The following is a 115,343-nucleotide window of genomic DNA, read 5'->3' as shown; positions in this document are numbered from 1 at the left end:
GCCACAGCGCCGAATTTGCCACATTAGCGTTCCTGGTCAGCGTTAGCGCATGGGAGTGGGGATCGGTAGAGATGCGCAGGGTCAATGAGATGTTACTTAACAAATCTGCCACTTCGAGCTCCATATGACCAGCCAGCACCAACTAACTTTCTTTCGCCCGAGGTACAGGGAACGGGTAACTTGGACGCTAACGCTTGCCACACAGCTTAAATCCGCCAAAATGGGCGTTTTTCGATTCTAACGCGGATCACAGAGCTTATTTGCCATCTTCGGGGGTGAAATCGGGGGTTTTCCCCGAAATAGCGTTGCTCAGCGTCGTTAGAATTTCTAGAACGCCGAATTTGCCACATTAGCGTTCCTGGTCAGCGTTAGCGCATGGGAGTGGGTCTAGGTGGAGAATTTCCACAGCGCCGGCACGGCATCGTACGGCAGGAACCGCATAGCACCACAACCCAAACACAAAAAAACGGGTCGCCCCAGCCAGTAACGACCGGGACAACCCGTTTCCATTTATTTTTTCTCCTGCAAAAAACCCTTAATCTTCTCCAGCGTTGCGGCGGGATCGATATTTTGCAGCAAATAGTCGGACTCTTTCTTGTAAACGACCTGCTCGGAGTAGTTCCGTAAATACTCTTCGATCACCTCGGGCGGGGCCCCCTCCCGTTCCTCGCGCAGCCGAATGTCCTCCTTTGTCACATAGAGGAAAATCCGGATCGCCTGCGACCCAAACCGTTTCCGGAACGCCTGCAAGCCATCATGATTCACGACGACGACCGCCGCACCATGTTGTTCCAGCGCTTCGATTAGTTCATGCTCCGTGATTCCGTAGCTGCCGCGCTCCAGGCGGACGCTTTGGGTAAACGCCTGCCTGCCGAGCATCGTTTGAAAATCCACATCGGAGATAAAACGGTAGTGCTCACCGTCCTTCTCCCCTGGGCGTTTCGCCCGCGTGGTATAAGGAAGGACATAAGGAAGGCCCAGGTCGGTGCTGAGCTGCTTGGCGATACTCTTGCGGCCCGAACCGCTCGTGCCGGTAATGACGATCACTTTGGGCTGCGGAGTGCGCTCCTCCTCCAGGCCCGCGTCATTGGGCTTGTCAGAAGATGCTTCAGCCTCGTTGCGGGCAAGGCCTTGGGTTGTTTTCGAGCCTTTCAGCCATTTCCACATCGCGTCTCCATGCGCGTTATCCGGGTTCGATTCCTATCCTCGCCGGCAGAACCGCATGGATTCACCTCCTTCGCCATGTCTATACTTCCTATGTCGGCAAAAAGAGGAAAAAATTGAATGATCCTGATTCGCTCCACCATTGATCTAAGCAGCTACCTCAAAACACCCGGCGTGCGGTCACGAACCGCTTTTTCCACTGGCCATCAAACGCCTCGATATGGACTCCTTGCTCTTTGGAATAGGTGTGCAGAATCTGATTGTCGCCAATGTAGATGCCGACGTGGCCGATATCCAGACCCCGCGCGCTGAAGAACAACAGGTCTCCCTTGCGCAACTGATCCAGGCTGACTTCCGTACCTTCCTTGGCTTGATCATACGAAACGCGCGGAAGCTCGATCGAAAGAATCTCCTCGTACACCCGATTCACAAAAGAGGAGCAGTCGAACGTTTTCGTTTGGTTGGGAGATGCTCCGAATTCGTAAGGCGTACCTTCAAACGTTTTGCCGTAAGCGATCAGCTCGTCCGCCTGCTTGTCCGCAAGGGTGTCGCTCCGATAGTCGGTGTACTTCGGCTTGGCCGATACATAACCGGAGCGTCCGTCTGGGGTTCGCACCTCCAGCCAGAGCGCACCGGCTTCGCGAACGACATGTAGCTTGCTGCCGGTGGGCAGCAGCTCCTCACCGACCGTTTCGCTCCCGGCATCCGGCGCACTGCGCAGATTGACGCCCCAAGCGACGGTGGTTTCGTATGTAAACGCCGAAGTGATTCGCACCGTGTGGTGATCGCCGTCCCAGACGACATCGCTGCCGAGCGCTTCGCTTACGAACCGTAGAGGAACCAGCGAATAACCGTCCGCGATCTGCCCGGGTACCGGCAGCGTGAGGAGCTGGCCGTTCAACTGAGCCGTGGGGTCGCCAATGCGGTAAACGAGCGTCATTTGGCCTCGGGTGGCCGTGACGGTCTTGCTGGCATCGTCCCAGGCCAGCTTGGCGCCCAGCGCTTCAAACACGTCACGGATAGGGAGCAGGACGCTGCCGTTCACCAGCAAGGGGAGCGTCTCCGTTTGCAGCGGCCGCCCGTCGAGCTCAATCATGATGCCGCCCGTAGAGGCGGTTTGATTCAACGGGGCCGCAGCAACCGCCCCCGTGGCTCCCCAGGCCGGATCTCCCACGGGCTCCGCACCGGCCGTTCCCGCTTGGGCGGACAATACGAGGGAGGCTGCCAACAGCCAGGTCAGTCCGAGTGTTTTATTGTTGAATGGTTTCGTCATTCTAAATCACCTATTTTCTGGATGGATTTATACTATTGGACGAAATCCAAGCAGATTTGTTGTGTGGAAAATGTTTCCTACCCCTCTGGATTCAACGAGGTCAACCGTTCCAATCCGTTCATATACTTGCGCAGCGCATGAGGGATCCGGATGCTCCCGTCTTCCTCTTGATGATTCTCCAAGAGCGGGATCAGGATGCGCGGCGAAGCGACCATGGTGTTGTTTAACGTGTAGCAGTATTGCAGCTTGCCGTTTTGGTCCTTGTACCGGATATTCGAACGGCGGGCTTGGAAGTCGAGCAGTTGCGACGACGAATGGGTCTCCCCGTAGGCCCCACGGCTCGGCATCCACGTTTCGATGTCGTATTGTTTATACGTTTTTTGCGACATGTCTCCGGTGCACACCGCCATTACCCTGTATGGCAGTTCCAACAGTTGAAGCAGTTCCTCGGCGTTTTGGGTGATTTCCTGAAAGAGCTGTTCCGACAGCTCCGGGTTGTTTTCGCACAGCACCACTTGCTCGACCTTCGAGAACTGATGCACGCGATACAAGCCATGAACATCCCGTCCGGCCGAGCCGACTTCGCTGCGGAAACAAAGCGAGGCTGCGGCCAGCCTGACGGGATGGGTGACATCAACGATCTCATGGTCGTAATACGACACGAGCGGAACCTCGGCGGTGCCGACCAGCCAGCGATCGTCCTCGGCCATCCGGTACGTCTGATCCACGCCCAGCGGGAAGAATCCGGTGTTCACGAGCGCCTCCGAGCGTACCATTAAGGGCACCTCCAGCAGGGTGAATCCTTTCGCCGCAAGCAGATCCACGGCCAGCTGCTGTACCGCCCGGTGCAGCAGAACCCCCGTGCCGCTCAGGTAGTAGTTGCGGGCGCCAGCCGTTTTGACCCCGCGGGGAATGTCGATCATCCGATGCTGTTCACCGAGGGCGACGTGATCTCGCGGTGCAAATCCAAACGCGGGCGGTTCTCCGATCTGCTTCACCACGACATTGTCGAGGTCCGACAGGCCCTTGGGCGTATCCGGCGAGACCGGGCTCGGAACAAGCAACATCAGTCGCCGATACTCGCGCCCCGCCTCCTCAAGCTCCTTCTCCAGTCCGCTCAGCCGCCGGTTCAGCTGTTTCACCTCTTCTTTCAAAGCGGCGTCGGCGTCCGGCCCTTGCTCCCGGATCTGTACCTCAATCTGAGGGGTAAGCCGGTTACGCTCCTGCCGTATCCGTTCCACTTCCTGCAGAAGGGCCCGGCGTTGGTCGTCCCAATGCAATAGCTCCGGGACCGATAACTCGATCCCTTTGTCCTCCGCCACCTGTTGAACTTGTTCTTGATGCTCCCGAATCCATTTACCGTCTAACATGGGTGATCCGCTCCTTTTTCGATGAGAATACAAAAAGCGCCCTTCGTCCGATTGGGACGAGGAGCGCTGTATGCTCGCGGTGCCACCCAAATTGATCAAACCGGCCGGGCCGGGTTGATCCCCTTTAGTTCCGCGGTAACGGGCGGACCCGGTTAGCTTAGGAGGAGATGATTGCGCGTTTGGCGCGCGGGTTCCCCTTGACGAAAACGCCTCCGAGTTGGATGCTCTTCATAGGCATGATTCCGAGATATGATTTGTAAAGCAGTATAACGTATATGACGTAGAATATTCAAGTGGGAGGGGACAGGAAAATGAGAAAATTGCTGCTCACCGGGTTTGAACCCTTTGGCGGTGAATCGATCAATCCGGCAGTTGAAGCGGTGCACCGGCTGCAGGGACGTGTGATCGGTTCCTATGAGGTTATAGGCTTGGAACTACCGACGGTGTTTGGCCAATCGATGGAGCGCCTGCTGGCCGGTATCGAGGAAACGGAGCCGGAGGTGGTGATCGCGTTAGGGCAAGCCGGCGGACGAAGGGGGATCTCGTTTGAGCGGATCGCCGTCAACCTAAGCGATGCCGCCATCGATGACAATGCGGGGAACCGGCCGGTGGATGTTCCTGTCGTGCCGGAAGGCCCGGCAGCGTATTGGACCACGCTGCCGGTTAGACGCATGGCCGACCGGCTGCAGGCCGAGGGGATTCCCGCGTCGCTATCGCTATCAGCCGGTACCTTCGTATGCAACCACTTGTTTTACGGGTTGATGCATCATCTCGCCGTCAGCGGCAAGCCCATCCGGGGTGGGTTCATCCATATCCCTTACCTCCCGGAGCAGGCGGAGCGACATCCCGGCGCCCCGAGTATGGCGTTGGAGCAGCTGGTTGCCGGCCTGGAGTTGGCGATCAGTGTGATGGGGGAGTAACAAAATGTTGTACTAATTACAACATTTCTCTCATAGGGCAGAGCCGCTAAGCGAACGCGCCCCCTTCATGCTTCAGCAGCCAGCTTTTACGGGACAGTCCACCGCCGTAGCCCCCAAGGTCGCCATTCGCGTTGATGACGCGATGGCAGGGGATGACAAGGGCCAGTTGATTGGCCCCATTGGCCTGGGCGACAGCGCGAAAGGCCGACGGACGGCCAACTTCGGCGGCCAGCTCGGCATATGAGCGCGTCTCCCCTGGGGGGATTTGCCGCAGCCGGGCCCATACCTGCTGCTGAAACGGCGTGCCCAGTAGGCGCAGTGGGGTAGCGAACTCGGTCAACCGCCCTTCGAAGTACAGGGCGAGTTCCCGCTCGATCGAGCGGATCGGGCCGGTGAATCCCGGGATCACCGCGGATTTTGTCCGCTTGCGGAGCCGCTCGACTTCGCGCTCCAGACCGCGGCGGTCCACGAACTCCAGCAGATACAACGCTTCCTCATCGGCGATCGCGATCATCGGCCCGAGCGGGGTGTCGAGCCACGCCGCCCTTAGCACTCGGCTCTCTTCCAACCGGGTTGGTGCAGCCCCCATAATCCGGGAGAAGGCATCCCGGAATCCGCTGCTCGACTCATACCCCATAGCGAGCTGGGTGTCGATGACCGGTCGGCCCGAACGGATGTTACCGAGCGCCAGACCCATCCGGCGGGCGCGGGCGTATTCCACGAAGGTCATGCCAAAGCGCTTCTTGAACTGGCGGCGCGCCGTGGATGCATCGACGGACAGCTGCCGGAAGTCTTCGTCCTTCCAGCGCTTCTCCGGATGAGCCTCGACGGCTTCTACCAACTGCCGGACCAAATCGGACACGCGGCTCGGGTGGGATAACGGGCGACAGCGTTGGCACGGCCGGAACGAGGCGAGCAGCGCTTCTTTGGCTGTTTCGTAAAATTCGCAGTTTTCGAATTTCGGTTTTCGTGCCGGGCAGGTTGGTCGGCAGAAGACGCCGGTGGTTTTGACGCCAACGTAAAATACCCCTTCATACTCCGTTTTTTTCTCCAATAAAGCTTGATAATACTCTTCCTTCCGTTCGGCGAGAATCATTAAGGCGGGGCCCTCCTTGTCTTCAACTTTGTGTCCCCATTATATCGTTTGCAGCAAGGCGGTGCCGCCGATAATCAGGCATTGATTTTCCGGTCAAGACTTCCATTGTGGGCAAGGGAGATTTGTTATATGATATCATGGTAAATTGGGTGAACGCGCTAGTATTTGGGGGCCATCCGCAGGTCTAACGCTTACCACAGCGCTTAAGTCGGCTCAAATCGCCGATTTTACATTTTATCGCTGCTCACCGTGCTTAAATCTTATTTTTTGAGCCGGAATCAGGTGGTTTAATGGAAATAGTGATCCACAGCGTCGTTAGAAACGGTACAACGAGGAAATCCTTCAAATAGCGTTTCTCATCCGCGTTAGAGCAGTGGGAACAGCCTGCGGGCATCCATGACATGGAGAATCACTAGGAGGCTGCCCCGAAATCTAGTTTGAAACGATAAATAAATCATATTTTTGAGCGTGGAGGAAACGATGTATCCTAAAGACTTCAACTATAAAATGCCAGCCGAATGGGCGGCACATGAACGCACCTTTATCTCCTGGCCGATACAGGAGTCGATGGTTTATCCCGACCGGTACGCCGAAGTGTGCGACGGGTATGCCGAATTCATTACGGCGATCGCTGAATTTGAACCGATCACGGTGGTCGTGAATCCGGACGATTTACAAAAGGTGAAGGCCCGCTTTGAGCAGGATCCAAACACGGGTCGCATCTCTTATCTGCCGATTGAGCATAACGACGCTTGGCTGCGCGACAACGGCCCGACGTTCCTCGTCAATCCGGAAGGGGAGCTGGCCGGGGTTAACTGGGGTTTTAACGCCTGGGGCGGCAAATATTCGCCGTGGGATCTGGACGATGCGGTCGCGCCGCATATCCTTGAAGCCCTCAAAGTGAAACAATTCGACGCGCCATTGGTGCTCGAGGGCGGCTCCATCCATGCGGACGGAGAAGGTACGCTACTGACTACCGAGGAGTGCCTGCTGAACAAGAACCGCAACCCGCACATGAGCCGGGAAGAGATCGAGGCGGCGGTCAAGAGCTTTACGAACGTCGACCAAATCATCTGGCTGAAACGCGGTCTGAGCGGGGACGAAACGGACGGACATATCGACAACGTGGCTTGCTTCGCCGCACCGGGCAAGGTCATCCTGCAAGTATGCGACGATCCCAGCGACGAGAACTATGCCATTACGCAGGAAAATATCGCGATCCTTAGCGAAGCAACGGACGCCCAAGGCCGCAAGCTGGAGATCCTTCCGATCCCGCAGCCGCCGCAGGCGTTCTACGAAGACAGCCGTCTGACGCTGAGTTATTTGAACTTTTATTTCGTCAACGGCGGCATTATTTTGCCGGTCTTTGGCGGGGCTGCGGCGGAAACCGACCGCCAGGCCGTGAAGGTGCTGAGCGAGGCGTTCCCGGATCGCAAGATCCGTACCGTCGACGGCATGGCCATCATCCGCGAAGGCGGCAACGTGCATTGCACGACGCAGCAAATGGCGGCAAGACGCCCATAAACTTTTAGCGAAAGGGGTTCGATCAACGACATGAGAAACGTCAAAGTGGCAGCAACGCAAATGAGCTGCTCGTCCAATAGAGAAGAGAACATCGCCAAAGCCGATCAACTGGTTCGACAAGCGGCGGCGCAAGGGGCACAGATTATATTGCTGCAGGAGCTGTTCGAAACCCCTTATTTCTGCCAAAAAGAAAAGTCTGACTACTACGTCTATGCGACGGAGATGGAGGAGAACGCAGCGATCCAGCATTTCCGTAACGTGGCCAAGGAGCTGGAAGTGGTTCTGCCGATCAGTTTCTATGAGAAAAAGAACAACGCCCGTTACAACTCGCTGGCCGTGATCGACGCCGACGGCGAGGTCCTCGGACGTTACCGCAAGAGCCATATCCCGGACGGACCGGGGTATGAGGAGAAGTTTTATTTTAATCCGGGGGATACCGGGTTTAAAGTGTGGAAGACGCGTTACGCGAAGATTGGCGTCGGCGTCTGTTGGGATCAGTGGTATCCGGAGGCCGCCCGCTGCATGGCGCTGATGGGCGCCGAGCTGCTGTTCTATCCGACGGCGATCGGCTCCGAACCGCAGGACGGCTCGATCGACTCCAAGGATCACTGGCAAATGTGTATGCTGGGGCATGCCGCTTCCAACCTGATGCCGGTGATCGCTTCGAATCGCGTCGGCACGGAAACCGACGAAGAGTCGAGCATCACCTTCTACGGCTCGTCCTTCATCGCTGGGCCGCAAGGCAACAAAGTCGTGGAAGCCGACCGTGCGGAGGAGACCGTGCTGGTGGCGGAATTTGACCTCGACCTGTTGGAGATCCAGCGGATCGAATGGGGGATTTTCCGCGATCGTCGGCCGGATCTCTACAAGATCATCACCTCTTACGACGGCGAGCTTCGCATCGACTAAACCGCATAAGCAACGCCAGATCGTGAAGCCCCCAATTCCACCGTATTTTGTGATTGGGGGCTTTTGCCGATGAGGCGAAGCCGGCGGGTCAAGGCGAGCCGGGTTGAGTGATGTCCGGGTTGGCATCCATGATGGCTTGCGCGATCCCCATCAGACGGGGCAGATAGCGATGTACCTCGTCCGCCCGGCGAAGCAATGCCGCAGTCGATGAGACGCCAAGATCGGACAGCAAGGCAAGGAAATCCGGGGCGAGCTGCTCCCCGAGCTCCGGGGCGTCAGCCGCTAGAATCTTATGGCAGCGCGCAAATGTGGCGGTGATCCAGAACACCGCCTCCTGATGGCGCCCGTTCTGAATCAGTTCGCGGCTGCCGTCGATGGCGACCGGACGCGCGCCGGGAGTAATGTCGCTGCGGAAGGGGAACGGCGTTACGGCCCTCGCCGCAGCCATGTCGAATGTGCGGGCCAACGCTTCCAGATGTGACTGCGTCTGCGCAGCGGTGAGTTCCTCGCACCCGAGGAGCTGAAGCAGCTTGGCATATACCTCGCTGTGCCCATACGCCTCAAGCACCTCTCGGGCAGCCAGGTAACGAAGCCGCACCGTCGGATTGCGAAGGGCGGCGGTCAGCAGGACGTGGGTCGTGATCCCGGTCGGGAACAACCATCCCAAGATCTGATCTTGCCGTGGCGCATCGGGATCGATACTGCGAAGTCCGCGTTCGATTCGGTCAAGCGCATGCTTGCAGCGCCGCAGGACCCAAGGCTTCTCGGTGAAGCGAGAAGCCACTTCGGCCTGCAGTTGGCGAAGCCGACCTGTCGGGTCGGCGATGATCGTATCCGTCCGGAAGCTTCCGGCCAGATGGTAATCCGATAACACGGTTTCGGCCGAGGACAGCTGGTTCCAGGACAGATAGGTGACCTCAAGCAGCACCTGATCGACATGGAATTTCCCCGGTTTGGCCGGAGGTTCCTCTAAATCGGTGACGATGATGAGATCGACGTCGGAGCTCACCGGCAGCTCCGCTTCCTCCGGAAGTCCAACCGTTGAACCGCTGAAGTAAGCTCCCAGGTAACCGGCTTCCCGGCTGGCATTTTGGCCGACCCACCGGGCCGCGGCCTTACGGGCTTCTACGATTTTCATCCGTACCTCCTCGTAATGATGCATGCATGTTTCGATGAGGCTCGAAGCATCCCCGTGATACAATCAGGATCACTAGAGTTCAGGGTGACTTTATTCATATGCCCGGACGTTCAAAGAAAGAAGGGATAAGAGTGGCACGATCGCTGTATTTTGCATTAATACTACTTAGTTTGATTTGGGGAGGGTCCTTTTTCTTCATCAAAATCCTGCTGCCCGACTTCGGTCCCTGGACCGTCGCGTTCCTGCGTTCTACCTTCGGGCTCGCAACAATTACGGGTGTGATGCTCGTCCTGCGCAAGCCGTTTGGGTTCCGCGCGATACCCTGGGTGGCCATGATCATTATGGCGCTGGTCAATACGGCGATTCCATGGGCGTTGATCGGATTCAGTGAGACGCGGCTGACGAGCAGCCTGGCGTCGGTGCTGAACGCAACAACCCCGCTTTGGACGCTGGTGGTAGGCGTCGTATTCTTTCGCGTCGCCACGACCCGCATGCAGTGGGCGGGGATGGGCATCGCCTTCCTCGGCTTGCTCGTGCTTGTTGGTGTCAGCCCAACCGCACTCGCCTCGGTGGATCTGCTTGGGTTCAGCTGCATGCTGGCGGCAACGTTATGTTATGCCGTTGGCACGCATCTGTCGAAGCGACTGTCCGGCGGACTGTCGATGTATCAGGTCACCTTCGGCACGTTGATTAGCGCGATGGCGGGCAGCGGGCTCATGGCGCTGACCCTCGAGCGGGACTCGCTGGCGCCGCTGGCTTCCCTTCCCACGCTTGGCGCGGTGATCGGGTTGGGCGTGTTTGGTTCGGGGGTAGCCTATATTCTGTTCTACTTTATGGTGCAAAAAGGAACCCCGCAATTCGCCACTACCGTCACGTATCTCGTTCCGGCCAGTGCGATTATTTGGGGGTTCACGTTGCTGAACGAACCGGTAAGCTGGCGTTTGCTGGCCGGACTGGTGTTTATCCTCGGCGGGGTGTACCTCGCGAACCGGAGCGGCTCGCGCAGCGCCAGACAGGCAGCCAAGCGGCAGGAGAGCTCGGCTGGTTCTGGTTCTGGCGCTGGCGCCGAATCGGAAGCGGCAGCCCTCCCGGCCAAGCCGTCTCGTTAGCCTCCGACCCGCAAGGCGTGAGGCTCCGGCAAGCGAAACCATTTGTCCAGGTCGATCCGGGGTTCTCCACGTCGATGGTACCACTCGTTGGTTCGTGGATCATAAGTATAGTCGCTGGCCCAATCTCGACCTAGGGCGGCTACCTGACCAAGCGCATATCCGATATAGGCGACTTCGCCCGTCGTCATCATCGGATGCAAGGAGATTCGCACCCAGCCAGGTTTTACCGTGAAGTCGCCGCCGGCGATTCGCCGGGCGATGCGCTGCGAGGCGGTCTGATCGAGTCCAAGCAGATAATGGCCATACGTTCCCGCGCAGGAGCAGCCGCCGCGCGCCTGGATGCCGAAGCGGTCGTTCAGCAGCTTGACGGCCAGGTTATAATGGATCGGCTCCAAGGTGAAAGAGACAATGCCAAGACGCTCACGGCTGCTTCCGCCTAAGACGTTCAGGCCCGGGACGGCTTCAAGCTCCGTCAGCAGCCGATTCGTCAGCTCCCGCTCCCGGCGCAGCAGGCGGCCGATGCCCATCTGCTCCTTGAGTCGCAGACTTAATGCCGTACGGATCGCCTGCATCACCCCCGGCGTCCCGCCATCCTCCCGCGTTTCGGCATCGGACAGATACTGGACTTCGCCCCACGGGCTGGTCCAGGATACGGTACCGCCTCCCGGGCGGTCCGGCGACGCCTCTGCGCACAGCCCCGCATCCATCACCAGCACCCCGCCCGTGCCGGGGCCGCCCAGGAATTTATGCGGGGAGAAGAGGATGGCGTCGAGCCGTTCCCCCGGCGCTCCCGGCGGGTGCATGTCGATCGGAGTATAGGGCGCGCTGGCGGAGTAGTCCACCACGCAGATGCCGCCATGCTGATGCATTACCCGGGCGAGCTCGTGAACCGGCGTAACAAAGCCGGTCACGTTGGAACAGGCGGTGAATGCGCCTATCTTGACGCGTCGGTCCCGATAGCGGCTTAGCAGGGAGTCTAGCCGGCTGGGGTCGACGCGTCCGTCCACCCCTGGCGGGAGGCATACGACTTCGCCAATCGTTTCCGTCCAGGAGATGTGGTTAGAGTGGTGCTCCATATGCGTGACAAAAATAACCGGCCGTTCCCGTTCGGTCTTACCGCTCCGGAACGGCTCACGCCACGGGGCAGGGGCCTTCAGCCCAAGCAGGCGCTGCAGCTTGTTTACTGCCCCCGTCATCCCCGTCCCCTCGAACAGCAGGATGTCGTTTGGACCGGCGTGGACATGGTGCTTGACGATCCGCTTGGCTTCTTCATAAGCGGTGGTCATGGCGGTGCCGGTAAAGCTGGCAGCGGTGTGGGGATTGCCTGCGAACGGACCAAACTCCTGGGCCAGCTTCGTTTCAATCGGCCGATACAGGCGGCCGCTGGCTGCCCAATCGGCATACCGCAGCGTTTGGATCCCGTACGGCGTCATAATTGGATGCCGGTAGCCGATCGTATTTTCCCGGTAAACCTCGAATTCCAATTCCTCTGTCTCCAGCAAGCCGAGTCTCCCCCTATAGGTAATTGTAAATAATCACGCTTTAGGGTATGTGCATTCGCCTAGGGGCGTTAGGGGAAAGGAAGAGAGTTCGGAAAACGTCCACAAAGGGGACGGGCGGCTCGCTGAAGACAACCTCGACTTCAGATAAACAGCTGTATGTCCGATTCCAGTGCATCGCGCAGGTACGTTTGCGCATCGATGATCTCCAGCTCTGGGAGGAACTCCTCCGGCTTGAAGCCCATGATGTCGACCGACAGCTTGCAGCCGTAGAACTTGATGTTCTTCTTACGGGCTCCTTTCAAGAAATGGATCAGCCGGGGGGCTTCCTGGTCTTCGATCATCTCGTTCAGCATCCATTTGCCCAGCCCGCTGTAATTCATTTTGGAGAGGGGCAACTCCTCCGGCCCTTTGGGGGTCATCCAGGTCATCAGCTTTTCGTACAGCGTCTTATCCTCCAGCGTCATTTTCTCCGGATCGCGCACGAGAAACAGGCCCCAGAAGGCAAAAAACATCGTCACCTCTACGTCGATATCCCGCGCGCTATTCGCCAGAATCAGTCCGGCCATCGCCTTATCGTAATCCCCGCTGAACATCAGCAAGTTCATCCTTCTTTGCGCCATCGCAACCAAGCCTCCATCATTGTTGTTGGATAAAGCTGGTATTAGTATGGTTCAGGGGAGGCCGTCTATCCTTGGTTCATAAATCGCTCAAAATTTACTGCAATTTGGGGTCCACCGGGCGATGGCTGATTTCCAAATCCAGTCGTATTCCAAGGGATCAAACCCTCCATTTTTTTCTTGTTTTTCGTAACTTGCACATTCCTCGGCTTTTTATGCAATCCCCTTTTTACTCTTGAGCCACTTCCAAAATCCACCGCTTATCTGTCCTCCTCATTTCCTGTACGATGGAAGGAGTCCAACTATTACATCTGCTAGGGGTTGACATCATGAGTAACAAGAAGTGGACACTGGGCATCGCTGGGGCAATCGCCGGCACCTTGTTATTTAGCAGCATATCCAGCGCAGCGCCTTACACGGTGAAATCAGGGGACTCCCTGTGGCAAATCGCAACAGCCTACCAAATCAGCACAACACAGTTAAAATCGATGAATCAGTTAACCAACGATTGGATTTATCCGGGTCAAGTGCTGCAGGTCCCTGGACCAACGGCTTATACAGTGCAAAATGGAGAAACACTTTGGTTGATCAGCTTGAAATTTAAGGTTTCGTTGAATTCGCTGATTTCAGCAAACCCGCAATTATCGAATCCCAATAATATCTGGGCCGGATTGCAAATCAATCTCCCGGCGGAAGCGAAATTATCCAATACCGTATCCAAGCCAGACCGGTTCGAAAATGGCTTCTTCCCGCTCGCCAAGGGGACGTATACCCCGATGACGAACAGTTATGGCGATGGACGGGCATGGGCTGAAGATGGTACTGCTCAGCGCACGCACGAGGGGATCGACATTTTCGCTGATGAAGGGACCCCCGTCTACAGCGCGATGGCCGGAGAAGTCATGAACTACGGCTGGAGCGAGCTTGGCGGCTGGCGGTTGACCGTGCGGGTCGACGGTTCTACCGCATTTTATTATGCGCATCTGTCGCGTTATGCGAAGGGGATTGGAACAGGCAGCAAAATAACGAAAGGTCAGTTGATCGGTTACGTTGGCAGCACGGGCTACGGCCCGGAGGGGACATCCGGTCTATTCCTGCCGCATCTGCATTTTGGTATCTACCAGACGTCGCCGTGGAAAGCCCTCAACGCCTATCCGTACCTAAGCTGGTGGGAAGCGAATCGTTCCTAGCAGGGCCGAAGGCCCTTGATTCCCGGGGTGCCTTTGAGGTACCCTTTCTTTACGCCGTCTACAACCAAACCGGCGAGACATGTTTTTTAGTTTGAGGTGATCGTTTATGAAGAAATCCGTCTTAGGATTAGCGGCGGCATTAGGACTGCTCTTGCTTGCCGGATGCAGCACGTTTGATCCGGTCGACCAGGCGCTGACCCGACTAAGACCGGCTGAAACCAAGGCGACCTCCGAGCATGTGGACGGCCCCTTCACTGTAGAGCTATCGGTTCCGAAACGCGCTGGTTTAGACGCGAAGTTTACGCTGATCGCTAGCCTGCACAATCTGTCAAAACAACGGTTTGAACTGCAGAGCAAGCCACGGGTGTTTCATTACCTGATTGTAGACAGTGCGGGGAACCGGGTGAACACGATCACCGAGGTGGACCGTGCGGTAGCTCGCAGCATGGGGGGCGAAACGGATATCAACGAGTTTTTCGAAACTCGAATCGATCGGATCGGCACGTATGAAATTTATGCGGTCGCTGAATTTTCGGTCAAAGAAGATGGCGTATACAAGGACCTCACGTACGAGACGGAACATCACCGCATCGAAATCGGCCCCTACAGCTGACAAAGAGCAGACCCGAAGGATCTAAAGGATCCCCGCGGCATCTGCTCTTTTTGGTATGGTTAGAAATCGAAATGGTCGGGGTCCGGCCCGATCCGAAGGTTCTGGTTCAAGGCGCTGATCCGCGCCATATCCTCGGCCGTCAACTCAAAATCGAATACGCTCGCGTTCTCGGCAATGCGGTGCGGCTTGGTCGATTTCGGAATGGTGACCACACCGTTCTGCAAATCCCAACGGAGGATGATTTGCGCCACCGATATCCCATAATGGCGGGCAAGCTCAACCAGTAAAGGATGGTCCAGCAATTGCCCTTGCATCAGCGGGGACCAGGCCTCCATTTGAATGCCGTGCTCGCGGCAAATGGCTTGCACTTCTTGCTGCGTCAGACGCGGATGATATTCGACCTGGTTGATCATCGGTATCGTCTCTGCGTCCGCCATTAAGTCCTTCAGATGATGAACCTGGAAGTTGCTGACGCCGATCGCCTTGACCTTACCGGCTTGGTAGAGCGTCTCCAGCGCCCGCCAGGCTTCTTTGTATTTACCAGCCACTGGCCAGTGGATCAGATACAGATCGAGATAATCCAAACCCAGTTTGCGCAGGCTCGTTTCATAAGCGGCCAGCGTCTCTTCGTATCCGAGGTCGGCATTCCATACCTTCGAGGTGACAAACAAGGCTTCACGCGGGATACCGGTTTGCTGCAAGCCTTCGCGGATGCCTTGTCCAACCCCCGTTTCATTCCCGTAGATCGCTGCCGTATCAATGCTGCGATAACCGTGGGCAATGGCGGATTTGACCGCGTTTACGAGTTCGGGTCCCTCCTCGACCTGGAATACGCCAAGACCCAGCCAAGGCATCTTCACTCCATTGTGCAGCGTAGTGGTATCTTGTAAATGGGTGATCATAATAGTTGAACCTCCTGTTGAAGTTTAGGATGGGCGTGCTTTTCTTGCCGATCTTTCTGTTCCAGAACGCGGCTCCAGCTGGTGAGAAGCACGGCAGCCGCGACCATTAGCGCGCCGATCCACGAGGTGTGGATGAGGCCGATCGAATCGGCGATGACCCCGCCCAGGTAAGACCCAAGGGCAATTCCGGCGTTGAAAGCCGCGATGTTGATCGCAGAGGCAACATCGACGGCGGACGGGACGAACCGCTCCGCTAACATGACGACATACACCTGCAACCCCGGTACGTTCATAAAGGCGAGCAGTCCCATGAGGAAAATGGTGACCAAGCCAGCGGCCTTAAACGGTGCCGTAAACAGTAAGGCGAGCAGGATGAGCGCCTGGACCATAAACATATAGAACAAGGCTCGGACCGGCTGGCGATTCGACAGCTTGCCGCCAACCATGTTACCGATGGCGATGGCGACACCGTAACCGAGTAAAATGACCGCAACGGCGCTTTCCTTAAATCCGGTAATCTCCAGCAGAATCGGCGACAGGTAGGTGTAGACGACAAAGGTGCCGCCATAACCCAAAGCCGTAATGGAGAACAACAGCAACAATCGGCCGTTCGTCACCAGCTTGACTTGATCGCGGAACGCGGTTCGTCCCCCTTTCCGCAAGCCGGATGGTATCAGCAGACTATTGGCGATGAAGCCAACCAGCCCCACGGTGACAATGACGATAAACGCGGCGCGCCAGCCGAGTTGTTGTCCAATAAAGGTACCCAGCGGCACCCCGGTGACCGTCGCGACGGTCAAGCCGGTGAACATGATCGAGATCGCACTGGCTCGGCGGTGCTCGGGTACCAGATCGGCGGCGATCGTAGATCCGATCGACATGAACACGCCGTGCGAGAAGGCGGAGACGACCCGGGCAACGAGTAACATGCCGATGCCGGTCGCTGCAGCTGCCAGGGCATTGCCGATCATGAACACGACCATGATCCCTAGCAGCAGCGTTTTGCGTGACAACCGTGCCGTTAGTGATGTGAGAACCGGCGCCCCGAAGGCGACGCCCAAGGCATATAAGGAAACGGTCAAACCTGCCGTGGTTGTGGAGATGTGCAGATCCTCGGCGATCAAGGGTAGCAGCCCCACGCTAATAAATTCGGTAGTCCCGATCGCAAAGGCGCTAATCGCCAAGGCAAGCAGCGCGAGGGTACTTCGTTTTTTATCCATAAACCTGTCTTTAACCTCCCAGTGATGATGTGGATTAAGAGCGGCTGGCGTCTGCGAGATTTCTGCAGAAGCGAGCGACAAATGCTATTATGGGAGATAGGGTTTATTTTGAGAAGTACGCACTTTCAAGTGATATAGGCACCAAAAAGTAGGGTAGGCACATTTTTGTGCCTATTAAAAGGAGCAAAGACGATGAAAGAGAAGAAATACAATATTTCTGTAGAAGCGACGCTGGAGGTGATCGGCGGGAAGTGGAAATGTGTAATCCTGTGCCACCTGACGCACGGACGGAAACGGACCAGTGAATTGAAACGACTGATGCCCGACATTACGCAGAAAATGTTAACCCAGCAGCTGCGCGAGCTGGAGGCAGACGGGGTTATTCGGCGGATGATCTACCAGGAGGTCCCGCCCCGGGTGGAATATGAGCTAAGCGAATATGGAGAGAGTTTACGCGGGATTCTGGATGCGCTCTGCGCTTGGGGAGAGCAACATATCTGCAAGGTATATGGCAGCTATGATGTTCTGGATGAGAACGTCTTAAACGAACATTTGAAATCGTGAAGCGTCATCGGTTATGCTGTCCATGAAAAGGAGCGATGGATCGATGAAACCCATCACGGTATTGATTGCAGACGACGAGGCGGAAATCGCCGACTTGATTGAACTGCACCTGGCCCGGGAAGGATACCGCTGCATCAAAGCGGCCGACGGACAGGAGGCGCTGGATGTCATCCGGACACAGTCCGTGGATCTGGCCATCTTGGATATTATGATGCCGAAGATCGACGGGTACGAAGTGACCCGGCAAATCCGCGAACAGCATCATCTCCCGATTATTTTCCTCAGCGCCAAAGCAACCGACCTTGATAAAATCACCGGCCTGGTTCGCGGGGCGGACGATTACATGACTAAGCCGTTTAATCCGATGGAGCTGGTGGCCCGGGTGAACGCCCAACTGCGGCGTTTTATTCAGCTGAATCCCTCGGTCGCCGCTCAGGTGGACGAGCCGGTGCTGGAGGCCGGTGGGCTCGTGATCCACCCCGAGCAGCGAACGGTGTTCCTGTACGGCGAACCGGTGGAGCTTACGCCAAAGGAGTTCGATATTTTGGTGCTGCTCGCCAGCCATCCGAAGAAGGTGTTCAGTTCGGAGCATATTTTTGAGAAGGTCTGGGGCGAGGCTTATTATGAAGGCGGGAATACGGTCATGGTGCATATCCGGACTCTGCGCAAGAAGCTGGGCGAAGATCAGCACAAGAACAAGTTGATCAAAACCGTCTGGGGAGTAGGGTATACGTTCAATGGATAACCACATGGATAAACCGAAGTTTCGCAGCTTCCGCTTCCAAATGATCCGATTGTTTGGGCTGAGCATGCTGCTCTCCGCCGGGACGACCTTTCTGATTTACCTGGCGCTGCGGGGGTACTACCACACGCTGCTTCGCGAGGACCCGCTGTATGATGTCCGTCGGATCATGCGTGAGATCGGCGACATCAACGTATTTTTGATTATTTTCATCCCGCTCTCGTTCTTATACTTCTATCTGCTTACCCGGCGTTACGTCGCTTACTTTCGGGAGATTTCCCGGGGCATCAACCAACTGGCGGGAGGAGATTTCACGAATCGGGTCCATGTTCCTTCCGGCGACGAGTTCGGAGAGATTGCACGGGACATCAACCTGGCCAGCGAGAAGCTGCAGCAAGCGGTGGAACGGGGGGATTTTGCCGAGAACAGTAAGGAACAATTGGTGCTGAACTTAGCCCATGATCTTCGAACCCCGCTAACCTCCGTCATCGGATATCTGGACTTCATCTTGCAGGGCAAGGATTTAACCGCCGAGCAGATGAAGCATTACACGACGATTGCTTACACCAAATCGCAACGGCTGGAGAAGCTGATCGACGAGCTGTTCGAAATCACACGGATGAATTACGGCAAGCTGAGTATCCACCGCCGGCCGCTGGACTTGAGCGAGCTGCTGACTCAATTGACCGAAGAGATGTACCCGGTATTTGAAAAAAATCAGCTGACCGCCCGTCTGGAGACGGAGCCGCAGCTGATGATCTCCGGCGACGGCGATCTGCTCGCCCGCGTCTTCGAGAACCTGCTGTCCAATGCCGTTCGTTACGGCAAAGACGGTGAATACCTCGACGTCCGCGTGGCGCTGGACGGGGAAGAGGTTGTCGTGCGCGTCACCAACTATGGGGATTCCATTCCGCCGGACGAGCTGCCTCACGTGTTCGACATGTTCTTCACCGGCGATCGGGCGCGCACGCACCAGGAAGGCAGCACCGGGCTGGGCCTGTTCATCGCCAAGAATATCGTGGAGCAGCATGAAGGCACGATCTCGGTGCAAAGCGATCTGATCCGCACGGAGTTCGAGGTGCGTTTGCCGAAGCTTGGATCTCATGAAAAAACGCTTCGTCATGAAAAGCTGACTTAAGAAAAAGTTTAGGTTTACCCCACTTTTGATTTTAACAGTCCGCCTTATGCTTAAGAGCAAGAACGGCAGGAGGATTGGAAAATGAAAAAGTGGGTTTTTTTGCGTGCGCCAAAAAGCCAAGCCTCCTCGCGATTCGCGAGGTGGCGACGCGGGGATGCCGCCGCAGCCGGGTTGTTCCTGGCGCCGAGCGTGGCCGGGTTCGGGGTCTTCTATCTGATCCCGTTTGGGATGAGTCTCTTGTATTCCTTCCAGAGCGGCATCCCCGGCGGAGGCTTCGCCGGATTGGCGAATTACCGCGAGCTTCTGGCCAGCGATTCGTTCCGGAAGGCAGCGGCCAACACGCTTTATTTCAGCGCGCTTGGCGTCCCCTTGATGCTGGTGCTGTCCTTGATTCTCGCACTGTTGTTAAATCGGCAGATCTACCTGCGGAAGTGGCTGCGCACTTCGTACGTGCTCCCACTGGTTGTGCCGGTGGCGTCGGTCATCCTCATCTGGCAGATGATCTTTGACTGGAACGGCGTGCTGAATTATACCCTCAGCCGCTTCGGGATGGAGCGCGTGGACTGGATGAAGACCGGGGCCGCCCGGTATGTCGTCATCGTGGTGTATTTGTGGAAGAACATCGGCTATAACGTGATTTTGTTTCTGGCCGGCCTGCAGCAGATTCCGAAGGACTACTACGAAACGGCACAGGTCGAAGGCGCAGGGCCGGTCCGCCGATTCTTCGGCATCACGCTCGTTTATTTGACGACCACCACGTTCTTCGTGGTCATCATGTCCATTATCAACTCGTTTAAGGTATTTCGGGAGACGTATTTGCTTGCGGGCGATTATCCGCACGACAGCATCTACATGCTGCAGCATTACATGAACAATATGTTTGTTTCGATGGACATTCAGAAGCTGACGGCTGCGGCGGTGTTAATGGTTGCCGCCATCCTGGCGATCGTCCTGGGCTTGTTCGGGCTAGAACGCCGATACCGACAATTCATGGAATAGAAGGTCGGTTTTTAGGACGAAGCGTCTCGGTCCTGCAAAGCCGACAATAACGCGCATATTTAGGAGGTGCAGGACGTGCAGGCGTTCCAAACGATACGTAAGGTGTTGTTAACCGGGGGGATGAGTCTAGTCGCTGCGATGCTGCTGTTCCCGATCATCATTACGTTCACCAACTCGCTGATGAGCGAACAGGAGCTGGTCATCGATTACGGCAATATCGGGAAATTGACGGAGGCGACCTCAACCGGGGCCGAAACCTTCGTCAATTTGAAATGGGTGCCGGACCAGGTCACATTGGAGCAATACGGTCAACTGTTGGTACGTACCCCCAACTATTTGCTGATGTTTTGGCATTCCGTGGGCCTGGTGCTGCCGATCATCGCCGGACAAACGGCGGTGGCCGCGATGGCGGCTTACGCGCTTTCGAAACTGCGGTTTCGCGGTCGCGACGCGGTGTTTCTGGTGTATTTGCTGTCGATGTTGATGCCCTTTCAGGTCACGCTGGTCCCTAACTATCTCATGGCCGATAAGCTGGGGCTGCTGCACCATTCGGGAGCGGTGATTTTGCCGGGGATTTTCGCCGCATTTGGGGTCTTTATGCTGCGCCAGTTCATGCTGCATATCCCGTACGCCTATATCGAAGCCGCCAAGATGGACGGCGCCGGTCATCCGCGGATCTTTCTGACGATCATCCTTCCGATGGTCAAGCCGGGTCTCGCCGCGCTGGTGATTTTGCTGTTCGTGGATTATTGGAACATGGTCGAGCAGCCGTTAGTTTTCTTGGATCTGCTCCAGCAGCCTTTATCGGTTTTCTTGTCGAGATTAAGCGGCGAGTGGGGGACAGCTTTTGCTGCTTCGATGTTGTACATGTCGCCGATGGTGCTGCTGTTCCTTTATGCCGAGACGTATTTCATCGAAGGCGTGCAGCTGTCCGGGATCAAGGGGTAAGGAGGAGAAGCTTACGTCATGGAGCTTACGAAAGAACAAACCGATCGCAATAGGAAAAAGATGATTTTAATCGCCTTTATGGCTCTGATGGGAGGACTGCTGTTCTTCACCTTGTTCAGCAATACGCTGCAATCGGTGACGTTGCCGAAGGTCCGGACGGGCCAAGCCAAGCTCGGCGGACTTACCTACAAGCTGGAAGCCAGCGGCGTATTGCAGCCGGCCAAGCAGGCGGAGCTTCCTAATCCAGCAGGCTGGAAGGTTCGGAAGGTTCTTGTGAAGGAAGGAGCCCGCGTGAAGAAAGGTCAACCGCTGGTACTATACGACAGCGCCGCTGCTGAGAGGGAGCTGGAAGACGAGTCGGATCAACTCAAGAAGCAGCGGATTGCGCTGCAGACGATCCAGGACCAGTTCATTGAGGCCACGGTTGGCGGTGACGAGACCGGTCTTCGGGAAGCGAAACGCGAGATGGAAACGCGCAAGCTGGATCTCTCCATGCAGGAGCGAAAAATCGAGGGCCTAAAGGAGCAACTCGACCGCCAGCGCGAGCTCGTCGCCCCGTTTGATGGAGTCGTTGCAAAAGTGAATGCGGTAGAGGGTTTGGCTTCGGCCGGACAACCGGACGTGGTCGTATCGAGCGACATCGCGGGCTACCGCTTGGAGATGACCGGCGATGCCGAGCTGATCGGCCGCCTGCAGGTTGCGACCGGGCAGACGCTTGAGGTCGCGGTTGCCGCCTCAGGCGATCAACCCGCTCGTACGCTAGATGGAACGGTTGAGGAAATCGCTGACGCAGGATCACGTATCGCCGGATCAGCGGAGGATCCTGCCGGAACGACGGCGGCGGTTCCGCTGAAACGGCTGCGCGTCCAGGTGGCCGATCCCGTACTGAAAGGGGGTGAGCAGGTCTCGATCAAGCTGGATCAGACTTCCGCGGACCAAGGTTGGCTCCTTCCGAACGAAGCGATTCATCGCGACGGCGATACGCGGTTTATTTTCAAGGTGGAGGAGCGGCGCGGGGCCTTGGGTAACGAGTTTATCGCTCGTAAGGTGACGATTGAAGCAAGCGCAGGGAATGAAGAAGAAACGATGATTCCGGCGGACCGCCTGTATGAGGGGGACCTAATTATTCTGGAAAGCAGTGAACCGCTGCAGGATGGGAACCGGGTTCGTTTGCAATAAATTTGATCTAGGGAGGCTTGACCCATGCAGAAACGGATGGGAATGACAATAGGATTGGCAATCATGATAATGATCGCATTAACCGCTTGCGGCTCCGGTACGGAGAGCGCCGGGGGGAAGACGGCTTCGGAAGGAGGGAAAGCCGCCCTTATCTTATCGGTACAGGAGGCAACCCCGTTTTACGAGGCGTTGGAACGAAAGTTCGAAGCGAAATACCCGGATATTGATTTAACCGTCCAAGCCTACAAACAGGCTGGGGAACAGTGGAAACCCGGAGAGATGGAGGAGTACAAGAAATCGATCAATACGGCGCTGCTCTCGGGGCAGGGGCCGGACGTCATTGAGATGAACAGCCTGCCGATCGGTGATTATGTCGCCAAAGGTCAACTACAGGACATGGATTCCCTGCTTAGCGAGGATACGTCGATTCAGAAGGAGAATCTTCAAGCGAATATCTTGGAGGCCACCAGGGTGAACGGCGGGTTGTACGCCATCCCAGGCGGATACTCGCTGCGGGCATTTATCGCTGACGGCCAAGTATTGAAAGACGCCGGCATTGCGGAAAAAACGTGGACTTGGCAGGATTTTGCTGAGAAAGCGAAGACGCTGACGCAGGGGAAAGACAAAGTGGTTGCGATGGCGGAGTATCCACCGGATATGCTGATGCAGGAGATGACGGTAGATAACTATGAGACCTATGTCGATACGACAGCCAAGCAAGCCAAATTCGATTCCCCGGAATTTGTGGCCCTGCTGCACCAAGTCAAGCAAATGTACGACGATGGCGTGATGACCGCCGAATCGGCCGGCCCCGGGAAGCAATTGTTTTATTCCGCCGTGTTATTCGAGCCGGCTGACGTGATTAAGGTGCCGCATATGTACTTCGAGCATCCGATGCTGATGCAGAAGCCGCATCAACCGGAACAATCGGGCACGATGCGGATCGTACCCTCCTCCCAGTTTGGCATCCGCGCGAACACAGCGGTTCCGGACGAAGCGTGGAAGTTGATTAGCTTCCTCTTATCGGAGGAGGTACAAAAGTTGCCGGAGCACAGTGGATTTTCGCTGCTGAAATCGGTGAACGAAGAGAAGCTGGACGAGATCCAGAAGCAAGTCGCGGACGGCAGCTACAAGCTGCCTGACGGAACAACCGTGCAGGCGGAGGATGAAGAATTCGTCCGTTTCGGGCAAATGCTGGATACGGTGGACCAATTCTCGCAGCTTGACGGGAAAGTAATCGCTATCGTAGGCGAGGAGTCGTTAGCTTACTTTAGCGGGCAGAAATCCGCAGAGGAAGCCGCCAAGCTGATTCAGAACCGTGTAACCACCTTTTTGAACGAATAATGCTGGCTTGAAGTCTGTATCTCTTGAACATTTTGAAATCCCTGTCTCGGAAGGAGGCGGGGATTTTTTTGCTAATATTGTTTGTTGCCTATTGCTGGAAGGTTAACAATAGTGTATGATGCATAGTATAAAACATATTGTATGACACACAGTATACGACAAATAGGATTAGACAATGAGGTGAAAGGATGAACGCCTTACTGAATTCATTGATCACGGAGCTCCGTCGCGGAACGCTGACCTTAGCCGTGCTGAGCCAATTGCGGACGCCGCAATACGGGTATTCGCTGGTTCAACGTTTAGAGCAGTCAGGGATCGTCATTGATCAAAGCACACTTTACCCGCTGCTGCGCCGGTTGGAGAAGCAGGAGCTGGTAACCAGCAGCTGGGACACGTCGGAGAGCCGACCGCGCCGCTATTATGTGCTGAGCGCATTTGGTTTGGAGATTTTCGAGCAGTTGAAGCAGGAATGGGAGAAGACCTCCCAAGAACTGTACACATTGTTAAAGGGGGAGAAGGATGATGAGTCCGTCGGAACTGATTGAGCTTTACATTTACGAAGTTACTCGCCGGTTGCCGGAACAGAGCCGGGGAGACATCGCGCTGGAGCTGCGCTCCACGATCGAGGATATGCTGCCGGAGGATTACGGCGAAGCCGAAGTGAAGGAGGCGTTAAGCCAATTAGGAGATCCAGCGGCGCTGGCCGCGCAGTACCGGGATCAGCCGGCGTATCTGATCGGGCCGCGATACTTTGATTCCTATGTTCAAGTGATGAAAATGGTTATCCCGATTGCGGTCGTGATTGCCCTCCTTTCGTTGATTGCGAACCAAATCATCACGTATTCAGGTGAAGTGGCTCCGGTGGATGCCGCGGCGAGCTTGCTCAGCAAGGCCATACAGACGGTGCTTGGCATAGGTGTACAGACCGTATTTTGGATTACCCTGGTGTTTGTCATTCTAGAACGTACGGGAACCGGCAAGGAATTGCCGCTGAACGGCAAATTCAAGGCTTGGACGCCGGATGATTTGAAGGATGCCCGCTATGTCCCTAAGGAGAAAGTGATCAAGAAAAGCGAGGTTTTCTTCAACCTCATGTGGACGGCGATCTGGGGGTGCGTGTATTTTAATGCGGATAGGCTGATAGGCGTGTATGAGAACGGCCGGTTTGAAATGACAACGCCAGTCTTTAATCAGGAAGTGCTGCTATCCTATTGGCCGTTTATCGTACTCATTCTAGTTCTCGATGTCGCCTTGGCGATCTATAAATGGGTTGTCTCCCAATGGACCGTACCCATCGCGTTCTTCAACGTGGCGAATCATGTCCTCTCCGCAGTTGTGTTCGGGGTGATGATTCGCAATGCCGAACTGCTTGCCCCGGGTTTTGTTACGAAAATGGAGGAGATCTTCGGTCCGCAATCCTTAGGCGTGTCCGGCTTCAATTCCGAATGGGTCATGTGGTTGGCGTTGTTCGCCTATCTGTTAGCTGCGGCGCTCGACAGTTACCAAGGGTTCCGTAAAGCCAATATCTCCAAACCGGTGAAATAACACGACATCAAAAATCCCCGCTCTCTATGGTAAAGAGGGCGGGGATTATTCATTTGTGAGCTTGGCTTAAGCCGATGTTTTTCGGGATCGATAAAGCAGTATGCCTAACAGGACGGCGAAATACAAGAACAGTGCGGCGAAGGTGTATAAGTACATCACCGGCTGCTGTTGCAGGTACCCGACGATCGGGATGTTCAAAATCAGCAGCAGCGGGAACCCAAACATAATCGCGGTTGCGCTGCCCATAACCAAATTATCGGTCGTATTCGACTGGAATTTCGGATCGACGGCTTTGACAAGCGCGAGGCCCGTGGAGATCGTTCCGGTCAGCATCCCGTAGAAACCGAGGATATTCGGCAGCTTATCCTCCGGCAGTACTCGCGGCACTAACCACACCATAAACCACACGGTGATTAACCCGCCTACGGTCGTCAGGATGAGCACCGGCGTCAGGTATTGCTTCAGCGAGTAAATCGAGATCGCGGCGATCGAAGCGGCGATCATGTAATCGAAAGAGAACCCGGAGATCCGCTGCAACAGGTAGTTGTTGGGCGAATGCTCCAATTGGAAGCCCGCCCGCTTCCAGCGATTCAGGATCCACCGGAACAACATCGCATACAGGCTGCCGATCAGGAAGTGGAAGCCGATCAGCAGTTGGGCCAGCGTCTCGCCGTACGTTCCAAGAGGCGTCAACACCGCTTCGAGCCCGCGTATCGTCAAGTAGGTGACGAGATAAATGAAGCCGATGAGCGCGATTTGGTACGTCAGCTTGTCAATCGCGTCGCTGAGCGGAATTTCGCCTTCCTCCGACTTTTCCGTAACCTCGGTTCGTTCTTTGCGGGAATGGAAGGCATTCTGCTTGTATTTGGGATGGTGGATCAAGTAATTCATCAGGATGATCCCCGGAATGACCGCCCAAATAAAGCCGAACCCGGCAATCGTCAGGCCAAGGTTTCCGCCGCCTTCGAGTCCGAGCGCCTCCCAGCGGCTGCCGATCGAATAGGCTTGTCCCGGACCTTGCCCGTAGCCCAGAGGAAGCAGCAGGCCGATGCCTGGGAACATGCCGGGATAGAAGAATTCCGTCAGCAGCAGGAAGAGCCCGAACCCCACCAATCCTTGAATGAGGTACGTGGATACGATTAACATGCCGGATTTCATGACCGCCGGACTGTTGGACACTTCTCGCTCTTTGAGGGAGAGCGCAATGAAGCCGATCGCCATTAGGTGGTAGACGAGCTGACCCAGGCGGTCGATATCAAATCGAAGCCAGCCGAGCAGCTCCGGGCCGACGATCAGACCGAGGATCCCGGCGACCATAGAAGTCGGCACGATAATTTTGCGCAGCAGCGGAATACGGGCCTTGAGGATGGCTGACACGACCATCAGCAAAGAGAGAAGCGTAAAGTCGATCACGAAAGACCATGAATGATCCAATGGGGAACCTCCTAGTTGAGCCGTGGTGTACGCTGAACCAGCGCGGTAATAAATTTGAGCCATTTATAGGCTGAAGTTCTCGGTTGGTAAAACAAGAATCGGTACAGCTTGTCCCCCAAGTAAAATTCAAATTTGTGGTGAAGCTGCACATTCAAGCCCTCCAACTCGGCAAACGGAAAGGAATAGGTCTGCCCTCTCTCTCCCTGAAAGGAAAGGGCAGCTTCCTGATCTGCGCTCCATTGCAGTTGTCCCGTTCCCAGCGATTGAAAGGGCAGCTCCCCTTCCGAAACATACAGATGTACGGGATCGCGCATGACCTGCTCCCAGATTGCCAGATGTCCCGGTTCTTGTATCGCTTGCTCCAGGCGTTTCAGCTGCCAGCGGTTCCAGTCCCGCGTAGTTGAAAAACGTAAAGAGTGGGTGAACGGGGCTAACTTGCCCTGGTGCGTGTAACGCACGGTGTAGCCGCAATCCGTACAGCCGAACAGATCTTGTTCGGAGCGGAGGTGGCATGGAGCCTCGCAGTGCGGGCAGATAAACAGCAGGCGCTCCAGATAATGTGCCGGAGCTTTGCCGTAATAAGCGGCTCCGGTATGAGACTGCCATTCCGCATCGTCATGAGCCAACGCCTCGGTCAGCATCTCATGAATCTGCTCCGGCGTGTGGTTCGTGAACGTGCCGGCTTCCCATTTTTTCACGAGGGATAAGCGAATGGGTCCCCTGCGGTGGCTTTCCGCCCAACGAGGGAACGAGAGATGCCCGCCGGAAATGGTCGCGACGACCACCGGAAGATCCAACAGCTTTACCAGCTTGGCAGTGGAGAAAATCAACGGTTCCGTCGTCCCATCCCAGTTCCGATTGCCTTCCGGGAACAAGCCGATAACCCGTCCGTGCTGCTTGGCCTTCAGCATGCCGCGGATCGTTCGCGTGTCATTTTTATATTTGGTTTTGGGGATCGCCCCGGTATAATTCAGCAGCTTGGCGAGCATCGGGTTGCGGAACAGGGACGCTCCGGCCACAAAGCTGATGGGCTCATCCACGTAGCAGTTGATGTACAGCGGGTCCCAGTTGGTGACATGGTTCGCCAAAATCAGATAAGGCGGCTTCAGACCCACCGTGTCATTTCGCTCGATTTTGATCCGGGAACGGCTCCGGATGATCGCGTACGCCACGGACAACAACACCCGTTGCACCAGTTTCCCCGGTTTTTTCTCTATGCTCACTGGTTCACTTCCTGAAGGGTCATTTTCGAATAAACACATTAATATTGTTATATCATATTTTGGTTTCATTCGTCGGCGAGAACCTATCGGCGCAGAAAAAAAGAACGGCCGGGGGCCGTTCTCGGGGGGAGGCTTAAATAGATGGGATTTGGATGCCCCCGTTTAGATCGATTGGATTGCCGGCATAATCGTTTGGTGCCAATGCAAGGATGCGGAACTTTCCGACGGAAGTCAGCTTAGCAATGGCGGAAGGCGTGAGGTCAATCCGGAATTGCTTGCTATTCAACACGGTTACGGTATAGGCGGCTTCAGAAGGGAAGGGCTCGCTATCGGTGAAGTCCCCGATTGCAGAATAATCCAGCGTGATGCTCGGCGCATTAATCTCGATAGGCATGTCTTCACTGAAAGTCAAGGTGATCGATCCATCTGTATAGGTGGCAGCGGTTACGGTTGGCTTGATTTTGTCGAATATAATGGGAACCTGTACACTACCTAAGTTACCTCCGTGATTATCCCAGAGCGTGAAATCAAGGGAGGCGACACTATGCTCATCCGCGGCCGCTACGGGGATGACGATGGGGCCTAAATTGTTCGGATCTTCGCTCCATTGAAGCAAGTCGCTTGATGAATCGATAACAAGGTTTGCTACCGGATTGTTATTTGAATCCACAACGGTGAAGCAATTTGAGCCTAAATAGTTACCAATCTGCAAAGGGGTTGATCCATTCGTAATTTCAATCCAATTGTTCATATTCCGAGTGTTTGGGCTAGAAGAGTCAGATGTACTATCCAAAAGGGTAGCTCCGCTGTTCAGCCAAAGCTTCGCTCCCGATTTCAGCGACAGGGTTAAGGGGGAGGAAGCTTCAATAAGTTCAATTCCAGAGGAGGGAGCGGATACATTCCCTGCAGCATCAACCGCAAAAATCCGATAATCGCCTGTAGCCAGTCCGGTTGTCGGAATATTTGTGTTGATATTGGCCGAAGCGGCAGCGACACCCCGACCGGAGCTGAGAGAATCCAACTCTGACTTCGTCCGCGGCGTGTAGTTCGCAGAAATGAGATAGAGCGTACCTGACTCACTGCTTCGGGCAACCACAGTATCACCGATCGTAACGGGCGAAGAAGACACGAGTGTCACCGTCGGTGCAGTCGTATCAGGCTGAGGAGAACTGCTTCCTCCGCCGCTGCTTCCTCCAGAACTAGGTGTCGATGGTGTCGTTGGTATCGTTGGTATCGTTGGTATCGTCGGCTTGTCCGGCTGGGTTGGAGCGGGCGTATCGCCCGGGGAAGCTGGATTGCCGCCTTCGTTTTGCTTCTTGATTTCTTCCGATTTCTTCAGGAAGTTGCTGGCGACCAAGGCAACGGCTTGTCTTTCCGCCGTTCCGGTTGGGTTAAACTGACCATTCCCAGCGCCCGCAATTAAACCGAGTTCTACCGCTGCGGCAACCGCGTCCTTGGCATAATCAGCAATCTGGCCAGCATCGGAGAACTCCAGGTCGGCACCCTTGCCGGTGGCATCGACACCAAGGGCCCGCACAAAAATGACTGCCATATCCTGCCGCGACAAACTATTCCCAGTCCCAAATACACCATTACCATAACCGGTGATTAAGCCAGCCTTTACGGCGGCTTCAACATATTGGAAAGCATAGTGATCGGCAGGTACATCCCGGAATGTCGCAGAAGGTGGGACTTGGTTCATGTCCAGTCCCAAGGCCTTTGCGAGAATGATGGCGAAATCCTGCCGCTCGATCTTTCCCGAGGGATCGAATTTCCCATCTCCTTTCCCGTTAAGAATCCCCGCGTTGACCAGTTCTTGAATGGCATCTTTCGCATATGAACCATTGATGTCCGTCAAGTCGGTTGCAGCCTGGGCAGGCAACGCGATTGCACTGAGCAAGGCGGCGCTGGCCATGACTTTGATGTAAATCTTTTTGTTCATTAGTACTCCCCTTTCATTCCCTAAAATTTACAATGATGCCTCGGTTTTTGTCTAAAATTAATATATATTAATTTTGAAATCATGCAATCAAATTTTAATCTATTGATCTGCGAAAATAAAGAGTCCTACTGCAAATAGCAGTAGGACTGGTAGAAATGCCTCCACCGAACTATCGTTATCGGAAATCCGGCGGAACCCGCCGGGCCACGCCGGTGGCAATGGCCGCCTCAATGACCGCTTTACGCACCAGCGGAACGACCTGATCATTAAAAATACTCGGAATAATATATTGCTCATTCCGCTCTTCGTCCGTGACGGCAGAGGCGATGGCTTCCGCGGCGGCCAGTTTCATCGCTTCGTTGACCACACGCGCCCGGCAATCCAAAGCGCCTCGGAACACGCCGGGGAACACGAGCACGTTGTTGATCTGGTTCGGGTAATCACTCCGTCCGGTCGCAAATACGGCCGCATGCGCCAACCCTACCTCGGGATCCACCTCGGGCTGCGGGTTGGCGAGCGCAAACACGATGGGCTGCTCGTTCATGGACCGGAGGTGTTCACCGTTCAGCAGGCCGCCTGCCGAAACGCCGATGAACACATCGGCACCGGGCAGGATGTCTTGCAGCGAGCCGGGCTGACTTTCCACCTGCGGCTGCTCGGCCAGCCATTGCCACATCGGGTAGCGGTACGTTCCGCCTCGGACAATCGCCCCCTCCTTGTCCACCGGGGCGAGCTTCGTCACGCCGGCGGCGAGTAGCATTTTGCATATGGAGACACCCGCTGCGCCGACACCGCTCACCACGACCCGAACTTCGGATATCGACTTACCGATGACCTTTAGCGCGTTGATCAACCCCGCGATCACGACAACCGCCGTTCCGTGCTGATCGTCATGGAAGACCGGGATGTCCAGCTCTTCCGCGAGCCGCTGCTCAATTTCGAAGCACCGCGGTGAGCTGATATCCTCCAGATTAATTCCGCCAAAAATCGGGCTAACCGCTTTAATGGTACGAATGATCTCCTCGGTATCGCTCGTATCGAGGCAGAGAGGGAACGCATCGACCCCGGCAAGCTGCTTGAACAGCATCGCCTTGCCCTCCATCACCGGCGCAGCCGCGTACGGGCCGATATCGCCAAGCCCCAGCACGGCAGTGCCGTCAGTGATGACCGCCACGGTGTTGCGCTTGATCGTCAGCGAGAACGCCTTATTCTGGCTCTCGTGGATCGCCGTGCAGACTTTGGCGACCCCTGGCGTGTACACCTGCGACAGATCGTCGCGGTTACGAATGGGCATCGTCGGCTCAATCGTGATCTTTCCGCCGAGATGCATGAGGAACGTGCGATCAGAGACGTTGATCAGCCGGACGCCATGCAGCTTGCGCAGCGCCTTGACGAAATCCGTTTCCTCCCGATCTCCGGTATCGACGGTAATGTCGCGCACCGAAGACCCTTTGGCCGAGGAGATGACATCGATCGACGTAATGTCGCCTCCCGCACCACTCACCGCAGCGGCGACATCTCCGAAGCTGGCCTGCTTATGGTCAAGCTCTAACCGGATGATAATTAATGTACGTGCCATTGCTTAAATCCACCCCCGCCATTTTACCGCCTCGGTCATTCGCTTCAGCCCAACGATATACGCGGCGAGACGCATGTTCACCCGGCGAGTTGCCGAGGTCTGATAGACCTTGTGAAAAGCGTCCACCAGCAGTTGCTCTAGCTTCGCGTTCACTTCCTCAAGCGGCCAGTAGTAACCCTGATTATTTTGCACCCATTCAAAATAGGATACGACCACACCGCCCGCACTCGCTAGGACATCCGGCACAATCAGAACCCCGCGGTTGGACAAAATTTCGGTTGCCGCATAGGTAGTTGGCCCATTGGCCGCCTCAACGATCAGCTTCGCTTGGATGTTCGGGGCATTTTGCTCGGTGAGCTGGTTCTCGATCGCTGCGGGTACGAGGATATCGCATTCCTTCACGAGTAGTTCCTGATTCGTGATCCGGTTAGGATAGAGGTGGGTTACCGCGCCAAAAGAGTCGCGCCGATCCAGCAGCTCGAGAATATCGAGCCCATTCGGATCGTATAGCGCGCCTCGAGCATCGGCAATGCCAACGATGACCGCCCCGGCGTCGTGCAGAAACTTCGCCAGATAGCTGCCGGCATTGCCGAAGCCCTGGATGATGATACGCGAGCCGCTCACCTCCATGCCGGCCATTTTTGCGGCCTCCTTCAGCACGATGGTCACGCCGAGCGCCGTCGACGATTCCCGCCCATAGGAACCGCCAAGCACCAGCGGTTTTCCGGTAATGAAGCTAGGCGAGTCGAATTCGCGGATCCGGCTGTACTCGTCCATCATCCAGGCCATCACCTGCGAGTTGGTGTACACGTCAGGCGCCGGGATATCCTTGGCCGGCCCAACCATCTGGCTGATCGCCCGGACATACCCGCGGCTTAACGCTTCGAGTTCCCGCATCGACATCGTCCGCGGGTCGCAGGCGACCCCGCCTTTGCCGCCGCCGTAGGGCAGCGCCACGATGCCGCACTTGATGCTCATCCACATCGACAACGCCTTCACTTCCTCGGCCGTGACATCGGGGTGGAACCGCACGCCGCCTTTGGTCGGCCCGATCGCGTCATTGTGCTGCGCGCGGTACCCGGTAAACACTTGAACCGAGCCATCGTCCATCTTCACCGGAATGCGCACGGTCAACATCCGCAGCGGCTCCTTGAGCAGGTCGAACATGGCCGGCGGCTCGTTCATGGTCTCCAGCGCCATCCGGATGACCTGCTGGGTGCCGGTCAAGACGTCCGTATTTTCCGAAAGTTTGCGTTTCCCGTTCATGATCATGGGTTACCCTTCTTCCGTCCCGTGTTGGGGCAATTTTTAAGGTGGTTCAGCAAACAGCTCATTGCCATGAAGTCAGCTAACTCGCTGTTGTAGCTCTAGCGCTTGCCACAAACCTTAAACCGCCTAAAATCGGCGCTTTGCAACTCTAACGCTGATCACAGAGCTTATTGCTCAATTTTGCAGGCGAATATAGGTGTTTTCGCTGAAATAGCGTGTCTCAGGGTCGTTAGAATTTGTGTCACGTCGAATTTGCTACAATAGCGTTCTTCATCAGCGATAGAGCAGGGAGGGCAGTTGGGAAGCGAGCAAGAGGCACCCAGCCCAGCGAGCAAGTTACCAAGCAGGAAATGATCACCGCTTCAGCGATCAAGCCACCGTTCGGCTGTCCGATCATACGTTCAGCACGCCCCGTGGAGGCCGGGCTATTTAACGCCTCCCTATAACTTCCGCGAAGTCAGCTTGGCTTGGGTGAACAGCAGCAGGTAGTCGTAGCCGCCGGCCTTCGAGTCAGTTCCTGACAAATTAAAGCCGCCGAACGGGTGGGCGCCGACCAATGCCCCGGTGCATTTGCGGTTGATGTACAGGTTGCCGCAGTGCATTGTTTCCAGCGCTTCGCTGATGCGATCCTCCTCCCGGGAAAAGAACGCCCCCGTCAGCCCAAACTCGGTGTCATTGTACATCGCGAAGGCCTCACGCCAATCCTTCGCTTTACCGATAGCCAGCACGGGCCCGAAGATCTCCTCCTGCATGATGCGGGCCTTGCCAGCGACGCCGGCGAACACGGTGGGTTCGATGTAGTAGCCGTTACCTTCGGCTTGCCGCCCCCCGGCGAGCAGCTGCCCTTCCTGTTTACCAATCTCGATGTAATCGAGGATTTTGCGGAAGGAAGCTTCATCAATCACCGGTCCGACCGCCTTATTCTCCTCGGGTAAGCCGATCTCAAGCTGCTTCGTGAATCGCACGACTTTCTCCACGACTTCGTCATGGACGGACTCTACGATTAAAGCACGCGAACCGGCGGAGCATTTTTGCCCCTGGTAGCCAAAAGCCGAAGCGACGATCGCCTGCGCAGCCGCATCCAGGTCCGCGGTTTCATCGACGACGATGCCGTCTTTCCCGCCCATTTCGGCGACGAGCCGCTTGATCCAAATTTGCCCGGAGGCCGTCTCGGCCGCCAATTTGCTAATGCGAAGCCCAACCTCCTTCGAACCGGTGAAACTGACAAACCGGGTTTTTGGGTGTGTGGTCAAATAATCGCCAACCTCGGCGCCGCTGCCTGGTATAAAGTTCAGCACCCCGGCCGGCAACCCGACTTCCTCCATTAGAGCGGCAAACTTGTAGGCAATGACCGGTGTGTTGGAGGCGGGCTTGAGCAGCACGGTATTCCCGGAAACAATTGCCGCCGAGGTCATGCCAACGCAGATCGCCAGCGGGAAATTCCAAGGCGGAATGATGACGCCCACGCCCAGTGGGATGTAGGTCAACCGATTATGCTCCCCAGGGACCGGAGTCAGCGGCATTGTTTCGTTGATCTCGCTCAGACGGATCATCTCGCGCGCGTAGAAATTCAGGAAGTCGATCGCTTCCGCCGTATCGGCGTCGGCCTCCGCGTAGTTCTTGCCGGCTTCGAGCACCATCATGGCGGAGAACTCGTGTTTCCGCTCGGCCATGAGCGCGGCTGCCTTCAGCAGGTACTGTGCGCGTTCGCGGGGAGGGACCTTTTTCCATGACTCAAACGTATCGAGAGCAGCCTGCATGGCTTGCTCGGCCAGCTCCCGATCGGCTTTGCTGACCCATCCAATCGTTTCATCGAGATTGCCGGGGTTGATCGAGTGGATTTTTGTATCCGTAAAAATATCCCTGCCGCCGATCCTCAACGGGATCTCCCGTCCCAGTTCCTCCGACTTCACGCGGAAAATCGCTTCCTCCATCGCCAGCAGGGCCGACTTCTGACGGAAGTCAGTAAACGGTTCGTTGCGGAAATCCTCCAGTTTTGCCATTGTGCTCATAGGGCGTGCTCCTTTACAGGTGGATTTTCGGATTACTTAAATAAGTTCTTCAACACAAACCACACATTGGCGGGACGCTCGGCGAGGCGGCGCATAAAGTAACCAAACCAGTCGCTGCCAAAAGGGACGTACACGCGCACCTTATAACCTTCGTGGACCAGCGTAAGCTGCAGATCCTCGCGGATCCCATATAGCATTTGAAATTCGTAACGGTCAGGCGGAACAGCTAATTCATGAATCGTTTGCTTGGCATAGTCGATGATCTGGGAGTCATGGGTAGCAATGGCGGCATAACCGCCGTTCTGGAGGTGGGTAGAAATGAGGCGTTTGAAATTTTCGTCAACGTCCGGCTTGGCCGGATAGGCGACCGTAGGCGATTCCTTGTAGGCCCCTTTAACGAGGCGAAGGTTGGGCTTCAAGGACTTGAGCTCTTCGATGTCGTCTAGGGAGCGATAAAGATAAGCTTGGATGACGATACCTACGTTATCGATTTGCTCGCGCAGGCGTTTGTAGAGGGAGATCGTTTTTTCACATTGGGCAAAATCCTCCATATCGATGCGTACGAACAAGCCGTGCAAGCGAGCCCGGTTCAAGATCGTGGTCAGGTTGTTCAGACATATCTGTTCACTGATCCCAAGCCCCAGCGATGTGAGCTTCAGCGAGAGGTTGGCTTTAACGCCGGCATCAGCGATGGCATCTAGCGTCTTAAGGCACATCCGCGTAGACAGTTCAGCTTCGGCCTCCGTGGAGACGAATTCGCCGAGATGATCGAGGGTGGCCTCTCGGCCGGTCGCATTCAGCGCGCGCACTGCATCGATCGCACCTTCGATGGTCTCCCCGGCCACAAACCGGCCGGCACCGAAGCTGAGGCCGTATCGGCGAGCCATGCGGCTCACGGATTGGCTTTTGGCGAAGGATTGAAACAGGGTTCGGAGTAACGCATCCATAGGCATCCATCCTTTTCCATTTCTCATTGTACACAAAATATACAATATTTTAGATTTTTGAACAATATAAATTGAAAAAATGAACAAAAAAGTTTTTAAGTAACGCAAATATGTTCATTATTGAACACTTTCATAATAAATTAGTAAGTATCTTTAGGGTTGGAATATTGAACCCCGCCTGCTTTCGTGTTAGATTTACAAGTAAAATTTCATAACGTGCGAGGTAATTATGTTCAATCATGAACGAATATTGTTCCGGCGGGAGCTGACCCGTTTCGAGCCGGACGAGAAGATGAGTGTGTTGCTGGCGGCGCTGCAAGGCGGCCAGGCATCGGCCGTTGAGTTGGGTGGGACCCCCTATTTGTTGACGCCGGATGACGCCGGGCTGCTTGAAGCTTATGGCGGGGGGAGTATCAGCGGAGGTCTGCGGCTTGACGGAACGAGGTTCGCCGTTTCGACTGTGATTCGGGAGTCGGACCTGGCTCTCCCGGTCAATGAATTGGCGTCACGGTGGTATGGTGCTGATGCGAGTGGGCGACCCGCGTTGGTCGTAAATGACGAGTTGGAGCCGATCGGTTATCTCCCGCCGGTGGACCTGCTGAAGCTGGCGGCAGACCGGCAACAGCGGGCAGAGGCGTATTTCGATGCGCTGCTGGAGACGGTGAGCGACGCGGTGACCGTGGTCGACCGGAACGGGACGGTGATCGGCTGGAACGCGGTGGCGGAGGAAGTGTACGGCATCGCCAAGACGGACATTGTTGGCCGCACGATCGGAGAGCATTTTGATCCGGACGCGCTGGTCGTGTTAAGCATATTGGACGAGGGCCGGCGGCTGCGCGGGGCTTACCACCGTCCGCGGGAAGGCACGCATGTGCTGATTAATGCGTCACCGATCGTAAAGCCGGGCGGCGGGATTATCGGGGGCGTGGCGACCGAGCAGGACATCACGCATCTCGTGAAGTTGAACGACGAGCTGACGGTTGCGGCATCCCGTCTCTTAACCCAGCGGGCCCATGATGAGGATCCGTTCGCCTTGATCAGCGGTCGCGGGGAGAGTATGGGCAAGGTGATCAAGCTGGCCAAGAAGCTAGCGGAGAACGACTCCGCCGTGCTCTTGATCGGGGAGACCGGGGCGGGCAAGGAACAGTTGGCGAAAGTCATCCATCGGGCTGGCGCGCGGGCGGAGGGACCCTTCTTGTCTCTAAGCTGCGGGGCCGTGCCGGCGGGCCTAGCCGAAGCTGAGCTATTCGGCTATCAGGGCGGCGCCTTCTCGGGACAGCCATCGGGGCAAGCCGGCCGACTGGAATCTGCGGATGGGGGCTCTATTTTTCTGAATGAAATTGAATGCTTGCCGCCGGACGTGCAGGAGAAGCTGGCTCAATACATCAAGCGGCATAAGGTGACGCGAATTGGAGCTTCGGAAGCGGTGCCGGTCTCGGTGCGGATCTTCGCGGGCACCAGTCAGGATCTGGAGCAGCTTGTGCGGGAGGGCAAATTCCGGACCGATTTGTATTACGCGCTGAACGTGGTGTCGCTGAAGGTGCCCCCACTGCGCGAGCGGAGGGAGGATCTGGGCGCGCTCGTGCAAATGTATCTGCGCGTTTTTTCGCTTCAATATCAGAAAGCGCTGCCGACCGTTTCGCCAGAGGTGATGTTGGCGTTCGCGAATTACGACTGGCCGGGGAACGTGAGCGAGCTGCGGGCGGTGATCGAGCGTTGCGTGATCTTAAGCGACAATGAGCAAATTACGTTGGAGCATTTGCCGGAGGTACTGCAGCGGCGGCAAGCCCAGCTGGAGTTCGCGGCGACGGGAAACGCGGATACGATGTTTGTGGGTACCGCGGACGGTTCCGCCACGACCAAGACGGAGCAAACGGATCGGCTGGACAAGATGCTGCGTCCGCGGATCACCCCCGAAGAAGAGATGGAACTTATGAAAGAGGCACTGGAGCGAACGTCGGGCAATAAGAGCAACGCAGCCAAACTGCTGGGCATTTCCCGTGGGACGCTCTATAAAAAAATCCGCGACTATAACTTAGTTTAGAAGACGAGACTTCTGCCACGTCATGGGCCGAACCCTTGCTTGGGCTCCTGCATAGCATATAGCACATTTGCAGGAATAGGGGCGTGACTCCATGATAGGGATAGAGTTGTCGGCGATTCATTATGTATACCTGGCGTTTATCGTCTTGATTATGGCATTGCTGATTAAGCGGCGCGACACGACGATGATTTGCGTGGTGGGGATTTTTACACTGGGGCTGCTGGCGACGGAAACGCTCAGCGGATCGGTGTCAGGGATCTTCAACTCGTTTATCTACGCAACCAAAGAGTTAATGGGTACGATCATGATTATCTCAATTATCGTGGCCATGAGCCGGGTGCTGATTCGCACGGGCATCAATGAGACGATGGTTTCGCCCTTGACGCGGTTCATCCGAACGCCAACGATGGCTTATTGGGGCATTGGGATCATTATGATGGTGACTTCTTTGTTCTTCTGGCCTTCGCCTGCCGTTGCGCTGATCGGGGCCGTCCTGCTGCCCGTGGCTATTCGCGTGGGGCTGCCGGCACTGGGGGCGGCGGTGGCGATGAACTTGTTCGGGCACGGCATTGCCTTGTCCGGGGACTATATTATTCAAGGAGCGCCGAAGTTGACGGCGGATGCCGCGGGCCTGCCGGTGAGCAGCGTCATGACGGCCAGTGTGCCCCTGGTTCTTGTCATGGGCTTGGTCAGCACGGTGACCGCCTTTTGGCTGATGCGCCGCGATCAGCGGAACGGGACGTGGCGTGACGGCTTGGTCGCCGGGAAGGGCACGGGCGGCGTGCTTGGCGAGGATCATCCAGCGAGCAAAGAGGATCGCGCAGCCATCTCATCCCGGGCCAAAAAATGGCTGGCCATCCTGATTCCATTGCTCTTCGCCGTCGATGTCATCGCCATGTTCCTGCTGGATTTGCAGGGTGGCGATGCGACGGCGCTGGTGGGCGGCACGGCGGTATTGATCCTCATCGGCGTGACGCTGCTGGCTCACCGGAACCGGGGCCTGGAGAAGGTCACCACGTACCTGATTGAAGGGTTGACCTTCGGCTTTAAGGTGTTTGGCCCCGTGATTCCGATCGCCGCGTTCTTCTATCTTGGCGACGCGGCGTTCAAGGAGCTGTTCGGGCAGGTGCTCCCCGAAACGTCGCACGGGATCGTGAACGACCTCGGCGTGGCCCTGGCCGACGTCGTTCCGCTGAACGGCATCGTCGGCGCCGTGACCCTCGCCGTCACAGGAGCGATCACCGGCCTGGACGGCTCCGGCTTCTCGGGGATTTCGCTGGCCGGCTCGATCGCCCAGCTGTTTGGGACCGCCATCGGCTCCGGCACGGCCGTATTGACGGCGCTGGGGCAGGTCGCCGCCATCTGGGTCGGCGGCGGCACGCTGATCCCGTGGGCGCTCATCCCGGCCGCCGCCATCTGCGGCGTGAGCCCGTTCGAGCTCGCCCGCCGCAACCTGAAGCCGGTGCTCATCGGCCTCGCCGTAACCACCGTGGTAGCGATGTTCTTGGTGTAACGAGCAGAACTAGGAGGCGGGTTTCCGCCTCTTTTGTTTTTTTGCTCTCGCCTGTCGCGCTCCCAGTAAACCAAACTTGTAGGCTAAACGAAGCGGGGGCCTTAAGCTAACTTATTAACAAATTAATCAATAACTAACTATCAACTGGTCTGCAGATCAACTTATCTCTTAGCGGTAGACACCTGGGTAACATGTACACTAGTTGGAAAACCTCCAATTAAATCGTCCGCATGCAGACGGGGAAAGCAGCTAAGTGGATTTTTAACACCTATTTTCTGGGGGCGGGCTCAAAATCGCAATTTTCCGGCGAAATCAGTACAGAATTTCCACTTAATTTCTTCAAAATGTCGTACACCAGGAGAATTAGTTGCTGTTTTTCTACTTAGCTAAAAATAATCCATCCTGTTCGGTAGGGAGCCGCTGGCGCGCCTTAACCCAAATATTGAATCACCCCTCGAATCAGCTCATATTGCAGGATGCGCTCGCCATTCCCGTTAAGAACGGGTCTAAGCCAACCCTTGTAACAACACTTCTTCAGCATCATCAAGGCAGTGCGATAGTCTACCTCAAAATGCCACTTCACATCTACCGGCCGAATCGGCCGCGCGAGCTGCACGGCGAGTCGGATGAGCTCCTTCTCCGCCAGCAGGCCGCGCGACACGGGGGCGCGCTCCGGGTAGTAACGGCTGAACACCATGCGCAGCAGGTTGATGCAGAGCTCTGGGCGCCGCTCGACGTCGTCGTAGGCGAAGGAGATCACCTGGTAACCCATGGCGTGCAGGAAGGTTTCGCGATTGAGCTCGTGGCTGAATTTTTGACGGTCCATATCGCGAACGTGCGCAGCGTAACCTTTGATCTCGAACAGCAGCTTCAACTCGCCATCCCCCGGAAGCCAGGCGAAGTCGGCAAAATAAAATCGCCCCCGCCAATCGCTGACTTCATACTCCGGATGGAGGCCTTCGAAGTCACCGCGCAGCGGCCACCAGACATTCCGCAGGAACTAGGACTCCGCATGGGCATGTCCACGCTCCAAACGTCCTCGTCGTTCCCCTGATCTCTGTGCCAAATGGGACTTCAGAAAAGCCGCGTCATTTTCCTCAAAACGCATCGAACTCATTCTCCTTCTCCTCCACCTTCCCTAATAAAAATTAAACGCCCCGCATTCGCTCCTTAAAGTTTGGTCCTCAATCGCTTGGGAGCACCATTAACCTAAAGGTTAGGGTGCCCGCCATGGATGATCATCCAAACCGGAGTGGTACGGGACGTGCTTCGTCTTGCGTTCAGTATAGTGCCGGGTGACGGCACTGTCCAGCCTGGAGGTTCATTCGGGCGTGGATCCGCCCTCCGTTTAGGCTGATTGAGCGTACAGGCCTGTTCGCCTTGCGGGTTGATCTTCGTGCAAATGAGACCGGTGAACTTAAGAAGCCGCGCAAAGAGCTTCCCGCGCATTTTGTCATTGCTTTTCCTATGCAACGGACGTAAGCTGATGGGAGGATTGTGGAAGAGTTTGCCAAATTTAAAGAATGACGGCTTGTCCGGGAAACTCATGGCGTTCCTTATGCTAGAGGCATCCCGCTTCCCCGCCCATTCCCTCTTTCTCCCTGCACAAAGGATGAAACTATGCGGGAACCGATGCGTAACATTACTTAGTGTGTACATGGAAAGGGTGAAATGCATTGGACAACGGCTTGAGCGTCAAGTTGTACGAAAAGCTGCCGGATGGCGAGCTGCGGGAATTGGAAGAGCGCGTTTGGAGCGCGAATATGGTGGCCGCGTTGGAGCATGTGAACTACCTGGTCGTCGGCAACCGGGAGTTTGAAACCGTGGAAGGCCGACTCAACGTCGACCAGGGCAAGCTGGAACTGCTGCTCGTTCCGATCGTGCATGAATAAGAGGTTTTTTTCGTAAGGAGGGAATCGGTCTTGGCAAAAGAAGACGAAGTAACACGAACGGACACGGTCGCTGCGAAAGAGGCAGCCCCGGTGAAAGAACCGTTCTCATCGAAGTTTTTTACTCCGGAAGGCAAGCCCATCCGCGTCTTGTCGACGTCGCTTGGCATCGCGCTGCTGGCTAACGCTTTCCTGATTCCGGGTGCCGGAGCAACGGCCTCGGGGAACGGTTCGTCGGCGGATGAACCGAAGCTGGTCGCCTGGTCGACGGAAGAAGTGAAACAGTACTTCGACAAGAATGTGGACTGGAACATCCCACTTCCGTTGGAGGAGGATGGAGAGGGCGCCGAGGGGGCTTCCGGTTCCGGCGGCTCGGGTGGCACCACCGTCATCAACCATTACGGCGGCGGTTTCGGTTGGGACGATATGCTGTTGTACCACCTGCTGTTCAACAACGGATCCAGCTATTCTTCTGGCCGTTGGTACGACAATCATCGTGGTTACTATGCAGGTTCGTCGACGCCGTATAAACCGAAATCGTATTCCAGCGAGACGTTCCAAAATAAACCGATGTCCGGTTCGGTCGTTCGACCCAAAACCTCGACCTCATCCACCGGCTCAATCGTTCGGCGTTCCACTTCATCGAAGGCTGGGGGCATCGGCGGGAAATCGAGCTCGCTTGGCTCGTCGTCTTCGAGTTCGTCGTCCAAATCCTCGAAGAGCTCCTTTTCCGGATCGAGATCCAGCGGGACCAGTAAGGGGGCTTTCGGCGGATGACGGACGGAAACGGCATTTTCGAAGTCGTGGGCCTGCCGCATCCCGACCGGAGTGAGCGGGTCGCGAAGTTAGCCGAGCTGGGGTTCACCTGGGCGGATCTCGAGGAAGAGGAGTACTGGATCGACCAGCTGGTGTTGATGCCGAAGGCGATCTACGAGGAGCTGGAACAGGCCGCCACCGCGCTATGGCGCATTCTCGATAAAGCTGTGCGCTATGTTCATCGCCGGCCTGATTTGTATGAGCTGATCGGCATCCCGCCGATCCTCTGGACGATGCTCGATCAGTTCCCGTTGCCGGAGCCGGGCATGATCAGCCGCTACGCGCGTTTTGATTTTGCCGTGGCGAACGACGGCACCATCAAGCTGCTGGAGCTGAACGCCGATACGCCGACCGGTTACGTCGAAGCTTCGATCGCCACCCCGTGGCTGATGGAGCAGGCAGGGTGCGCCTCGCCCAATACGCGGATGAAGGACCTGGTGGCCGAAGCTTGGGCGCTTGAGCGGCCGGATACCGCTGCCTGCGTCGATTACGGCTGGCATCTCGAGGATTCCGGCACGATCGAGGCATTAGGACGTCACAGCGGACTGGATCTCCACTATGAAGATTGCTTGGAGCTTTGGGTTGACGAGGGGACGCTGAAGAATAAAGATGGGCGTATCATTGAGCGAATGTTTGCGTTATATCCGAAGGAATGGATGGCGGTGGACGATGCCGGCGAAGCGCTGAGCTATGCCATTGAAACCGGTCGTCTGACCATATTCAATGGGCCGCATAGCATTTTGCTGCAATCCAAAGGATTGCTTGCCGCGGTCTGGGGGCTTTACGAGCTGGGTTTGCTCTTTGATGAAGACGAACGCCAGGCCATTGCCAAATACGTGCTGCCGACCTACAACAAGCCGGTCTTCTCCGGTGATTTCGTGTCCAAATCGATGTTTGGTCGCGAAGGCGGTTCGGTGCGCCTCTTCGATGAGGAGGGCAGGCTGGAGCTGGAGGATCAAGAGGGCTTTGACAGCAGCGTGTTGTTCCCTACGGTATATCAAAAAAGAGCCGATTTGGCGCGAATCGACACGATCGTTGGCGAGCGCCATTTGCTGACCGGGATGTTCGTCCTGAACGGGACCCCTTGCGGCCTGCTGGGGCGGGCCGGCGGCCCGATTACCGGCAATACCAGTCATTTTATCGCGTTAGGAGTGAAATAAATGCAAAATTCGAAGCAGCCTTGGGCGCGGCGATTCCTCGTTACGCTGATGCTGGTGTTGTCCGTGGCGGTACTCGGAGCCTGCGGCAATGCGACCAGCGTCTTCTCCACCGATACCGGTTCGGAGTCGGAATTAGCGACCGCCCGAGTACCTTGGGATTATAAAATCGTGGAAGCGACGGTCGGCGATCTGGTGGGCAGCGACATGACGATTTTGCCCGATAACGACTTGCTGCCCAACGACAACAATTACGCCACCGGGGACAAAATCTGGATCCTGCAATTCATGGATGCCGAGATGACCACGGACGAGAACCAGAAGAACGAGGTACGCTTGTCCTCCTGGACGACGTTGAAGTCTTATCCGGATCAGGCGTCCGCCGAGAAGGATTTGGCCGAGCTGAAGGTGTCGGTCACGACCGATGTCGATCTGGTTGGCGTGTACAAAACGGAGTACCAAGGCAAAACGCGGAATTACGCCGTCTTGGAGCTGCCGACCGGGAACCGGATCAAGCAGCCGATCGACGATACGCGATACACTGCGTTGGAGAAAGCGAAGACGGCAACGGTCGTGCTGGAGGAAGTGCATGATTTTGCCGATTATGATTTGGCATTTGCGAAATTTCGGGGGTGGGCGAAGTGACGATCGTAGTGAATATTGTAGTTAGTGTCGTTGTGATGATTTTGCTGCAACTGCTGGGGATGGTGGTCTTCAATTGGATGACCCCGTACCGCGATATGGAAGAGCTCAAGAAAGGGAATGTCGCCGTAGCCCTCGCGCTGGGCGGCAAATTCCTGGGCACGGCCATCATTCTGGGGGTGTCCGCCTTCACGAACACCTCCATCTTGCATATGATTCTGTGGTTCGCTGTCGGTTACGTGTGCCTCGTGGCGTCTTACTGGATCTTTGAGTTGGTGACGCCGGGATTTAATATCTCTGACCAGCTGAAGAAGGGGAATGTCGCGGTAGGCACTTTGCTCTGCTTAGTGTTTATTGGTATGGCGTTCGCCGTCAGCAGCCTGATCATTTAGTCACATGCACTTTTTACTCAAAATCACGACGCGCTTGATGCGTTTACGCAAAACGTCAATCGGACTGATTATCCTGTTATTTGTTACGCTAAGCGCAACGGTGGCTTACGGCCTGGAGCCCGCAACGTTCGGCAATTGGTTTAACGCGCTATATTGGGTGATGACCACCATGGCCACGGTGGGTTATGGCGACTATTTTGCGGAGACTGTCCAGGGTAAAGTATTTACGATGTTTTTGTACATTTTCGGAATTGGGCTGCTGAGCTTGGTGATCGGGAAGGTCATCGATTCCATCGGAACCCTTCAACGGCAGAGAGGAGCGGGGGCTTTGAACTTTCGAGGCGAAGACCAGATCATTCTGATCAATTGGAGCAAAAAAGCGCACTCGGCGGTGGAGGAAATCCTGTGTTATTCTCCCAAGTGCCGCATCGTGATCATCGACGAGATGGATCGACATCCGCTGGAGTCGATGCACCAAGTCCATTTCGTCAGCGGCGATCCGGCTTCGGACGAAATCTTGATGAAAGCCGGCATCGACAAGGCGAAGGCCGCCATCATTTTTGCGGATGCGCGGATTGAGGAATATTCGCTGATTGACGGCAAGTCTCTGTTGATTGCTTCCAGCATTGAACGATTGGCGCCGCAGGTACATACAACCGTAGAAATCATGCAGGAAAAACATATCCAGAATTTCCGCCACGTTCAAGTGAATGAATTTGTATTGTCTCACGACGCCATCTCGCGATTGGCGGTTCGCTCCGCGCTGCAGGAAGGCAACTCTGAGGTGATTCGCCAACTGCTCAGCCGTCAATACGGCGACGATATTTACGAAATCCCCGTGCAGCACGGGTGGCACACGTATGGAGAAGCCTTTGAAGCCCTGCTGAGGCAGGGGGCAACCTTGCTGGCAGACCGTGGCGATTTGGGCATCAACCGCAAGCTGAATCAACCGATTCCCCCAGAGGCACGGCTCTACGTCGTAGCCGATGACGCTACGTATCGGCGGATAGCCGGCTTATCGTCTTAAGCCGCAAGCTGAGGCGCTGAGACGTTACACACAAAATATTCCCCGGGGAATTAATGATCCGGGAATCGACTATAAGTATAGATTCTCAAAATTAAAAGAAACCCCCGTATTTCGCCGACGGATATCGCTTGGCGGATACGGGGGATTTTTGCGTTGGGCTTGGTGATGTGCGAGCGCGGCTCCGTTACAGCAGTTCGTTGCGTTTGCGCAGATAGCCGTACAAAATGACGCTGCATACCGCACATAACAAGGCGCACACGCCAATGAAGGCGTAACCGGCTTGCAGGCCGCGCAGTAAGCCCAGTCCGGTGTCGGCACCGCCGGCAACCAGCTCTTTGATCCCGTCGGTGATCGCGCCGATCAAATAGTTGCCGATGACGCTGCCAACCCCCATCAGCGTAACAATGAAGGTGATGGCGGAATCGCTGGAGGAGCGGTATTTCTTGGCGATCAGCGCCATGACCGTCGGGTAGATCGGGGCGATGCCGATGCCGGCCGCCGCGAACAGAAAGGCCCCGGATTCGCCGACCGCTATGGCGATCAAGGTGAAAATCCCCGAGAAGGCGGAGAACAAAATCAGCGAGAGCGTGAAGCCAATTTTATCCGTGATGGGTCCCAGCGCCAGCCGCGCGAACGTAAAGCACAAGAAGAAGGCGGACAGCATGCCGGAAGCGTTGGTAGTGTTCCAGTGGTAGGCCTTCTCCAGGAAGTTGACCAGCCAGCCGCCAACGGCCATCTCGGATACAACGCCAAAGGAGAGCACCAGGACGATCAACCAGATGGCCGGGTCGCGCATCAGCCGTGTGAACGGAACCCGCTCGCCACCGTGTTCTTCTTCGCCCGGAAACCGACTAAGCAGCGTTGGGATCATCGGGATGACGGAGAGGGATAACATGATCAGGTACATGCCGCGCCAATCGAGCACATGCCCGCCGATCGAGACGGTCATGAGCCCTGAGGCGATCATCGGCGCTACCGTGGAACTCAGCCCATAGAAGAAATGGGACAGGTTCATCATCGTGCCGGTGTTGCCGACGAAGATGCGGGCGGCCAGAATAGCCAGCGCGATTTCAAGCATCCCGTTGCCGATGTACATCAGGAAATAGGAACCCGACAACGCCGGGAAGCTGCGCGAAGCGAAGATCAGTATGCCGGACGCGGCCATGGAGCCGAAGGCAAGCATCGTCACCGTTTTGGCGCCCCATTTGCGGGTCAGGTAAGCTGTAAAGGAACAAGCCAGCAGGTACCCCAGCGAGTTAAGCGACAGGAGCGTGCCAATCTGCATCTCATCGATCCCGAAGTCGGTTTGGATGCGCGGGATGGCGGGTCCTTTAATATTTTCCGAGAAGCCGAAGATAAAGAATCCGATAAAGACGGTTAACAATTGGAAGACATAATTTCGTTTGGTAAAAGAGGTATGGGCGCGGACTTCCGTCATCTCCGCTCCCGATTCAGATGGCGATTTCAAGGCAAATCCTCCTGATGTCCTAAAGTGAAAAAGAGCCGAACAGCCAAATCGTAACACACTTTCGGGCCCCTATCTATCCTCCGGACAAAAAAACACCCGCTGCCTGCGCGCTTGTCTAGCGGCATAAACGGGTGCCTTTCCTCTTAATGGTTAATGTCACATTTGTTCATGATAAACGCGATTTGATTCTCAAGCCGGTTGATTTGCTCCTGCGTTTCCGGATCGGCCTGGCCCGACCCCCGCATCGAGGCTAGTTCTTGCTTTAGTCGGTGTAAGTCCTCGCCTGCGTTGGCGCAGTTATAGTTACTCTCGAGATTATCAAGCATGCTGATTCTCCTCCATTGATTACTCCGTGCTTCTTCCCTATTATGGAGGATTTAGGGAGGGGTTATTCAGGCTGTTCAGGCTGGGTAGAGCTGCCGCCGCCGATTTTGTGCATGAATTCGTTGATCTGCCGATGCATGGCGGTGATATCCTCTACCTCGGCACCGGTTCCGGCAAACAGCCGCATCGGTACGGTGCAGGCTTTGTCCCGCAGGGCTCTGCCCTCACTGGTCAGTTCGATGATGACGCTGCGCTCATCCGCTTTGTCTCGCGTCCGAGTGACCAGGTTCATCTGCTCCAGTTTCTTGAGCAACGGAGTTAATGTGCCGGAGTCTAGGTATAGCATGGCGCCCAGCTCCTTGACGGTGACGCCGTCCCGCTCCCATAACGCGAGCAGAGTGATGTACTGCGTGTAGGTCAATCCGAACTCGGCCAGCAGAGGCCGGTACAACTTCATGATCTCCCGGGAGCACGTATAGAAAGCGAAGCAAAGCTGATTATCCAGTTTCATCAATTCTTCCGTGTTCATCTATATCCACCTGCCAATTAATTGTATGCAATTTATTTTGCTGTTGAGCTATTATAGCATTGCTTTCCTTTTCGCGTAAAGTGGCCTGGGATGTGGGGGAGGAAGTCTAGCGATGGCTGGTGAATCGAAATTGACACTCCGATAAAGATTGTATACAATTAAATTACACTTAATTTAAAAAGGTGCTGGAGGTGCTGTGAATGTCATTATTCGATATAGAAGTCAAAACGATTCAAGGCCAAGTGCAAACGTTGGAGCCCTACCGCGGTCAGGTGATGCTGATTGTGAATACGGCGACCAAATGCGGGTTTGCACCGCAATTTAAAGGGTTGCAGAAGCTGCACGACACATACAAGGACCAAGGATTTTCCGTGTTGGGCTTCCCCTCAAGCCAATTCGCGAACCAGGAGCTGGGGACGGACGAGGAAGTAGCGCAAGCTTGCGAACTGCATTTCGGCGTGTCGTTCCCGTTATTTTCGAAGATTGATGTGAATGGGAAAACCGCTCATCCGCTGTTCAAGCACCTGACGAAGGAAGCGCCCGGCCTGCTTGGCTCCCGGCTGATCAAATGGAACTTTACGAAGTTCCTCGTAGATCAGGAAGGCAAGGTGGTCAAACGCTTCGGTCCGACGGACGAACCCGAGAGTATCGAAGGGCAAATTCGCGAGCTGCTTGGGGTGTAAGCAGAGCGCGGGATATTGTGGCATAACGCGGCACAATGCGGAAGAACAATTCGGTGTAATGGACGGCCGCACAGATTCCTATTGCGCTAACTTTTCTCATGTGTCACACTAGGAGTATCATACAGCAACTGACGTGAGGCAAAGCCTGCCCCGCTTCCTTTCCAGGATGGAGAGGAGCGGGGCTTTTTGTTTTTCACTATGAAATTGTGGAGGGAGTTGTAACATGGGGTTTCAAAGGGAGCACGATACGTGGATTCAGGAGCATATGAAACGAAGAGCCGGTGAGCGTCTGGATGCGCTTCGGCGAGGACATGGGTACGGGAATCAGTTGTTCGTCGAGCTGATATGGTGGCCGCTGGTGGGGCACTTTGACGGATTGCATCCGGAATATGAAGTGAAGGATTGGCGGGGGAGATCCTATTTTGTCGATTTTCTATGGGTGGTTGGAGGTGCGCGGATTGTATTCGAGATTATGGACTATGGCTCCCACGGTACAGATCGGACCAAATATCGAATGGATTTGAACCGGGGGCTGTTTCTGCAATCCCAGGACTGTCTGATCTACTACATAGCATTGGATGAGTTGAAGGAGAACTCCACGTTTATTCTCTCATCCTTGCGGAGTATTCTGTCACCTTACTTGTCTATCGTTCAGGGGAGGTCTGTACGAACCTATACCAAGATGGAAAGGGACCTGTTGCGTGCCGCCATTCGCCATCAACGGATACTTCGCCCAACGGAGGTGGCGAGGGAGCTGGAGCTGCACACAATGACGGTCATTAAGTACTGCCGCATCCTCGTGGAAAAGGGCAAGCTCCGCGCAATAGCGAAAGGGGCTTCCGGCCGCGTTACTTCTTATGAGTATGTGGGCTCGGTATTGAGCCCGGATTTGGTTTGAGTGCTAGGTGCTATGAATATATTCGAAATTTCATATACATTTGCTCCTCGGAGGGAGGGAAAGGCCCATTCTATATGAAAAATCATATAGAATGGGTCGCCTTAGGGCCAAAGTAGCTCATTCTATTCGAAATTTCATATACAATGAGCCATTTAGCGATGATTCGCCGTAATGTATTCGAAAAATCATATACATTTGCTCCTCGGAGGGAGGGAAAGGCCCATTCTATATGAAAATTCATATAGAATGGGCTACCTTAGGGCCAAAGTGGCTCATTCTATTCGAAATTTCATATAGATTGAGCCGATTGGCGATGAATCGTCGTAATGTATTCGAAAAATCATATACATTTGCTCCTCGGAGGGAGGGAAAGGCCCATTCTATATGAAAAATCATATAGAATGGGCTGCTTCGAGGTCAAAGTAGCTCATTCTATTCGAAATTTCATATACAATGAGCCATTTAGCGATGATTCGCCGTAATGTATTCGAAAAATCATATAAAATGCGCCGCGTGTTGGTGGAGCAGCGGGGTTAAACGAGCTTTTTCCGTAGGAAACCGGATATCCAATCCACGAGGGTGATCATCACGATAATACCGAGCAGGATGATGCCGACGCGATCCCAATCCCGCGAGCTGAGGGCGAAGATCAGCGGAGTACCGATACCGCCGGCGCCGATCACGCCGAGGATCGTGGCGGAACGCAAGTTGATCTCGAAGCGGTAAAGCGTGTAGGACAGAAAGCCCGGAAGCACCTGGGGCAGCACGGCAAACCACAGAATTTGTAGGCGGCTCGCCCCCGCAGCGACAAGCGCTTCGGTTGGGCCGTGATCCATGTTCTCGATCTCATCAGCAAACAGCTTGCCCAGCATCCCAACCGAATGCAGCCCCAGCGCCAGCACACCGGCAAAGGCGTTTGGCCCTACAGCCTTGATAAACAGCAGCGCCATCACGATCTCCGGGAAGGTGCGGATAAAGCTGAGCAGCATTTTGCCCGAACCGGAGACGAAACGGGGCTTACTCCGATTGGCTGCCGCCCAGAAGGCGAACGGCAGGCAGACCAGCGTGGATACGAAGGTGCCCAGAATCGAGATGGTCAACGTCTCGAGCAGTCCCCGCAGCAAATCCTCGCCGTCCGGCAAATAAACGTAATCCCAATCGGGCGAGAACAACCCCGAGAGGATCGATTTCGTAATTTGGCCGGCCGTTTCCTTGATTCCATCAAACGGGATGCCGGCAAACGCCCATATATATAAGAGAAGGAGCAGCAGATAGATTAGCCAGCGATAACGGTTCTTTTTGGGCTTCTGTACTTTGTGCCGCAAAGTCGTAGCATTTGTCGTCATAATAATTTCTCCCGCAATTTGGTGCTTGCATAGTCGATCAGTAGTACAACCGCGAGCGTGAACAAAATGATCATGCACGTCTTGTCATACTCCAGGAAACCCAAGGTAACTTCATAGTAATGGCCGATCCCGCCGGCCCCAACCAGACCCAGCACCGCCGCGGCGCGCACGTTAATTTCGAACGTGTACAACACGTAGGAAATGAAGTGGGCCTGAATTTGCGGTACGACACCAAAGATGATGCGCTGAACCGAGGTGGCCCCGACGGACGTCATCGCCTCCAGCGGTCCGCGGTCGATCGTCTCCAGCGCTTCGTAGGTTAGTTTGGCGATCAAGCCGAACGAGAACACCGTCAGCGCCATCATGCCGGGTAGCGGACCGAGTCCAAAGATGGCAACGAAGATCGCCGCCAGCAGCAGGTCCGGAATCGTCCGCACGAGATTCAGCAGGAAGCGGACGGGCTGGTAAATCCAGGCGCTGCTGCTAAGGTTGGAGGCGCAAAGCAGCGCCACCGGTACGGCGAGAATCGCGCCGAAGGTCGTGCCGATCAACGCCATGCGGATCGTCTCCAGCATCGCCGGGACGATGTTGTCGAAGTAGCTCCACTTCGGCGGGAACATCTCCCGCAGCAGGTCAAGCATGTTCGGCGAGCCTTGGATCAGCTTGCCCAGCGAGGCCTCCGTGTCCACGGAGCTTCCCCACAGCAGGAGCAGAATGATCACGGCGGTCAAATAATGCTTCAGCTTGCCGGGAGCTTGAGGGCGATTCCGGTGCAAATCGCCTTGACCGGCGGCGTTAACATTGGCATTGGGTTTGGCACCTCGATGTGAATTCGGGTTCAAGTTCATCAAGCCTGCGCCTCCAGCACCCGTGGTCCCGGGAGTCGGGTAGCCAACAGCTCATCCTGGTCGATGGCGCGGCCGTAGATCTGCGCGAATCGCTCGTCGGTTGCCTCCGATACGGGGCCGTCGAAGACCACTTGACCCGCGCGGAGCCCGATGATCCGGGTGGCATAACTGCGCGCCAGGTCGATGAAATGCAGGTTCACAATCGTCGTGATGCCAAGCTCGACGTTAATGCGCTTCAAATCATCCATGACCTGCTTGGTCGTCAGAGGGTCTAGCGATGCCACCGGCTCGTCCGCGAGGATAATTTTTGCCTCCTGTGCGAGTACGCGGGCAATCGCTACGCGCTGCTGCTGTCCGCCGGAGAGTTGGTCGGCCCGAGCGTACGCTTTTTCCACGATGTTCACGCGCTCCAGTGCCTGGAAGGCCAGCTCCACGTCGGCCTCAGGGAATCGGCCGAACAGGGTGCGCAGCGTGGAATGGTAGCCGACCCGACCGGCGAGTACGTTGCGCAGCACGGAGGAACGCTTCACGAGATTGAAGCTTTGGAAGATCATGCCGATGTCGCGGCGAATCATCCGCAGCGATTTGCCGGAGGCTTGCGTGATCGACTTGCCGTCGATCCGAATATCGCCTTCGGAGATATCGTGCAGCCGGTTCATGGACCGCAGCAACGTCGATTTGCCAGCGCCGGACAAACCAACGATGGCCACGAATTCACCGGGCTCAATCTTCAGGTTGATTTGGTCCAGCCCTTTGGTGCCATTCGGGTACGTTTTGGATACATTGCGCAGTTCTATCACGTTAGGACTCCTTTTGAGAAAAATATTCTGGAAAAACGCACAGCCAGCCGGGAGCGCAGGGCGCTTCGACTGGCTTGCAGGGGGTTATTCGTCAAATTTCGTTCAAAGCCTATTCCGTTTTGACTTTCTCGTTATATTCGCGGACGATGTCGAACACGCTGTCGTTTGATTCAACATAACCTTCATGCGTGTAGATATCCGCAATGATTTGATGGCCTTCCGTATCCTTGCCAATCTCGATGAAGGCATCCTTCAGCTTCTGAACCCACTCCGCGTTCATGTCGGAACGAACGGAGATCGTATCGTTTGGAATCGGCTCTGTGTATGTCAGTACGCGAGTATCCTCGAATACCTTCGGATAATCCTTAACCACGGTGTTACGGGCATCTTGGAAGATGGCAGCAGCGTCTACATCGCCATTAAGAACCGCGATGACGCCTTGGTCATGACCTTTCACCGTGATTGGTTCTACGTCAGACAGCGGATCTAAGCCAGCTTCTTGGAGCTTGGCGGCCGGCCATACATAGCCCGCGGAAGACGTTACGTTTTGGTAGGCGATTTTTTTGCCTTTCAGGTCCTCGACGGATTTGATGTCGGAATCCTTCTTCACGATGATCATCGATTTGTAGAAATCAACCAATTGATCCGTAGGTGCGCCGGTATCATCTTGCACCCCAAAGCGCTGCGCCTGCAAAATAACCTCAGCTGCGCCTTTCTCCTTTGCCAACACATAGGCCGTTGGAGGCAGGAAGCCAACGTCTACTTGCTTGGAAGCCATGGCTTCGATAATCGTATTGTAGTCGGTCGACACGCTGACCTTCACGGGAATACCTAAGCGGTCGGACAGCAATTTTTCCAGCGGCTTCGCTTTCGCTTCAAGCGTATCGGCATTTTGCGAAGGCACGAATTGTACGGTCAGCGTTTCTGGTACGTAGCCGGATTCGGCAGGGGTTTCGGCAGCATCGGTAGCTGCGTTAGTACCCGCGTTTGCTGCGGTAGCATTGGTTTGGCCGGATTCGGCCGATGCGTTCCCGCTGGTGTTAGCTGGAGCGTTGTTTCCGCAAGCACTCAGGATGACGGAAAACGTCAAGAATAAAGGCAAAACAAACTTGGCAATCTTGTTCAAGCGTATGACCTCCACTTAATCTCATTTTTGGATTACGTGATTACTATAAAAGAGTTTTATTAACCTGCCGTCAGAGGTAAAGTTGAAGTTTGTAAAATCCTAATTTTCAGGAGTTTACAAAACTTGCGATATTCGTTGCTAGAATGGAAAGCAATAAGATGAAATCAGAGGTGGATGACATGGATAAGGTTAGGGAGGAAGCAGTCTGCAAAATTTTGATCACGAGCGACGTACATGGCTTCATCTATCCGACGGATTACCGCACGTCCGAGGAACGTCCATTCGGTCTGGCCAAGCTGGCTACGCTCATTCGGCGCGAACGCGAGCAGACGCCCAGCCTGCTGCTGGTCGACAACGGAGATATCATTCAGGGCACCCCGCTGTGCACCTTACACGTCAAAGACAATTCGGATGGCATTCATCCGTCGATCGCGGCCATGAATCTTCTGAATTACGATGCAGCGGTGCCGGGCAATCACGAATTTAATTACGGGCAGGAGCTGTTGCACAAGGTCATGAAAGATTCTCGGTTTCCGTGGCTGTCGGCGGGGATTGTGAATGCGGGAGATCAGAGAGAGCCGGCGTTTGGCAAGCCGTATATTGTAAAGACAACCCCTGAGGGGGTGAAAATCGCCATCTTGGGCGTTACGACCCATTATATTCCGCATTGGGAGCATCCCCGGAACATTGCGGGCTGGGCGTTTCGAGACGCGCTGGACACGGAGAAGACCTGGGTTCCCCGCATTCGGGAGGAAGAGCGGCCGGATTTGATGGTGGTCAGTTACCACGGCGGTTTCGAGCGAGAGTTGGCGACAGGAGCAGCGACGGAACGGCTGACCGGCGAAAATCAAGGTTATGCGATGTGCCTAGAGGTTCCGGGTGTGGACGTGTTGATTACAGGCCATCAGCATCGGATGATCGCAGGCGAGGTTGGCGGGGTGACGGTGATCCAGCCGGGGACGGGGGGACAAGCTTTAGGCAAAATCACCGTCTGTTTCCAGCGCGGGGCCGACGGCCGCTGGGCCGTCCGCGAGAAAACGGCCGAGTTACTCGTTCCCGATGCCGTCGTGGCGGCCGAACCCGAGGTGCTGGAGCTGGTGCGGCCAATGGAATCGGCCACGCAAGCGTGGCTGGACCAGCCAATCGGCCTTGTTGACGGGGATATGACGATCGAAAGCCCGTTCGCTTGCCGCTTGGCGGACAATCCGTTTATGGAATTCGTCAATCAGGTGCAGATGGAGGCGGCCGGCGTGGACGTCTCCAATGCAGCTTTGCTGAGCGAACAATCCAAGGGGTTTGCCGGCAGGATTACGCTGCGGGATGTGCTGACGAACTTTATGTACCCGAACACGTTGACCGTCCTGCGTCTGGCCGGGCGGGACATCCGAGAGGCGCTGGAGCAGACAGCAAACTATTTTGTATTGGGAGAGGATGGCGTAATCACGGTTAATCCGATTTATCTCGAACCTAAGGCGCAGCATTACAATTATGATATGTGGGAAGGGATTGAATACGAGCTGGACGTCGCCAAACCCGTAGGGCAGCGGGTCGTGAAGTTGATCCGGAACGGGGCGCCGCTGCAAGACGAGACGGAGGTCGATGTCGTTATGAACAATTACCGCGCCGGCGGGGGCGGCGATTATGACATGTACCGGGGCAAGCCGGTGGTTAGGGAGATCCAGGCCGATATGGCGGATCTGGTGGCGGAGTACCTCGAGCGGCACGGGACGATTCGGGCTGCCTGCGACGGGAACTGGAAGATTGTCAACGGTATGTCCGGGCTATAGGTTTGCAAAGATTCATCCGGGGAACCGTTTGGGAATGTCGTTCGGGTCAGGCACCTATCGGACATTATTAATCGATCCATATCACTCCTGGCAACCCTCATGGAGCGTAGCGACAGGGTCTGTTACAATAAGAAGATCCAGATCACCACGAGGAGATGTCCCCATGCCCGCTTTCGCTACCCCGATCCTGACCGCCGTCTTACTGATCTTCCTGCTAGTTGCGGCCGTGATGATCGTCTATTGGAGCTGGAGAAACGGGATTTCGCCGATGCCTGCATCTGCCGCCGTCCGGCGGACGGTCGTTCAGGAGCTTATGCGGTTGGAACGTACTGCCGCCCCTAATAGGGCGGCTCCGCTCGTTCCTGTCTGCCCCATCGTCGAAGCGGGAGCAGGTTGGGGAACCTTGGCTCTGGCCATCGCCGGGGCTGATCCCCGTCTACGAATCGTCGGGATCGAGAACTCGATGGTTCCCTGGTTGTTTTCCCGATTGGCCTTGCGGATGGGGGCTTATTCTCAGGTGCAATTTTTGCGAGGAGACTTATACAAGTTCCCTTACGAAACTGCGGGTACGGTCATCTGTTACCTGTACCCTGAAGCGATGCGGCGGCTGGATCCCTTGCTTCGAGCGCGGTTAACCCCGGGGGCGCGGGTGATCAGTGTGTGTTTTGCCCTACCGGGTTGGCAGCCGACGGAGGTCGTCACCTGCCGAGATATGTACCGTACTAAAATTTACATCTACGAGACAGACTAGGAAACAAATTGAACCCAATATGGCAGGAGTGAACGATTGTGAGCGATCAAATCAATGAACAGGAGCTTGTCCAGTTTATCGCCGACCGGTCGAAATCGAGTCTGGACAGCATTCGCTTGGTGCTGAAGCATGAAGCGGATTTCATCAATCAAGCCCAGCAAAATGCCGATGGCGAGGTAGAGATCGACGGGGATGAATTGGTGGATTATGTCCTGAGCCGGAGCGACGTGAAGCTCGACGAATTGACGGTGGAAACCATCCTCGATTTGGAAATGGATTATTTGACGGAGCATGGACTCGCCGGATACATCGATTAGTTAGCGGAAAATAAATATGGCCCAGGCCCCTAAATACTGGGGGTGCTGGGCTTTCCTTTTCTACACAAAACTTACGGGACCCCTTATGATTTAGTGAAAGTTGTAAGGAGGCGAAAACTATGCGTATTCGAAGCATCGGGACAAAAATCAATCTGATTGTGGTCGGCATTTTAGTGGTCGTGTCAGGAACAATCGGCTTTGTAGCGGTTAAGCAAATGGAGAGCGGCATTAGGACGTTCGCTACGGCCAAAGCGCGAAGCGATTTGGAGCTGGTAAACCGCTATCTGGACAGCAAGTACCCCGGTGCTTGGCGCATTGAGGGAGACCAGTTCTACAAAGGCGAAACCGTGATTAGCGGGAATTTCGAAATCGTGGATGAAATCGGGGGATTAACGGAGGACACGGTGACGATTTTCCAAGGGGATACGCGCGTGTCGACCAACGTGATGGTGGATGGAGAACGGGCCGTAGGTACGAAGGTGTCCGATAAAGTGGCCGATGTCGTCCTCAAGGGTGGCAGCAGCTACTACGGGGAAGCGGTGGTGGTCGGCCAAACGTATCAGGCTGCGTATCAGCCGATCCAATCGGAGAGCGGCGAGGTTATCGGCATCTTGTACGTGGGGGCGTCGCAGCACTTAATGAATACCATCCGCGGAACATTTATTCAGCGTTTTGCCGTTGTTTTTGCGGGGGCGCTCGTCATCTCTATCGCGTTGATCTTGGGATATATGCGTGGCATGAAAAAACGGCTTAGCCGGTTGGCCAAAGCGATGGAACAAGCCGGTGCCGGTGATTTTACGGCGACTATCCGCGATGATTCGCAGGACGAAATCGGGTTGCTGAGCGCCGGGTACAACCAGATGGGCGCAAATCTGCAGCAGCTGGTGCAGCAAGGGCTGCTCGCCTCGGACAAAGTGACTGAAGCTGCCCGGAGGCTGCTGACGATCGCGGAGCAAACCAACGATGGCTCGGCTCGGATCGCGGCCTCGATCGAGCAGGTTGCCGCAGGGGCGGAGAGCCAGACGATGAGCACGGCGGAGAATGCCCGCGCTATGGAGGAGATTGCGATCGGCGTCCAGCATATCGCCGAGCATGCCTCCGAAGCCGCCGAGCTGGCGGGGCAGTCCAGACAGCAGGCCGTCGACGGCGGCGAGCAAGTTCGCAGGACGGTCGCACAGATGGAATCGATCGACCGTTCTGTTCAGGCCAGCAGTTCGCTGGTCCGTCTGCTGAACGACAAATCGCAGGAAATCGCTTTGATGGTAGAGGCTATCCGCGGGATTTCCCAACAGACGAATCTGCTCGCGCTCAATGCGTCGATCGAGGCGGCTCGTGCCGGCGAGGAAGGGCGCGGCTTCGCTGTCGTCGCCTCCGAGGTCCGCAAGCTGGCTGAGCAGTCGGAGGCTTCATCGGAACGAATTGTCGAGGTCATGTCGCAGATCGATACGGACATCAAACAGTCGCTGGAAGCGATGGACCTTGTGATCGGAGAGGTCGAGTCGGGCCTTGCGTTAACGCAGGAAACGGATCGCAGCTTTGCGGATATCTCCGCTTCGAACGGCCAAATCGCCGACCAAATCGAGCAGCTCGCCGCGACGGCCCAACAAATGTCCGCCGGGATTGAGGAAGTCACGGCTTCCGTCCACGTCATCGCGGATATCGCCCAAAGCTCGGGCGCTGCCGCGCAGGAAGTGAGCAGCGCTTCGGCGACTCAACTGGCGGCCATCGCAGACATCAACGCCGCATGCGCCTCGCTTTCAGCGGTTTCGGACGAGCTCCAGCAGGTGTTGGGCAAGTTTCGAGTGAAGGGATAGACAGGCCGGTCTCGCTTGCCGATTTGCCGCTGCGCGGACTGCCGAATATAGCTTGAGCGAAACCGGGTCTCCTCTTTGGAGCCCGGTTTTGGTGTCTCTTGGCGGCTCCTCAGGTTTCCTAACGCATACCCGGTTTACACTTGGAGAACGGTGATCCCTCGCTCCTGAAACGGCTTGACGTCGAAATCCGTAGCCTCATTCCCCGTAATCAGGGTATGAATGGAACTATTAGGGGCGACGGTATGCAGGGAGAGCTTACCGATCTTCGTATGGTCGCAGACGACGACAATTTCACCGGCCGCCTTGATCATTCCCTGCTTGGCAGGTACCAGCAGCGCCTCAGGATGCATCAGACCGTGCTGGGGATGCAACGCCGGCGTTCCGATAAACGCCTTCTCCACATGTAAGGACTGTAGTACATGATCCGTGAACATCCCGTTGAGCATGTAGCTTGACGGATACAACTCTCCTCCCGTGAGAATGACCTTAACCCCCGGCGCATCGCGCAGCTCGACAGCTACGTTCATATCGTTCGTGATGACCGTGACATTAGAGCGATTGACGAGATGGGTCGCGATGTGCAGCGTGGTTGTCCCGGAATCAATGATAATGTTCTCTCCGTCTTCCACCAATGATGCCGCATGACGGCCGATGCGGATCTTCTCCTCCAGATGTTGATTTCTTCGTTCTTGAAAAGAGGGCTCGTCGTGCGTCCATTGCTCCATAATGACGCCCCCGTGCGTTCTTCTCAGCGCGCCCTCCTGCTCGATCTCCGCCAAATCCCTGCGAATGGTCGCGCTATGCACGTTAAATTCCGCAGCCAGCATCGCCACCGTAGCGGTCCGGTACTGTCTGACATACTCCACAATGCGTCGTTTTCTATCCGCAGCCAGCAAGCTCCATCTTCCTTCCTCAAGATCAAATGCGCAAAAATGCGCAATTCTTCAAATAACTGATTTGATTTTCATAGGGATACTCCCCTTGATTCTAACGAATAAATATTTTCTGCGTGTTAACAAACAAGAGGGATTCCGGGGAAAGTACGGCTATATTTTTCGACGATTCAGGGAATTTACTGGAGTTCTCACAAGGCATTCCGTTACCGGCAGTCATCTTCCTTCCTATTAAGTGAGGGCTTATTTCTTCATTCTACGAATCCGCCAAAGCCATCTAGATCATATTTACATCCCCTTGAATTTGGTCTTATACTCCCCAAACGAATGATCCTTACAATCGAGATAAGCTCAAGTGAGCAAAAAGAAGCGAAATTTGCGCATTATCTGCTCACTTCTATACACATCAACAATTTGGATAAGGGGGATGACACTTGGCATCCATACAATTTGTGAACGTAAGCAAAGCTTTTGAGAAAAATGCAGTCATCCAGAATCTCAATTTGACGATTGAGGATGGAGCGTTTACCGTGCTCGTTGGCCCGTCCGGCTGCGGCAAAACCACGCTGCTGCGCATGATCGCAGGGCTGGGCCCGCAAACCTCCGGACAGGTGCTGATCGACGGCAAGGACGTTTCTCGCATACCACCAGGCCAGCGCGGCGTGGCGATGGTATTTCAAAACTATGCGATTTATCCCACGATGTCGGTGCGGGAAAATATTGAGTTTGGTCTGAGAAACAACAAGATTCCCAAGGCGGAACGGGTACAGCTTGTGGAGAGCATTAGCGAAACCGTTGGTCTGCTAGACTATTTAGACCGAAAGCCATCCGCTCTGTCCGGCGGACAGCGACAGCGCGTCGCCTTGGCCCGGGCGATGGTCAAGAAGCCGTCCGTTTTTCTCATGGACGAACCGCTGTCCAATCTCGATGCCAAGCTACGGGTGCAAATGCGCATTGAACTGATCGAACTACATAAGAAGCTGGGCACGACCTTCGTGTACGTAACGCACGACCAAGTGGAAGCCATGTCGATGGCCGATACGATCGTGCTGATGAATCAGGGGGAAATCCAGCAGGAGGCACCGCCGCATGAGATCTACCATCAGCCGAGCAATTTGTTTACGGCGCAGTTTATCGGCGTTCCGTCCATGAACATCGGCGATCTTGGTGTGGACGGCGTGAAATTCGGATTCCGGCCCGAGAACGCCGGTTTGTCGGCAGCAACGGCTGCACGGGAACATTCGGGGCTAACGCCGCACTATTCCCTTCAAGGGACCATCGTCACCCGCGAGATGCTAGGAGCCGAAACGATCTACCAAGTTAGATCGAGAGACTTGTCCTTTATGGTGAAATCCCCGGAAGACGCGTATCACGTCGATCAAGAGGTCGTACTTGGCGTTGAGGCCTCCAAGCTGCATTTCTTTGGAGCCGATGAGTTGCGTATCCCCGCTAACGATCCAGGCATTGCTGGTTATTTGGAGGCGCTGAAGGGGAAAAGCCATGGATAAACGACCATTGTGGGAGCGGCTCCGGCCTTATGTGTTGATAGCGCCTGCAATGGCGGGCATCGGTTTGTTTGTCATTTACCCTGTCCTGTATCTCGTCTATCTGAGTTTCTACAAATATAACCTGATGAACAAAGCCAAAAGCAAGTTTATCGGCTGGGATAACTTTCAGCAAATTTTAACGCGGGGCGATTTTTACAAAGCATTAGGGAATACCGCCATTTACACCGCCGGCGTCGTCACGCTAACGGTTGGGCTATCCCTGATCATCGCGGTTTGGCTGAACAAAAAAAGCCGCATTAACTCCCTGGTGCAGGCCGGGATTTTCACGCCGCATATCGTTTCTATCGTCTCCATATCGCTGGTTTGGCTGTGGTTGATGGACCCTGAACAGGGGCTGCTCAATTTTATGTTGGAATCCTTTGGACTGCCCGCTTCCGATTGGCTGCAAAGCTCCAAGACGGCGCTCTTATCCGTCATTATCGTTTCGGTATGGCAAAATATCGGCTACTACACGCTCATTATTGTAGCAGCGCTGCAGAGCGTACCACCCAGCATATACGAAGCGGCTGCGCTCGATAACGCGAGCAGGTTCAAGGTGTTTACCAAGATTACGCTGCCTATGATTTCGCCGCAGTTATTTTTCATCCTGGTCATTATGACGATTGGGTCCTTCAAAGTGTTTGATACGGTCAAAATCATGACCGGAGGCGGCCCCAACAATGCGACCAATACGCTGGTTTATTATATCTACGGATTCCGGACGACCAACATCGGTTATTCGGCAGCGACCGGGACCGTTCTGATGGCGATCATCGGCGTGCTGACTCTGATCTATTTCAGACTGCTGGCTAAGAAGGTTCATTATCAATGAGGAAAGGGAGCCCGCTTGTGAAAATATTTGATTGGAGAAGCCTGGCCTCAGTGTTGGGCGTATTGCTGAAAGCAGCGGTCGTCATGGTATTTATTTTTCCATTCCTATGGATGATCTCTACCTCGCTGCAGACGTTTCGGGAGACGCTGGCCTTTCCGCCGACCTGGATTCCAGCAATCCCACAGTGGAACAACTTTGTAGAAGCAATGAGCGCGGGGCCGTTCTTGATGTATGCGAGAAACTCGGTCGTTATTACGGTGTCCATCATCGTGCTGCAGTTTGCGGTGATGATTCCAGCCGCGTATGCCTTTGCTAAATACCGTTTTCGAGGGAAAAGCGTTCTGTTTGGTTTCGTCCTCCTCGCGTTCATGATACCAGGACAAATCACCTTTATCCCGGTATATCTGTTGATGGCCGACTTTGGGCTGATCCATACGTTATGGCCGCAGATCATCCCGTTTATGTCCAATGCGTTCGGGATTTTCTTACTACGCCAATATTTCATGCAGATTCCGGAAGAGATTATTGAAGCGGCTAGATTGGATAATGCCGGGGAAATCAAAGTGATTTGGAGAATCATGCTTCCTATGGCGGGGCCAGCGCTGGCGACCATTGCCTTGTTCAGCTTCGTCAGTCATTGGAACGAGTATTTCTGGCCGCTCGTCATGACGAACTCTGAGGCGATCCGGCCGCTAACGCTAGGAATCGCCATGCTGCGGGAGACGGAGGGAATCAGCAACTGGCATATTATCATGGCCGGTAACGTTGTGCTGGTTGTTCCTATTCTGCTCGTTTACGCATTCTGTTCACGTCACATCGTTAAAGCATTCGTATACTCAGGGATTAAATAGGCCAATCGGTCGCAGTCCCTTTCAAATACAACAACAATTCATTCATTGGAGGGAAACGAAAAGATGAAAAGTAAAGGGAAATTCATTGTGATCTTAACGCTGTTATTGGGGATCTTAGCCGGCTGCGGAGGAGGGAACTCCACCGCTAATTCAGGAAACTCGCAGAGCGGAACTGCCGCGGATCCGGCGACGACGGGAACGGAAACGGCAGCCGCAAACGCCGGCGGTAAAACGACCGTACAATTCTGGCATTCGCTGGGGGGTAAAAACGGGGAGTACATGGATGCGTTGATCCAGCGTTTCAACGAATCTCATAACGATATTGAAGTCGTAGGGACTTATCAAGGCGGCTATGACGAGACCGTAACCAAGCTGCAGCAAGCGGTCGCTTCCAACACCGCGCCGGATGTGAGCATGCTGGAACGCGCCTATGTGCTCATGTTCGCTGACTCGGACGTGTTGGAGGATCTGACGCCATTTATGGAGAAGTCGGGGCTGAGTGCGGACGACTTTACCTCAGGACTAATGGGCCATTCCTATTTCAACGACAAGCTGGTTTCGCTGCCTTTGAACCGCTCGACCCCCATTTTGCACATCAACAAATCCATGCTGGATGAACTCGGGTTGGCGGTTCCAGCGACCTGGGAAGAGTTAAAAACCGTGGCCAACGCGCTGGTCGTTAAAGAGGGGAAAGAAGTGACGCGTTACGGGTTGTCGATGCCTTACGATACCTGGTATCCGATCGCCATGATTTCTCAGTCCGGGGGGAAGTTCTTTAACGACGAAAATACCTCGACCGGGTTCATCGATAACGGTATCGGCAAGGAAGTATTTAGCTACCTGAAGGATCTGCAAGGCACGGGAGCGTTGTATTATCCGCCGGCGCAGGATTCCGGGAACATCGTCAACAGCATGTTCGTGGAAGGCAAGATCGGCATGATGTTTCAATCCACGGGTTCGATCGGGGGGTTGAGCAGCTCCGTGGACTTTGATTATGTTACGGCGTTCCTGCCGAAAAACGATGTTTACGCGAATCCTACCGGAGGCGCAAACGTTGCTTTGATGGCCGGTTCTTCGAACAAAGAGGCCGCTTGGGAATTTATCCGCTGGATGGAAACCGATCCGCAGGGCGGGCTGCAGTTTATTTTGCAATCGGGTTACCTCCCCTTCACGAAGAAAATGGTGGAATCGCCGGAAATTCAGGATTTGTGGGCAAAGGACCCCAACCGGAAAGTGGCGTACGACCAGTTGCAATATGCCATCGATACCAACAATGATGTTGCATGGCCTGAAGTGATGCACGAGTTCTTTTCGACTATCGAAGCAATCATGTATGACAGTCAGGACATCCAGGCTGCACTGGATGCGTTCAACAAAGAGACAGAACGGATTTTGGCGGAGTAAGGGAGGGAGAAGCGACAATGATCGAGCGTTTAAACCAGGATGCGTCAGTGATGATCGCGGGACACCGTGGATATAAATCCGCTTACCCGGAAAACACGCTGCTGGCCTTCCGCGAGGCCTTGGATTTGGGCGTCGATATGATGGAATTCGATCTTCGCCTGTCCAAGGACGGGGAGATCATGGTGATTCATGATGCTACAGTTGACCGGACGACAAACGGGTCCGGTGCGGTCGGCGATTATACTTGTGAGGAGTTAAAGCGGCTGGATGCCGGAGGCTGGTTTGGCCGAGAGTTTGCCGGGCTGCAAATTCCGACGCTCGCGGAGCTGATCGCGCTGCTGGCGGATTATCCCGATGTACTGCTTAATGTCGAGATCAAGCCAGCGGCAAACGCGAAACAAGCAGCGGACCTGACGATCGCTTTGTTGGATGAAACGGGCTTCCTGCCGCGCGCGGTGTTCACCTGTTTTGACGCTGAGGTATTAACGTATATTTACGATTCGTACGGTCTGAAGACGCAAGGATTTCCTGCGGAATTGATGTCGGGGTTCGTGTATGGGGAGGGCGGAACTTACTCCAAGATGTGGGCGTTAGGGTTGGAAATGAAACTCCTCACACCGGAGCGCGTTCAGGAGTTCCGTGAGCTTGGTTTACTCGTTTGGAGTTACTGTCCGGACGAACCGGAACAGGTGCGGTACAGCGTTGAATGTGGCGTTACCGGCATGACCTGCAATAATCCGCTACCCGCGTTGCATCTCCGCCGGGGCATGCAGATACTGACGTCAGAGATAGGAGACAGGTCCCGATGGTAGAGATGATCGAGGGACTCGTTATTGACTTGGACGGTACAGTGTACCGAGGGAACGAGGCCATCGAAGGTGCCGTTGAGACGATTAGCAGGTTGAAGACCGCGGGAACGAAGGTTGTATTTCTCAGTAACCGCGGGAATATATCCCGGAAAATGTGCCGGGAGAAGCTGAGCAGCATGGGGCTGGACGTGAGCGAGGAGGAAATCCTCCTCGCGTCCACAATTGCTGCACGATATTTGCAGGCCCATGGCGAGGGACGCCAGGTTTGGGTGCTGGGTGAGCAGGGATTGATTGACGAGCTGCGCATCGCGGGCGTACCTCTGGCCGAACGGCCCGAAGACGCAGGCTGGCTGCTGATTACGTTGCATGAACGGCTAACGTATCAGGACTTGAATCTGTCATTTCGTGCGGTGCGGCACGGGGCGCGGATCATCGCTACCAATAGCGACCGGATGTTTCCCGGAGAGGGGGGCGACTGTATTGACGTGGCCGGGATGATTGGTGCGATCGTGCATGCGACGGCTCAAGATGTGGAAATTGTGGTTGGCAAACCCTCTTCTTTAATGGCGGAAGCCGCGCTTGAAACGTTGGGGTTGCCGCCAGAACGCTGCCTGGTGATCGGCGATAGTCTGGAGTCGGATATCCGGCTTGGGCATGCGGCCGGAATGAGGACTGCCTTGGTCCTTACGGGTTCAACCGATCTTGGGGCTGTGAGATTAAGTCCGATTCAGCCGGAGTATATCTGGAATTCGATCCGCGATGTGAGTTCCGTGTTAGGGATTGAACGTTCGAAAATGAATTAAGGGAAGAGAAGGGAAGCCACTTATGACCGATATTTTGCATCGCATCAGGGAACTCGCGGCTGGACTGGGAGAGCCTTACCGTCAGGCAATCGACCTGGACGAAATCCGGGTTGAGACGGGGGCGCTTCAGCTGGCAGCCGACTATGTCACGAAAAAAAACTACCGCAATGTGATTGTTGCGGTGGATCAAAATACGTATGAAGCGGTTGGAAAGCAATTGGTAATGCTTTTGGAAACGGAGAAGGAACGCGGATCTGGGGAAGTGGACGTTTATACCACGATGATCCAGCCTGATGCGGAAGGTGACGTCATCGCCGATGAAGCCTCGCTGATCGAACTGATCTTGGATGTTCAGCGGTGGGAGGCGAATGTCATCGTAGCCTGCGGGGGAGGCACGCTGCATGACATCTGCCGGTACGCCGCTTACACCACGGGTATTCCATTCGTATCCGTTCCGACGGCACCCTCTGTCGACGGGTTTAACTCTAAGGGGGCTCCGATCCTTCTGCGGGGGGAGAAGAAAACGATCCCGGCCATCGGTCCGAAGGCGATTTTCGCCGATCTCGATGTCCTTGTGCAAGCTCCGCCGGAGCTGGTGGCGGCGGGGTTCGGCGACATGTTGGGCAAATACACCTCCTTGTTTGATTGGAGGTTTGGCTCGTGGACGGCTGATGAACCTTATCTGGAGCTGGCAGCGGAGATTACCCGAAAGGCATTGGATAAATGCGTCGCCTCGGTAGATGCCATCGCAGAGCGAAGTGAGGAAGGGATTTGCCTCTTGATGAGCTCGTTGATCGAATCCGGTCTGGCGATGCTGCTGTTCGGGCAGTCTCATCCGGCTTCCGGCGCGGAGCATCATTTATCGCATTATTGGGAGATGGAGTATCTGCGTTTAGGTCGCCGCCAACTGCTGCACGGAGCGAAAGTAGGAGTGGCCAGTATGGAGATCGCGGGCCTCTACCACCGGCTTGTTAATGAGGGCTTTGGGGCGCAGGGGATACATCCTGCTGCGGCGGTTCCGCCGCAAGTCACCGCCTGCTGGGAGCAGATCTGCCAGGAGATCCAACTGATCCCGGATCCGCACCAGCTTGGCGAATTGTTGGCTGCCGTTGGCGGCCCCAATACCATGGAGCAGCTTGGTGTAGAACCGGGTCTGCTGGAACGCAGCTTGCGGGAGGCGCATCGGGTACGCCCGGGTCGGCACACACTGCTGCGCGCATACAACGAGATCAACGAAAAGTTTGCGGAGGAATCACCCGGCAGCGAATAGGGCGCCTATACGAGCGCCTTCTCCGCCCCAAATTGCCGGATCAGCGTCGCGCGGGTCATGACCAGCTTCAGCGGAATCAGCTTGTCCGTATGGCCATCGATCCGTTTGCGGCTGCTTGGATGGAAGACGGTGAGAAGTAATCGGAGGTAGGAGGTCGTCAACGTACGGAAGGCACCCTGTTCGACGCGATGTGTCTCGAAGCCTAGTCCGTGCGTGATGCCCCGATGCAATAAGGTAATCCCCTGCAGCGCCTTTACTTGACTGAGCTGCGGGTTTCTTTGCATTTCGGCGCATATTTGGCGCATCGCGCTTCTGGCGAGGCGGGCAGTCATCAGGGCGACGCGGTTCGCCTCGTTCGATTGCAGCATGGCGAGGATTTGGCGATTGTCCAAATGGAGCTCTCCAATCCAATCGCCGTCTTGAATCCATGTGCCATCCTCGCATTGCATGCTTTTTCCGCGATATTTGGTGACGAACATTTTGCAGATGCCGAACTCTCCGGCGTAGTTGGAGCGCATTCGGCTGAACAGATCGAACACTCGCTCCCAGCTCATCCAAACTCCTTGGATGACTTGCTTGATTATCGTTTGGGCTTGCATCGATATCCCAGCTTTCTCTATAGAATGTGAAGCGCTTACATCAGAATATCCGGCAGTGTGCCGTTCTCCCCCAAGTTTACGGTAGAAAGGTGCAACATTCTAGGGCGGTATGAACGATGGATGGAGAGAATGTTGCCATTTCTACAACATTTTGAGGCTTAGACCGAGATCGGTTCGTAAATGCTGCAGGAAATACAACATTTCTCTGAGAGATCCTCGGACAGAGGACGGATTCGCACCAAGCGGCGAATCGTTACAGGCTCCCCGGCCATGCACGTCCTACTTTACTGGCTAAGCCTTCCGTACCTTTTAGCTAGGCCAGACCTGCGCTCAAGACAACGAGGAGAGCTGTTACGGCTCCAACCAGGCCGCCGGCCAGAACGTCGGAGGGATAATGGACTCCGAGATAAATTCGTGACAGGCCTACGATGAAAGCGAGCGGGAGTAGCACTTGCACCAGACCGGGGGCCGCGAATAGGAACGGGATCAATGTGGAGAACGCTGCTGTCGTATGTCCGGACGGGAACGAGTAGTCCTTGAGCGGATGGATGGAGATCCTCGCGTTCTGCAGTGCTTCGTAGGGGCGGGTGCGCTGGAACCGCTTCTTGATCAGGACTGCCAGCAGATGACTGAGAGTCAAGGCGATCAGGCTATGCCAACCCGCCCGTTGCCAGGAACCGGTAGCGAAGACGACCACGGAGATGGTTAACGCGATCGTAAATGCGGCGCTCCCTAGATGGGTCACACCCTTCAGAATCCGATCCAGCCACGGATGACTCAGCGAATGATTGCACCACAGAAACAGCCGGTTGTCGTATTCGCGCAGCCGAAGATAATAGCGATGTCTCATTCCAACTCCTCCACTTCCCTAAAAAATGATGGGCATCTATCGGCCCCTCGTCCTTCAACCAGGGTAACGTTTACCACGGAGACCGAACCAACGAGCGTCTTTGCTAGCCATGTTGCCGCTGCTGCGCGGGCGGATGCTGGCGTACCGGGCGGATCCAGTAAAATATCATGATGCCAAACAACAGCATGGCGCTAATCCCGACGGTAACCGTTACGTCGAAGCTCTCCGCCATCCAGCCGCCCAGAATCGGGCCCAGGATGACTCCGATGCCCTCGATGCCGGAGAGGACTCCCCAGCCGGTTGCTTTCTGCTCATCGGGAACAAAATGGGACAGAATCGCGTTCCATGCCGGCAGTACGGCAGCATATGCCGCGCCAAGACAGACAGCAAGCAGCATCGTGCTGAACATCTGCCGGGAGTAGATCAATAGTCCGAGGCAGGCGGCCAAGACGCCGAATCCGGCGATCAACAGCCACTTGTGACCCCATTTGTCGGCGAGCCGGCCCATCGGGATGAGCAATAATACGGTCATACAGCCTCCGGCCATCAACACGATGGAATATCCCGAATAATCCAGCGCCAAATATTCAGAAGCAAAACTCGGTAGGACGGGCACCAGCAGGCCGGCTGCTAATGTCTGCACGATCATGCCGGGCACGAGCGGCTTCATCTGAGTCAGCTTACTCCCGATTTGCCGCATTTGCTGCTTAAACGGAACCGTGTCTCCCAGCAATCGGCGGGATGAGAAATCCATCCGTTTCAAGGCAGCTAGCAGCCACCCGGCCGTCCAGCATCCGGCCAACAGCCAGAAAGATAAGGTATAACTGCGATCCATCAGAAAGTTGACGGCGACCGGGCCGAGACCCAGCGAAACAAGCCAAATGGTGTAGATGGATCCCATCTGTGAGCCGCGACTGTCCTCCCGAATTTCGGATAGGCAGAGCAGCCAAACGGGCGACACCCCGATCCCGATCAGACCGGCCCCAAGCACGATGGCCCACGGGGCGCTGACCCCATAGGAGACAAACAGGCCTAGCAGTCCCAGCAACAGAAAGATATTCAGGATCAGCCGAGCCGGGAACCGGTCCAGCACGTAACCCGCGAGCACTTTAATCAGCGTGTCGGCTAAATAGTGGACCGAGATGGCTACGCCAACTGCCGCTAAGGTAATGTGGCGTTCCTTGGCATAAGCGGGTAAAAACGAGATGAGAAAGGCGCTGCGGGCGATTTCCGTCATAAACAAAATGGCAGCGCAGTGCAGAAATGCAGGTGTCAAATGATTTCCTGATATCCAACGAGCAGTACGTTTCATATGGGCGTAGCTCCTTGCTTCATATTCGTGTGCCGGCGGCTGTGCGGCAGGGATAGATTTAATGTCCGTCCGCCAACGCCGGCAGACGGCCCGCCAGGCGCAGCACATCCCGGACGATCGTCTCGGTGGCGCATCCTGCAGCAAGTTCGTCATACTGCTGGAGCATCCGGGCGCGGCGGACTTCAGAATCGAGAAGCTCATGCACTTGCTCCGTCAAAGCCCGCGGCGAAGAGGCTACTACTGCCGCGCCTTTACGCTCGAGGTATTTCGCGTTCTCCCGCTCCTGGCCGGAGAACGGTTTGTAGACCACGATGGGGGTACGGATTTGGATCGCCTCCGACAATGTGATGCCCCCGGCCTTCGTCACGATGCAGGAAGCTTGTCGCATACGGTCATGAATCGCTTCGACGTAACCAAACAAACGCAGCCGTTCGTGACCGGCAAACCGCCGCTCCAAGCGACGCCGCAGCTTATCGTTGCCGCCGCAGACGATGTCCACTTGAACATCCGGCAGTGCCAGAAGCTTCGCGGTGATGAGCTGGATGTCCGGTAAGGGAATATGTGCGCCCATCATAACCAGGACGGATCGAGATCCACCTGCGGATCGAAGTGGTTGCGGACTCATTGAGCGCGTCAGCTCATAAAACGGTTCCCGAACCGGGATGCCGCTGACGACAATCGATTCCGCAGGCACGCCGCGTTCGATCATCTCCCGCTTCAAATCCGCTGTCGCCACGAAATAGCGGTCTGGCCTCGTGAACAACCAGCGGTTGTGCAGGCTAAAGTCGGTCACAACCGTGAATACCGGCACCCGAATGCCGTGTTTTCGCAGCTGATCCGTGATGCCGCCGAAAGGAAAGGTGCTGATGATCGCGTCGGGCCGTTGTTTTTGGAGCAGGTTGACCAGCTTTTTCATCCCTAGCTGATTCCCCCATTTGGCCAAGGCGCTCGTCTGCTGGAGGTCCCGGGTCGCGTAGTAGCTCCACCCGTAATAGTCCAGGCCATATGCGGAGAACCACGGGCTATACAAATAAAGCTGCCGAGAGACGGAATTCATTCCCGGATGGGCCTCGCGGTACAGATCGATCACACGGACTGTACAAGCGCCCGAGAGGGTAAGAGATTGCTTCAGCGTCCTTGCCACCTGGATATGGCCGTTGCCGTATCCGGCGGTCAGGATGACGATGTGCATGTTTTGCTTCATGGGTAGCTGCCGCCTTTCCACCGAAATAGAAACGCACGGGTTCTTCCGTCGAATCATTCCGAGTTCCAGTATATAGGAAGCCTGGAAGAATCAAACCGGCCGTGCGGCGTGATTTGGTTCCGACCTTGGTCCAGTTTGTAGGCCGGACCGCTTACGAGTTGACCGGGTCCTTTCTCGCACTCGTCAAAGTTTAACGTATCTTCACTTTAGGGCACTAATGTTAACGTTCGTTTAAAAGGGAGGGCAATCTGTGTAAAACGGGTGGGGGCGAAGACGCAGCGCATTCGTTTTTTTACCTGTGGCATTCGGGATGACGGATTAGGTATAATTAGAAAATGACTTGAGTTTCTTTAGAAAGAGGATACGCATGAATAAACAATCCATTTATGGTTTGACGAAGGATCAGCTGGCCGCTTGGCTGCTGGATCGTGGACATAAACGAGGCCGGGCTGAGAGGGTCTGGGACGGCTTGTACCGCAAACGGGTTACCGATTACGAAAAGATGGAGGGTGTTCATCCAGAATGCCTCTCCCTGCTTGAAGGGGAATTTGCCATCGAAACCTTGGAGGAGCATATCCGCCAGGAGTCGGTCGACGGGACGATCAAGTTTCTGTTCCGCCTGCAGGATGGCAATCTGATTGAAACGGTGCTTATGCGCCACAAATTTGGCCAGTCGGTATGCGTGACTACGCAGGTCGGCTGCAATATCGGCTGTAGCTTCTGTGCCAGCGGACTGATGAAGAAGAGTCGGGACCTGACGAGCGCGGAAATTGTGGAACAGGTGATGAAGGTGCAATTGCACCTGGATCGACTGGGAAATGGTGAACGGGTAACTCACATCGTTGTGATGGGGATCGGGGAGCCTTTCGATAATTACGACAATATGGCCGATTTCCTGAGGGTTATCCAGGACCCTAAAGGGCTTGCGATTGGCCCGCGCCACATTACCGTGTCGACTAGCGGACTGGCGGACAAAATCATCGAATTTGCCGATTCCGACCTGCAGGTGAATTTGGCCGTGTCCCTGCATGCGCCAAATAATGAGCTGCGCACGCGGATCATGAAGATCAATAAGGCGATTCCGCTCGAGAAGCTGATGGCGGCGATCGACTATTACTTGGAGCAAACGAACCGGCGGCTCACGATGGAGTATATTTTGCTGAAGGGCGTTAACGACGGGACCGAGCATGCCCAGGAACTAGCCGATCTGCTGGGCGATCGGTTTGTGAACGTCAATCTGATCCCTTATAACCCGGTGGATGAGCACAGTCAGTATCAACGGAGCGAGCAGGATTCTGTGCTGGCCTTTTACGATGTGCTGAAAAAACGCGGTCTCAGCGTCAGCGTTCGATTGGAGCATGGTGCAGATATCGATGCGGCCTGCGGACAGCTGCGCAGCAAGCAATTGAAGCGGCCGAGCTGAGCGAACGAAAAGGCGGAAATTTTGAAAGAAAAGGACTTGGAGCATTGCTCCAAGTCCTCTTCTTTTCGAGTAGCCGGAGGGGGCGGGATCGGCATCCAGAGGTGGCGTTGCCACACAACTGCCGCTTCCCTATAGATGGCTTGCGATCACGTTCTCCAGCAAGGCAGCCACCGCCTGAGGTCCGCGTTGGAGCTCCTCCTTCGATAGAGGGACCCGCACGAATCGTTCATCCAGCTCCATCGCCTCGGCGAATAAGCCGCTTAAGCCTCGGGCACGGCGATCGACCTGGAGCACCAGCTCCAATGACTCCCCCCGCGGGAAGAACAGGATCTCCAGCTCGTCGAGATACCCGCGGAACTTCGTACCCGGAACATATTCGAATTCCTGCACGAAAGGCAGGGCACCGCCAAGCCTCGGCGCATAGTCGTTTGTCACCTCGCGCAAGCGAAAACCAAGCAAATCGACGGCGTCCAACACGGTTTGCATTTTCGCATCCGGCAAAACATGGATCAGGTCCTCGTCCTTGGGATCCACGGCCAGATCGATGTCCAGCCCGCTTTCCACCCAAATGGGAACGTTGTGCAGCGTCACGGGCATTTGATCCGGAAGCCGGAATCGGAACGGAAACTGCCTGCGCTCGCCGGCCCGCAGCTGGAAACCTTCGATGACGAGGGATTTGGCGATCGTGCCCGTTGCTCTAATTTTGCGGTCGTTTGACTCGCGTAAGTAGTTGGTTTTCAGCTTTACATAAATGTTGCCGATGGTTTGGTCGGTCTGCCCACCTTCCACATATAGGGTACCACTGATTTCGCCGCCCAGCCGGACTTCGATCGCATCCAGTTCCGTATTGACCTGCGCCGAACCGATCCCCACGCTGGCTAGCATCTTCTTGAAAAAGGACATCACTCCACCCTTCCTTCACCATGTATTCGTAATGAATGACTGATTTATCAAGCCGAGGATTTATGGAAATTATATACGTCCATGGGGCGGTTTCGGTTTCGTTTATGCTAACATATGACGTATAATCGGATCACTGATAACAAGGAGGTTTCCTGATGTTTCTGGAGGTCATAGCAACCTGTGTGGAGGACGCCATCGTCGCGGAGGCAAACGGGGCGGACCGGCTGGAGCTGATTACGGCGATAACGGAAGGCGGACTCACCCCTGGCATTGGTATGGTCCGACAAGTGGTAAAGGCCGTGGACATTCCTGTCCACGTGATGGTACGTCCGCATAGCCGGTCTTTTGTGTACGGGGAAGCCGACGTGCTTACTATGGAGGAGGAAGTCCGGGCCATTGCCGATGCAGGGGCGGCGGGCATCGTGTTTGGGGCGCTAACTGCCGAGCGCAAGATCGATGAGGCTGCGTTAGAACGGATCTTAGTGCTGGCAGTCGGGCTCAACGTAACGTTCCACCGAGCGTTTGACGAATTGGCGGACCTGCCCTCCGGATTGCGTACGCTGATGCAATACCCGCAGGTAAATCGGGTACTGACCTCGGGCGGAACGCGGCCGGCCCCGCAGGCGGTTCCCGCAATCCGGGAGCTGATGGCGATCGCTAATGGCAGCTCGCTGCGCATTTTAGCCGGCTACGGTTTGACTCTGGAGACCGTCTCTCCGTTCGTCGCTGATACAGGCGTTACCGAGGTGCATTTCGGCTCCGCCGTGAGGCAAGAGGGGAACGGGCTGGCTCCGCTAGATCCATCCAAGCTGTTGAGCTTGTCCCGTTTGCTGCACGACCGCAATCAATAGGAAACCCCATAATATACCATATATATACTGGATACCAAACCTTTACTGGAGAGAAAATGTCATTATACTCCATGACGAGGAGAGTTATCCAGAACTTATGCCAACTGATTTGGAGAGAAAAAAGACATTAGCTTTGCGGCTTCTATCCATGTTCTTATGTACTTTGCTGTTGCTTGAAACGGTTCGTGTTCCTGCGCCAGCATCGGCGGCGAGCGAGACCCCACCTTCCGCCCCCTGTGGACCGGGCTGTAATGGATACGATGTCGTCGTGATCGGCAGCGAAATCGAAGGGGTGTTATTGGCGAGGGAAGCGCATGCTGCGGGTTTGAGCGTGCTGATTCTTGATCCGCGCGAGAAGCCGGGCGGGGAGCTGATCCAAGGGCAGATGCTGGTCTTGGACGAGCCCAACGACAACCGCAAGCGCAGCCTGGTCCAAGGCGAGTTGAAGCCCCTGTACGATGGCTATAAGGCCGGGAACATTCGCAAGTTGCCCGCCTTTGAAAGCTATTATCGCAAGCTGATTCGCGAGATCCCCCTGCGCAGCGGCATCACCATCGACGGGGTGGAGATCGAAGATACCGACGGGCAAGGGACAGAACAAAGGAAAACGCTGAAATCCATAACTTACCTGGCCAAGGACGGCAAGTTGTATCAGGTGCAGGCGGGGTATTTTGTGGAAAATACGGATTTTAACGCACTGACCATTCATCTTGGCAATCCACGCATCCCGGGCATGGAAAGCTTGTATAACGGCAAGAAGCCGGATTATATGGCGGCTACCTACATGCTGCGGTTTAAAAGCGTGAACTGGAACAAACTGCATCAAGCGGTGCTAGAAGATTATCCGTTAACGAACGTCGTCAAGAAATATGGCGCCAACACTTATGTGGATTGGGATTTCGCCACCGGTTTCAGCAATCTGACCTATAATTACAGGCCACGGGATTCCCATCTGATGCTCCGGGGCTTAAACGCGACGTATCAAAAGGACGGCGAAGTGATCATCAACAGCTTGCTGGTGTACGATGTGGATCCGGCCGATCCGACCTCCGTTCGTTCCGCCGTCGCAAGGGCGAAGGCGGAAGCCCCTTATATCGCCAAATACTTGCGCAAGCATATCCCCGGCTTCGGTAAAGCCGAGCTGAACGGGTACCCCGATTATTTGTACATCCGCGACTATAATCGATATGAAACGGACTATGTGTTGAACTATAAAGATGTGATGTCGGGCCGGATGTTCTGGGACAACGTGACGGTTGGGGGTTATACCGTCGATTTGCAAGCCACCCGCGTCGTGAAGAAAGGCATTGGCTACGGCAAGCCGGACCGATATGGAATCCCGCTTCGTTCCTTTGAGCTGAAATCGTACGACAACGTGCTGGTGGCTGGCAAGAATATCGGCGCGGAGATCAAAGCTTACGGAAGTGCCCGCATCATTCCCACCACCGCGTTGGCCGGGGAAACGATGGGCATCCTGCTCGGGCGGGAATGGAAACAGGGCCACAAGCGCTTGAGCGAGTTGACCCCGGGCGATTTTCGAAGAATCCATCGGTACTTGAAGAAGGATTACGACATTCGAATCGACCAATGACGGGAGCTGAAGGTCAATGAAGATAGGGTGACCAAGCCTGGTATAGCCGGGATACGCCTTCGTCAATCCGTTCCATTGCAATACCGCCGAAACCTAGCATAAACGACTTCTGCTCCGTTTCCGGCGGCGCGTTCCAGTAGAAGGCAGCGGAGGCGATTCGCACGCCGGCCTCCTGAGCCAGCCGCAGCAGCTCCTTCTCCGGCAGGCTGGATTTCACGCTAAAGAGGAGATGCAGACCGGCGCTATCGCCCGTAACGGCAGCCCGCTTCCCGAAATGATTCGTCAGGGAGGCGACGAGCTGCCGATTTTTTTTGCGATACAGGTTCCTCATCCGGCGGATATGCCGCTCGAAATGTCCCTCCTGCATAAACCGCTGCAGGGTGCGCTGGTGAATCCCCGACGCGGACGCTTCAAACAGGGTGTGGCGCCGTAAGGCGTGAAAGCGGGGCACCAGATGCTCAGGCAGCACGAGATAATGGATGCAGAGATCAGGCGCGAGTACCTGGGAGAAGCCGCCGAGATAGATGACGCGGTCGTTCGGGACGAGCCCTTGCAGCGCCGGTACCGGCTTGCCCTGATAACGAAACTCGCCGCCGTAATCGTCTTCGATCAGGTAGCCGTCGACGGCCTTGGCCCATTCCAGCAGCTCCAGCCGTCGGGATAGCGGCATAATGATGCCGGTCGGAAACTGATGGGACGGCGACACGCTGGCGATTCGCGCTCCGCTAGTCCTCAGCAAATCCGGGCGCAGGCCGTGCTCGTCGAGGGGAATCGGGTGCACCGTGAAACCGAGCGCAGCCAGGGTAGCCGGAACGATCCGGTATCCGGGTTCTTCAACGGCGACGGCGTTGGTCTCTGCGTTCAGCATCTGACCCAGCAGCAGAAGCAGCAAATGCTGTTCCGCTCCGATGATGATCCGATCCGGGGAAGCATGGACCCCGCGGAATCGGCTTAAATATTCGGCGACTTCCCGCCTGAGTTCCGGATCGCCCTGAGCGTCCCCATAGAATAACAGTTCGGCGGTTTCCGGGCGGAAGAGCTGGTTGTATAGCCTTTTCCATATCGTAAAGGGGAACAAGCTAAAATCATTTTTAGATAGATGGAAGTCGTAGAGAGGTGGTAGGGGGCTCCTCGGATTTGGTTCTGAATCTGGCTTTGGCATAGGAGTATCCGTATGGGGCGGGAGCTCGCGTTCCGGATTTCTGCCGGTCAGCGCAAACGACGGATAGGGCTCCGGCAGCTTAACGACGAAATATCCCCGTTTTGGACGGCTCTCGATAAACCCCTCGGCGATGAGTTGCTGGTAAGCCAACTCGACAGGGGTTGTGCTGATGCCCAGAAACTCCGCCAGTTTGCGGATCGAGGGCAGTCGTTGTTCCTCGCGGAGCGATCCGGCGATAATCTCGCGCTTAAACATTTCGTAAATCTCGACATATCGGTAGGACCGCCCGGCCAGACTGCCGTCGTGGGGCTGCGGTAAAATATACATTGGTTAGGATCCCTCCCGTCACTTATCATCCAAACTGTCCTTTAAATTTAGATTTATTTGTATATTTTTAAGTATACAGTACCGTGTTAAGATGCGAAAAGAGAGATGGAAAAGGAGATTATTACGATGAGTTACGCAGGATTTTTAATGGGGGACAAGGTGTATTTGCGCCCGATGAACGTGGAGGATGTCGATTGGTATTATCAAAATTTGCATGAGCCGGAAATGAGAAGATGGACGGGGACAAAGCGCCACTTCACCAAGGAGTTCATCGCCGCCTATCTGGAGCGGAAAGGCCAGGACGATTCCAGCGTATTGCTGGCCATCGTACGGCGGGAGGATGACCGGCCGATCGGGGATATCGCTCTCCAGGACATCGACCCGAGTAACCGCTGCTGCAACATTCGAGTTGCAATTAACCAGACGGCGGACACGGGGAAGGGTTATGGCAGCGAGGCGATGAAGCTAATGCTGGATTACGGATTTGGCGTACTGGGGCTGCACCGGATCGAACTTAATGTTTTTGACTATAATGGGCGGGCTATGCATGTTTACGAGAAGTTAGGGTTCAAACGCGAAGGCGTGCAGAGGGAAGCGTTGTTCTACGATCATGCGTACCATGATTCGATTCTGATGAGCATACTGGAAGACGAGTTTCGGGCGATCCACGTTCGTCGCTAAGCTTATCTAGGCTGCGCCGCCGTAGATAGCGATCTGTCATTCGTCATGGTATACTAATGGAACAAATGTTCTCCAAGAGTATCGGCGGTGACAAACAGCAAATGGCAAATGAATCCATGGTAAATATCGCGGTTCGTACTCTGGTGGAGTATGTGTTCCGCAGCGGCAGCTTGGAAAGCGGCTTCCGCACGGCGGTCTCGCTGACGGAAGGCACGAAGGCGCATCAGCAGGTGCAGAAGCAATACGGCGAAGGCGATCAGAAAGAAGTGTACTTGAAGGCGGAGATTCCCTGTGGGGATCTCCTCTTCGTTGTAGACGGGCGATGCGATGGGCTGTTAGTTGGCGGGGACGGCGGATGGACGATCGACGAGATTAAATCGACGGCTGGCGATTTGGCGGCGATCCGTGAAGATACGTACCCCGTACACTGGGCGCAGGCGAAGTGCTACGCCTATATGTACGCCAAAGCCAACGGGCAACGCGAGATGGGAGTACAGCTGACCTATGTGCAGCTGGATACGGGGGAGCGCAAACAATTTCGGATGCGGGCCGGGTTGGACGAGCTGGAGACGTTCATCCATGACGTCGTAAGGCACTATGCTCCGTACGCCCGTTTGCTTCGTGACCATCGGCGCGAGCGCAACCGGAGCATCGCGGAGCTGGCGTTTCCGTTTCCGGGTTACCGGACCGGGCAACGGAAACTGGCGGGCGCGGTATACAAGACGATTGAGGAAGCGGTGGGTTTGTTTGCCCAGGCGCCGACCGGCATCGGGAAGACGATTTCCACCACATTTCCGGCGCTCAAGGCGATGGGCGAAGGTAAATTGAATCAACTGTATTACCTCACGGCCAAGACGATTACCCGAACCGCCGCGGAGAACGCCTTCGCGTTGATGGAAGCACAGGGGCTGCAAGCTTGGGTGGTGACCCTAACGGCCAAGGAGAAAATCTGCTTCAGCGAAGAAGTCCGCTGCAACAAAGAAGACTGTATCTATGCCGATGGTTACTTCGACCGGATCAACGGGGCCATCCTGGATATCTTGGCGAATGAGACACAGCTCACTCGCCCGGTGATCGAGGCGTACGCCCGCAAGCATCGGGTGTGCCCGTTTGAATTTTCGTTGGACTTGTCTTATGCCGCCGATGTCACGATTTGTGATTACAATTATGTATTTGATCCCAAAGTGTCCCTGCAACGCATGTTCGCGGAGCAGAAGAAGGAAACCACCCTGCTGATCGACGAGGCCCATAATTTAGTCGACCGGGCGAGGGAGATGTATTCCGCCGAGCTGCGGAAATCCGGTTTTCTGGCGCTGCAGCGAGCGTACAAAGAGAAGAGCCCGTCCGTTGCGAAAGCAGCCAAAGCCGTTAACGCCTTGTTTATCGAGCTGAAGAAGCGGGCCGAAGGATCGTCGTTCCAGACCGATTTAGCCGCGCCAGAGCTGTTGCTGGAGCGGGCGGAGGCTTTTGCCGAAGCGGCGGAACGGGAACTGGCACTCGAACCGTCCGCCGCCGGGCAGACCGGCTCTCCGGGGAGTTTGGAGGCAGACGCGCGGGAGCTGCTGCTCCAGGCATATTTCGAGGCCCTGCATTTCGGCCGGATCGGCAAGCTGTACGACGAACGGTTCGTGACCTATACGGAGGTCACCCGGGAGGACGTGCGGATCAAGTTGTTTTGCCTGGATCCTTCTCATTTGCTGCAGGAGATGGGCAAGGGGTTCCGCTCGCGCATTTATTTCTCGGCGACGTTATCGCCGATGGCTTATTACCGCGATATGCTGGGGGCGGGGCCGGACGATTATACGGTATCGCTCTCCTCGCCGTTTTCTCGCGACCAGCTGGAGGTGGTTGTGCTGCCGCTTTCGACAAGGTATCAGGATCGGGAGCAGACCCGAGTTCCTCTGGTTCGCGCTTTGCAGGAAGTAACTCGTGGCCGGCCCGGGAATTATCTGTTCTTCTTCCCTTCCTACGCTTATATGAACATGATTTACGAGGATTTTGCCGCTGTCGCGGAGGAAGGAACGGAGCTGCTCTTGCAGCAATCCGGGATGACCGAGGAGGATCGGGAGCAGTTTTTGGCCGCCTTTGTGCCTAACCCGGCTCCGGGTCGGACCTTCATCGCTTTTGCCGTGATGGGTGGCCTCTTCTCGGAGGGGATCGATCTTGTGGGCGATCGACTGACAGGAGTAGCGATTGTGGGCGTCGGGTTGCCGCAAATCGGCCCGGAGCGTAATTTGATCCGCGACTACTTCCAGACGTCCGGGAGAAACGGCTTTGATTATGCCTACGTATTCCCCGGCATGAACAAGGTGCTTCAGGCCGGAGGACGCCTGATCCGCTCGGAGACCGACCAGGGCCGCCTCGCCCTGATCGACGACCGTTACCTTCAGCCGCATTATGCGCGATTGCTGCCGGAAGAGTGGCGCTAGAACCTAGAAGCTCTTCGAATATTCCCCTCCATTGTGACATATTTTGAACATGTAAGGATAACTTGTTCCTATTGGAGGGGGCGTCGGGTATGGGGATTACGTATCTTAAGGTTTCAGTCGTTTATTTTGTCATCGGTGTATTGCTAGGCATGTACATGTCCATGCAACATGACTATACATTAGCGGGCGTGCATGCCCATGTAAATCTATTAGGTTGGGCATCCTTCGCACTAGCTGGCGTGATTTATGTGTTGTTTCCAGGGGCAGGGGAGAGCCTGCTGAGCAAAATCCAGTTCTGGACGTACTCCATCGGACTTCCGGTTATGATGATCAGCTTATCGCTGGTACTGACCGGTTCGGTACAGTTGGAGCCTTTGGTGGCGATCGGCGGAACGCTTGTCGTGATCAGCGTTATCGTATTCGCGGTCAACGTCCTGACAAACGTGCGGACTAGTGCGTCAATGCGGGGGAAAAAATAAGGCCGCTGCGAAAAATAAGAGGAGGGATCGACGCCGATATCGGCGTCTTTTTTTATGCGATGGTAAAGAATAGGTTAGGGAGTTGACGAAGGTTGCTAGAAGAAGTACTATGATAGTGAAATTGTTAAGAGATATTAATTATTCAAATGTAATAATTATTAATTATTAACTCATAAGGAGGGGATCCGTGCTGAATAAGCGGGAGCGGTTATCGCTGTTAATGTCGATGCAAATGACCCGATTCGTCGTTGGATACGCCAAAATACTCGATCCAGAATTGACGGCTCCCCAATACTTGATTCTCCAAATTTTATCCAGAGCGGGTCAGCAGAATTGCTCTGATTTGGCCGAGATGCTGGAGGTCTCCCTGCCGGCCGTCACCAATCTTGCGAATAAATTGGCGGCTAAAGGGCTCATTGAACGTGTGATCCCGGAAAGCGACCGGCGTAACGTTCTCCTATGCATCACGGAGGCCGGTCAGGAAGTTGAGGAACGCATGGTACAGAAATATAAAGAAATGACGCGTGAACTTTGGGAGGATTTTTCGGAGGAAGAAACGGACTTATTGCTGCGGGCATTCGAGAAAATGTTGGTACAATTCGATCCGAATGAGCATGCTATCTGCTGACATAGAACACAATGTCCGGCCGTATGGGCCGATCAAGGAGGAGTCTAAACATGGGAAGATTGGACAATAAAATCGCGATAATTACCGGCGCTGCCGGGGGGATGGGCAAAGCTGACGCGCTGTTGTTTGCGAAAGAAGGCGCCAAAGTCGTCATTACAGACATTCAGGACGAAAAAATTCAAGCCGTTGCCAAAGAGATTACAGATCAAGGCGGGGTAGCGGTAGCTTTGACGCAGGACGTTACGTCGGAGGAAGATTGGGCGCGGGTTACCGAAACGGCCCTGACGCGGTTCGGCAAAATCGATATCCTCGTCAACAATGCGGGGATCTCCAGCGCAACGCCTTTTTTGGAGACCGACCTGGAGCTGTGGAACAAGGTGATGAACATCAATGTCACCAGCGTATTTCTCGGTCAAAAATACGTCATCCCGCACATGATCAACGGTGGGGGAGGCTCCATCGTTAATATTTCCTCGATTGCCGGACTGACCGGCGGCAGCGGCACGGGGCCTTATACGGCCAGCAAAGGGGCCGTCCGCCTGCTTACGAAAGCGACGGCGGTGGATTATGCGAAGCATAACATCCGGGCCAACTCCATCCATCCGGGATACATCGAAACGCCGATGACCAAAGATTTGATGGCTGACGAGAACATGAGAAACTGGTTTTTGTCGCAAACGCCGATTCCGCGCCTTGGACAAGCAGAGGACATCGCCAAGGGCGTGTTGTTTCTTGCCTCTGACGAATCCTCATACATCACGGGTATTGAGCTTCCCATCGACGGCGGGTACTCTGCCAAATAAGTTGGTTTCCGCTCATCGCCATGACTTAACGGTCGCTCCGGATGCGTTAGTTGCGCATTGCTGGGGTGGCCGTTTTCATTTAGGGTTGACATTTATCTCGATATCATTTATCTTAATATTAAGACAAACGACATTAAGAGTTACCGAAGTCATTTAGGGTTACCCTATGATATACTTTCGGAACAATCAGGGAGGTGAGTGGATATGACGAATCAAGCGAAGAGCGACGACGCGCTGCATTTGTTCGTCGTATTGTCCCGGGCTAGCGAGTGGGTTCATGCGCATAGCGACAAGGGGATTCGGCAATACGGATTAACCCGGACCGAATTCGGCGTACTGGATCTGCTATATCATAAGGGCAGACAACCGATTCAGCAAATCGGCAGCAAGGTGCTGATGAGCAGCGGCAACATTACGTATGTCGTAGATAAGCTGGAGAAGAAAGGATACGTGACTCGTCAGGACTGCCCGGAAGACCGGCGATTGGTGTACGCGGAAATCACCGAGCAAGGACGCCAGTTCATCGAAGAGGTGTTCCCGCAGCATGCCCGCCTTATTGAGGAGGCGGTCAGCGGACTTACTCCGGAAGAGAAGGAGATCGCCGCGATGCTGCTGAAGAAGCTGGGTAAATCCGCACAGGAAGGCTTCAAGTAGCGACTTAACCATTCCGAAGCTCTGATAGGCGGCGGGAAGGGCGTCGGAAGACGTCTTCTCAGCTCAAATATCTTAATATAAAGATTCTCTAAATTCACATAAAAAGGAGTCATGAACATGACATTAGCATTGGCCTTATTCATTATACGTTTGGTGTTGGGATTCACGATGATGGCGCATGGTGCGCAAAAGCTGTTTGGCTGGTTTGGCGGCTACGGCCCCAAAGGAACCGGAGGTTGGATGGAATCGCTGGGAATTAAACCCGGAGTGCTGATGGCGGTATTAGCCGGTCTCGCAGAATTTGGCGGGGGATTACTGGTGGCGGCAGGGCTGTTTACGCCGTTTGGAGCGGCGCTGCTGATCCTCACGATGATCGTGGCGATCGTCTCCGTTCACGCCAAGAACGGGTTCTGGTCGACCGCAGGCGGGTACGAATACAATCTGCTGCTGATCGCTGTTTCGGTTGGGTTGATCTTGTCTGGCGCAGGGGCCTACTCCCTCGACGCGCTGCTTTGATCACCGTTGCAAAACGACGATTTTTCTAATCTGGGAGGAGCCCTAGTCATGAACTCGAATGAACATGATTTTACTACTATCGTTAAATCCCGCCGTTCGGCGAATAAATTCATCCCCGGCGTGGAAATCCAAGACAAGGAACTGGAAGAAATCTTCAATCTCACGAAATTTGCGCCATCGGCGTTTAATTTGCAGCATACCCACTATGTGGTGGTCAAGGACCCCGCATTGAGGGAACAAGTCTACGAGGCTGCGGCCAAGCAATACAAGGTCCGAACAGCCTCGGCGGTGATCCTGGTACTGGGTAAACGGGATGCCCACAAGGACGCAGGAGCGATGAACGAAGGAATGCTGAATTTGGGTGTGCTCAGCAAACAGGAGTACGACCAGCTTGTGTCCGATACGATCGGTTTCTATGAGAACCGGGGCGAGGCGTTCATGCGGGAGGAAGCGATCCGCAGCGCCAGCCTGTCGGCCATGCAGATGATGCTTATCGCCAAAGATCGCGGCTGGGATACATGCCCAATGATCGGGTTTGATCCTGTGGCGATGCGCCGGTTGCTGAATGTCCCGGATAATTACGAGCCGGTGATGCTGATTGCCATCGGCAAGGAGGATACCTCCAGCTTCCGCCCGCGCGGCTACCGTAAACCCGTCGGAGAATTCGTCAGCTATAACCGATTTTGAATCGATTTTCCCAAAATAAGGAGGAGTTACACATGGTACATCCAACTTCAGGAATTCATCATATTACTGCATTTGCTACTGATCCGCAAGCTAACGTTGACTTTTACGCAGGGGTGCTTGGACTCCGACTGGTTAAAAAAACCATCAACTTCGATGCGCCAGAAGTGTATCATCTCTACTTCGGTGACGAGGACGGGAATCCGGGTACCATCATGACCTTCTTCCCAACACCGGGAGCCCGTCGCGGCCGGGTCGGAGCCGGTCAGGTAGGGATTACCACCTTCGCTATTCCGGTTGGTGCCTTGGCTTTCTGGCAGGAACGGCTGCATCAATTCGGCATCTCCACCACTGTGGCAAACCGTTTCGGCGAAACGTATCTCCATTTCCGCGACAAGGACGGATTGCAGCTGGAATTGGTGGAGCGTACGGCCGGCCCGCAAAGCACATGGTCGTTTGGCGGCGTCCCAGCTGACAAGGCGATCAAAGGGTTTGGCGGTGCGGTGCTCTACAGTGTCGCCCCGGAGAAAACCGCTACGTTGCTCGAAACCGTCATGGGTTTGAAGAAGCTCGGTGAGGACGGCGACTACGCCCGCTTTAAAGCGGAAGGCGACCTCGGCGACGTGATTGACGTAAACGTGAAACCGATGGAATACGGGGCGGGCGGCGCCGGGACGGTGCATCATATCGCCTGGAGAGCCCGGGATTTCGCGGAACACGAGGAATGGAGAACATGGGTTGCTGAACACGGCTACCATCCGACGCAAATCGTCGACCGGCAGTATTTCCACGCGGTCTATTTCCGGGAAGAAGGCGGCATTTTGTTCGAAATTGCTACCAACCCGCCGGGATTCGCCAATGACGAAACGTCGGAGCATTTGGGCGAAAAGCTGATGCTGCCAGCCTGGTATGAACCGCACCGTGAAGCGATCGAACAAAATTTGACCCCGTTTGAGGTCCGGGTGCTGAAGGAGGATCAGCAGGGATGAAGCATATCTTCAAGCCGGGTTCGGCAAGCGGAGAAGCGGCGGCTCCAACGCTGCTTCTCCTTCACGGGACAGGCGGCACGGAGCAGGACCTGCTTCCGTTGGCCGAGATGATCTCTCCGACGTCGGCGGTGCTAAGCGTCCGCGGCAACGTGCTGGAGAATGGGATGCCGCGCTTCTTTCGGCGGCTGGCGATGGGCGTGTTCGATGAGGAGGACCTGGTACTGCGCACGAAGGAGCTCCATGACTTCCTGGACGAAGCGTCCGAGCAATACGGCTTCGATCGGGGCCGCGTCGTCGCGGTGGGTTATTCCAACGGAGCAAACATTGCGGCAAGCCTGCTGTTCCATCATGCGGGTGTGCTGAGCGGGGCGATATTGCATCACCCGATGGTGCCGCGGCGGGGCGTTTCTTTGCCGGTGATGGCGGGGCTGCCCGTCTTCATCGGGGCGGGACGGAATGACGCCATGTGCCGTCCGGAGGAAACCGAGGAGTTGAAAGGGCTGCTTAGCGGGGCCGGAGCCCAGGTGCATGTGCATTGGGAGCCATATGGCCATCAATTGACCGAAACCGAAGTTCAAGCTGCGGCGGAATGGTATCGAAATCATCTGTTGAACACTTAATAGATTCAAGGAGGTGCCGTCAATGATATCCATTAACCCGGAGCAGCAAACGGAGAGGGACAATTACAAGCTGCTGATCGGCAGCGTCATCCCGCGGCCAGTTGCGCTGGTGACGACGATGTCGTCTGAGGGTGTGCTCAATGCAGCCCCATTCAGTTATTTTAACATCGTGACGGCCGATCCGCCGATGGTGTCGTTGGCGGTACAGCGGAAAAACGGCGCGTCGAAGGATACGGCCCGGAATGCCGCGGCGACGGGGGCCTTTGTCGTGCATATCGCGGATGAAGCGTACATTCGCGAGTTGAACCACACTGCGGCGCCGCTCCCTCCAGAGAAGAGCGAGGTGGAGGCGGCAGGACTCACGCCCATCGCCAGCGAAGCGATCGCGGTCCCGGGTGTTGCCGAAGCCAAGATCCGTATGGAGTGTGTGTTGGAACGATCTATCCCCTTAGGCGGTAAAGAGCAGGGCCCTTCGGTCGATTTGCTGATCGGCCGGGTGGTTCGATTTCACATCGAAGAGGAGCTGTACGAGTCTGGACGAATCGACCCCCATGGATTGCAGCCGATCAGTCGATTGGCGGGGAACAGCTACGCCCGGCTGGGAGACATTTTTGAATTGGAACGGCCAAGGTAAGTTCTGGGGAAAGTTATTCCCTCCGCGGCAACAGAGGTAAGGAAGTCCGTGATATATCGGGTTCAGGAAAGGCAGTTCGGAGCAGACCGCTCTAGGCTGCCTTTGTTTGTTGGATAAATTAAGTTTCCACGAGAGGAGAAATTGTGCTAGCATAAAAATGAGTACGCTTACATGCCAAGTTTAAGCATTGATATAAATAGGGGAAATCGCGTGAGGGGGAGGGATCGCGGCCATGCGGCAAGTGCTTCTGGTGGATGACGAGCCTTGGGTGCTCGAAGGGCTTCGGACTATGGTGAACTGGGAAAAGCACGGCTTTCAAGTATGCGGCGAAGCGCTGGATGGTCCCGAGGCGCTGGCCAAAATGCAGGAGCTTCGGCCGGATCTAATCGTCACCGATATTCATATGCCGGTGATCAGCGGCTTGGAGCTTATTGAACGGAGCAGACGGTTGTTGCCGAAGCCGCCCAAATTCGTCATCTTGAGCGGGTACGATGATTTCAATTATGCGCTAACGGCCATGCGGCAGCGGGTTGCGGAGTATTTGCTGAAGCCGATCGATGAAGATGAGTTCGAGACGATTCTGGCTCGTCTGGGTCAGTCCATCGCGGAGGAGATGGAAATGGAGCAGGCCTCGTCGCGCAAGCAGTTGCTGTTTAAGAATAACATCTTGAACCGCTTGATTCAGGGGGAGGAAGGAGACCGGTTGGAGCAAGAAGCAGCCGTCGCTCTGCAGTTGGGAGGAGAACCGGAGCTGCTGTGCATGTTGATCGACGCCGGCGCCGGCGGTTATCCATCGGATTTAAAGCTGAGGGTGTCGACGTACTTCTCCAAGAATACCGATCGATTGTTCCTTGACGCCCTGGGCCGGGTCGGGGTGATCGTCCGTACGGACGAATTGCCGCCGCCGCGGCTGGAGGAGATTGGGCTGGCGATCAGCGGCGAGCTATCCGATCTGGATCGGCCGGTGGTTATTGCCGTCAGTGAGGTCGGGAAGGGCATCCGCTCGATTCGAGAGTTATACCTGCAAACGCTGGAGACCGTCAAAGTGAAGCGTGAACGGGGGAAGACCGGCTTCTTTCTACCTTGTCCTCACCCGCAGCCCTCAAATACGGAGGACGCGTTCAGGGGGAAATTTGACCTCCTGCTTGAAGCCGTGTTAGAAGGTGACCCCGTGGCAGCTGGGGCGGCGGTGGAGGAAGCTTTTAGTTCTCTCGCCTGCAGCCAGATGAGCGTAGATTCCATCCGGGTATTTGCAGGCAACATGGAACTGACGTTATGCCGCAAGATCAAGAGAGCGGGCGGCGACGCCGACGCCTTTATGGTTCACATGCAGGAGGATGCAGGAACTCCAGACGGCATGAGTGATTACCCGGCATTGAAGGGTTATTTGCACAAGCTGTGCCGGGAGGCTTCGTTGCTGCTCGCCGGGTTACGGCAGAAGAACGAGAATAATACGATGTTTCAGGTCATTCAGTACGTGGACGAGGAATATCGCAGTAAATTGAAGCTGCAAACCCTCGCCAAGAAGTTCCACATGAACCCGACTTATTTGGGACAGGTGTTCAAGAAAGAAACGGGAAAACCCTTCAACGAATATCTGAACGAGAAGCGAATCGAGGAGGCCAAACGCCTGTTAAAGCGTACTCCGATGAAAATTTCCGATATCGCGCTGCAGGTCGGTTATCCGAATACGGACTATTTTATTAGCAAATTCAAACAGGCGACGGGGATGTTGCCTTCTGTATACAAATCTGAGTTTCTCAATGACGGTTCCAAGAACGAGGCAGGGATAAAGCCGGCCGAATAAGCCCGAGGTGGTGCAAGCATGAGAAGATGGAGATTCCGGAGGACGGTTAACGATATTCCGCTGAATACAAAATTTTTGCTGATCTACCTCATTGGCGTCCTATTGCCGATTTTGGTCATTAACTTGCTGCTTATGGGACGGATGACGGACTTCATCAAAGAGCGCGAGGAGCAGAACCTGGACATTTCCATGGAGCGTGCCCGAAAGGATATTCTTGATTTTATCGATGGCGGAGTAGCCGTCAGCCATGCCCTGAATACGGATAAAACGCTGTACGAGAAGATGGAAAAGACGTACGCCGATCCGCTCGATTTCTATGAGACGTTTGACGAGCAGCTGCGCAATCGGGTCACCAGCTACATTCCGGTCAACAACCAGATATTGCGGATCGGCATTTACACGAGCAATCCCACGGTTGTTCCTGGCGGTAATTACCACATGATCGATGATGAGGTGAGGGGCAGTGAGTGGTACCGGATTTGGCAAAGCTCGACGGATCCGGTGGTCATCGCGGCCTACCGGGCTTCGCAGGTCAATAACCTAGCTAATATCGAATCGTATTTCAGCGTGATCGAGCAGATGGATTACTATGATTCGTATAACATGTTCGAAAAAGTGTTGCGGATCGACATTGACCTCAGCAAGATTTACGACGTCATCATGCGGGAGCGGGACTATCTGGATTTGTATTTGGTCAACGGAAACGACGAGATCATCGTGTCGGCCAACAGCGGATACCGGCAAGGGCAGAACGACGGCTATCCCCGATTCGAACTGACCGCGGCGAATGAGGAAAAGGGCGTGGAAAGCGTAGCGATCGGCAACGCGCGGTACGTCAAAGGTTGGCGTCTCATCGGCATCCCGCAAGGGACGCGGGTTTCGAAGGCGATGTTCGAGATGAGGCTATTCGTGGGGATGCTGGCGGCCGCGATCACCTTTTTCACGTCGATCTTTATTTACGTGATGCTCCGTTCATACCATTACCGGGTGAAACGCTTATCCCGCCATATGCAGAAGGTAACCAACGAGAAGTTTGATCTGATCAACATCGACGAAGGCCGTGACGAAATCGGCGGCTTGATCCGTAATTTTAACATGATGACCGCCCGGATCAATGCGTTGATCAACAACGTCTATAAGCTGGAAATCCAGCAGAAGAGCCTAGAAGCCGAGCGGGTACGGGCGGAACTGAACTTTTTGCAGAGCCAGATGAACCCGCATTTCCTGTTCAATACCCTGAACGCGATTTTGGTCGTCTGCACGAAAAACAATTATTCCGACGTGACGGACATCATCAAGAACCTGTCCAGACTGCTGCGCCGGCTGCTGCGCTGGAAGGAGGATCTGGTTACTTTGGGGGAAGAGATCATGTTCATCGACATGTATTTGAAAATCGAAAAGTTCCGTTTCCGGGATAAGTTCGAATATAAATTCGATATCGAACCGGAGGCGTTGCACTATAAAATTCCGAAGATGAGCATCCAGCCGCTGGTGGAGAATGCCTGCAAGCACGGGATCCAGGCGGTTCAGGGGACAGGTCTCGTCACTGTCAAAGCAAACGTGGCGGACGGTTGGCTGCGCATCGTCATCTCGGATAACGGTAAAGGCATCGAACCCGAGCAGCTGAGGGAAATATTGCTCTCCGTACGCAGCGAAAACACCTCAGGAAACAGCATCGGCATCCGCAACGTTTATCGCCGATTCGAGCTCTATTACAACGACCAGGTTCGATTTAATATCAGTAGCAATTCGGGACAAGGGACGGTGGTGTCTGTCGAGATCCCGATCCGGCTGCTTGAACACCAGAAAGAGATGGACAGGGAGGGGCAAGCATGAAATTCAAGGTGTTACTGGTGGATGATGAGCCGGCAGCGTTGGAAGGCATGCAGCTGTGGATCAACTGGCCGGAGCTCGGCTTCGATATTTGTGGTATCAGCAGCAACGGCGCGGAGGCGCTGGAGCAGATCGAGAAACTGCAGCCGGATCTGGTCGTGACGGATGTGCGGATGCCGGTGATGGACGGTTTGGAAATGATCGAGACCTGGCAGAAGCGAAATATCCGTCCGGTCAGCTTTGCCATCGTCAGCGGGTACAGTGAATTTCAATACGCCCAAAGGGCTCTACGCTTCGGTATTACCCGGTATCTGCTGAAGCCGATTGACGAGGAGATGGCTGCCGAGGAACTGGGGGCGATATATAAAGAGCTGGTGGAGGAACGAGGGCGTCAGCGCATCAACCGTATCGCTTCTTACGAGGAGACGGTTAACTTGCTGAAGGTGTTGTTGAATCAACCAACGAGCCTCCCCGGGGATACCCCGCGGATCGATGTGCTTTCAAGTCTTCGAAAGGCATGGAATGTCTGTCTCATCCAACCCAGAAGCAGCAGTTCGGCGGAGACACGAGAGGGGGTCTCGACTTTTGCCGAGGAGCGGGAAGCGATGTACTTGATCGACTTGGAATCCGGCAGCTTTGCCTTGGTATACGGGTTCGATCCTGACACTGACGGCAAGGATGGCCTTGCTCGAATGAGGGATTTGGAGAACTGGTGCCGAACTCTAGGAGCCTTTGCAACCGTGGGAGCAGGTGCGGAAGGTCTGCTGGAGATTTCAGAAACGTACCGTCAGGCCCAGACGGCATTGATCCACCGCTTTTATACGGATGACTTTGCCGGGATTACGGTTTACCGTGATGTAGCCGGGTTCACATTCCGCAGCCAGTACGATCAAACGGAGCTCGTGGATCGGATCATGGGAGCGCTGCAGTTGTTGGACAAATCCGGCTTGGAGGAAGGTTTGTCCCAAGCGGAAGACCGTTTCCGGGAGAATTCACTTGCACCGGACATCGTGCGTAAATTCGTGATTCACTTGTTCTACCTGATGCTGGAGCACTTGGACGAACTCCCGGACAAGGCGTCGGAGCTGCAGAGTCGATACGATATCCCCGGAAAGGCATCCGCCGTTTATACCATGCGGGAGTTGGTGGACCTTATTCATTCCGTGGGTAAGGAGATCATCGATCTGCTCCTTGAAGTCAAGTCTCAGCGTTCCCAAGGGGTCGTCCAGAACATCAACGCCTATATTCAGGAGCATTTCCGCGAGCCGCTAACGATTAAGAAATTGGCGGAGGTCTTTTACCTGCATCCGGTCTATTTGGGCCAGCTGCTGCAGAAGAGAAACGGCGTTCATTTTAACGAGATGATCCATAATTTGCGGATTGAAGAAGCCGTAAAGTTGCTCCGGGACGGAACCCTGAACAATGGCGAGGTTGCCGAACGGGTCGGTTACGCTAACTACGGTCAATTCCTCAAGCAATTTGAAAGAAGATTACAAATGTCGCCTAATGAATACAGAAACAGGAACTGAGATTTTGAAGGTTAAAACTTTAATTGTGAACTAGTTACGGTTTGGTAGCGCTTTTACAATAAAGATAAGTTGATGAAAGGGCTTACAAAACACCTGAACATCAACAAATCATGACGGAGGTGCTTTACATGGGGGGCAAGACAAAATCAATGCTCCGGCTCAGCGTGATTCTGTTGTTATCGCTCAGCGTCATCCTTGCGGGATGCGGCGGGGGCAAAAACAACGCTACCAAAGCCGACAACAACACCGGCAATCAGGCAGCAACAACCGGAAACAACGCCGGGGATAAGGTTGAACCGTTTGAAATTACCGCATTCATCGGGGAAGCCGGTCAGCAGCCGACGGCCGACAACAAGGTCTACAAGAAGATCAAAGATGAGCTTGGCGCAACGTTCAAATTCGAATTTCTCGCCGGGGACATCAACCAAAAGCTCGGCGTTATGATCGCAGGCTCCGATTACCCGGATATCATGACGGGCAATACGAAATTGACGGCGGCGGGCGCTTATATCCCACTGGAAGACCTCATCGAAGAACACGCTCCAAATTTGAAAAAGCACTATGAAAAATACTGGAACATGATGAAGGACCCGAACGACGGCCATATCTACATTCTTCCAAACTACGGGGCTTATAACGGGGAAGTCAGCACGACCTGGTATTCGGGACCGGCTTTCTGGATTCAAAAGGCCGTTCTGGCAGATGCCGGTTACCCGCAAGTGAAAACACTTGACGAATATTTTGACCTGATCGCGAAGTACAAGGAAAAGAATCCGACCATCAACGGCAGCCCGACGATCGGTTTCGAAATTTTGAACTACGACTGGAGAAACTGGGGCTTGTTCAATGCTCCTCAGCATCTGGTCGGCCATCCGAATGACGGCGGCGTTATCGTTAAAGACGGGAAAGCCGAAATCTTTGCGGACAAAGATATCGCGAAGCAATATTATCAAAAGCTGAACGAAGTCAACGCGCAAGGCTTGATCGACAAAGAAACGTTTACGCAAAACTACGACCAATATATGGCTAAACTTTCCAGTGGTACCGTACTCGGGATGTTTGACCAGCACTGGAACTTCCAAGACGCCGAGAACGTGTTGATTACCGCGAAAAATCACGAAAGAACCTATGTTGGCTTACCGCTGGTCTATGATACAAGTATCAAGGACCACTATTTGGACCGCCCAGCGCTGAATCTGAACAACGGCTTCGGTATCAGCGTCAATGCCGGCGAAGAGAAAGCAATCAAAATTCTCAAGATGTGGGACCGCCTGATTCAGGAAGATTGGCAAAAAGTCATGTCCTGGGGTATTGAGGGCGAAGACTACATCGTCACCGAAGAAGGCCGCTTTATGAAAACCCAGGATCAACGCGACAAGTTTACGGATGCCACCTGGAAGTTGGCTAATAAAGCGGATGCGCTTCACAAATTCAGTCCGAAAATGGAAGGCTATTTCAGCGACGGTAATGCGACCGATGCGGCCGCACAACCTGAAGAATACCAAGCAGGTTTGGAAGAATACGACAAGAACTTCCTGGCAGCCTACGGCTACAACAGCTATGTTGATTTCTTCAGCCCAGCTCCGGAAAACGAGGTTTCTTACCCGGCATGGTCCGTTGACTTGGTGGAAGGCTCCGATGCCAAGATTGTCAACACCAAACAAAACGATCTGTCTACGAAATATCTGCCTAAAGCTATTTTGGCCAATCCGGCCGACTTCGACAAGGTTTGGTCTGAGTATACCGGGGAGATCGGTAAACTCAACATCAAAGCTTACGAAGACCGCATCAATGAAGTGCTGAAATGGAGAATCGACAGCTGGACAGTGAAATAAGGTAATTATTAAATCGGAGAATGGAAGGCGCTGAGCCTTCCATTTTCCGAAAAAATAGGCTTTGTGGGGAGAACAATTATGGATGAGACCTTAACGAAGGAACGCGTCGTCCCGAAAGCAAAAAAAAGAAAAAAACAGCAAATAACCTGGTCCCTTGTCAAGAGTCAGCGGCAGTTGATTTTTATGTCGGTCCCGTTATTGGCTTATATCATATTATTTGCTTATTACCCGGTATGGGGCTGGACGATGGCATTCCAAAATTACAAACCAGCAAGGAGCTTTGCTCAGCAGGAATGGATCGGCTTCAAACAGTTCAAATTTCTGTTTACGGATGACAGCTTCCTCCGGGTGCTGCGCAATACAGTGGCAATGGGTTTCATTAACCTGGTGCTAGGTTTTATAACCGCGATTATACTAGCTTTGTTGCTGAATGAAATCAAAAAAATCTTTTGGAAAAGAACCGTCCAAACGATTTCATATCTTCCGCACTTTTTGTCCTGGATCATCGTTACCGGGATCGTCGCGACGTCCCTTGCTTCGGACGGGATTATCAACGATGTCCTGATGAAGCTGCATTTGATCAAGGAACCCATTTTATGGTTAAGCGAAGGCAAATATTTCTGGGGTGTCGTTGGCGCTTCCCACGTCTGGAAAGAGGTTGGCTGGAATACAATCATTTATTTGGCCGCCATGGCCGCGATCGACCCAGCCCTTTATGAAGCCGCGGATATTGACGGAGCGAGCCGGTACCGGAAAATGTTCCATGTCACGCTTCCCGGCATTAAACCAACGATCGTCATTCTGCTGATCATGTCCATCGGTCATATCCTGGAGGCCGGCTTCGAAGTTCAGTACCTGCTTGGTAACGGTCTGGTCGTCGACTGGGCGGAAACGATCGATATCTTCGTTCTGAAATACGGGATTGCTCAAGGCAACTACTCACTGGCAACCGCCGGCGGTATATTCAAAACGGTCGTTAGCATAACCATGCTGCTCCTCGCGAACTGGATGGCGAAGCGACTAGGGGAAGAGAGGTTGTTATAGAGATGGCGAACCAATCGATCAGCCCAGAGCGAGTATCTGCTGCTGCATTCAATCGAAGAGTAGGAAGAAGCCGGATAGAGCCGATTCTTTTTAATACAATGAATACGATTTTCATGATTTTCCTGGTCATTGTCACCCTATATCCTTTCTTGAACACGATTGTCGTATCCTTGAATGCTGGCAATGACACGATCCGCGGCGGGATCTACCTGTGGCCGAGAGAGTTTACGCTGCAGAACTACAAAGCGGTTTTCGTATCCGGCACCATCTATGATGCATTCCTAATCTCGGTAGCGAGAACGGTATTGTCGACGATCTTGAATATCTTTCTGACGACGATGCTGGCTTACACGTTAAGCCGGCGGGAATACGTATTCCGCAAACCGATTACGACGATCTTTGTCTTGACGATGTATTTTAACGCCGGTTTGATTCCGGGGTACTTCCTGATGAAGGACCTACATTTGCTCAATAACTTCCTGGTTTACGTTCTGCCTTCTATGATCAGTGCATTTAACTTAATTGTCATCCGAACTTACATCGGGACGATTCCTGAAAGTTTGGTGGAGTCGGCAAGAATTGACGGCGCAGGCGATTTCAAAATCTTCTGGACCATTATTTTCCCGCTTTGTAAGCCGGTATTGGCTACAATCGCTTTGTTCGTTGCCGTTGGAGCCTGGAATTCCTGGTTTGATGCTTTTATCTACACCTCTTCGAAACAGGAGCTCAGCACCTTGCAATACGAACTCATGAAGTTGTTGTCTTCCAGTATGAACGCGAACAGTAACCCGGCCGTTGCGGCAGGGGTGGGTATGACCCAAGATACGGCCGCGGCGAGGGTAACTCCGTTATCCATTCGAGCAGCGGTCACCGTCGTCGCTTCCGTTCCGATCCTGTTGGTGTATCCGTTCATGCAAAAATATTTCGTTGTAGGACTTAACGTAGGGAGTGTCAAAGAATAATGGTGAAATCCCCAATCTCTTACACGAATCCGATTTTACCCGGATTTTACCCCGACCCGAGCATCACTCGGGCCGGGGATGATTTTTATTTGGTGAATAGTTCGTTTGAATACTTCCCCGGCGTACCGATCTTTCACAGCCGGGATTTAATCCATTGGAAACAGATCGGCCATGTGCTGGACCGGCCAAGTCAATTGGATCTTCGGGATCGGTTAAGCTCGGACGGTATCTATGCGACAACGATTCGCCATCATGACGGCGTGTTCTATATGATCACGACGGATGTGCGGGGAATCGGTAATTTTTATGTCACGGCCACCGATCCCGCAGGCCCTTGGTCCGATCCGATCCGCATCCCGTATGGCGGGATCGACCCGTCGCTGTTCTTCGATGAGGACGGGAAGGTTTATGTGACGGCGCAGCAAGGTGCAGATTACGACTCCCACGCGATCCAATATGAAATCGATATTGCGACCGGGGAAGCGTTAAGTGAGCCGGTAGTTATTTGGCACGGCGATGGGGGGCCTTGGACGGAAGGTCCGCATTTGTATAAGATTCGCGGCATGTACTACATCATGACTGCCTCGGGCGGTACCGCCAAGGACCATCGGGAAATCATCGGCCGCGGCACCAGTCCATATGGACCGTTTGAGCTGTACCCGGAGCCGATCTTAACTCACCGCAGCCTCGAGCATCCGATTCAATATCTCGGTCATGCCGATCTGATTGAAGACCCGAACGGCGATTGGTGGGCTGTCTTTCTTGGGGTGCGGTTAGTTAGTTCGGGTTATAGCGTGCTGGGACGGGAAACCTTCCTTGCTCCGGTTACCTGGAGTGAAGATGGCTGGCCGATGATCGACAACAACGAAGGTTTGGTCCAGCTCCAAATGAGCGTGCCGCGGGTGCCGGGGAATGGATCGGAGGACGCCGTGGATCCCGCCTTGGTAGGGAAAGACGATTTCGATGGGGATACGTTGTCCCCGGCCTGGACGTTCCTTCGTAATCCGGTGGAGGGCAGCTGGTCGCTGAGCGAACGTCCGGGTTGGCTGTCTTTACGCGGGCAGGCTGCGGGGTTAAACGATGTGGCCCCGGTAGCCTTCGTTGGCAGAAGGCAGCAACAAGTCCAAGCGGAATGGAGCACGTTGCTACAATTCAAGGGGATCCAGGATGGCGAAGAAGCCGGTTTATGTGCTCGCCGGGATGAAGCTGCTCATTACGAGGTGTTTCTAACTAGGGACGACGGTCAGAACAAGGTTGTTGCCCGAGTGACCGTCCGCGGGGAGACACGAATTGCGGTCATCGTGCCGGTGTATACGGACGCGGTGCATTTGAAGATCCGCTCGGACGAGAGCAAGTACACGCTCTGTTATTCCTTGGACGGCCGTCAGTGGACCGAATTGGCTTCGGAGACTGCGTTAGCTTTGTCTCCCGAGGATTATGTCTCAAAGATGTGCTTTACCGGCGTTGTCGTTGGTTTATACGCGGCGGGCAACGGTGCGGCATGTGAGGCTCCAGCCTGCTTCGATTGGTTTGACATCCAGTAATGACACAGGTTGCGAGGAGGTTGCGAGATATGAATCAGAGATCCAGTGCCGAACCGGCATTAAAACAATTGTTCGCAGACGATTTCAAAATCGGTGCAGCGGTCAATCCGGCAACGATCCGGACGCAGGATTCCTTGCTGGCTTATCAATTTAACAGTATTACTGCGGAAAACGAGATGAAATTCGTCAGCCTGCATCCCGAGGAGCAGACGTATACGTTCGAAGCTGCGGATCGGCTAGTTGAATTCGCCCGAGCATACGGCATGGCGATGCGCGGACATACGCTGGTCTGGCACAACCAGACGTCAGATTGGCTGTTTCGAGATGGCCAAGGTGGGACGGTTAGCAAGGATGTGCTGCTGGAGCGGGTCCGGGAGCATATTCATACCGTGGTGGGCCGGTACAAGAACGACATCTACGCCTGGGATGTCGTTAACGAGGCGATTGCGGATGAGGGGGAGGCGCTGCTGCGCACCTCGAAGTGGACGGAGATTGCGGGCCCCGATTTTATCGCCAAAGCGTTTGAATATGCGCATGAGGCTGATCCGCAGGCCTTGTTGTTTTATAACGATTACAACGAATCCAACCCCCAGAAGCGCGATAAGATCTATGCACTCGTCCAATCGTTGCTGGAGCAAGGGGTGCCGATTCATGGCATCGGCTTGCAGGCCCACTGGAACTTGTACGACCCGTCGCTGGATGAGATTCGGGCAGCGATCGAGAAGTATGCCTCCCTTGGGCTTCAATTGCAATTAACCGAACTGGATGTCTCGATGTTCCGTTTCGAGGATCGGCGAACCGACTTGACCTCTCCCGATCCGGCCATGCTGGAGCTTCAAGCTGAACGTTATGAGGCGGTGTTCCGGCTGCTGCTGGAGTATCGTCAGGTCATCAGCGGAGTGACCTTCTGGGGGGCAGCGGACGATTACACATGGCTGGATGATTTCCCGGTCCGTGGACGGAAGAACTGGCCGTTTCTATTCGATGCGGCGCATCAGCCGAAGCCTGCGTTTGAACGCGTCGCGGCTCTTGCTAAGGAGAAGCGATCATGAACGACAGCACGCTATATAAAACATGGCTGCAGTATGAAAGGAAGCCGGAAGGCGAACCCTTCGACCAGTATCGTCGACTGCTGGGGCGTATTGTCGTCAAAGGGGAGCAGCACGGCAGGGTATTCAACACGGCGGTCGCTGAGTTGATAGATGGTGTGCAGGCGATGCTGGGAACGAGACCGGAGGTGCTGCACGAAGTTCCGCTTGCCGATTCCTGCCTTGTGTTGCGTGCAGCGGCGGAGCCTGCGTCTGGGCTTGCTCCTGAGGCGCCGAGCTGGGATAATGGGCGGGATGCTTTCGCGTTGAGATGGGTTTCGGTGGACGGGATAGAACGGCTGGAGCTGGACGGCGGCTCCGCGAGCGGCGTGTTGTATGGCGTATTCCGGTTGCTGTTCGGTATCGCGCAGGGCTGGGAGCCGGCTCGTCTGGCCACCGAGGAACAACCGGCAAACCAACTGCGGATGATCAACCAATGGGATAACGCCGACGGTTCGATCGAGCGTGGATATGCGGGGGCATCGATATTTTATCGAGATGGCGAGATCGTCCGGGATTTACAACGGGTTCTTGATTATGCGCGTTTGCTTGCTTCAGTAGGGATCAATGCGATCTCGATCAATAACGTGAATGTGCATGAACGGGAGACGCGGTGGATCACCGAGGAATACTTGCCAGAGGTGGCCCGCGTAGCTGAGGTGTTTCGCGATTATGGGATTGCCTTGTTTCTGAGCATCAATTTTGCGGCGCCGCTGTCTCTGGGTGATTTGGAGACAGCGGATCCGTTAGATTCGGGAGTTCGCCGGTGGTGGGCGGAGGCCGCGATCCGGATCTACCGGCATATCCCGGATTTCGGCGGATTCGTGGTGAAGGCGGATTCCGAGCATCGTCCGGGCCCGTTCGCTTACGGACGGGATCATGCCGACGGCGCGAACATGTTGGCGGAAGCCTTGGCCCCATTCGGCGGACTGGTGATTTGGCGCTGCTTCGTTTACAACTGCATGCAGGATTGGCGGGATCGTTCGACAGATCGGGCCCGCGCCGCGTATGACCATTTCAAGCCGCTGGACGGGAAGTTCCACGACAACGTGCTGCTGCAAATCAAGAATGGACCGATGGATTTTCAGGTGCGGGAGCCGGTATCTCCATTGTTTGGCGCGATGCAGCACACGAACCAAATGATCGAATTCCAAATCACGCAGGAATACACGGGTCAGCAGCGTCATCTGTGTTATCTGGTCCCGCAGTGGAAGCAGGTGCTTGATTTCAATACGCATGCGGCGAACGCGGGGGCAGAGGTGAAGCATGTCGTGGACGGATCATTGTTCGGCATGAAATTCAGCGGCGTGGCAGCGGTGTCCAATATCGGCGATGACGAAAATTGGACCGGACATCCGTTGGCACAGGCTAACCTGTACGGTTACGGCCGGCTGACCTGGGATCCGGAGCTCTCCTCGGAGCAGATTGCCGAGGAATGGGCCGACATGACCTTCGGCAGCGACCCGGAGGTAACCGGACCGATCCGCGAGATGTTGATGGCCTCCTGGCCGATTTATGAGAGTTACACGGCACCGCTAGGTGTGGGCTGGATGGTTGTGCCGCACTCCCATTACGGGCCGGATGTCGATGGGTATGAGTATTCGCGTTGGGGAACGTATCATTTTGCCGACCGGGACGGAATTGGGGTCGACCGGACGATGGCCACGGGGACGGGATATACGGCGCAGTATTTCAGCCCAAACCAAGAAATGTACGATTCGCTGGAGAGGTGTCCGGATGAGCTTCTATTATTCTTTCACCACGTATCTTACAGTTACCGGCTGCATTCCGGAAAAACGGTGATTCAGCACATCTATGACACCCACTTTGCAGGAGCCGAGGCGGCGGAGGAACTGACGCATGTCTGGGATGCACCGGTGCTTCGTGATCGGGTGGATCCGTTGCGACATGCCGCGGTGGCGAGCCGGCTGGCCGAGCAGGCCGAACACGCCAAGCATTGGCGTGACGTCATCAACACGTATTTTTATCGTAAATCCGGGGTGCCTGACGAACGGGGAAGAACGATTTACTAAGCGGAGAATCGGAAAAAGGGAAACGCTTTATTCTACGGGCGTTTTCGGTGTAATATAGAAAGAGGTCCTTCTGTTGAAGGGCCTCTTTTGAAGCGTGTAGAACCTATTGGAGACTTAGACACCACCAAACCTTAGGAGGGAAGACCGATGAAATATCGGGAGCTCGGAAATACGGGACTGCAAGTCAGCGAAGTCAGCTTTGGCACATGGGCCATCGGCGGGAGCTGGGGGAATACCAATGATGATGAGGCCTTTAAGGGCTTGGATAAAGCGATTGGAGAAGGCGTCAATTTCTTCGATACGGCAGACGTGTACGGCGACGGGCATGCCGAGCAGCTACTCGCCAAAGCGACCAAAGGGAAGGAAGACCACATTCATGTCGCGACGAAATTTTGCCGCGCCGGCGATATTCATGACCTCGAGACCTATTCGGAAGCGCGGGTGCGGGCTTACTGCGAAGCCAGTCTGAAACGGCTGGAGCGCGAGCGCATCGACCTGTACCAAATCCATTGCCCGCCGTTGTCCGTGCTAAAGGACGGTTGGGTGTTCGAGGTGTTGGACAAGCTGCAGGCCGAGGGTAAAATCCGCCACTATGGCGTCAGTGTAGAGACGGTGGAAGAAGGCTTGTTCTGCCTTGGCGTTCCCGGGGTTAAAGCGCTGCAGGTGATTCTGAACCTGTTCCGCCAAAAACCGCTGACGCAGTTGCTGCCAAAGGCACAGGAATCGGGTGTCGGCATCCTCGTGCGTCTTCCGCTGGCCAGCGGCCTGCTGACCGGCAAGTTCAAGCCGGACACGACCTTTGCGGCGGACGATCACCGCAGCTTTAACGCTAATGGCGAGCAATTTAACGTTGGCGAGACGTTTGCGGGCTTGCCGTTCACCAAGGGCGTTGAGCTGGCGGCACAACTGGACTGGATCGCCGAAGGGCGCGGCGACATGGCCCGCGCGGCGATGCGCTGGATTCTCGATCAGCCGGAAGTGACCTGCGTGATCCCTGGCTTCCGCAACGTGCGCCAAGTCGAGGACAACCTTGGTGCGATCGGCGTGCCTTCGTTCAGCGAAGCGGAATTGATGCGACTGGCGGCTTTCTACCAAAACGAAGTGGCTCAGCACATTCGCGGGGCGTACTGACACGGGGCTGTGCCTGGTGCCTGATGACGGGTCCCTGGTGCTGGGACGCTCGGTGACCGAGTTAGCAGCGAAATAAGATGAAGAATGGGTCTTATTTCGCACGATTCGCGTCCGGCAGCCCCAATAGAGGTACAAAATCACCTTATTTATCGGTTTAGCCGTATTACGGGCACTTTTCCAGGGAATAAGGTGATTTTATGGCGTTATTTTTGGCGATTGGGTCAAATACAACGAAATAAGGTGATAATTCACCGCTATTTCGACCATAGCTAAAGAGAAAGCCTCCCATCAGCCTGGAATCAGGCTTGATGGGGGGCTTTTGCGCGTTCTGCGGCGACGGCCTGCTCCAGGCGCAGCGTATCGCGCCAACTGCAGTAAGTCGCCCACGGGCTGCCGTCGTCTAGCAGCGCTTTGCAGGTATAGATGCCCTCCTCGACGGATTCGACACGCCCGGCAAGCTCCAGGCGAACCGCCCCGTTCAGCAGCACCTGATTCACGTAAGCCGGATGGGCCTGGCCTTGCAGCACCTGTTCGGTGATCTGGAGCTGCTTGGTCACAGTCCAGGCCGTATCGTCCTCTTCCGGCAGCGGGGTGTCTAAACCGTAGGTCTCCGGGTCGACTAATTGCAACCTGGCCTCGCCGCCTCCCACCACATAGGTACGTGTCGGGCGGTCGATAAACAGATCCTCTGAGCCCTGAGCGCCTTGGACGATCAACGCCCTCCGGTAATCCAACTGCTCGATAAGCTGGGCCATCCGGTCGAACACCGTGTTGTGGTATACACCGTATACCAAATAAGGCGAGTCGCTGAAGTCCAGGAGCTTCTCGATCGTATTCAGGATCGTCCGCAAGCCTAGCTCCTCGCGGATCGGGCGAAGCTTCGCAAGCGGCGGGCACCAGACCTCCGCCGGCACGAAGCGGACCCCGGCAAAATCGGCTGGACGCGCAGCCGGTGCCCATTCCATCAATCGGCTGTCGACGCCTAACCCGCCAAGCAGATCGGTTAGAGTCACCCCCCATTTCGGCGGGAGTGACGGGGTGCCGTGCAAGGTGACGGGTAATCCCCCTGCTGCCAGCAGGAAGGAGGTAGCGAACGTTGCCATAAAGGAGGTGGTTCGGCCGTCGTAAGGTCCGGCGCAGTCCAATCCCTGCGGAATAGGTGAGCGGTGGGCATGCTTACGGAAGGCGATCACGAACGCCTTCAGCTCCTCAACACTCTCCAGCTTGATCCGCTGTGCCATGAAGAAGGCACCGATTTGCGCCGGTGTCGCTTGGCCTCCGATCATCAGATCGGCAGCCGCGCTCGCCTCCTCGTAAGTCAGGTCGCGGGCGCCTCTCTTGCCTCGGCCTACTTCCTTCAGGATTTCCGTCATCGTCATCGAGAGCCCTCCTTTATTTGCAAGCAAATTAAAAGTTCAAGTGTTTAGCGCCGAGAATCCTCTCAAAATTTCAATTGCTGGTGAGCTTTGACGACCGAGGTCGCCACATCCACCATCCGTTTACGCTCGTTCATCGCTCGCTTGCGCAGCAGATCATAAGCCTCGGCTTCGGATACTTTGTTGACGTCGCACAGGATGCTCTTGGCCATGTCGATCCACTTTCGTTCCTCCAGCCGGGAAACCAATTGGGCCCGTTCATCCTGCCACGTCCGGCGCTCGAAGAAATGCTTGGCGCTGAAGTGAAGCGCCCAATGCAGTTCAGACGCCGTCATGGTTGGGGATAGCAGGCCGTCGACGGGGACCTCGGTTTCGCAAGCCTCCAGTGAGTAACTCGCCGTTTCGGGGCTGCACCACCATAAGAGTGGGAGCGGCCTCCACCTAAGCAGCAACGTGCCCCAGCGTTGCATGCCCTCGATCGGCATATCCAGCACCGCGGCGTCAAATTCCTTGATCCGCTTGCGGATTAACGGTTCCTGACAGGAGGCAAACACCTGATACCCGCTGGTTTTGAGGAGGGTTTCGGGTTCAGCCAAGGGCAAAGACTTCGAGGAATCTGTCGGAGCAGTCCCGGGTAATACAGCTTCGCGAATGACCAATAAGAAGCGCATCGAGAGGTGATCCCTCCTATCCATAACGGTGTGTTTCCAGATCTAAGCGGGTGCTTAGCTTTAAAGCGGTAAAGGAAAGGGCGTCGCTGTCTGGTTGCAGGGAAAGAAAACCTAACATTGAATTTTAAATTTAAAGGGATAAGTGTATTTTCGCGCCTTTTTTCTGAAAAATCAATACATATGTCACATTAACTTACATTAAAAATTTCGATTACTCAATTTTATGTAATATATATTGACATCGTCACCATCCTCTTATATAGTAAATGACAACCAAACGCTGGATTCACAAGAATGTCATTCAAAATTCCATAAAGGAATGCCGGGCACAATGAGGTGCCTGCAAGAAGCGGCAATGGAGCCTGTCTTCGCAACCCAAGGAAAAACGCAAAAGTGCGTCTTTCTAGGGGCGAGACGGGCTTTTTGTGTTTTTCGCGATTCGAGAAAGGGGAGACGGAGATGAACCGAAAGAAAAAAATGGTGCTGATCGGGAATGGAATGGCGGGGATGCGAACAATAGAGCATGTATTGAAGCTGGCTCCGGAAGCGTACGAAATTACGGTTTTTGGCGCGGAGCCGCATCCGAACTACAACCGTATTATGTTGTCCTCGGTGCTGGCTGGAGGAGCCGACATGAAGGAGATCGTGATCAACGATTTGGCCTGGTACGAGGAAAATAAGATTCGGCTGCATCTAGGCGATGCGGTCGTCCAGATCGATACAAAGGAGCGCAAGGTCGTGTCGGCATCCGGATTGAAAGCCGATTATGACACGCTGATTCTGGCTACGGGCTCCAATCCGTTCATCTTACCGATCCCCGGGGCACGCAAAGAAGGCGTGATCGGGTTTCGAGACATCAAGGATTGCGAGTTGATGATGGAGGCGTCCCGCAAATATAAGCAAGCCGCGGTCATCGGCGGCGGCTTGCTTGGATTGGAAGCTGCCCGCGGTTTGCTGCATCTCGGCATGGACGTCTCGGTCGTGCACATCCATCCTTATTTGATGGAACGCCAGCTCTTCGAACCGGCGTCGCGGATGCTGCAGCGCGAGCTGGAGGCACAGGGTATGAAGTTCCTTCTGCAGAAGCAAACGGCTAACATTTATGGCGGACGGCGGGCCGAGGGGCTGGAGTTCGCGGACGGAAGTCGGCTTGAAGCGGATCTGGTTGTGATGGCCGTCGGCATCAAGCCGAACATTGAGCTGGCGAAAGAGGCAGGGCTGGAGGTAGCGCGAGGCATCGTCGTGAACGACTATTTGGAGGCAAGTGTGCCAGGCGTTTATGCCGTTGGGGAATGCGCCGAGCATCGCGGCATCGCCTACGGGCTGGTCGCCCCTCTCTACGAACAAGGCAGTGTGCTGGCCAAACGATTAGCCGGTGTGGATACGGCGGGGTACGAAGGATCCGTGACCTCCACGAAGTTGAAGGTATCGGGGGTGGATGTATTTTCCGCAGGGTACTTCAATGATGTTCCGGGCACACGCTCACTGCGCATTCAAGACGAACTGGAAGGCACGTATCGCAAAATCGTCCTACAGGACGACAAGCTGATTGGAGCGGTGATGTTCGGCGATACAACGGACGGCCCTTCGTTGTTCGCTAAGATCAAAAGCGGCGAATCCGTGGCCGGGAAAGAGAAGGAGTTGCTCCTCGGATATGCTCCGGGGCAGGCGGGGGCAGGGGCCTCCTCCCCAAATGCCAAGTTGGCGGCGATGTCCGACGATGAGATCATCTGCGGTTGCAACGGCGTTACCAAAGGCACGATTGTCGAAGCGGTGAAGGGTGGCTGCGCCAGCGTAGGCGAGATCAAGGCTTGCACGAAAGCATCCGGCTCCTGCGGCGGCTGCAAACCGTTGGTTGAAGGGCTGTTGCATTTGTACGCCGAGGGCAATGTCAAAGCGGTGAAGGAAGGCATTTGCGGTTGTACGCCGCTCAGCCGCGACGAGATCGTCGCAAGCATCAAGCAGATGGGGCTCAAGAGCGTGCGCGAGGTCATGAACGTGCTGGAATGGCGCGAACCCGAGGGCTGCTCCAAATGCCGCCCGGCGCTGAACTACTACCTGGGTATGCTGTGGCCGGCCGAATATGTGGACGAAAAAGAGTCCCGCTTCGCCAACGAGCGTTACCACGCGAACATCCAGAAGGACGGGACCTTCTCCGTCGTGCCTCGGATTTACGGCGGCGTAACTTCTCCGGCCGAGCTCAAGCGAATCGCGGCGGTCGCGGAGAAATACGACGTCCCGATGGTGAAGTTCACCGGCGGGCAGCGGTTAGACCTCCTTGGCGTCAAGAAAGAGGATTTGCCGAAGGTGTGGGAGGAGCTGGACATGGCGTCCGGCCATGCGTACGGCAAAGCATTGCGGACGGTGAAGACCTGTGTCGGATCGACCTTTTGCCGGTTCGGTACCCAGGATTCGATCGGCATGGGCATCCGGTTGGAGAAGGCGTTTGAGCGCTTGAATACGCCGGGCAAAGTGAAGCTGGCCGTGTCGGGCTGCCCGCGGAACTGCGCCGAAGCGACGATCAAGGATTTGGGTGTTGTCGCCATCGACGGCGGATGGGAGATCCATGTCGGCGGCAACGGCGGTGTCAAGGTACGGGCAGCGGATCTGCTCGGCGTGGTGAAAACCGAAGATGAAGTCCTTGAATGGACGGCGGCGTTCCTGCAGCATTACCGCGAGCAGGCGAACTGGAACGAACGCACCGCGCAGTGGGTTGAACGGGTGGGCCTTGATGCCATCAAAGCCGTGCTGGAGCAGGCCGAGGAACGCCAGGCGCTGGCCGCCCGGATCGAAGATACGCTGAGCCGGACGACCGACCCTTGGAAGGAAATCATCGAAAACGAAGAATTGCGCAAAAACTTCGAACCGCTGCGGGACGTGCAATTGCAAAATTCGTAATCTCATATAGGGGGAGAGGCTATGATTACAAAAATTCAGATCGCCCGTTTGGACGACATTGATCGGCTTGGCTCGCGGACGGTGAGGGTTGAAGACAAAGAGGTGGCTATTTTCCGTCTCAGCGACGGCAGTATCCACGCGATTGAAAACCGCTGTCCGCATAAAGGCGGCAAATTGTCGGAAGGGATGGTGTGCGGCTCGGCCGTGCATTGTCCCCTGCATGATTGGAAGATCAACCTGCACAGCGGACGCGTCCAAGAGCCCGATCATGGCGAGGTAACCGTCTACGAAACCGAAGTGGATGAAGCGACCGGAGCTATTTATATATCACTGTAGCGTATAGAGATACCGCCGCAGATAAAGGAGTGGACGAACCATGGATTACGTCAAACCAGGAGAAGTACTTGGAACCATGATCGAGACGGGTGAAAATAAAGCCAACCTTAGCATTCTACAGTTGCTGGTGAAGGGGTTCTTGGGCGGAGCGATCCTGGCCTTCGCAACGACGTTGGCGTTAACCGCAACGCAGCAAACCTCGCTGGGGCTCGTGGGGGCGGTTGTTTTCCCCGTGGGGTTCGTGATCATTGTACTGCTGGGCTTAGAGCTTGTCACCGGCAGCTTCGCGCTCATCCCGTTGGCCGTGCTGGAACGCCGCGTTTCGCTGACAAGGATGCTGTCGAGCTTCGGATGGGTGATTCTGGGACATTTGATCGGTTGCGCCGTTTATGCCGTTTTGTATGGACTGACGATTACGAAAATGGGGACAGACCTGACCCATCCGCTCGTGCAGACGTTGATCCAGACGAGCGAAGCGAAGACACTGGCCTACAAGCATCTAGGCGGCAGTGGCTTAGCGCTGGTGATTATCAAAGCGGTCCTTTGCAACTGGATGGTGACGCTTGGCGTGGTGATGGCGATGACCTCGAAATCGACAGTCGGTAAAATCGTAGCGATGTGGCTGCCGATTCTGATCTTTTTTGCGCAAGGGTTTGAGCATGCCGTGGTCAATATGTTCGTCATCCCGTTGGGGATGCTGCTGGGGGCGAATGTCAGCTTCGCGGATTGGTGGCTGTGGAATCAGATTCCCGTCTTGATCGGCAACTTCCTGGGCGGCGTCGTGTTTACCGGATTGATGTTGTATCTCGCGCAAAAGGGGAAGTTGCAACGCGGAGAAGGGGCACGGGTTAACGTAACGGAGATGGCTGAGCCGGACGGTCGGGCGTTGTCCGTGGCGGGAGAACGCTTATGAATGGCCCAGGGACAGTGAGTATTGTCGGAGCGGGTCCCGGTGATCCAGAGCTGATCACGGTTAAGGCCATGAAACGGCTGCGCGAAGCGGAGATCGTCCTGTACGATCGCCTCATCAGCGAAGAGCTGCTGGCTTACGCCGGCCCCTGCGCGGAGCTGATATACTGCGGCAAGGCGCCGGGACGCCATGCGATGCCGCAGGAGGACATCCACCGGCGTCTGGTCGGATACGCCTTGGAAGGAAAGCGGGTGGTGCGCCTGAAAGGCGGCGACCCCTTTGTCTTCGGGCGCGGCGGGGAAGAAGCGTTGGCGCTGGCGGCAGCGGGAATCCCCTATGAGGTGATTCCCGGCATCACGTCGGCGCTTGGCGCGGCGGCCTCCGCCGGAGTGCCGCTGACGCACCGTGGGGCGGCCGCCTCCTTCGCTTGCGTAACCGGCACCCGCTGCCACGGCGATCGCCAGCCGGTTCGCTGGGACCTGCTGGCGCAAGGCGTTGACACGCTGGCGATTTACATGGGCGTCAGCCAAATTGCCGCCATCCGCAGCGAGCTGCTCCGCTATGGCAAGCCCGCCCAGACGCCGGTAGCATTGATCGAAAGCTGTACGACCCGCAAGCAGCGCACGTTCACCTGCACCTTGGACGACATGCACAAACTAGCCGCCGCCGTGAAACTCAGCAACCCGGCGCTCATCCTCGTCGGCGAGGTCGTGCGCGTCCGCGAGCAGCTGCAGCAATTCGAACACCAAGCGGAGGTGTATTACGGGTCGTAGTCGAAGTTTGGGGAGCGTCATAAGGCGGTTGCCCGATGAAAAAAAGGCCAAAAGGAACGCCGGAGTGGCGCAGCCCTTTTGGCCTTTTTACGATGCAACTTAGGCTTCGGCAGCGCTCAACGCGAGCAGCTCGCTGACCGTGACCAGTCGATACCCGGCGGCCGTTAATTCGACGGCCAGGATGCGCACGGCTTCAACCGTTTGGGAACGGTCGTCGAAGCCGTCATGGAAGAGCAGGATACTGCCCGGGCGGATTTGATCCCGCGTCTTTTCCACAATATGCGCGACACCGGGCATTTCCCAATCTGTGGCCGCGCCGTTGACTGCTCCGATCGCGGGATAACCGAATTCTCCGGCGGTGATCGCAGCAACCTCCTCGGAGGTATCGATATAAGGCGGACGGTAAACCTTCGGTTTTGCCCCGGTCACTTGCTGGATCAGCTCCTCCGTCAGTTGCATTTCCCGGCGGACTTCTTCGGAGCTAAGTTCGGGGAGGTGCGGGTGCGAGTAGGTGTGGTTGCCGATCTCGTGGCCTTGCTCGTGAACGGCCTTCGCGGTTTCCAAGCTTTTTTCGATCTGCGTGCCGATCATGAAGAAGGTCGCTTTCCCTTGTACCTCCTGGAAGATCTCCAGGACCTGAGGGGTATAAATCGGATTAGGGCCGTCGTCGAAAGTGAAGGCAACGGCTTTTTCCCGGAGGGAAACTTCATTGATCACTTGATAACTAGACATGTCTCTACGCATCTCCTTCGGCGTGGAAGTGAAGCTTCTTTTTCTTCTCCCTCCTTTATTCTCTTCGATGCCGCCGTATTCCTTTTTTGCAATTCCGATCCCGTATTTGGCTGGGACCCGGTATAATAAGGGAAATTAACCGCAAAAGGGGTGACGGAATGAGGAAAACCATCTTACTCATCGAAGACGACCGCGAAATCAGTGAGCTGATTTGTCAGCATCTGCGGCAGGAAGGGTTTACGGTTCTCGCGGCATACGACGGGGAAGAGGCCATGGCGATGTTCGAGCGGGAACGCATCGATTTGATGGTGTTGGATTTGATGCTTCCCCAGTTGGGAGGGTTGGAGGTTTTGAGAAAAGTGCGGGAGCGCAGCAGGCTGCCCGTACTGATTCTGTCTGCAAAAGGAAGCGAGCTTGACAAAGCGCTGGGGCTCGGAATCGGGGCGGACGATTATATCAGCAAACCTTTTTCCATGATTGAGCTGACCGCCCGAATTCATGCCGCCATCCGCCGGGTCACGGAGTACCTTCCGCCTAAAGAGGAGACGACAGGCGCGGTTAACGTGCTTCAGTATAAGGACTTAACCCTCGATTTAAATACCTTTGCGGCTACGGCCAAGGGCAAAACGATCCTCCTGACCTCCAAGGAATTCCACATTTTGAAGCTGTTCATGACCCATCCGAACAGGGTGTTCACGAAGGAGCAAATTTATCATTTTGTCTGGGAGGACAATTACTACTACGGTAATGAGAACGTCATAAATGTACATATCCGGCGCCTTCGCGAAAAAATCGAATCCGACCCCTCGAATCCAACGTATCTTCGCACCATTTGGGGGATCGGCTATAAACTGGGGGAGTAACTTGGACATGGAACTGGTTCTCGGTTTGGCCGCCGTCGTCCTCGCGGTCCTCAATGTCAAGCAATATGCCCAAAGGAGAAGCCGGCATCAAACGTTGAGCCGCCTCGGAAACAAGCTTGCAGCCATTGTGGAGGGGCAGACGTCGGAGAAATTATTGTTGGCGACAGAAGAACGAGACATTCGCAAGCTCCTGATCCAAATCAACCGCCTGCTGGACCAAAAGCAAAAGTCGATTGCCGATTACGCGAAAGCGAGACTGGAATTGCGAAAAATGCTGTCTAATATGTCCCATGATTTGAAAACGCCGCTAACGGTCATTTTGGGTTATGTCGAAAAGCTGGAGTTAGAGCTGGAAATGTTGGAAACGGAGCCTTCGGACACCATCCGGCGGCTGCATCGAAAAACGTTAAGCCTGATCGACCTCATCCGTCAGTTTTTCGATCTGGCGCGACTTGAGTCGGGGGACGCCGATATTCCGCTCGGACGCCTCCACATCAATGAAGTATGCCGGAAAAACGTACTCGATTTCTACGGGCTGCTGCAGTCGGAGCGACTGAAGGTGGAAATCGACATCCCGGAACAGCCGCTGTACGTTCTGGGAAACGAGGAGGCGCTGAACCGGATTTTAAACAACCTGATCTCCAATGCGATCCGCTATGGAAGTGATGGCGGCATATTCGGTCTGACCTTGCGGGATGAAGGTGACCACGTGGCGGTGGAGGTGTGGGATCAGGGGAAAGGTATCGCCGAAATCGAGCAAGAGCGGGTGTTTGAGCGGCTCTACACGCTGGAAGATTCGCGTAATCCGGACTTCCAAGGCAGCGGGCTGGGCTTGACCATTACGAAACGGCTCATGGAGGCGATGAAAGGAAAGATCCAGCTTCGAAGCGAGCCCTATCAACGGACGTCCTTCACCTGTGCGTTAAAAAAAGTCGATTATTAACCACAACAAAAAAAGGTGGGGCTTAAGGGATTTGTAAGAAACGCGAAAGAAATATGATAAACCCGTCCCGTATGCTGATGGTATAAGAACGGAAGGGGGCAGAGGGTTGGAATACGTCGTTAAAACGAACGGATTGACAAAAAGGGTTAAAGGCATAGAACTCGTTGCGGAGATCAGCTTTCGGATCGAAAGAGGGGGAATTTACGGACTTCTTGGCCAGAACGGCGCGGGCAAGACGACAATCATGAAGATGCTTACAGGCTTAACGCACCCGACGCGGGGCGGTATAGAGCTGTTTGGAAGTCCGCTGACGCCAAACGGACGGCAGCCGCTGAAGCGGGTGGGCAGCATTATTGAATACCCGATTTTCTTCGAGCATTTGTCGGCATGGCAAAATCTGAGGCTGCATTGCGATTTATTAGGGTATTACGACGACAAAGCGATCCGCCAGGCATTGGACTTAGTGCAACTAACGGATAGCGGGAAGAAGCCCGTCAAGAATTTCTCGCTCGGGATGAAGCAGCGGCTGGGCATCGCCCGGGCCATCGTCACGAAGCCGGAGCTGATCGTGCTGGATGAACCGACGAATGGCCTTGATCCGCTGGGGATCAAGGATATGCGCGATCTGATCCGGATGCTGAACCAGGAATACGGGATTACCTTCCTGGTGTCCAGCCATATCCTTGGAGAAATCGAGCAGGTGGCCGACCGCATCGGCGTTATCCACCAAGGCCGGTTGATTAACGAGGTTGCTTTGGCGGAGCTCCGCCACCAACGATTGGAGTATCTGGAGCTGGTGACGACGGACACGGAACGGGCGGTGTTTCTGCTGGAACATGAGCTCAACGTCGCCAATATGAAAATTGTTGAGGATCGCCGAATCCGGATCTACGACAGCCGTGTTCCGCAGCACGACATCACGAAGCTGTTGGTGGGGCGCGGCATCGGCATTGAGGAATTGCAGAAGCATGCCGGATCGCTGGAAGAATACTTTTACCGTCAGATCCATGGAGGTGGTCAGGTTGGTTAATTTGCTGCGCTTGGAATGGGGAAAGCTTAAGCGGGTGTCGATGATCAGCGAAGTGACCGTCTTTCTGCTGGTGATGATGGTCATGCCCTCTTTTTTAATCCAGGTGGCGAACATTGATCATTGGCATAGTTATGCAGATTTGATTAACCTTTTCGACCTGTCAACGAGGATGGCGTTCACGTTGTATGGGGCCTCCTTGATTAACCAAGTGGTCATCGAAGAGTACAAGAGCAAAACGATTAGCGTTTCCTTTGGTTATCCGATCAGCCGCCGGCGGTTATTTATGGCGAAGATCGTCTTTATCGGGATGGCGGTGTTTGCCGTATCGCTGCTAAGTTTCTTGTTGAGCGGCGTGACGACCTATCTGCTGAACGGAGTGTATCACTTCTTGGAGGACTCGCTCACAGGAGCCGATGTCGCCACATTCCTGTGGCGGATGCTCGTCAGTTCCGCGATCTCCGCGCTGATCGGGCTGGTTCCCTTGTTCTACTTCGGCGTCATTCGGCGGGCAACGATCCCGGCCGTCCTCTGCGCACTTATTCTAATGCAGGCGCAAAACTTCTCGTATATGTTCGACTTCAATCAAGGGTGGATCATTGGGGGGTTAGCCTTGCTGGGGTTGCTGAACGCGGTGCTAACGCTTCGCACCATCGATCGGGTCGGGGATTATTAGTTGATAAAATAAACGTCAAAAACGGTTGGTACAGGAGGCGATCTTTCCGCCGATACCAACCGTTTTTCTAGGTCTTGTCATTGTACCATGTGTGAAGAAAATCCACTTGGAGACGTACTCCCGCAGCTGTCCGCCTTCCCAAGCCAAGGTAAGCTTCAGCTTGTAGCGGCGGGGCGCCGGACAAGGATCCGCAAGCATCAGAGCAGCGGATAAGGCATCGTGCCGGTGCGGGGAGACGTCGGTCCACCAATGCCACGGGGATACGCAGATCTTTACGGATATGTCGTAACCGCTGATGTCAAGCATGTTTTCGGCGATCAGACGGTCAATTGCCGGGGAATGCCCAATCGTCCCCATGAGCACGGCATGGCCGGACTATCCGCCCGGATCCAGCGTCTCCCGCAACCGCGGTTTCCGCCCGCTGACCCGCCCAACGTCGGCCTGCAAATCTCCAACCGCCCGAATCACGTCGGGGTCATCTTCGGGAGACACGTAGATATCGTCTGCCGCCTCTTGGCAAACCAGCCGAAGGTCTGCCGCTTTCTCAAGTGAATACCGGAAATACCGGACATCGCTCGGTCCGAACATCGGGCTCCTTCCGCTTAGACTCCAGAATAAGCCATGAAGCCGCCGTCGACCGGGATCACCGTACCGGTTACGAAGCCGGACGTCTCGGCATCCGCCAGCCACAGCAGGGTGCCCAGCAAATCCTCCGGCACGCCGAAGCGACGCATCGGGGTATGGGTGATGATTTTATTCGAGCGTTCGGTTAACGACCCGTCCGGGTTCGTCAGCAAATTGCGGTTCTGTTCCGTCAGGAAAAATCCCGGCGCGACCGAATTCACGCGAATACCGGATTCCGCCAGATGTACGGCCAGCCATTGCGTCAGGTTATTGACCGCCGCTTTGGCCGCGCTGTAGGCGGGAACCTTCGTCATCGGACTATAAGAGCTCATGGAGGAGATGTTAATGATCGTTGCACCGGGGCGTCCGATCATATCTTTAGCGAATACTTGTGTTGGGATCAGTGTCCCGGTGAAGTTTAAGTCGAGAACGCCGCGAACACCAGGGATGCTAAGGTCAAAAAAACTGGTGACGTCGGGATTGGCGGCATCCTCCGGCCGAAAAATCTCGTTCGTCGTATTGGCGCTGGCATGGTTACCGCCGGCCCCGTTGACCAGAATATCGCACGGGCCAAAAAGCTCCCGAACGGCAGCCTCCGCCGCCTTAACGCTCTCGATGTCCGTCACGTCGCAGGCGAATGCGGCCGCCGTACCGCCGTCGGCATGAATCTGCTCCGCGACGGCTTCCCCTTTGGCGAGCGTGCGGTTCAAGATCGCCACCTTCGCCCCTTGGCGGCCCAGTTCCCGGGCCATCGCCCGGCACAAGACCCCGGCTCCTCCGGTAATGACAGCGGTTTTGCCGGCCAAAGCCGGATGTACTGGCATATTGCTCATCGGATGTTTCACTCCTTTTCGTCATCCATAAAGGATAATCCTCGATCAGTTCAATTGGCTGGCTTGCTTGGCATACGCGTCCCACAAGCCCCACAGATACATAATGCCGAGCGCCCGGTCATATAGGCCGTACCCCGGACGGCATTCCTCGCCCCAAATATGGCGGCCGTGGTCGGGACGGGCATATCCCGTGAAGCCAGTGTCATAATACGCTTTGACGATGCCGGCGATATCGACGGTGCCGTCCTGGGTCCGATGCGACGTTTCCATAAAATCGCCGTTATCGAACACGCGTACGTTGCGGATATGGGCAAAAGGAATCCGGTCTTGGAATTCATGGATCATGGCGATAATATCGTTGTCCGGGTTGGCCCCAAGCGATCCGCTGCACAAAGTGATCCCATTGGACGGGCTATCAACCAGCTTCAGGAAGCGACGCAGGTTCTGCTGACTTGTGATAATGCGCGGCAACCCGAAGATTGACCACGGCGGATCGTCCGGATGAATGGCCATTTGGATCCCGTGCTGCTCGGCCACCGGGACGATTTCCTTCAGAAAATACTCCAGGTTGCTCCACAAATCCTCTTCCGTCACGCCCCGATAGGCCTCGAACAGGGAGGTTAATTGCTCCAGCCGCTCCGGTTCCCAGCCGGGCATGGTTAGCGCGCTGTTTTGGTTAATCACGTTCACCAGCTCGAAAGGATCGATGTCGTGGATACGAGCTTTTTCATAAAATAACGCCGTTGAACCGTCTCCCGACGCCTTATGTAAATCGGTGCGCAGCCAGTCGAAGATCGGCATGAAGTTATAGCAGATGACCTTGACGCCAACCTGGGCCACCTTCTCAATGGTCCGCTTATAGTTTTCGATATACTGGTCCCGCGACGGCAAGCCGAGCTTAATGTCCTCATGCACGTTGACGCTCTCCACAACCTCCAGGTGAAAACCGTAGCGGTCCGCTTGCCGCTTCACCTCTTCGATTTTGTCCATCGGCCATTCTTCCCCTGCAGGCACGTCGTGCAGCGACCATACCAGGCCTTCCACCCCGGGAATTTGCTTGATCTGATCCAGCGTCACCGTGTCATTGCCCTCGCCGAACCAGCGAAATGTCATGCGCATACCTTCACCGCCTATCTTGTTTTTGTGAAGCCTTCTAGCCTTGCTTAAAATAGCCCGGATACCGCTCCTGCAACACCGGCAAATTGGAGACGCTGAGCCGTAAATGCTCCCTCATTAGCCCGTCGGCCCGGTCAGCATCCCCGCTGGCGATCGCCTCAACCATCGCTTGGTGCTGCTCATAAAGATTCTCCCAATGCGGGTCGGTCGTCAGCCATAGCACCCGCGTCCGATTGAGATGGGCGTTCATCTGCTGGATGACGTCCCATGTGCCCAGCTTGCGGCTGCCGGCGAACAGAATGCGATGGAACTCCTCGTCCAGCGCAAACATCGCGTGGTTGTCATGCCTGCGGATGCTGTCCTCTTGTCGGCTGAGGTTGTCGGTCAGCGCGCCCAGCGCTTCCTCCGGGAACCGTTCGCAAGCAAGCCGGATCACGGCGCGCTCCAGCTGTTCCCGCATAAACCGCGCTTCCTCCACGAGCTCGGGATCGATCAGCGATACGCGCGTGCCGCGTTGCGGCAGCACAACCACCAACCCTTCCTGCGCAAGTCGGACGAAGCTTTCTCGAACGGGCGTACGGCTAACTTGAAAGGTGAGGGACATCTCTTTTTCGGATAACGTTGTTCCCGGCGGCAGCTCCAGCGTGACGATCTGCTCCTTCAGCTTGGCATACACTGCGTTTCCCGCCGAACCAGATTGACTCAGCCATTTGTCGCTCATTCCATCACCTCACTAGGACTAGGTCTTGTTGTTACTCTACCTCAACTTGCTTATCTACCATACTTGTATGGTAGTATGGAACCCTAAGGTTTGCAAGCGAAAATTCATCGAATCACTCAAATTATTGAATACGCATACATCCCTATGGCCATTAGGCTTGATTTGGATAAATAAAAGCGCGAAATGCACATGGAATCTCCTAGGGGGAGCGTGTTACGTTTACGTTAATGTCAAGACAAAACAAGCACAAATTGAGGAGGGCTGTTAAGCGATGACGGAGCGTCAAGGAGCATACGATACCGGGAACTATCGGAATTTACTGGCGGAGTACGGCTATGGGGAGGAGACGGTTCAGCGCAGGCTGGACGAAACGTGGAAGCAATTATTTGAAGGGGACGAGGAGACGCGATTCTATTACCCCTCCGGCGAGGATATGGGCTATATGCTGGATACGGGGAACCTCGACGTGCGAACGGAGGGGATGTCTTACGGAATGATGATGGCCGTTCAGTACGGCAGTCAAGATGTGTTCGATCGGCTTTGGAAGTGGACGAAGACGTATATGTTTATGACCGAAGGGGAGAACGCCGGATATTTCGCCTGGTCCTGCGCCCCAGACGGGAAGCGGCTATCGAACGGACCTGCGCCGGATGGTGAGGAATATTTTGCGCTGGCGCTACTGTTTGCGTCCCATCGCTGGGGCGACC

General features: G+C 55.1%; 108 protein-coding genes (1 of these 108 running past the window's edge). 69 read left to right on the top strand and 39 right to left on the bottom strand.

Annotated elements, in window-relative coordinates; all coding sequences use genetic code 11:
• Nucleotides 1-510: 510 nt before the first annotated feature.
• From MKZ15_RS22685 to serS, 3 genes are all read right to left on the bottom strand, one after another.
• Nucleotides 511-1,167: a guanylate kinase gene (locus MKZ15_RS22685; protein WP_339818401.1), complete on the bottom strand. Its 657-nt coding sequence runs from the start codon at nt 1,165-1,167 to the stop codon at nt 511-513.
• A 157-nt stretch (nt 1,168-1,324) separates the two neighbouring features.
• Complete coding sequence (locus MKZ15_RS22680) at nt 1,325-2,437, bottom strand: NlpC/P60 family protein (protein ID WP_339818399.1); 1,113 nt, start codon at nt 2,435-2,437, stop codon at nt 1,325-1,327.
• A 77-nt stretch (nt 2,438-2,514) separates the two neighbouring features.
• Nucleotides 2,515-3,807 carry a serine--tRNA ligase gene (gene serS, locus MKZ15_RS22675; protein ID WP_339818396.1) on the bottom strand — a complete coding sequence of 431 codons (1,293 nt, stop codon included), beginning with the start codon at nt 3,805-3,807 and terminating at the stop codon, nt 2,515-2,517.
• Between the two features lie 311 nt (nt 3,808-4,118).
• Between serS and pcp the strand changes: the two genes are divergently transcribed.
• Nucleotides 4,119-4,727: a pyroglutamyl-peptidase I gene (pcp, locus tag MKZ15_RS22670; RefSeq protein WP_339818395.1), complete on the top strand. Its 609-nt coding sequence runs from the start codon at nt 4,119-4,121 to the stop codon at nt 4,725-4,727.
• 46 nt (nt 4,728-4,773) lie between these two features.
• Here the strand turns inward: pcp and MKZ15_RS22665 are convergent, their stop codons facing one another.
• Nucleotides 4,774-5,823 carry a trifunctional transcriptional activator/DNA repair protein Ada/methylated-DNA--[protein]-cysteine S-methyltransferase gene (locus MKZ15_RS22665; protein ID WP_339818394.1) on the bottom strand — a complete coding sequence of 350 codons (1,050 nt, stop codon included), beginning with the start codon at nt 5,821-5,823 and terminating at the stop codon, nt 4,774-4,776.
• 480 nt (nt 5,824-6,303) lie between these two features.
• Here MKZ15_RS22665 and MKZ15_RS22660 point away from each other — a divergent pair, with 480 nt between their 5' ends.
• Both MKZ15_RS22660 and aguB read left to right on the top strand, forming a co-directional pair.
• Nucleotides 6,304-7,347, top strand: a complete 1,044-nt coding sequence (locus tag MKZ15_RS22660; protein WP_339818392.1) for an agmatine deiminase family protein — start codon at nt 6,304-6,306, stop codon at nt 7,345-7,347.
• Between the two features lie 30 nt (nt 7,348-7,377).
• The gene (gene aguB, locus MKZ15_RS22655; protein ID WP_339818389.1) at nt 7,378-8,256 is read left to right on the top strand and encodes an N-carbamoylputrescine amidase; all 879 of its coding nucleotides are present in this window, start codon (nt 7,378-7,380) and stop codon (nt 8,254-8,256) included.
• Nucleotides 8,257-8,344: 88 nt separating this feature from the next.
• Here aguB and MKZ15_RS22650 read toward each other — a convergent pair whose 3' ends face one another.
• Nucleotides 8,345-9,394 carry a hypothetical protein gene (locus MKZ15_RS22650; protein ID WP_339818386.1) on the bottom strand — a complete coding sequence of 350 codons (1,050 nt, stop codon included), beginning with the start codon at nt 9,392-9,394 and terminating at the stop codon, nt 8,345-8,347.
• Between the two features lie 131 nt (nt 9,395-9,525).
• On the opposite strand from MKZ15_RS22650, the gene MKZ15_RS22645 reads away from it, so the two are divergent.
• The gene (locus MKZ15_RS22645; protein ID WP_339818384.1) at nt 9,526-10,503 is read left to right on the top strand and encodes a DMT family transporter; all 978 of its coding nucleotides are present in this window, start codon (nt 9,526-9,528) and stop codon (nt 10,501-10,503) included.
• Here the strand turns inward: MKZ15_RS22645 and MKZ15_RS22640 are convergent.
• Nucleotides 10,500-12,005 (bottom strand): aminotransferase class V-fold PLP-dependent enzyme, encoded by a 1,506-nt coding sequence (locus MKZ15_RS22640; protein ID WP_339818381.1) that lies wholly within the window; start codon nt 12,003-12,005, stop codon nt 10,500-10,502. The genes MKZ15_RS22645 and MKZ15_RS22640 overlap by 4 nt on opposite strands.
• Before the next feature lie 140 nt (nt 12,006-12,145).
• A complete protein-coding gene (locus tag MKZ15_RS22635; protein ID WP_155604748.1) occupies nt 12,146-12,625 on the bottom strand; it encodes a DsrE/DsrF/DrsH-like family protein in 480 nt (159 codons plus the stop codon).
• 326 nt (nt 12,626-12,951) lie between these two features.
• Between MKZ15_RS22635 and MKZ15_RS22630 the strand changes: the two genes are divergently transcribed.
• Nucleotides 12,952-13,812, top strand: a complete 861-nt coding sequence (locus tag MKZ15_RS22630; protein WP_339818378.1) for a M23 family metallopeptidase — start codon at nt 12,952-12,954, stop codon at nt 13,810-13,812.
• Between the two features lie 106 nt (nt 13,813-13,918).
• Nucleotides 13,919-14,425, top strand: a complete 507-nt coding sequence (locus MKZ15_RS22625; RefSeq protein ID WP_339818375.1) for a hypothetical protein — start codon at nt 13,919-13,921, stop codon at nt 14,423-14,425.
• Between the two features lie 59 nt (nt 14,426-14,484).
• Here the strand turns inward: MKZ15_RS22625 and MKZ15_RS22620 are convergent, their stop codons facing one another.
• Both MKZ15_RS22620 and MKZ15_RS22615 read right to left on the bottom strand, forming a co-directional pair.
• The gene (locus MKZ15_RS22620; RefSeq protein ID WP_339818373.1) at nt 14,485-15,327 is read right to left on the bottom strand and encodes an aldo/keto reductase; all 843 of its coding nucleotides are present in this window, start codon (nt 15,325-15,327) and stop codon (nt 14,485-14,487) included.
• A complete protein-coding gene (locus MKZ15_RS22615; protein WP_339818372.1) occupies nt 15,324-16,547 on the bottom strand; it encodes an MFS transporter in 1,224 nt (407 codons plus the stop codon). The genes MKZ15_RS22620 and MKZ15_RS22615 overlap by 4 nt, the downstream gene beginning before the upstream one ends.
• Nucleotides 16,548-16,739: 192 nt before the next feature.
• On the opposite strand from MKZ15_RS22615, the gene MKZ15_RS22610 reads away from it, so the two are divergent.
• From MKZ15_RS22610 to MKZ15_RS22570, 9 genes are all read left to right on the top strand, one after another.
• Entirely contained in the window at nt 16,740-17,111 is a 372-nt protein-coding gene (locus MKZ15_RS22610) for a helix-turn-helix domain-containing protein (protein WP_155604753.1), read from the top strand.
• A 43-nt stretch (nt 17,112-17,154) separates the two neighbouring features.
• A complete protein-coding gene (locus MKZ15_RS22605) occupies nt 17,155-17,856 on the top strand; it encodes a response regulator transcription factor (protein WP_193416955.1) in 702 nt (233 codons plus the stop codon).
• Nucleotides 17,849-18,991 carry a HAMP domain-containing sensor histidine kinase gene (locus MKZ15_RS22600; protein ID WP_339818369.1) on the top strand — a complete coding sequence of 381 codons (1,143 nt, stop codon included), beginning with the start codon at nt 17,849-17,851 and terminating at the stop codon, nt 18,989-18,991. The genes MKZ15_RS22605 and MKZ15_RS22600 overlap by 8 nt, the downstream gene beginning before the upstream one ends.
• Before the next feature lie 81 nt (nt 18,992-19,072).
• Entirely contained in the window at nt 19,073-19,990 is a 918-nt protein-coding gene (locus tag MKZ15_RS22595; protein ID WP_339818366.1) for a sugar ABC transporter permease, read from the top strand.
• A gap of 120 nt (nt 19,991-20,110) precedes the next feature.
• On the top strand, nt 20,111-20,938 hold the full coding sequence (locus MKZ15_RS22590) for a carbohydrate ABC transporter permease (protein WP_339822565.1): 828 nt from the start codon (nt 20,111-20,113) through the stop codon (nt 20,936-20,938).
• A gap of 18 nt (nt 20,939-20,956) precedes the next feature.
• Nucleotides 20,957-22,117: an HlyD family efflux transporter periplasmic adaptor subunit gene (locus tag MKZ15_RS22585; protein WP_339818363.1), complete on the top strand. Its 1,161-nt coding sequence runs from the start codon at nt 20,957-20,959 to the stop codon at nt 22,115-22,117.
• Nucleotides 22,118-22,141: 24 nt separating this feature from the next.
• Nucleotides 22,142-23,461, top strand: a complete 1,320-nt coding sequence (locus MKZ15_RS22580; RefSeq protein WP_339818359.1) for an extracellular solute-binding protein — start codon at nt 22,142-22,144, stop codon at nt 23,459-23,461.
• 188 nt (nt 23,462-23,649) lie between these two features.
• Complete coding sequence (locus tag MKZ15_RS22575; RefSeq protein ID WP_155604759.1) at nt 23,650-24,006, top strand: PadR family transcriptional regulator; 357 nt, start codon at nt 23,650-23,652, stop codon at nt 24,004-24,006.
• A complete protein-coding gene (locus tag MKZ15_RS22570) occupies nt 23,984-25,006 on the top strand; it encodes a hypothetical protein (protein ID WP_155604760.1) in 1,023 nt (340 codons plus the stop codon). Before MKZ15_RS22575 ends, MKZ15_RS22570 begins: the two co-directional genes overlap by 23 nt.
• A 66-nt stretch (nt 25,007-25,072) precedes the next feature.
• Here MKZ15_RS22570 and MKZ15_RS22565 read toward each other — a convergent pair whose 3' ends face one another.
• The 7 genes from MKZ15_RS22565 to MKZ15_RS22535 all read right to left on the bottom strand — a co-directional run bounded on the left by MKZ15_RS22565 (nt 25,073) and on the right by MKZ15_RS22535 (nt 35,412).
• Entirely contained in the window at nt 25,073-26,440 is a 1,368-nt protein-coding gene (locus tag MKZ15_RS22565) for an S-layer homology domain-containing protein (RefSeq protein WP_339818354.1), read from the bottom strand.
• Nucleotides 26,441-26,451: 11 nt separating this feature from the next.
• Complete coding sequence (locus MKZ15_RS22560; RefSeq protein WP_339818352.1) at nt 26,452-27,663, bottom strand: lysophospholipid acyltransferase family protein; 1,212 nt, start codon at nt 27,661-27,663, stop codon at nt 26,452-26,454.
• A gap of 133 nt (nt 27,664-27,796) precedes the next feature.
• The gene (locus MKZ15_RS22555; RefSeq protein ID WP_339818350.1) at nt 27,797-29,605 is read right to left on the bottom strand and encodes an S-layer homology domain-containing protein; all 1,809 of its coding nucleotides are present in this window, start codon (nt 29,603-29,605) and stop codon (nt 27,797-27,799) included.
• Nucleotides 29,606-29,780: 175 nt separating this feature from the next.
• The gene (locus MKZ15_RS22550) at nt 29,781-31,184 is read right to left on the bottom strand and encodes an NAD-dependent malic enzyme (protein WP_155604764.1); all 1,404 of its coding nucleotides are present in this window, start codon (nt 31,182-31,184) and stop codon (nt 29,781-29,783) included.
• A 3-nt stretch (nt 31,185-31,187) separates the two neighbouring features.
• Nucleotides 31,188-32,456: a Glu/Leu/Phe/Val dehydrogenase gene (locus MKZ15_RS22545; protein WP_155604765.1), complete on the bottom strand. Its 1,269-nt coding sequence runs from the start codon at nt 32,454-32,456 to the stop codon at nt 31,188-31,190.
• 437 nt (nt 32,457-32,893) lie between these two features.
• Nucleotides 32,894-34,465 (bottom strand): L-glutamate gamma-semialdehyde dehydrogenase, encoded by a 1,572-nt coding sequence (pruA, locus tag MKZ15_RS22540; protein WP_339818348.1) that lies wholly within the window; start codon nt 34,463-34,465, stop codon nt 32,894-32,896.
• Between the two features lie 32 nt (nt 34,466-34,497).
• Nucleotides 34,498-35,412, bottom strand: coding sequence for a proline dehydrogenase family protein (locus MKZ15_RS22535; protein WP_339818345.1), 915 nt, complete (start codon nt 35,410-35,412; stop codon nt 34,498-34,500).
• Nucleotides 35,413-35,641: 229 nt separating this feature from the next.
• Between MKZ15_RS22535 and MKZ15_RS22530 the strand changes: the two genes are divergently transcribed.
• Nucleotides 35,642-37,456 carry a sigma 54-interacting transcriptional regulator gene (locus MKZ15_RS22530; protein WP_339818343.1) on the top strand — a complete coding sequence of 605 codons (1,815 nt, stop codon included), beginning with the start codon at nt 35,642-35,644 and terminating at the stop codon, nt 37,454-37,456.
• 94 nt (nt 37,457-37,550) lie between these two features.
• Entirely contained in the window at nt 37,551-38,969 is a 1,419-nt protein-coding gene (locus MKZ15_RS22525) for a hypothetical protein (protein ID WP_339822562.1), read from the top strand.
• 430 nt (nt 38,970-39,399) lie between these two features.
• Here the strand turns inward: MKZ15_RS22525 and MKZ15_RS22520 are convergent, their stop codons facing one another.
• Nucleotides 39,400-39,843 carry a hypothetical protein gene (locus MKZ15_RS22520; RefSeq protein ID WP_339818341.1) on the bottom strand — a complete coding sequence of 148 codons (444 nt, stop codon included), beginning with the start codon at nt 39,841-39,843 and terminating at the stop codon, nt 39,400-39,402.
• A gap of 802 nt (nt 39,844-40,645) precedes the next feature.
• Here MKZ15_RS22520 and MKZ15_RS22515 point away from each other — a divergent pair.
• The 6 genes from MKZ15_RS22515 (at nt 40,646) to MKZ15_RS22490 (ending at nt 44,892) form a co-directional block, all read left to right on the top strand.
• Nucleotides 40,646-40,861, top strand: coding sequence for a hypothetical protein (locus tag MKZ15_RS22515; protein ID WP_339818338.1), 216 nt, complete (start codon nt 40,646-40,648; stop codon nt 40,859-40,861).
• 90 nt (nt 40,862-40,951) lie between these two features.
• On the top strand, nt 40,952-41,635 hold the full coding sequence (locus MKZ15_RS22510; protein WP_339822559.1) for a hypothetical protein: 684 nt from the start codon (nt 40,952-40,954) through the stop codon (nt 41,633-41,635).
• Nucleotides 41,632-42,834, top strand: a complete 1,203-nt coding sequence (locus MKZ15_RS22505; RefSeq protein ID WP_339818335.1) for a glutathionylspermidine synthase family protein — start codon at nt 41,632-41,634, stop codon at nt 42,832-42,834. The genes MKZ15_RS22510 and MKZ15_RS22505 overlap by 4 nt, the downstream gene beginning before the upstream one ends.
• Nucleotides 42,835-43,476: a signal peptide protein gene (locus MKZ15_RS22500; protein ID WP_339818332.1), complete on the top strand. Its 642-nt coding sequence runs from the start codon at nt 42,835-42,837 to the stop codon at nt 43,474-43,476.
• The gene (locus MKZ15_RS22495; protein WP_193416970.1) at nt 43,473-43,865 is read left to right on the top strand and encodes a DUF350 domain-containing protein; all 393 of its coding nucleotides are present in this window, start codon (nt 43,473-43,475) and stop codon (nt 43,863-43,865) included. The genes MKZ15_RS22500 and MKZ15_RS22495 overlap by 4 nt, the downstream gene beginning before the upstream one ends.
• A 37-nt stretch (nt 43,866-43,902) precedes the next feature.
• Nucleotides 43,903-44,892, top strand: coding sequence for an ion channel (locus tag MKZ15_RS22490; protein WP_339818330.1), 990 nt, complete (start codon nt 43,903-43,905; stop codon nt 44,890-44,892).
• A 184-nt stretch (nt 44,893-45,076) separates the two neighbouring features.
• Here the strand turns inward: MKZ15_RS22490 and MKZ15_RS22485 are convergent, their stop codons facing one another.
• The 3 genes from MKZ15_RS22485 to MKZ15_RS22475 form a co-directional block, all read right to left on the bottom strand.
• Nucleotides 45,077-46,330, bottom strand: coding sequence for an MFS transporter (locus MKZ15_RS22485; protein WP_339822556.1), 1,254 nt, complete (start codon nt 46,328-46,330; stop codon nt 45,077-45,079).
• A gap of 173 nt (nt 46,331-46,503) precedes the next feature.
• Entirely contained in the window at nt 46,504-46,686 is a 183-nt protein-coding gene (locus tag MKZ15_RS22480) for a DUF2524 domain-containing protein (protein WP_339818329.1), read from the bottom strand.
• A gap of 62 nt (nt 46,687-46,748) precedes the next feature.
• The gene (locus MKZ15_RS22475) at nt 46,749-47,213 is read right to left on the bottom strand and encodes a MarR family transcriptional regulator (RefSeq protein ID WP_339818325.1); all 465 of its coding nucleotides are present in this window, start codon (nt 47,211-47,213) and stop codon (nt 46,749-46,751) included.
• A 200-nt stretch (nt 47,214-47,413) separates the two neighbouring features.
• Between MKZ15_RS22475 and MKZ15_RS22470 the strand changes: the two genes are divergently transcribed.
• Together MKZ15_RS22470 and MKZ15_RS22465 are read left to right on the top strand one after the other, a co-directional pair.
• Nucleotides 47,414-47,896 (top strand): glutathione peroxidase, encoded by a 483-nt coding sequence (locus MKZ15_RS22470; RefSeq protein WP_339818323.1) that lies wholly within the window; start codon nt 47,414-47,416, stop codon nt 47,894-47,896.
• A 223-nt stretch (nt 47,897-48,119) separates the two neighbouring features.
• Complete coding sequence (locus MKZ15_RS22465; RefSeq protein ID WP_339818320.1) at nt 48,120-48,794, top strand: hypothetical protein; 675 nt, start codon at nt 48,120-48,122, stop codon at nt 48,792-48,794.
• Nucleotides 48,795-49,327: 533 nt separating this feature from the next.
• On the opposite strand, the gene phnE (MKZ15_RS22460) is transcribed toward MKZ15_RS22465, so the two are convergent.
• The 4 genes from phnE (MKZ15_RS22460) to MKZ15_RS22445 form a co-directional block, all read right to left on the bottom strand.
• Nucleotides 49,328-50,140, bottom strand: coding sequence for a phosphonate ABC transporter, permease protein PhnE (phnE, locus tag MKZ15_RS22460; RefSeq protein WP_155604784.1), 813 nt, complete (start codon nt 50,138-50,140; stop codon nt 49,328-49,330).
• On the bottom strand, nt 50,137-50,988 hold the full coding sequence (gene phnE, locus MKZ15_RS22455; protein ID WP_339822554.1) for a phosphonate ABC transporter, permease protein PhnE: 852 nt from the start codon (nt 50,986-50,988) through the stop codon (nt 50,137-50,139). Before phnE (MKZ15_RS22455) ends, phnE (MKZ15_RS22460) begins: the two co-directional genes overlap by 4 nt.
• Nucleotides 50,988-51,788 (bottom strand): phosphonate ABC transporter ATP-binding protein, encoded by an 801-nt coding sequence (gene phnC / locus MKZ15_RS22450; RefSeq protein WP_193416977.1) that lies wholly within the window; start codon nt 51,786-51,788, stop codon nt 50,988-50,990. The genes phnE (MKZ15_RS22455) and phnC overlap by 1 nt, the downstream gene beginning before the upstream one ends.
• Before the next feature lie 109 nt (nt 51,789-51,897).
• The gene (locus tag MKZ15_RS22445) at nt 51,898-52,914 is read right to left on the bottom strand and encodes a phosphate/phosphite/phosphonate ABC transporter substrate-binding protein (RefSeq protein WP_339818318.1); all 1,017 of its coding nucleotides are present in this window, start codon (nt 52,912-52,914) and stop codon (nt 51,898-51,900) included.
• 179 nt (nt 52,915-53,093) lie between these two features.
• Here MKZ15_RS22445 and MKZ15_RS22440 point away from each other — a divergent pair, with 179 nt between their 5' ends.
• The 4 genes from MKZ15_RS22440 (at nt 53,094) to MKZ15_RS22425 (ending at nt 57,583) form a co-directional block, all read left to right on the top strand.
• Nucleotides 53,094-54,701: a bifunctional metallophosphatase/5'-nucleotidase gene (locus tag MKZ15_RS22440; protein ID WP_339818316.1), complete on the top strand. Its 1,608-nt coding sequence runs from the start codon at nt 53,094-53,096 to the stop codon at nt 54,699-54,701.
• 163 nt (nt 54,702-54,864) lie between these two features.
• Nucleotides 54,865-55,452, top strand: a complete 588-nt coding sequence (locus MKZ15_RS22435) for a class I SAM-dependent methyltransferase (RefSeq protein WP_339818314.1) — start codon at nt 54,865-54,867, stop codon at nt 55,450-55,452.
• 38 nt (nt 55,453-55,490) lie between these two features.
• Complete coding sequence (locus tag MKZ15_RS22430; protein WP_193416981.1) at nt 55,491-55,769, top strand: hypothetical protein; 279 nt, start codon at nt 55,491-55,493, stop codon at nt 55,767-55,769.
• A 119-nt stretch (nt 55,770-55,888) separates the two neighbouring features.
• The gene (locus MKZ15_RS22425; protein ID WP_339818312.1) at nt 55,889-57,583 is read left to right on the top strand and encodes a methyl-accepting chemotaxis protein; all 1,695 of its coding nucleotides are present in this window, start codon (nt 55,889-55,891) and stop codon (nt 57,581-57,583) included.
• Between the two features lie 134 nt (nt 57,584-57,717).
• On the opposite strand, the gene MKZ15_RS22420 is transcribed toward MKZ15_RS22425, so the two are convergent.
• A complete protein-coding gene (locus tag MKZ15_RS22420) occupies nt 57,718-58,479 on the bottom strand; it encodes a DeoR/GlpR family DNA-binding transcription regulator (protein WP_155604789.1) in 762 nt (253 codons plus the stop codon).
• A 431-nt stretch (nt 58,480-58,910) separates the two neighbouring features.
• On the opposite strand from MKZ15_RS22420, the gene MKZ15_RS22415 reads away from it, so the two are divergent.
• The 7 genes from MKZ15_RS22415 to MKZ15_RS22385 all read left to right on the top strand — a co-directional run bounded on the left by MKZ15_RS22415 (nt 58,911) and on the right by MKZ15_RS22385 (nt 65,992).
• The gene (locus MKZ15_RS22415; RefSeq protein WP_213622324.1) at nt 58,911-59,984 is read left to right on the top strand and encodes an ABC transporter ATP-binding protein; all 1,074 of its coding nucleotides are present in this window, start codon (nt 58,911-58,913) and stop codon (nt 59,982-59,984) included.
• A complete protein-coding gene (locus tag MKZ15_RS22410; protein ID WP_155604791.1) occupies nt 59,977-60,855 on the top strand; it encodes a sugar ABC transporter permease in 879 nt (292 codons plus the stop codon). The genes MKZ15_RS22415 and MKZ15_RS22410 overlap by 8 nt, the downstream gene beginning before the upstream one ends.
• Before the next feature lie 17 nt (nt 60,856-60,872).
• Nucleotides 60,873-61,706 carry a carbohydrate ABC transporter permease gene (locus tag MKZ15_RS22405; protein ID WP_193416985.1) on the top strand — a complete coding sequence of 278 codons (834 nt, stop codon included), beginning with the start codon at nt 60,873-60,875 and terminating at the stop codon, nt 61,704-61,706.
• Between the two features lie 63 nt (nt 61,707-61,769).
• Nucleotides 61,770-63,110, top strand: coding sequence for an ABC transporter substrate-binding protein (locus MKZ15_RS22400; RefSeq protein WP_339818309.1), 1,341 nt, complete (start codon nt 61,770-61,772; stop codon nt 63,108-63,110).
• Nucleotides 63,111-63,127: 17 nt separating this feature from the next.
• A complete protein-coding gene (locus MKZ15_RS22395; RefSeq protein WP_339818306.1) occupies nt 63,128-63,922 on the top strand; it encodes a glycerophosphodiester phosphodiesterase family protein in 795 nt (264 codons plus the stop codon).
• Nucleotides 63,916-64,722, top strand: coding sequence for an HAD-IIA family hydrolase (locus tag MKZ15_RS22390; RefSeq protein WP_339818303.1), 807 nt, complete (start codon nt 63,916-63,918; stop codon nt 64,720-64,722). The genes MKZ15_RS22395 and MKZ15_RS22390 overlap by 7 nt, the downstream gene beginning before the upstream one ends.
• Nucleotides 64,723-64,744: 22 nt before the next feature.
• The gene (locus MKZ15_RS22385) at nt 64,745-65,992 is read left to right on the top strand and encodes a sn-glycerol-1-phosphate dehydrogenase (RefSeq protein ID WP_339818301.1); all 1,248 of its coding nucleotides are present in this window, start codon (nt 64,745-64,747) and stop codon (nt 65,990-65,992) included.
• A gap of 5 nt (nt 65,993-65,997) precedes the next feature.
• On the opposite strand, the gene MKZ15_RS22380 is transcribed toward MKZ15_RS22385, so the two are convergent.
• The 4 genes from MKZ15_RS22380 to MKZ15_RS22365 all read right to left on the bottom strand — a co-directional run bounded on the left by MKZ15_RS22380 (nt 65,998) and on the right by MKZ15_RS22365 (nt 69,957).
• Nucleotides 65,998-66,546: a polysaccharide deacetylase gene (locus tag MKZ15_RS22380; RefSeq protein ID WP_239483803.1), complete on the bottom strand. Its 549-nt coding sequence runs from the start codon at nt 66,544-66,546 to the stop codon at nt 65,998-66,000.
• Between the two features lie 358 nt (nt 66,547-66,904).
• Nucleotides 66,905-67,441 (bottom strand): phosphatase PAP2 family protein, encoded by a 537-nt coding sequence (locus MKZ15_RS22375; protein ID WP_155604798.1) that lies wholly within the window; start codon nt 67,439-67,441, stop codon nt 66,905-66,907.
• 103 nt (nt 67,442-67,544) lie between these two features.
• Nucleotides 67,545-68,753, bottom strand: a complete 1,209-nt coding sequence (locus tag MKZ15_RS22370; protein WP_339818299.1) for an MFS transporter — start codon at nt 68,751-68,753, stop codon at nt 67,545-67,547.
• Nucleotides 68,754-68,811: 58 nt separating this feature from the next.
• The gene (locus MKZ15_RS22365; protein WP_339818295.1) at nt 68,812-69,957 is read right to left on the bottom strand and encodes a glycosyltransferase; all 1,146 of its coding nucleotides are present in this window, start codon (nt 69,955-69,957) and stop codon (nt 68,812-68,814) included.
• A 367-nt stretch (nt 69,958-70,324) separates the two neighbouring features.
• Here MKZ15_RS22365 and rlmN point away from each other — a divergent pair, with 367 nt between their 5' ends.
• A complete protein-coding gene (gene rlmN / locus MKZ15_RS22360; protein ID WP_339818293.1) occupies nt 70,325-71,380 on the top strand; it encodes a 23S rRNA (adenine(2503)-C(2))-methyltransferase RlmN in 1,056 nt (351 codons plus the stop codon).
• Nucleotides 71,381-71,509: 129 nt separating this feature from the next.
• Here the strand turns inward: rlmN and MKZ15_RS22355 are convergent, their stop codons facing one another.
• On the bottom strand, nt 71,510-72,283 hold the full coding sequence (locus MKZ15_RS22355) for a sporulation protein (protein WP_339818291.1): 774 nt from the start codon (nt 72,281-72,283) through the stop codon (nt 71,510-71,512).
• A 155-nt stretch (nt 72,284-72,438) separates the two neighbouring features.
• Between MKZ15_RS22355 and MKZ15_RS22350 the strand changes: the two genes are divergently transcribed.
• On the top strand, nt 72,439-73,134 hold the full coding sequence (locus tag MKZ15_RS22350) for a copper homeostasis protein CutC (RefSeq protein WP_339818288.1): 696 nt from the start codon (nt 72,439-72,441) through the stop codon (nt 73,132-73,134).
• Between the two features lie 97 nt (nt 73,135-73,231).
• Nucleotides 73,232-74,725 (top strand): FAD-dependent oxidoreductase, encoded by a 1,494-nt coding sequence (locus tag MKZ15_RS22345; protein WP_339818286.1) that lies wholly within the window; start codon nt 73,232-73,234, stop codon nt 74,723-74,725.
• Between the two features lie 13 nt (nt 74,726-74,738).
• On the opposite strand, the gene MKZ15_RS22340 is transcribed toward MKZ15_RS22345, so the two are convergent.
• Nucleotides 74,739-76,214: a PLP-dependent aminotransferase family protein gene (locus MKZ15_RS22340; RefSeq protein ID WP_339818285.1), complete on the bottom strand. Its 1,476-nt coding sequence runs from the start codon at nt 76,212-76,214 to the stop codon at nt 74,739-74,741.
• A 126-nt stretch (nt 76,215-76,340) separates the two neighbouring features.
• On the opposite strand from MKZ15_RS22340, the gene MKZ15_RS22335 reads away from it, so the two are divergent.
• The 21 genes from MKZ15_RS22335 to MKZ15_RS22235 all read left to right on the top strand — a co-directional run bounded on the left by MKZ15_RS22335 (nt 76,341) and on the right by MKZ15_RS22235 (nt 100,137).
• On the top strand, nt 76,341-76,895 hold the full coding sequence (locus tag MKZ15_RS22335) for a GNAT family protein (RefSeq protein ID WP_239483804.1): 555 nt from the start codon (nt 76,341-76,343) through the stop codon (nt 76,893-76,895).
• A 101-nt stretch (nt 76,896-76,996) separates the two neighbouring features.
• Nucleotides 76,997-79,324 (top strand): ATP-dependent DNA helicase, encoded by a 2,328-nt coding sequence (locus tag MKZ15_RS22330; RefSeq protein WP_339818283.1) that lies wholly within the window; start codon nt 76,997-76,999, stop codon nt 79,322-79,324.
• Between the two features lie 89 nt (nt 79,325-79,413).
• Entirely contained in the window at nt 79,414-79,803 is a 390-nt protein-coding gene (locus tag MKZ15_RS22325; protein WP_339818281.1) for a cytochrome-c oxidase, read from the top strand.
• Nucleotides 79,804-79,990: 187 nt separating this feature from the next.
• Nucleotides 79,991-80,431: a MarR family transcriptional regulator gene (locus MKZ15_RS22320; protein WP_336244894.1), complete on the top strand. Its 441-nt coding sequence runs from the start codon at nt 79,991-79,993 to the stop codon at nt 80,429-80,431.
• Between the two features lie 50 nt (nt 80,432-80,481).
• Nucleotides 80,482-81,234, top strand: coding sequence for a glucose 1-dehydrogenase (locus tag MKZ15_RS22315; RefSeq protein ID WP_155604808.1), 753 nt, complete (start codon nt 80,482-80,484; stop codon nt 81,232-81,234).
• 204 nt (nt 81,235-81,438) lie between these two features.
• On the top strand, nt 81,439-81,888 hold the full coding sequence (locus tag MKZ15_RS22310; protein ID WP_213622311.1) for a MarR family transcriptional regulator: 450 nt from the start codon (nt 81,439-81,441) through the stop codon (nt 81,886-81,888).
• Between the two features lie 117 nt (nt 81,889-82,005).
• Nucleotides 82,006-82,404 carry a DoxX family protein gene (locus MKZ15_RS22305; RefSeq protein WP_155604810.1) on the top strand — a complete coding sequence of 133 codons (399 nt, stop codon included), beginning with the start codon at nt 82,006-82,008 and terminating at the stop codon, nt 82,402-82,404.
• Between the two features lie 48 nt (nt 82,405-82,452).
• Nucleotides 82,453-83,091, top strand: coding sequence for a nitroreductase family protein (locus tag MKZ15_RS22300; protein WP_339818278.1), 639 nt, complete (start codon nt 82,453-82,455; stop codon nt 83,089-83,091).
• A 32-nt stretch (nt 83,092-83,123) separates the two neighbouring features.
• A complete protein-coding gene (locus MKZ15_RS22295) occupies nt 83,124-84,077 on the top strand; it encodes a ring-cleaving dioxygenase (protein WP_155604812.1) in 954 nt (317 codons plus the stop codon).
• Nucleotides 84,074-84,697: an alpha/beta hydrolase gene (locus MKZ15_RS22290; RefSeq protein ID WP_339818276.1), complete on the top strand. Its 624-nt coding sequence runs from the start codon at nt 84,074-84,076 to the stop codon at nt 84,695-84,697. Before MKZ15_RS22295 ends, MKZ15_RS22290 begins: the two co-directional genes overlap by 4 nt.
• Before the next feature lie 22 nt (nt 84,698-84,719).
• Nucleotides 84,720-85,331, top strand: coding sequence for a flavin reductase family protein (locus MKZ15_RS22285; RefSeq protein ID WP_155604814.1), 612 nt, complete (start codon nt 84,720-84,722; stop codon nt 85,329-85,331).
• 232 nt (nt 85,332-85,563) lie between these two features.
• A complete protein-coding gene (locus MKZ15_RS22280; protein ID WP_339818273.1) occupies nt 85,564-87,138 on the top strand; it encodes a helix-turn-helix domain-containing protein in 1,575 nt (524 codons plus the stop codon).
• 18 nt (nt 87,139-87,156) lie between these two features.
• Nucleotides 87,157-88,974 (top strand): sensor histidine kinase, encoded by a 1,818-nt coding sequence (locus MKZ15_RS22275; protein WP_155604816.1) that lies wholly within the window; start codon nt 87,157-87,159, stop codon nt 88,972-88,974.
• Entirely contained in the window at nt 88,971-90,500 is a 1,530-nt protein-coding gene (locus tag MKZ15_RS22270) for a response regulator (RefSeq protein ID WP_155604817.1), read from the top strand. The genes MKZ15_RS22275 and MKZ15_RS22270 overlap by 4 nt, the downstream gene beginning before the upstream one ends.
• A gap of 128 nt (nt 90,501-90,628) precedes the next feature.
• A complete protein-coding gene (locus MKZ15_RS22265) occupies nt 90,629-92,335 on the top strand; it encodes a sugar ABC transporter substrate-binding protein (protein WP_155604818.1) in 1,707 nt (568 codons plus the stop codon).
• A 78-nt stretch (nt 92,336-92,413) separates the two neighbouring features.
• On the top strand, nt 92,414-93,379 hold the full coding sequence (locus tag MKZ15_RS22260) for an ABC transporter permease subunit (RefSeq protein WP_155604819.1): 966 nt from the start codon (nt 92,414-92,416) through the stop codon (nt 93,377-93,379).
• 2 nt (nt 93,380-93,381) lie between these two features.
• On the top strand, nt 93,382-94,341 hold the full coding sequence (locus MKZ15_RS22255; protein WP_339818269.1) for a carbohydrate ABC transporter permease: 960 nt from the start codon (nt 93,382-93,384) through the stop codon (nt 94,339-94,341).
• Complete coding sequence (locus MKZ15_RS22250) at nt 94,341-95,885, top strand: glycoside hydrolase family 43 protein (protein ID WP_193417002.1); 1,545 nt, start codon at nt 94,341-94,343, stop codon at nt 95,883-95,885. The genes MKZ15_RS22255 and MKZ15_RS22250 overlap by 1 nt, the downstream gene beginning before the upstream one ends.
• A gap of 29 nt (nt 95,886-95,914) precedes the next feature.
• A complete protein-coding gene (locus MKZ15_RS22245; RefSeq protein ID WP_339818265.1) occupies nt 95,915-96,937 on the top strand; it encodes an endo-1,4-beta-xylanase in 1,023 nt (340 codons plus the stop codon).
• Nucleotides 96,934-99,006: an alpha-glucuronidase family glycosyl hydrolase gene (locus MKZ15_RS22240; RefSeq protein WP_339818263.1), complete on the top strand. Its 2,073-nt coding sequence runs from the start codon at nt 96,934-96,936 to the stop codon at nt 99,004-99,006. The genes MKZ15_RS22245 and MKZ15_RS22240 overlap by 4 nt, the downstream gene beginning before the upstream one ends.
• Nucleotides 99,007-99,153: 147 nt before the next feature.
• Nucleotides 99,154-100,137 (top strand): aldo/keto reductase, encoded by a 984-nt coding sequence (locus MKZ15_RS22235; protein ID WP_339818261.1) that lies wholly within the window; start codon nt 99,154-99,156, stop codon nt 100,135-100,137.
• Between the two features lie 299 nt (nt 100,138-100,436).
• On the opposite strand, the gene MKZ15_RS22230 is transcribed toward MKZ15_RS22235, so the two are convergent.
• Both MKZ15_RS22230 and MKZ15_RS22225 read right to left on the bottom strand, forming a co-directional pair.
• Nucleotides 100,437-101,516 (bottom strand): anthranilate phosphoribosyltransferase, encoded by a 1,080-nt coding sequence (locus tag MKZ15_RS22230; protein ID WP_339818258.1) that lies wholly within the window; start codon nt 101,514-101,516, stop codon nt 100,437-100,439.
• A gap of 62 nt (nt 101,517-101,578) precedes the next feature.
• Complete coding sequence (locus MKZ15_RS22225; protein WP_339818257.1) at nt 101,579-102,184, bottom strand: ANTAR domain-containing protein; 606 nt, start codon at nt 102,182-102,184, stop codon at nt 101,579-101,581.
• 459 nt (nt 102,185-102,643) lie between these two features.
• On the opposite strand from MKZ15_RS22225, the gene nirB reads away from it, so the two are divergent.
• From nirB to cobA, 4 genes are read left to right on the top strand one after another with little or no spacing between them, the layout of a single operon-like run.
• Nucleotides 102,644-105,082, top strand: coding sequence for a nitrite reductase large subunit NirB (gene nirB / locus MKZ15_RS22220; protein WP_339818256.1), 2,439 nt, complete (start codon nt 102,644-102,646; stop codon nt 105,080-105,082).
• A 21-nt stretch (nt 105,083-105,103) separates the two neighbouring features.
• Entirely contained in the window at nt 105,104-105,418 is a 315-nt protein-coding gene (nirD, locus tag MKZ15_RS22215; protein WP_339818255.1) for a nitrite reductase small subunit NirD, read from the top strand.
• Between the two features lie 40 nt (nt 105,419-105,458).
• Complete coding sequence (locus MKZ15_RS22210) at nt 105,459-106,331, top strand: formate/nitrite transporter family protein (RefSeq protein WP_339818254.1); 873 nt, start codon at nt 105,459-105,461, stop codon at nt 106,329-106,331.
• Nucleotides 106,328-107,101 (top strand): uroporphyrinogen-III C-methyltransferase, encoded by a 774-nt coding sequence (cobA, locus tag MKZ15_RS22205; protein WP_339818252.1) that lies wholly within the window; start codon nt 106,328-106,330, stop codon nt 107,099-107,101. The genes MKZ15_RS22210 and cobA overlap by 4 nt, the downstream gene beginning before the upstream one ends.
• 99 nt (nt 107,102-107,200) lie before the next feature.
• On the opposite strand, the gene MKZ15_RS22200 is transcribed toward cobA, so the two are convergent.
• Complete coding sequence (locus tag MKZ15_RS22200; RefSeq protein WP_339818250.1) at nt 107,201-107,833, bottom strand: polysaccharide deacetylase family protein; 633 nt, start codon at nt 107,831-107,833, stop codon at nt 107,201-107,203.
• A 158-nt stretch (nt 107,834-107,991) separates the two neighbouring features.
• On the opposite strand from MKZ15_RS22200, the gene MKZ15_RS22195 reads away from it, so the two are divergent.
• From MKZ15_RS22195 to MKZ15_RS22180, 4 genes are all read left to right on the top strand, one after another.
• Nucleotides 107,992-108,696 carry a response regulator transcription factor gene (locus tag MKZ15_RS22195; RefSeq protein WP_339818248.1) on the top strand — a complete coding sequence of 235 codons (705 nt, stop codon included), beginning with the start codon at nt 107,992-107,994 and terminating at the stop codon, nt 108,694-108,696.
• Between the two features lie 7 nt (nt 108,697-108,703).
• Nucleotides 108,704-109,639: a sensor histidine kinase gene (locus MKZ15_RS22190; RefSeq protein WP_339818246.1), complete on the top strand. Its 936-nt coding sequence runs from the start codon at nt 108,704-108,706 to the stop codon at nt 109,637-109,639.
• Between the two features lie 106 nt (nt 109,640-109,745).
• On the top strand, nt 109,746-110,669 hold the full coding sequence (locus MKZ15_RS22185; RefSeq protein ID WP_339818243.1) for an ABC transporter ATP-binding protein: 924 nt from the start codon (nt 109,746-109,748) through the stop codon (nt 110,667-110,669).
• A complete protein-coding gene (locus MKZ15_RS22180) occupies nt 110,662-111,342 on the top strand; it encodes an ABC transporter permease (protein WP_339818239.1) in 681 nt (226 codons plus the stop codon). The genes MKZ15_RS22185 and MKZ15_RS22180 overlap by 8 nt, the downstream gene beginning before the upstream one ends.
• Nucleotides 111,343-111,357: 15 nt before the next feature.
• Here the strand turns inward: MKZ15_RS22180 and MKZ15_RS22175 are convergent, their stop codons facing one another.
• From MKZ15_RS22175 to MKZ15_RS22155, 5 genes are read right to left on the bottom strand one after another with little or no spacing between them, the layout of a single operon-like run.
• Nucleotides 111,358-111,699, bottom strand: coding sequence for a hypothetical protein (locus MKZ15_RS22175; protein WP_339818237.1), 342 nt, complete (start codon nt 111,697-111,699; stop codon nt 111,358-111,360).
• An 18-nt stretch (nt 111,700-111,717) separates the two neighbouring features.
• Nucleotides 111,718-111,930 (bottom strand): hypothetical protein, encoded by a 213-nt coding sequence (locus MKZ15_RS22170; RefSeq protein WP_339818234.1) that lies wholly within the window; start codon nt 111,928-111,930, stop codon nt 111,718-111,720.
• A gap of 14 nt (nt 111,931-111,944) precedes the next feature.
• Nucleotides 111,945-112,799 carry an SDR family oxidoreductase gene (locus tag MKZ15_RS22165; protein ID WP_339818231.1) on the bottom strand — a complete coding sequence of 285 codons (855 nt, stop codon included), beginning with the start codon at nt 112,797-112,799 and terminating at the stop codon, nt 111,945-111,947.
• 45 nt (nt 112,800-112,844) lie between these two features.
• Nucleotides 112,845-113,918 carry a mannonate dehydratase gene (uxuA, locus tag MKZ15_RS22160; protein WP_339818228.1) on the bottom strand — a complete coding sequence of 358 codons (1,074 nt, stop codon included), beginning with the start codon at nt 113,916-113,918 and terminating at the stop codon, nt 112,845-112,847.
• Between the two features lie 34 nt (nt 113,919-113,952).
• Nucleotides 113,953-114,636: a GntR family transcriptional regulator gene (locus MKZ15_RS22155; protein WP_155604834.1), complete on the bottom strand. Its 684-nt coding sequence runs from the start codon at nt 114,634-114,636 to the stop codon at nt 113,953-113,955.
• 271 nt (nt 114,637-114,907) lie between these two features.
• Here MKZ15_RS22155 and MKZ15_RS22150 point away from each other — a divergent pair, with 271 nt between their 5' ends.
• On the top strand, nt 114,908-115,343 hold the start of the coding sequence (locus tag MKZ15_RS22150; protein ID WP_339818224.1) for a glycosyl hydrolase family 8. It continues 716 nt past the right edge of the window; the window shows 436 of its 1,152 coding nt (coding positions 1-436); it begins with the start codon at nt 114,908-114,910; its stop codon lies off the right edge, out of view.

Origin of the sequence: Paenibacillus sp. FSL R7-0216 (genome assembly GCF_037969915.1) — a bacterium.
Lineage (GTDB): Bacteria > Bacillota > Bacilli > Paenibacillales > Paenibacillaceae > Fontibacillus > Fontibacillus rhizolycopersici.
This window is presented reverse-complemented; position numbering and strand designations above follow the sequence as displayed.

Excerpts from the sequence above, each read along its gene's own strand:
- MKZ15_RS22365 (WP_339818295.1), bottom strand. The coding sequence starts at position 69,957 with ATGAAGCAAAACATGCACATCGTCATCCTGACCGCCGGATACGGCAAC.
- cobA (WP_339818252.1), top strand. The coding sequence starts at position 106,328 with ATGAATGGCCCAGGGACAGTGAGTATTGTCGGAGCGGGTCCCGGTGAT.
- MKZ15_RS22630 (WP_339818378.1), top strand. The coding sequence starts at position 12,952 with ATGAGTAACAAGAAGTGGACACTGGGCATCGCTGGGGCAATCGCCGGC.
- MKZ15_RS22605 (WP_193416955.1), top strand. The coding sequence starts at position 17,155 with ATGAAACCCATCACGGTATTGATTGCAGACGACGAGGCGGAAATCGCC.
- MKZ15_RS22470 (WP_339818323.1), top strand. The coding sequence starts at position 47,414 with ATGTCATTATTCGATATAGAAGTCAAAACGATTCAAGGCCAAGTGCAA.
- MKZ15_RS22265 (WP_155604818.1), top strand. The coding sequence starts at position 90,629 with ATGGGGGGCAAGACAAAATCAATGCTCCGGCTCAGCGTGATTCTGTTG.
- MKZ15_RS22490 (WP_339818330.1), top strand. The coding sequence starts at position 43,903 with ATGCGTTTACGCAAAACGTCAATCGGACTGATTATCCTGTTATTTGTT.
- MKZ15_RS22240 (WP_339818263.1), top strand. The coding sequence starts at position 96,934 with ATGAACGACAGCACGCTATATAAAACATGGCTGCAGTATGAAAGGAAG.
- MKZ15_RS22685 (WP_339818401.1), bottom strand. The coding sequence starts at position 1,167 with ATGTGGAAATGGCTGAAAGGCTCGAAAACAACCCAAGGCCTTGCCCGC.
- MKZ15_RS22555 (WP_339818350.1), bottom strand. The coding sequence starts at position 29,605 with ATGAACAAAAAGATTTACATCAAAGTCATGGCCAGCGCCGCCTTGCTC.
- MKZ15_RS22245 (WP_339818265.1), top strand. The coding sequence starts at position 95,915 with ATGAATCAGAGATCCAGTGCCGAACCGGCATTAAAACAATTGTTCGCA.
- MKZ15_RS22620 (WP_339818373.1), bottom strand. The coding sequence starts at position 15,327 with ATGATCACCCATTTACAAGATACCACTACGCTGCACAATGGAGTGAAG.
- MKZ15_RS22575 (WP_155604759.1), top strand. The coding sequence starts at position 23,650 with ATGAACGCCTTACTGAATTCATTGATCACGGAGCTCCGTCGCGGAACG.
- MKZ15_RS22325 (WP_339818281.1), top strand. The coding sequence starts at position 79,414 with ATGGGGATTACGTATCTTAAGGTTTCAGTCGTTTATTTTGTCATCGGT.
- MKZ15_RS22570 (WP_155604760.1), top strand. The coding sequence starts at position 23,984 with ATGAGTCCGTCGGAACTGATTGAGCTTTACATTTACGAAGTTACTCGC.
- MKZ15_RS22255 (WP_339818269.1), top strand. The coding sequence starts at position 93,382 with ATGGCGAACCAATCGATCAGCCCAGAGCGAGTATCTGCTGCTGCATTC.
- MKZ15_RS22425 (WP_339818312.1), top strand. The coding sequence starts at position 55,889 with ATGCGTATTCGAAGCATCGGGACAAAAATCAATCTGATTGTGGTCGGC.
- MKZ15_RS22260 (WP_155604819.1), top strand. The coding sequence starts at position 92,414 with ATGGATGAGACCTTAACGAAGGAACGCGTCGTCCCGAAAGCAAAAAAA.
- MKZ15_RS22280 (WP_339818273.1), top strand. The coding sequence starts at position 85,564 with ATGCGGCAAGTGCTTCTGGTGGATGACGAGCCTTGGGTGCTCGAAGGG.
- MKZ15_RS22155 (WP_155604834.1), bottom strand. The coding sequence starts at position 114,636 with ATGAGCGACAAATGGCTGAGTCAATCTGGTTCGGCGGGAAACGCAGTG.
- MKZ15_RS22390 (WP_339818303.1), top strand. The coding sequence starts at position 63,916 with ATGGTAGAGATGATCGAGGGACTCGTTATTGACTTGGACGGTACAGTG.
- MKZ15_RS22195 (WP_339818248.1), top strand. The coding sequence starts at position 107,992 with ATGAGGAAAACCATCTTACTCATCGAAGACGACCGCGAAATCAGTGAG.
- MKZ15_RS22475 (WP_339818325.1), bottom strand. The coding sequence starts at position 47,213 with ATGAACACGGAAGAATTGATGAAACTGGATAATCAGCTTTGCTTCGCT.
- MKZ15_RS22395 (WP_339818306.1), top strand. The coding sequence starts at position 63,128 with ATGATCGAGCGTTTAAACCAGGATGCGTCAGTGATGATCGCGGGACAC.
- phnE (WP_155604784.1), bottom strand. The coding sequence starts at position 50,140 with ATGACGACAAATGCTACGACTTTGCGGCACAAAGTACAGAAGCCCAAA.
- pruA (WP_339818348.1), bottom strand. The coding sequence starts at position 34,465 with ATGAGCACAATGGCAAAACTGGAGGATTTCCGCAACGAACCGTTTACT.
- MKZ15_RS22595 (WP_339818366.1), top strand. The coding sequence starts at position 19,073 with ATGAAAAAGTGGGTTTTTTTGCGTGCGCCAAAAAGCCAAGCCTCCTCG.
- MKZ15_RS22200 (WP_339818250.1), bottom strand. The coding sequence starts at position 107,833 with ATGTCTAGTTATCAAGTGATCAATGAAGTTTCCCTCCGGGAAAAAGCC.
- MKZ15_RS22480 (WP_339818329.1), bottom strand. The coding sequence starts at position 46,686 with ATGCTTGATAATCTCGAGAGTAACTATAACTGCGCCAACGCAGGCGAG.
- MKZ15_RS22370 (WP_339818299.1), bottom strand. The coding sequence starts at position 68,753 with ATGAAACGTACTGCTCGTTGGATATCAGGAAATCATTTGACACCTGCA.
- MKZ15_RS22235 (WP_339818261.1), top strand. The coding sequence starts at position 99,154 with ATGAAATATCGGGAGCTCGGAAATACGGGACTGCAAGTCAGCGAAGTC.
- MKZ15_RS22345 (WP_339818286.1), top strand. The coding sequence starts at position 73,232 with ATGCCAACTGATTTGGAGAGAAAAAAGACATTAGCTTTGCGGCTTCTA.
- MKZ15_RS22545 (WP_155604765.1), bottom strand. The coding sequence starts at position 32,456 with ATGATCATGAACGGGAAACGCAAACTTTCGGAAAATACGGACGTCTTG.
- MKZ15_RS22505 (WP_339818335.1), top strand. The coding sequence starts at position 41,632 with ATGACGGACGGAAACGGCATTTTCGAAGTCGTGGGCCTGCCGCATCCC.
- MKZ15_RS22355 (WP_339818291.1), bottom strand. The coding sequence starts at position 72,283 with ATGTCCTTTTTCAAGAAGATGCTAGCCAGCGTGGGGATCGGTTCGGCG.
- MKZ15_RS22295 (WP_155604812.1), top strand. The coding sequence starts at position 83,124 with ATGGTACATCCAACTTCAGGAATTCATCATATTACTGCATTTGCTACT.
- MKZ15_RS22585 (WP_339818363.1), top strand. The coding sequence starts at position 20,957 with ATGGAGCTTACGAAAGAACAAACCGATCGCAATAGGAAAAAGATGATT.
- MKZ15_RS22635 (WP_155604748.1), bottom strand. The coding sequence starts at position 12,625 with ATGGCGCAAAGAAGGATGAACTTGCTGATGTTCAGCGGGGATTACGAT.
- MKZ15_RS22300 (WP_339818278.1), top strand. The coding sequence starts at position 82,453 with ATGAACTCGAATGAACATGATTTTACTACTATCGTTAAATCCCGCCGT.
- MKZ15_RS22350 (WP_339818288.1), top strand. The coding sequence starts at position 72,439 with ATGTTTCTGGAGGTCATAGCAACCTGTGTGGAGGACGCCATCGTCGCG.
- aguB (WP_339818389.1), top strand. The coding sequence starts at position 7,378 with ATGAGAAACGTCAAAGTGGCAGCAACGCAAATGAGCTGCTCGTCCAAT.
- MKZ15_RS22650 (WP_339818386.1), bottom strand. The coding sequence starts at position 9,394 with ATGAAAATCGTAGAAGCCCGTAAGGCCGCGGCCCGGTGGGTCGGCCAA.
- MKZ15_RS22625 (WP_339818375.1), top strand. The coding sequence starts at position 13,919 with ATGAAGAAATCCGTCTTAGGATTAGCGGCGGCATTAGGACTGCTCTTG.
- MKZ15_RS22165 (WP_339818231.1), bottom strand. The coding sequence starts at position 112,799 with ATGAGCAATATGCCAGTACATCCGGCTTTGGCCGGCAAAACCGCTGTC.
- MKZ15_RS22610 (WP_155604753.1), top strand. The coding sequence starts at position 16,740 with ATGAAAGAGAAGAAATACAATATTTCTGTAGAAGCGACGCTGGAGGTG.
- MKZ15_RS22535 (WP_339818345.1), bottom strand. The coding sequence starts at position 35,412 with ATGGATGCGTTACTCCGAACCCTGTTTCAATCCTTCGCCAAAAGCCAA.
- MKZ15_RS22250 (WP_193417002.1), top strand. The coding sequence starts at position 94,341 with ATGGTGAAATCCCCAATCTCTTACACGAATCCGATTTTACCCGGATTT.
- MKZ15_RS22315 (WP_155604808.1), top strand. The coding sequence starts at position 80,482 with ATGGGAAGATTGGACAATAAAATCGCGATAATTACCGGCGCTGCCGGG.
- MKZ15_RS22190 (WP_339818246.1), top strand. The coding sequence starts at position 108,704 with ATGGAACTGGTTCTCGGTTTGGCCGCCGTCGTCCTCGCGGTCCTCAAT.
- rlmN (WP_339818293.1), top strand. The coding sequence starts at position 70,325 with ATGAATAAACAATCCATTTATGGTTTGACGAAGGATCAGCTGGCCGCT.
- MKZ15_RS22680 (WP_339818399.1), bottom strand. The coding sequence starts at position 2,437 with ATGACGAAACCATTCAACAATAAAACACTCGGACTGACCTGGCTGTTG.
- nirD (WP_339818255.1), top strand. The coding sequence starts at position 105,104 with ATGATTACAAAAATTCAGATCGCCCGTTTGGACGACATTGATCGGCTT.
- MKZ15_RS22380 (WP_239483803.1), bottom strand. The coding sequence starts at position 66,546 with ATGAGCTGGGAGCGAGTGTTCGATCTGTTCAGCCGAATGCGCTCCAAC.
- MKZ15_RS22230 (WP_339818258.1), bottom strand. The coding sequence starts at position 101,516 with ATGACGATGACGGAAATCCTGAAGGAAGTAGGCCGAGGCAAGAGAGGC.
- nirB (WP_339818256.1), top strand. The coding sequence starts at position 102,644 with ATGAACCGAAAGAAAAAAATGGTGCTGATCGGGAATGGAATGGCGGGG.
- MKZ15_RS22590 (WP_339822565.1), top strand. The coding sequence starts at position 20,111 with ATGAGTCTAGTCGCTGCGATGCTGCTGTTCCCGATCATCATTACGTTC.
- MKZ15_RS22330 (WP_339818283.1), top strand. The coding sequence starts at position 76,997 with ATGGCAAATGAATCCATGGTAAATATCGCGGTTCGTACTCTGGTGGAG.
- MKZ15_RS22310 (WP_213622311.1), top strand. The coding sequence starts at position 81,439 with ATGACGAATCAAGCGAAGAGCGACGACGCGCTGCATTTGTTCGTCGTA.
- MKZ15_RS22375 (WP_155604798.1), bottom strand. The coding sequence starts at position 67,441 with ATGAGACATCGCTATTATCTTCGGCTGCGCGAATACGACAACCGGCTG.
- MKZ15_RS22400 (WP_339818309.1), top strand. The coding sequence starts at position 61,770 with ATGAAAAGTAAAGGGAAATTCATTGTGATCTTAACGCTGTTATTGGGG.
- MKZ15_RS22170 (WP_339818234.1), bottom strand. The coding sequence starts at position 111,930 with ATGTTCGGACCGAGCGATGTCCGGTATTTCCGGTATTCACTTGAGAAA.
- MKZ15_RS22530 (WP_339818343.1), top strand. The coding sequence starts at position 35,642 with ATGTTCAATCATGAACGAATATTGTTCCGGCGGGAGCTGACCCGTTTC.
- MKZ15_RS22340 (WP_339818285.1), bottom strand. The coding sequence starts at position 76,214 with ATGTATATTTTACCGCAGCCCCACGACGGCAGTCTGGCCGGGCGGTCC.
- MKZ15_RS22600 (WP_339818369.1), top strand. The coding sequence starts at position 17,849 with ATGGATAACCACATGGATAAACCGAAGTTTCGCAGCTTCCGCTTCCAA.
- uxuA (WP_339818228.1), bottom strand. The coding sequence starts at position 113,918 with ATGCGCATGACATTTCGCTGGTTCGGCGAGGGCAATGACACGGTGACG.
- MKZ15_RS22500 (WP_339818332.1), top strand. The coding sequence starts at position 42,835 with ATGCAAAATTCGAAGCAGCCTTGGGCGCGGCGATTCCTCGTTACGCTG.
- MKZ15_RS22285 (WP_155604814.1), top strand. The coding sequence starts at position 84,720 with ATGATATCCATTAACCCGGAGCAGCAAACGGAGAGGGACAATTACAAG.
- MKZ15_RS22665 (WP_339818394.1), bottom strand. The coding sequence starts at position 5,823 with ATGATTCTCGCCGAACGGAAGGAAGAGTATTATCAAGCTTTATTGGAG.
- MKZ15_RS22275 (WP_155604816.1), top strand. The coding sequence starts at position 87,157 with ATGAGAAGATGGAGATTCCGGAGGACGGTTAACGATATTCCGCTGAAT.
- MKZ15_RS22225 (WP_339818257.1), bottom strand. The coding sequence starts at position 102,184 with ATGCGCTTCTTATTGGTCATTCGCGAAGCTGTATTACCCGGGACTGCT.
- MKZ15_RS22435 (WP_339818314.1), top strand. The coding sequence starts at position 54,865 with ATGCCCGCTTTCGCTACCCCGATCCTGACCGCCGTCTTACTGATCTTC.
- MKZ15_RS22485 (WP_339822556.1), bottom strand. The coding sequence starts at position 46,330 with ATGACGGAAGTCCGCGCCCATACCTCTTTTACCAAACGAAATTATGTC.
- pcp (WP_339818395.1), top strand. The coding sequence starts at position 4,119 with ATGAGAAAATTGCTGCTCACCGGGTTTGAACCCTTTGGCGGTGAATCG.
- MKZ15_RS22335 (WP_239483804.1), top strand. The coding sequence starts at position 76,341 with ATGAGTTACGCAGGATTTTTAATGGGGGACAAGGTGTATTTGCGCCCG.
- MKZ15_RS22615 (WP_339818372.1), bottom strand. The coding sequence starts at position 16,547 with ATGGATAAAAAACGAAGTACCCTCGCGCTGCTTGCCTTGGCGATTAGC.
- MKZ15_RS22410 (WP_155604791.1), top strand. The coding sequence starts at position 59,977 with ATGGATAAACGACCATTGTGGGAGCGGCTCCGGCCTTATGTGTTGATA.
- MKZ15_RS22440 (WP_339818316.1), top strand. The coding sequence starts at position 53,094 with ATGGATAAGGTTAGGGAGGAAGCAGTCTGCAAAATTTTGATCACGAGC.
- MKZ15_RS22290 (WP_339818276.1), top strand. The coding sequence starts at position 84,074 with ATGAAGCATATCTTCAAGCCGGGTTCGGCAAGCGGAGAAGCGGCGGCT.
- MKZ15_RS22305 (WP_155604810.1), top strand. The coding sequence starts at position 82,006 with ATGACATTAGCATTGGCCTTATTCATTATACGTTTGGTGTTGGGATTC.
- serS (WP_339818396.1), bottom strand. The coding sequence starts at position 3,807 with ATGTTAGACGGTAAATGGATTCGGGAGCATCAAGAACAAGTTCAACAG.
- MKZ15_RS22465 (WP_339818320.1), top strand. The coding sequence starts at position 48,120 with ATGGGGTTTCAAAGGGAGCACGATACGTGGATTCAGGAGCATATGAAA.
- MKZ15_RS22660 (WP_339818392.1), top strand. The coding sequence starts at position 6,304 with ATGTATCCTAAAGACTTCAACTATAAAATGCCAGCCGAATGGGCGGCA.
- MKZ15_RS22270 (WP_155604817.1), top strand. The coding sequence starts at position 88,971 with ATGAAATTCAAGGTGTTACTGGTGGATGATGAGCCGGCAGCGTTGGAA.
- MKZ15_RS22210 (WP_339818254.1), top strand. The coding sequence starts at position 105,459 with ATGGATTACGTCAAACCAGGAGAAGTACTTGGAACCATGATCGAGACG.
- MKZ15_RS22385 (WP_339818301.1), top strand. The coding sequence starts at position 64,745 with ATGACCGATATTTTGCATCGCATCAGGGAACTCGCGGCTGGACTGGGA.
- MKZ15_RS22175 (WP_339818237.1), bottom strand. The coding sequence starts at position 111,699 with ATGGGGACGATTGGGCATTCCCCGGCAATTGACCGTCTGATCGCCGAA.
- MKZ15_RS22550 (WP_155604764.1), bottom strand. The coding sequence starts at position 31,184 with ATGGCACGTACATTAATTATCATCCGGTTAGAGCTTGACCATAAGCAG.
- MKZ15_RS22580 (WP_339818359.1), top strand. The coding sequence starts at position 22,142 with ATGCAGAAACGGATGGGAATGACAATAGGATTGGCAATCATGATAATG.
- phnE (WP_339822554.1), bottom strand. The coding sequence starts at position 50,988 with ATGAACTTGAACCCGAATTCACATCGAGGTGCCAAACCCAATGCCAAT.